Genomic DNA, 90017 nt, shown 5'->3' on the forward strand with positions numbered 1-90017 from the left:
TGTTCGTGGTACCCGGCGCGTTTCTCGGCAAATGGGCTGTGAGCCGAATCAACCAGCGACTGTTCGAGCAGTTGGTGATCGCGGCCACGGTGGTGGGCGGGGCGCAGTTGCTGCTGCGCTGATCAGTGGCCGTCCGGGCGCCGACTCGCGCCGAGCGTGGCCCGCATCCGATCGATGGCGCGCAGCACCTCGTCCCGGTTCTTGGCGCTCTTTGTCCACACCGGCAGCCGGGCGACCAGGGTCATCTTCTGACCGGTGTCGTACCAGGGCGCCCGCTCGCGCAGGGACGCCGCGACGAACCGCCTGATGTAGGCCAGGTGTTCGAGGTTGTACGCCCACAGGCAACCGTGACGGGTCTCCGTCTGCAGCCACACAGGGATGTGGAAGTACGGGTCGCGTGCCGGGGCGCCGATGCTGCCCGGGAACCTGACCGACCTGCCGGACCAACTGCGGGACAGACCGCAGCCGCCGCACACGAGGCGCCGCGGCGAGAACAGCACCGAGCGGATCGCCTGGTCCGGCTCCTCGTGAGGATCCCGTTGGACATGTGCGGGACGCTCACAGCGTGGACAGCGAACCAGGACGGAGCCGATGAAGTCGTACCTCGTGCTGCGGGGGTCGCGGAAGCGCAACGGGGCCGGGGACATGACAGGAGTATGGCCGTGGCCCGAGTGACGGGGCACCTGGTTTCTCGCTCGCGGGAACGGCCTCGCGCGGAGGGCACCCGCAGTCGGCCGGGGCTGCTCGCACGTGACACCGACTACGCCCCGGACGTACCCCCGCCCGCTCCCGACAGTGCCGCAGGACGGGCCGGCAGGCTGCTGCTGAGGTCCTCCACCAGGAGGCGTTTGGCGATCGTGTCCACCGCGGCGCGCAGATCGTCGCCCGATGAGTGGCCGAGGTCCTGTTCCACTCGGCCGGCCAGCCAGGTGCCCCAGGCCTTGCCGATCACCTCGGCCTCGCGGGTGCCCGCCTCGGTGTGGGAGAAGAAGGAGCCGGTACGGGTCAGATAACCCTCCTCGACCATGCGGTCGAAGACCGGGACAAGCACCTCGGGCGGCATGTGGCGGCGGGCGGCGATCAGACCGAGGCCGGCGTGGCCGACCATACGGGTGAACAGCTCGACCTGCATCACGGCCCAGGCGCCCGCGATGTCGAGGCGGGTGTCGGAGTCGCTGACGATCCGGCGCGCGGTGTCCAGATCCGTACTGCCGATGATCTTGCCGACCGAGGATTCCAGCAGGCGGCGCGAGTCAGGACTGCTCGGCGTCGCGAAGCCGTCGCCCATGTCCGTCGAAGCCATCCGCGCGCTGTCGCGCAACTGGACCTGCTTGAGGAACAGGGCGACGACGAAGCCGAGGAGCGCGACCGGCACGGTCCACAGGAAGACGGTTTGGATGGTGTCCGCGTACGCGCCGATGATCGGCTCGGCCGCCTTGGTGGGGAGGTGGTGCAGGCCGTCCGGGCTGGTGGCCGCCCTGGTGATCGTGGCCTGGTCCGCCGTGCCCGTACGGGCGGCTTCGGCGATGCCCTCGGAGAGGTTCGGCGTCAGTGAGTTGGTGTAGAGCGTGCCGAAGACCGCGGTGCCGAACGAGCTGCCCAGCGTACGGAAGAAGGTGACGCCGGAGGTCGCGGTGCCGAGGTCGGCGTACTCGACGGTGTTCTGCACGGCGATCGTCAGCACCTGCATGCCCAGGCCGATACCGGTGCCGAGGACGAACATGTAGAGCGAGGCCAGCCAGGTGCTGGTCGACGCGTCCATGAGGGAGAGGAGATACAGGCCCAGGCCCATCACCGCCGAGCCGATGACCGGGAAGAAGCGGTACTGGCCGGTCTTGCTGACCACGTTGCCGCTGAAGACGGACGCGATCAGCAGACCCAGCACCATGGGAAGGGTGCGTACGCCGGAGACCGTCGCCGAGTCGCCGTCGACGTACTGGAGGAAGGTCGGGAGGTACGTCATCGCCCCCAGCATCGCGAACCCCACGATGAAGCTGAGGATCGAGCAGACCGTGAAGACGGGGTTGCCGAACAGCCGCATGGGCAGCATCGGTTCGGCCGCGCGGGACTCCGCCCAGCAGAACAGGCCGAGCGAGACCGCGCCGCCGACGAACAGCGCGATGATGACGCCGGAACCCCACGCGTACTGGTTGCCGCCCCAACTCGTCGCCAGGATCAGTGCGCTGGCGCCGATGGCGACGAACGCGATGCCCAGATAGTCGATGACCGGGCGTACCGCCGACTTCACCACCGGAATGGTGCGGGCCGCCGCGATCACGACCGCGATGGCGATGGGAACGTTGACGTAGAACGCCCAGCGCCAGGTCAGATGGTCGGTGAACAGGCCGCCGAGCAGCGGCCCGATGACCGTCGCCACACCGAACACGGCACCGATCGCGCCCTGGTACTTGCCGCGCTCCCGCAGCGGGATGACGTCCGCGATCAGGGCCATCGCCGTGACCATCAGCCCGCCCGCGCCGACGCCCTGCATGGCCCGCCAGGCGATCAGCAGCGTCATGTTCGTGGCGAGCCCGCACAGGAACGAACCGGTGATGAAGACGATCGCCGAGACCTGGAAGACCACCTTGCGGCCGAACAGGTCGCCGAACTTGCCGACCAGCACCGTGGCCACGGTCTCCGCCAGCAGATACGACGTCACCACCCACGACATGTGCTCGGCACCGCCCAGGTCCGACACGATCGTCGGCAGGGCCGTGCCGACGATCGTCTGGTCCAGGGCGGCCAGCAGCATGCCGAGCATGATCGTGACGAAGACGACGTTGCGGCGGCGGGAGTCCAGCACGGGTGGCTGCGCGGCGACGGGCGGTGCGGTGTCCTGGGCGACTGTCACGAGGTCACGATCACACCGGTGGTACACCCGTGCAAGGGGTGGCGTCCGGCAGGGTGCCCGGCCCCCGGTGCCTACGGCTGCTCGGGCCGAGGCCTCCCGGGGTTCCGGCGCAGCAGGTACGTGTCCATGATCCAGCCCTTGCGCTCACGGGCCTCGGCACGCAGCCGCTCGATCCGGGGTGCGGCCTCGGCGATCGGCCCGGAGACGAGGATCTCGTCCGGGGTGCCTATGTAGGCACCCCAGTAGATGTCGATGTCCTCGTCGGCGTACTCCCGGAAGGCCTGATGGGCGTCCAGCATCACCACCACGTCGTCGACCCCCGCCGGAAAACCCTCGGCGAGCCGTCGCCCGGTGGTGATCTGGACGGGACGCGCGACCCGGTTGAGCCCTGTGCGGTGCCGGGCGACGAGTGCGGAGACACTGCTGATGCCGGGCACGACGTCGTACTCGAAGTCCACCGCGCCCCGCCCGAGGATCTCCTCCAGAATCCCGAGCGTGCTGTCGTACAACGAGGGATCGCCCCACACCAGGAACGCCCCGTTCTCGTCCTCGCCGAGTTCCCCGGCGATCAGCCGCTCGTAGATCTCGGCCCGGGCCCGCCGCCAGTCCACGACCGCGGGGGAGTACGCGGCGCCGCCGGCCGTCCGGTCCCGCTCCGGATCGCGCACCTCGACCAGGCGGTACGTCCCTTCCGGCACATGCGTGTCGAGCAGGTGCCGACGCAACCGCACGAGGTCGGACTTGGCCTCGCCCTTGTCGAGGACGAAGAACACGTCGGTGCCCCGCAGCGCCCTGACCGCCTGCAGGGTGAGCTGATCGGGGTCGCCCGAGCCGATACCGATGACATGAATCTTCCGCACGCCCCGAGTCTGCCGCACACCACTGACAACGTGGCCTTCGTCCCGGGTCAGCCTCCGACGGTACGGCCCGACAACCGTGGCGCCCGAGCCACCGCGTCGACAGCCGCGGCCTCCCGCTCCACCTCCGCCGCCAGCTCCCGCGCCCACGTGACGACTCCCGCCAGGTCCATCCCGTACGGCAGCGGTCGCCCGACCACGACGGCCCACTCCTCGACCGCGCCGGCCCCGCGCCGCAGCAGCCGGACACCGCCCGTCACGTTCCCGCGCGCGGCGTGCGTGAGCCCCACGGCCAGCTGCGCGAGCCCCCGCCACAGGCCGCGCTCCTCCTCCGGCCCCGACTTCCAGGCGTCCTCGAAAACCTCGTGTGCGTGGAACGGTTTCCCCGCGTCCAGCAGCGCCTGCGCCTCGGCGACGCTGTCCTCGGGACGGCGTACGACCCCTTCGGGCTGCCGGTCCACCCCGCGCTCGCCGTACGGCAGCGGGCGCCCGAGCCCGTCCCGTGGCCGCGCGTTGCGCGCCCGCCCCTCCCCGTCCCGGTCCCGTCGCCCGCCTGCTGCTGCCCGACCTTCCGACGTACTGCTCATACACCGATTGTCGCGCGCCACCTGCCGTCTTCGGGGCAGCCCCTGACGTGGGGTAAAGTTCTGCTCGCGTGATCACGCGGGGCAACCGCGGGACGACGCACCGGGACGTGGCGCAGCTTGGTAGCGCACTTGACTGGGGGTCAAGGGGTCGCAGGTTCAAATCCTGTCGTCCCGACTTGTGAGAGTCGTAGTTCAGGGGCTGTTTCGGATCACTCCGAAACAGCCCCTGAGTCGTTCTCGGGGACCGGAACGCCGAGGGCGCGCACATCGAGCGGGCGGTCAGGCCCAACTCGGTGTGCGCGCCCTCAGGTCCGGATGTCCGGCGCGACCTGTGCCTCCTGCCTATCGGCGGAAGACGATGCCCTTGGCCGCGGTCCCCGTGCGGTTGTCGTACACGACGTCGCCCGTGGACTTCTTCCAGATCCGGATGCGGAACGTGTCCGGCTTGTCCGTGGCCGTGATGCGGAAGGCGTAGCCGTCCTTGCCGTTGACCGTGCCGGAGCCCTGGTACACCGCGGTGGAGCCGGTGACCACCAGCCAGTCCGAGGACGTGGAGCGCAGCCGCACCTTCGCCTTGGACTTGCCGGGCGCCGCGAGGTCGAAGGAGGCCGTGGCCGTCGGGACCGTGGCGCCCTTCCGGTAGAAGGCGCCGAAGGAGAAGGCCGCCTTGCCGGTCAGCTTCGGGTCGGCCGGGTAGGCGCCCGGCCGGGAAGCGATCACGCCGGTGCCCGCCACGCCGGCCTTGGGGTCGAACACGATCAGCTCGGGGAGCTGAACGGTGGCCGCGGCCTTGTCGTCGTCCGTCACCGTGACCGTGGGGCGGAGGATGCCCGCCGTCAGGTAGGCGTGGCTCGCCTCACAGGTGCCGTTCGTGACCTTGCCGGATGTCGGGGTGGTGCCGTCCTTCCAGTCGATCTTGCAGGTGTGGGTGTCGGCGCGGCCCGGGTCGGTGAACTTCGCCGAGATGCGCACCGGGGTGTTCTTGCCCGCCGGGACCGGGGTCTTCGGGCCCTGGACCGAGGTGATCGACGGCGGCGCGTTCGTGACCGTCACCGTCAGGGTGTCCTTGCTGCGGCCACCCGTCAGCGTGACCTCGTACGTGCCGTTGTCCTGGCAGGTGATGGACGTCGGGATCGTGGTCCTGCTGGAGAACGTGCAGGGGGTTGTCGGGCTCACGCTCCAACTCGGCTTGCCCGCACCGGAGATGGTGCCCGTGAGCGGGATCGCGCTGCCTTCCTGGCCAGTTGCGTCCGCACCCGCGTGGACGATCGTCACCGGGTCGATGCTCGACAGGGTCGGGACGACCTTCTTGATTGATCCGTCGGCGTCGAACTCCATCTTGTCGATGGTCGTCTCGCGGTGCATCCCGTCACCGCCGGGGATCGCGAAGCGGTGGTAGACGATGTACCAGTCGTCGGTGTTCGGCACGTGGACTATCGAGTGGTGGCCGGTGCCCTTGATGCCCAGGGAGAGGTCCTTCTGGAGGATCACACCGCGCTTGGTCCAGGGGCCGATGGGCGAGGAACCGGTCGCGTAGGCCACCTGGTAGTTCTCGTCCCGGGTGTCGTTCTCCGACCACGTCAGGTAGTAGGTCCCGTTGCGCTTGATGACGAACGAGCCCTCGTTGTAGTTGCTCGGCGTGATGTCGGTGACCTTCGACGCGTCGAAGGAGACCATGTCCGCGTTGAGCGGCACCACGTAGGCCCTGCCGTTGCCCCAGTACAGGTACGACTGGCCGTCGTCGTCGGTGAAGACCGCCGGGTCGATCATCTGGCCCGTGTAGTCACCGGCCTTCAGCAGCGGCTTGCCCAGGGCGTCCTTGAAGGGGCCCGTCGGGGAGTCGGACACCGCCACACCGATGTTCGCGTCGGCGCAGAAGTAGAAGTAGTACTTGCCGTTCTTCTCCTCCATGGCCGGCGCCCAAGCGCGGCTGTCGGCCCAGCTGATGTCGGGACCCAGGTCGAGGATGACGCCGTGGTCCTTCCAGTGGACCAGGTCGGTGGAGGAGTACGCCTTGAACTGCGTACCGCTCCAGCCGTCGAAGCCGTCGGTGGTCGGGTAGATGTAGAAGGTGTCGCCGAACCTGACGATGTTCGGGTCCGCGTTGAGGCCCGGCAGCACCGGGCTCTTCATCTCCACGGCCGTCACGGTCCAGGTGCGCTTCTTCCCGTCGGAGCCGGTGACCTCGTACTTCACCGGCTCGGTGAAGTCGTGCAGGGTACCGGAGGCGGGGCTGATGCTCGCACCGTGGGCCAGGGTGAACTCCGGTGCCAGGGCGGTGATGTCACTGCCCGGGGTGAGCGGCAGGACGACCTTGCTGTCCTTGTCGGTGATGATCGCGTCGACCTTGAGCGCCGGGTGGGTGGCCGCGGCGATCCCGGTGGTGTTGCCGCTGATCTCCAGGACCTCGGCGGGCGTCAGGGCCCGGTTGTAGATCCGGAAGTCGTCGACCTCGCCACCGAAGTACGGGTCCGGGGAGTACATGGACTTACCGATGTATCCGGAGTAGTCCTTCGCCGGGTCGTACAGATCGGAGGGCTTGATGGTGACACCGTTCACGCGGGCGGTTTCGGCGCCGTCCACGTAGAGGATCGCCGTCTCGGTCGCGCCGTTCAACGTGACGGTGACGTGCTTCCACTCGCCGGCGGTGAGCTGGGAGCCGCCGATCATCTGCTTCTCACCGGACCAGGTGGCCTTGGTGATCGCGGAGAACAGCTTGCCGCCTCCGTTGGAGGGCGAGGCGAACAGGTACTTGTTGCTGTCGGGGCCGAGGCCGAACAGCCACTGGAAGTTGTCGCCGCCCTTCCACTTGACGTACGTGGAGACGGTGACGCTGGTGGTGTCCTTCAGGACCCCGTTGGGGATCTTCACGTAAGGCGAGCTGGAGCTGCTGTTGCCGCCGGACATCTTGAACGAGCCGCCCTCGACTCCCGTACCGAAGTCGGGAGTTCGGACGTACGTGCCGTGGTAGCCGTGGCCGCTGGAGTCACGGGCGATGCTGCCGCCCGTCTCGTCGAAGTCGTAGTGCAGGACCAGGTCCGCCGGGACGTCCGGGCCCTCGGTGGAGACCGTGACCTCGGCGCTGACCTCGATCGCGGAGTCGCCCGCCAGGTCGCCCTTCACCGTGAAGGTGCCGGCCTGCGCGTACTGCGACTCGGCCACGGCCTCCCAGGTGACGGCGACGGGCCGCTTCACACCGTCCGCGGACTCGGCGATTACGGTGGCGGGCAGGACCGGGGCGTCACCGATGCGCGTCTCGACCTTGACGTCCTCGGCGCTCGTGATGATCTGGTCCGGCTGGTAGGTCTTCAGGAGCCGGTCGTACTCGGCCTGGGTGACCGGGAGCACGGTGCCGTGCCGGGGCTTGGACGGCAGGTCGTAGCTGGTGGACGGGGTCCAGACGCCGGAGGCCAGGTCCGTCGTCTCGAAGGGGATGTAGCCGCGACCGCCGAACTCGTCGAGGAACGCGTACCACTTCTCCTCGGTGTTCGACTTGAACACCAGGGGACCCTCGGCCGCGCTCATCGTGCCCTTGCCGATGCCCTCGGCGACGGCGGTGTAGGACGGGTTGAGGATCGAGTCGCTCTTCTCCTCGAAGATGAACTTGCTGTTCGGGGAGGAGGAGCTGTTGTTCCGCTCGTCCTTGGAGAGGCGGTAGTAGGTGTCCTTGTCCTTGATCATTGTGGAGTCGATGACCGAGTAGCCGCGGTCGATCCACACCTTGGGCGTGCTGAAGGTGCGGAAGTCACGGGTGGTCGCGTACATCATGCGGTTGTACGTGTCGCCGGAGTGGTCGGCGTTGTCGTACAGCTTCGAGGCCCAGAAGACGACGTACGAGCCGAGCTCGGCGTCGTAGAAGGCTTCCGGCGCCCAGGTGTTGCCGGCCGAGTCGGGGGAGACCTTCACCAGGCGCTGGTCGGTCCAGTGGACCAGGTCGGTGGACTCCCACACCATGATGGACTTGCTGCCGGTGCGCTGGGAGGCGTCCCAGTCGCCGTTGCCGTAGATCCGCAGGTCGGTGGCGATCTGGTAGAACTTGTCGCCCTCGGGGGAGCGGATGATGAACGGGTCGCGCAGGCCCTTCTCGCCGAGTGTCGAGGTCAGGACGGGCTTGCCGTCGTTCAACTCCCGCCACTTGAGCGGGTCGTTGCCCTTGCTGAGGGCCGCGTAGAGCTGTTCGCCGTCCGAGGTGCCCTCGCCGGTGAAGTAGCTGAACATGTAGCCCTTGAGGGCTTCCTTCACGGGGAGTTCGGGGACCTTGGCCGTCAGGGTGCGGGTCGTGGTGGCGGTGCCCTTGGTGATCGTCGCGGTCAGGTCGACCGTCGTGCCGCCGGCGCCGTGCGCGGGGCGGTGGACCACACCGTCGGTCCCGATGACGTCGGTGTTCGCCGAGGACCAGGCAACCGCCGTGCCGTAGACGCCCGTTGACGGCAGCGTGATGTTGCCCCGCACGTCGTCGATGTTCGGGACGGTCAGCGCGTCGGCGGCCCGCTCGGTGGCGGTGGCGTCGTCGAAGGTGGCTGGGACCGTCACGTCGAAGGTCTTGGTGTCGCTCACCGGGCCCTTCTTCAGGGTCGCCGTGAGCGTGGCGTGGCCGTCCGGCTCACCGGCGGCCGGGCGGGTGACGGCGCCGGAGGCCGAGACCACGGAGGCGTTGTCGGTCGCCCAGGTGATGGCGGAGCCGCCCGAGGGGCCCGCGCTCGGCAGGGTCAGGTCGGCGATCACCGCGCTCGTGTCGCCCAGTGTCAGGTCCGACTTGTCGGCGGCGACGCCCTGCGTGGCGACGGGGAGGGAGAGTTCCTCGACCTCTGAGCCGGCCAGCGCCCGGTCGTAGACCCGGAAGTCGCGGATGTTGCCCTTGAACAGGTTGTCGCCGGGATACACCGACTTGCCTATGTAGTTGGCGGTGGTCGTGCCCGAGCCGATGGAGCCGGGAGTGAGGGTGATCGCCGTGTTGCGGCCCACCTCCACGCCGTCCTCGTAGAGCACGCCCGTGTTGCCGGTCTGGGTGTAGGTGATCTGCTTCCAGACCGCGCGCTGCAGGTTCGTGCCCGCGGTGCGCGTCGTCTGTTCCGTCGACCAGTTGCCGCTGGCGATGGAGGTCCGGTACGAGTTGCCCGTGGTGAACAGGTAGCCGTTGCCGGCCGAGCCGCTGGTGTTGCCGAAGCCGTAGATGAAGTACGGGCTGGACTGGGCGGCGTCGACCTTCACGTCCATCGAGACGGAGATCGAGGTCAGGCCGCTCATGATGTTGTCCGGCACCTTGACGTAGGTGTCGGATCCGTTGAAGGCGAGCCCGTCACCGGAGTTGGACCAGCCGGCGGTCCCGGTCACCGTGCCGGTACGGCCGTTGCCCGAGGAGTCGGCGACGGTGGTGCCGGAGGCCGCGTCGAGCTTGTACCAGAGGGCCAGTCCGTCGGTGATGTCGGCCGCCGCGGCGTGGGCGGGGACCGACATGGCCAACGGCCCCGCGAGGCCGAGAAGAAGCGATGCTGCGGTCAGGCCGGCGAGCCTTTCCGACCATGGTCTGCTGCGGCCGCGTGATCTCGCGAGTTGCATCGTTTCGGCTTCCTCTGCTCGGACACGGGGGGAGGTAGGGGGGTGTAACGGGAGACATCAGATTTCGTCTGTGTGTCCGCGCGTTGCGAGAGTGTCAATCGGTGCGACCAGAGCCGTCAAGAGCTTTCGAACAACGTTCGACAGGTCGAACAAGTTGTTATTTACGTGATGTGGCGTCAATCGGAACGGAACCTGTCACAAGCGTTGACTCGTGTACCTCACGTCCCTATGTTCTGGTCGAAGTTACGTACGCGGTACGGGATTTCGAACAATATGGCTACGAGAAGGGACCTGTCGTGTTCCGTACACGTCATTGGTTGACCATCCTGGCGGCGCTGCTGGCGCTGCTCGTACCTGTCGTCGGCATCCAGCCCGCCGCCGCGGCCGAGGGTCGGCCGTACACGAACCCGGTCAAGTCCCAGAAGGGCGCCGACCCCTGGCTGGAGTACTACAACGGCAACTACTACCTGGTCACCACGTCCTTCACCGGCGTCCTGACCATGCGGAAGTCGCCGACCCTGGCCGGGCTGGCCACGGCTCCCAGCGTGCAGGTGTGGAGTGACACCACCTCGACCCGTAACAACAACTTCTGGGCGCCCGAGCTGCACTTCTTCGACGGCCACTGGTATCTGTACTACTCCGGCGCGCCGAGCGGGGCCGCCTGCTGCGACCAGCAGCGGACGTACGTCGTGGAGAGCGCCGGCACCGACCCGATGGGCCCGTACACCTTCAAGAACCAGCTCACCGGGTCCAACCTCGACCCGGGCGGCTGGCTCATCGACGCCACCGTGCTGACGTACGACAGCAAGCTCTACCTGGTCGGCAGCGGTGCCATCGGCGGCAGCAAGCAGAGCCTGGTCATCGCGCCCATGACCAACCCGTACACGGTCAGCGGCTCCACCTTCAGCCTCATCTCGCAGCCGACGCTGGCCTGGGAGACCTCCGGGGCGCCCGTCAACGAGGGCCCTGAGCCGCTCTACCACGACGGCCGGACCTTCCTCACCTTCTCCGCGAGCTACTGCCAGACCGCCGACTACAAGCTCGGCCAGCTCGAACTCACCGGCACGAACCCGCTGCTCGCGTCCTCCTGGACGAAGAAGCAGACGCCCGTCTTCCAGCGTAACGACGCCGCCGGGGTCTACGGGCCGGGCCACAACGGGTTCTTCACCTCACCGGACGGCACCGAGAACTGGATCGTCTACCACGCCAACGACTCGGCCTCGGGCGGCTGCGGCAACGGCCGTACCACCCGCGCCCAGAAGTTCACCTGGAACACGGACGGCACACCGAACTTCGGCACCCCGGTCGCGCTCGGCACCACACTGCCCGGCCCGTCCGGCGAGACCGCGACGACCCCGACCGCGTACACGCTGGTGAACCGCAACAGCGGCAAGTGCCTCGACGTGGACGGCGGGAACACTGCCGACGGCACCAACATCCTCCAGTGGACCTGCAACGGCGGCACCAACCAGAAGTGGCGCATCGAGGACCAGGCCAACGACACCAGCCGACTGGTCAACGTCGCCACCGGCAAGGTGATGGACACCGCGGGCTGCGCCACGGCCGACGGCACCGATCTGCGCCAGTGGTCCTGGCTGAACAACAACTGCCAGAAGTTCAGGCTCGTCTACACGGCCACCGGCGACTACGTCCGGATCGTCAACGAGTCCACCGGCAAGGTCGCCGACGTCGCCGACTGCTCCACCGCGAACGGCGCCGACGTACGCCAGTGGACGTGGCTCGGCAACAACTGCCAGCAGTGGCAGATCAAACCCACCACGTGAGCCGGTAGCAGCGAGAGATGGTGGCCCGACCGGAAGTGGAACTCCGGTCGGGCCACACTCATGTGATGGGTCGTCAGCTGGCCGGCTCGGTCACCTTCGTGGCCGTCTTGCCGTCGACGGCCGCCGACAGCTGCGGGACCAGCCGCTCCAGCATGTACGGCAGGCTCAGCACCGATACGAACGAAACCGAGTTGCCGTAGTCGCTGGACTCCTTGACGAAGACCTCACGGTCCTCCTTGGCGACCTTCAGGTCCGCGTACAGGGGGTCCTTGCGCAGGGTCGCCTTGTCCTTGGTGGTGTCGGAGACGATCCACACGATCGCGTCCGTGTTCAGGAGATCGGTGCGCTCCTTGCTGATGTTGGCCCCGAACTCGTCACCGATCACCTTGTCCAGGTCGGTCGGCAGCTTGAAACCGAGGTCCGTGAGGACGCGCGAGCGCGAGTCCTGACTGCCGAAGACGAAGATGCCCTCGTACGGGGTCGCCATCACGCCGCTGGCGCCGGCGAACTCGGGGTGCTCGGTCGCCGCCTTCTTGAAGTCGGCCTCGACCCCGGTGACCAGCTCCTTCGCCTTGGCTTCCTGGCCGAGCGCCTTGCCGATGATCTCGGTCTGGTTCTGCCACGGCACGCCGTAGTCGTTGTACTCCTTCGGCTGGGCCACCACCGGGGCGAACTTCGACAGCGTGTCGTACTGCGCCTTCGTCAGACCGCCGTAGACCGCGAGGATCAGGTCCGGCCGGAGGGCGGCGATCTTCTCGGTCTGCGGGCCCGTGCCGGTGTCCTTGAGGACGGTCGGTGCCGCCGCGCTGCTCAGCTTGTCCGCCGCCCACGGGCCGATCGCGCCCTTGTAGCCGCCCAGCCACTCGGTCGTACCGACCGGAACCTTGCCCAGCGCGAGGACGGCGTCCTGGTCGGTCAGACCCACCGTGACGATCCGCTTGGGCTCGGACTTGATCGTGGTGCTGCCGTACTTGTGCGAAAGGGTCACCGGGAACGCGGAGTTGGCGGACGCGTCGGCGGCGGAGCCGGCCGTGTCGGAGTCGTCGTCGGAGCCGCAGGCGGCGGCGGTGCCGAAGAGGAGCAGTACGGAGGTCAGCGCCGCGGCGAGCCGAGTGCCTCTGGGAGAGCCGAACATCAGTGGTCCTTCACGGTGGTGGTTGTGTCGGTGCTGGGACGCGTGGGGGGCTTCTCGGCCTGCGTACGGGTGCCGGACCAGGCCTGCCACAGGGAGGCATAGGTGCCGGCCGCCGCGCACAGTTCGTCATGGGTGCCGCTCTCCACGATCCGGCCGCCGTCCATGACGACGATCCGGTCCGCGTCGGCGGCCTGGGTGAGTCGGTGGGCGACCACGAGCGCGGTGCGGTTCTCGATCGCCCGGTCGGCGGCCTTCTCCAGCAGCCGCGCGCCGGTGCTGCCGGCCTCGGCCGTCGCCTCGTCCAGCACGGCGATCGGAGGATCAGCCAGTACCAGTCGGGCCAGGGCGAGTTGCTGCACCTGGGCGGCGGTGAGCCGGTGGCCGCCCTCGCCGACGACGGTGGCCAGGCCCTCGGGCAGCGCCAACACCCACTCCAGCGCGCCCACTTCGGTCAGGGCCGCACGCAGGGCCTCGTCCGACGCGTCGGCGCGAGCGAGACGCAGGTCGTCGGCGAGCGGCCCCGCGAAGACGTGCGTCTCCTGGGTGACCAGGGCAACTTGCAGGCTTTCGGCGGACGTTGAGGCGCCGGTCAGCCGAACCGTGCCGGAGGTCGGCTCGTGCACACCCGCGATGAGCTTGGCGAGCGTGGTCTTGCCCGCGCCGCTCGGCCCGACCAGCGCGACCCGCTCCCCGGCGGCCAGTGTGAGATGGACGTCCCGAAGGACGGGACGCCCGGGCAGGTACTCGTGGTGGACGCCGGTCACGGTGACCGTGCCGGGCTCGCGCCGCTGTGCCGTGGGCGCGGGGGGAGTGGCCTCGGGCTCCGGGACGTCGGCGACGCCGACCAGCCGGGCCAGGGCCGCCGTCGCCGACTGGGCGTCGTCGAGCAGCGCGAGGGCCTGGTTGACCGGGCCGAAGAGGCTGTGGAAGTAGAGCGCGGCGGCCGTGGCCGTACCGATGGACACGGAGTCGGCCCGCACCAGCAGGAACCCGGTGACCAGGACCGCGGCGAGGCCGGTGTACTCGGCGATGTGCAGCCGGTTGTAGAAGTCGAGCACCAGCCGCACGCCCCGCATCGTCAGCGCGACAGCGGCCGACGAGCGCCGGGTGACGGACTCGGTGTGCGGCTCCTCCAGCCGGAACGCCCGTACGGTACCGGCGCCCGCGATGGTGTCCAGCAACTGCTGCTGCTGGGCCCCCGTGGCGATGCGCTGCTCGGCGTACAGCGGCACGGCGTTGCGTACGTACCAGCGTGCGGTCCCGGCCTGGATGGGCACGGCGAGCAGCGCGGCCAGCAGGAAGCGCCAGTCCAGTACGGTCATCGCGGCGAAGGTCAGCACGATGGCGAGCAGGGAGCGGGCCAGCTCGGGCAGCGCGCCCCGCACCGCCTCGCCGACCACCGAGACGTCCCTGGTGACACGGGCGTTGAGGTCGCCGGACCCGGCCTTCTCCACCTGCTCCAGAGGCAGCCGCAGCGCCCGCTCGACGAACCGCTCGCGCAACTGGGCCAGCACGGTCTCCCCGAGCCGGGAGACCAGGGACAGCCCGAGCGCGGTGGAGGCGCCCTGCGCGACGGCCACCAGGACCAGAAGGACGGCGGGAAGGGTGAGGTCGTCGGGCGGGCGGTGCTCGGCGACCAGGTCCACCATGCGGCCGAGCAGCGGCTGTACGAGCAGCCCGACAGCGGTCGCCGCGACCATCACGGCGAAGGCGCCGAGGGCCAGTCGGCGGCGCGGGCGGACCAGTTCGCGGACCGCGGCACGGGTGCGCCGAGGTGTCGCGGTGGGCAGCAACTCTCTGGTGCTGGAAGGGAGTTCGTTGCCCGTCATGCCAGCACCGCCGCTCGGTAGGTCTCGTGCCGGTCGATCAGGTCGGCGTGCGAGGCGGTGTCGGTGACCCGCCCGTCCTCCAGCAGTACGACCCGGTCGGTGACCGACAGCAGTGCGGGACTGGTGGTCACCAGCACCGTCGTACGGCCCTTGCGGATCTCCCGGACTCCGCCCGCGATGCCCGCCTCGGTCACCGTGTCGACGGCGGTGGTCGGATCGTGGACCACCAGGACGGGCCGCTCGGCCGCCAACGCCCTTGCCAGCGCGACGCGTTGACGCTGCCCGCCGGAGAGCGAGCGGCCCCGCTCACTGACTGCCGTTTCCTCGCCGTCCGGGAGGGTCTGCGCGACCTGGGCGACCCCGGCCGCGGTCATCGCCTGTCCGGGGTCGATGTGTTCGGGTGCGGCTGCCGTGACGTTGCCGCGGACGGTGCCCTCGAAGAGGTCGGCGTCGTGCTCGGCGACCAGCAGCGCGGTGCGCAGCTCGGCCGGGTCCAGGTCCCGCAGGGGGACGCCGTCGAGCTCGACGGTGCCCGCATCCGGGTCGCACTGCCGGGCCAGGCAGCGCAGCAGGTCGGTGGCGTGCGCCGGGTCGGTCGCGACCACGCCGAGCAGTTCGCCCGGCGCGATGTCGAGGTCGAGGCCCTTGAGCCCGCCGAGGCTGACGCCGGTGAGCCGCACCGCGCCGCGCACCGGCCGGGCCAGGTTCGCCGTGCCCGGGGTGACGTTGTGCGGGGCGGCCAGTACCTCCGCGATCCGCTTGGCCGAGGCCCGGCCCTGGGCGAGCTCGGCGTTGACCCACGCGAGGGTCTCCAGCGGGCCGACGAAGAAGACGGCGAGCCCGACGGCCGACACCAACTGGCCCAGACTGATGTCCCCTTGGGCGGCGAGCCGACCGCCGACCAGGGCGACGGCGGCGATCAGGCAGCCGGTGAGAGCGAGCACCATGCCGCTCTGGAAGGCCTGCGCGCGGGCCGCCTTCAGGGTGGCCTGGAGGGAGTCGCGGCTGGTGGTGCGGTAGCGGGCCAGCGCGGTGGACTCGCCGCCGATGCCCTTGAGGACGCGCAGGCCGGCCACCAGGTCGGCGGCGACGGCCGAGGCGTGCGCGGCCTGTTCCTGCTCGGCCTCGCTGCGCGATTCCAGCGGCTTGCTCAACAGGTGGCCGAGCCACAGCAGAACAGGAGTGCCGAGGAGCACGACGAGCCCGAGCGTGACGGACATGCGCAGCAGCACGACCGCGCCGACGAGAATGCCCGCGAGGGACGAGATCCCGCCCATGGCCGCCGTGCTGACGGCGCCCACGCGTTTGGCGTCCTCGGTGGCGATGTTGGCGAGGGCGCCGGGCAGCCGGCCCTCCTCCGCGCCGCCGCCGGGGGCCAGGACCCGGCGTACGAGGGTGATGCGGAGGGTGTGTTCGGCCTGGGCGGCGGCCCGGTCGGCTGACCAGGCGCCGAAGCGCCAGCTGAGCGCGAGACCGACGTAGACGACGGCGAGGGCGGCGAGCCAGCTCAGCAGGGCGCCGGTGTCGGAGCCCGCGACGGCGCGGTCGATGACCAGGCCGATCACGACCGGCACCATCACTTCGCCGAGTTGGTGGCCGGAGCCGAGGATCGCGCCGAGGGCGACGTCACGCCGCTGCCCTCTGACCGCCTGCCGCAGGACGTCCCGCCCTGACAGCTGTGAAGGACTACTCACCCTTACCCCTCCGGGATCGGACGACAGTTTGGGCCAGTAGGGCCTGTCCGAGGGTGTGTACGTGCACTCGGACAGGCCTAAAACTTAGGTGAGGCTACTCTAAGTTCCAGATGGTTGCCCAGCTCCGACGACGGCCTCGCTCGCGCGACGGCCGAGCAGGGAGTCGAGGATCTCTCCCGAGCGCACGGCGGTCGTCGACAGCAGCGTCGAGGTGAGACCGTGCGTGTGCTCGGTCGCGCCCTGGAGATAGATGCCGGCCGTGACCTCGGCCGTGACCTCGACGCGGTGGTCGCGGCCGACCCGCACGGCGTCGTTGTCGTCCCGGAGGCAGAGCTTGGCGGCTCTGCCCAGCATGGTGTCGAGGTCGCGGGGACGGTAGCCGGTGGCGTGCACGAGCACGTCGCAGGAGAGCACCTCCCGTTCCCCGGTGGGGAGATACTCGACGGTCACGTCCAGCCGGTCGTCCAGCTGCTCGACGTCCCGGATGCGGGAGACGTTGCGCATCCGCAGCCGCTCGTTGCCCTGGACCTTCTCGCGGTACATGGTGGCGTAGAGCGTCTCGATCAGGTCCATGTCGACCACCGAGTAGTTGGTGCTGCGGTGGTAGTCGTGCAGGGACTGTTTCACCTCCGGCCGGGACTGGAAGTAGACGTCCACCGCCTCCGGGTCGAAGATCCGGTTGGCGAACGGGCTGTCGTCGGCGGGCGTGTAGCCGTACTTGGCGAAGACCGCGCAGACCTCGGTGCCGGGGAAGGAGCGGTGCAGGTAGTCGACCGCCTCGGCGCCGCTCTGGCCGGCGCCGAGCACGAGAATGCGGCCCACCGAGGCGCCCGAGCCGGTCAACTCGCGGGTGCGCGGGACCAGTTCACTGTTGTGCCAGATACGGTCCGACAGGGCGGTGCCCGGTGGTACGTGCGGTTCGAGACCGACGGCGACCGAGATGTTGCGGGCCCGGCGGACCACCGTACGCCCCGGATCGCCCGGCACGCGGCTGACGACGTCGAACCAGCGGACCTCGCCGTCGTCGGTCAGCACGGGCTCCACGGAGACGACCTCGGCGTCGTACGTCACCTGGTCCGCGATCCGGCCCGCCGCCCACTCGAAGTACTCGTGGAACTCGATCCGCAGCGGGAAGAGGGTCTTCGCGTTGAGGAAGTCCACCAGCCGGCCGCGGTCCCGCAGGAAGCACAGGAAGCTGAAATCGCTGGTCGGGTTGCGCATGGTGACCAGGTCCTTGAGAAAGGACACCTGCATGGTCGCGTCGTCGATGAGCATGCCGCGGTGCCAGCCGAACCGTGGCTGGCGCTCCAGGAACTCGGCGTGGATCCGCTCCTCGGGCGCGGCTTGTGCGTTGTGTTCCGCGATGGCTATCGCCAGCGCCAGATTTGACGGGCCGAATCCGATTCCGAGCACGTCATGGATGGCGTCCGGCTCGTCGTGCAGTGCGTTCACCGCAACTTCCCTTCCCCTAGGCGCCACTGATATTAAATAAGGTTAGCCTTACCTTGCAATGGTGTGTCCTACGGAAGGATCGAATATGCGGGTCGTCATGTTCGGCTATCAGACCTGGGGGCACCGCACGCTCCAGGCCCTGCTGGAGTCCGAGCACGAGGTGGTCATGGCGGTCACCCACCCCAAGAGCGACCACGTGTACGAGAAGATCTGGGACGACTCGGTGGCCGACCTCGCCGAGAAGCACGGCATCCCGGTGCTGCTGCGCAACCGGCCCGACGATGCCGAACTCCTCGCCAAACTTGGGGAGTTGGCGCCGGATCTGATCGTCGCCAACAACTGGCGAACAGTCCTGCCCCCCGAGATCTTCGACCTCCCGGCGCACGGCACGCTCAACATCCACGACTCTCTGCTCCCGGCGTACGCGGGCTTCTCCCCGCTGATCTGGGCCCTCATCAACGGTGAACGGGAGGTCGGTGTCACCGCCCACCGTATGAACGCAGAGCTCGACGCCGGTGACGTGCTGTTGCAACGGGCGGTCCCGGTGGGCGCTCGCGACACGGTGACGGACCTCTTCAACCGCACTGTGGACTTGATCACACCGGTCGTCCACGAGTCCCTCGGGCTCATTGCCTCCGGGCGCGCGGAGTGGATTCCCCAGGACCGCAGCCGTGCGAGCTTCTTCCACAAGCGTTCCCTGGAGGACAGTCGCATCGACTGGTCCTGGCCGGCCGAGTCCCTGGAACGACTGATCCGCGCCCAGTCGGACCCGTATCCGAACGCGTTCACCCATCACAAGGGGCAGCGGATACGCATCGTCGAGGCCGAGGTGTCCGAGGGCTGCTACGGCGGCACCCCGGGCCGGATCTTCATCCGCGAGGGCGACGGAATCGTCGTGGTCGCGGGCACGGAGGCCCGGAACGGACGTCTGCGGGGGCTGCTGGTGAAGCGGGTACGGACGGAGGACGGCTCGGAGCTCGCGGCGACGGAGTACTTCCGGACGATGGGTGGGTATCTGACGTCGCGTCCCTGACGGCGAGGGGTCGGGTTCGCGGGCGGGCCGATTCCCGTTCGACGCGGATGCGTGATCACGTCAGGATGGGGCCATGCCCGACCTGCGAACCGAACGACTCGTCCTCCGCGCCTGGCGGGACTCCGACCTCGTCCCCTGGGTGGCCATGAACGCCGACCCCGAGGTCCGCGAGCACCTCGGAGACGTCCTCACCCGTGAACAGAGCGAGGCCTCCGCCACCCACTTCCAGGCCGGCCTCGACGAACGGGGCTGGGGCTGGTGGGCGGTGGAGGTCACGGGCACCGGTGAGTTCATCGGGTTCGCCGGGCTGGATCCCGTCGAGGACGACATGGCGTTCGACGGGGTCGAGGCGGGGTGGCGGCTGGCCCGGTCCGCGTGGGGCCACGGATACGCGACGGAGGCTGCCCGGGCGGTGCTTGCGTACGCCTTCGACGAGAAGGGCGTCGCCCTCGAAGAGGTCCTGGCGATCACGACGGCCACCAACCTCCGTTCACAGGCGGTGATGCGCCGCCTCGGAATGACCCACGACCCGGCCAAGGACTTCGACGACCTGACCGTCCCGGAGGGACCACTGCGCCGGAACGTGGTGTGGGGGCTTCGGGCCGGCGCCTGGGTGTAGCCGGTACCCGGGGTGTTTCAGGCGTGCCTCGGTTCGCCCGGTCCGCAAGGTCATGAGGCCGCCCTCGCACGCACGTCCTGGTGGTGGCGGCCCATCGGGATCACCATGGGGGTGTCGCTGACCGGGTCGAGGGTGATGCGGCACGTCAGGTCGAAGACGTCCTCCACCGTTTCCTCCGTGATGACCTCCGCCGGCGGCCCCTCCGCCACGATCCGGCCGGACTTCATGGCGACGACGTGATCGGCGTACCGGCAGGCCTGGTTGAGGTCGTGGAGGACCATCACGACGGTGCGGTTCTCGCGGCGGTTGAGGTCCGTGATCAGGTCCAGTACGTCGATCTGGTGGGCCAGGTCGAGGTACGTCGTCGGCTCGTCCAGGAGGAGTACGGGGGTGCCCTGGGCGACCGCCATCGCGATCCACGCCCGCTGCCGCTGGCCGCCGGACAGCTCGTCCACCGGGCGGTCGGCGAGGTCGGTCATGTTGGTCGCGGCGAGCGCCTCGTGCACGGCAAGCTCGTCCGCCTTCGACCACTGCCGCCACCACGTCTGGTGCGGTGAACGGCCCCGGTTGACGAGGTCGATGACCGTCAACCCCTCTGGTGCGACCGGGCTTTGGGGCAGGATGCCCAGGCGTTGCGCCAACTCCCTTGTGGGGATGGACTGGAGGGTCCGGCCGTCCAGGTGGACGGCGCCCTCGCGGGGCGCGAGCAGTCTGGCCAGGGCGCGCAACAGCGTCGACTTTCCACAGGCGTTGGCGCCGACGATGGCCGTGATCCGGCCGGGCGGTATCGCCAGGTCGAGGCCGTCCACGACCACCCGGTTGTCGTACGACAGCCGCAGCCCTGTCGCCCTCAGGTCCGGGTCGGCGGCCGGTTCCGTGGTGCTGGGCAGGGGATCGACCGGCATGGCGTCCTCAGTGGCCGTGGTCGTGGCCGTGGTCGTGGCTTCGGCCGTCGACAGGGCGTCGGTCGGCATCGTGGGGTCCGTCGACATGGGATCAGCCTCCTGAACCCGCGCGGTTGGCGCGGACGAGCAGCCAGAGCAGGATGGGCGCGCCGAGCACGCCGGTGACGACGCCGACCGGCAGTTCCGTGCCGGAGACGAGGGTACGGGCGATCAGGTCGCTGCCCAGGACCATCAGCGCCCCGGTCAGTCCCGAGGCGAGCGTGGGCGGCCAGGAGGTGCGAGCGAGGCGCAGGGCGATCTGCGGGGCGGCCAGCGCCACGAAGGCCACCGGTCCGGCGGCGGCGGTCGCGAAGGCGATCAGCCCGACGCCGGCGAGCAGGACGGCGAGGCGTACCGGCTGTACGCGGGTGCCGAGGCCGGTCGCCACGTCGTCGCCCAGCTGGAGCGTGCGCAGCAGCCGGCCGAGCAGCAGTGCCGTCGGCAGCAGGACGGCCAGGGCGATCGTGAGCGGCCCGACATCCGACCACGTACGGCCGTTGAGATTGCCGACCAGCCAGCCCAGCGCGGCCTGTGCCTGGAACCGGCCGCCCTTGGCGACCAGGTAGTCGGTGGCGCTCGTACAGATCCAGGCGACGCCGATGCCGACCAGGATGATCCGGTAGCCGGTGGTGCCGCGCCGCCAGGCCAGCGCGTACACGACGAGGGCCGTGGTCAGCGCGCCGAGCAGGCCGAGCGCCTGGGTGCCGAGTCCGCCGTCCCAGCCCAGGACGATGCCCGCGACCACGAACGTGCCCGCGCCCTGGGTGAGGCCGATCATGTCGGGGCTGGCCAGCGGGTTGCGGGTCATGGTCTGGAACAGTCCGCCGGACATCCCGAACGCGATTCCGGCCAGCAGCCCCACCAGCGAGCGCGGCAGCCGCAGTTCCTGGACGACGAGGACGGTGCCGGGGTCGCCGGAGCCGACCAGGGCACGTACGACGTCGGTGAACGCGATCGGGTAGTCGCCGATCGTCAGGCTCCAGCAGAAGAGGAGGAACGTGCCCACGGCGAGCAGCGCGGTCACCGTGACCAGGCGGGGCCGGAGGATGCCGGAGACCGGAGGGACGGCCAGCCGGTAGGTCCGCCGGCCGCGGAGGGAAGGAGCGGCGGGCGCCGACGTGGCGGCGCCGACGGCGGACTTGGGGTTCGTCATCCTCACACCTCCGCCAGTTTCCGGCGCCGCACCAGGGCGATGAAGAACGGCCCGCCGATGAAGGCGACGATCACACCGGCCTGGACCTCGATGGGCCGGGCCGCCATGCGCCCGATGATGTCCGCGGCGAGCAGCAGACTCGGCGCGAGTACGGCGGACAGCGGCAGCAGCCAGCGCTGGTCGGGGCCGATCCCCGCCATCTGGGCGAGCACGCGGGCGACATGGGGCACCACGAGCCCGATGAAGACGACCGGGCCGATGACCGCGACGGCGGCCCCGGTCAGCAGGGTGACCGCGGTGACGCCCTGGAGCCGTACCAGGCCGAGCCGTCGGCCGAGGGAGGCGGCCACGTCGTCGCCCAGGGCCATGCTGTTGAGGGCGGGCGCACTGGCGAGGGCCAGCAGCGCGCCCACGGCGAGGAAGGGCAGGATCCGCAGGACGGTCTCGCCGTCCTGGTCGGCCATCGAACCGGCCGACCAGAAGCGGTAGCGGTTGAGCGCGTCGGGGTCGGTCAGCACGATCGCGCTGGTGAAGGAGGACAGCAGGGAGGTCACGGCAATGCCCGCGAGCGCCAGTTTGACCGGTGTGAGCCCGGAGCGCCCGAGCCCGCCCAGCAGATACACGACGACGCTGGCCACCATCGCACCCGCGAACGCGAACCACACGTACCCGTAGAACGATCCGACTCCGAACACTCCGACAGCCAGCACGATCGCGAACGAGGCACCGGCACTCACCCCGAGGATTCCCGGGTCCGCGAGCGGATTGCGCGTCAGCGCCTGCATGAGCGCGCCCGACAGACCGAGCGCCGCCCCGGCCGACAGACCGAGCGCCGTGCGAGGAACCCGCGCCGACCAGATGACGTTGTCCACGAACCGGCTGGGCGCGTCACCGAACAGTGCCCGCACCACCTGATCGGGCGGAATGCTGGCCGCGCCGAGGGCGAGTGACAGAAGACACAGTCCGAGCAGGACGGCGCCGAGAACTGCCACGAGAAGAACGGGGCGAACCCTTCTCCCCGGCGTCACCGTGCGGTCTCCACCGGATAACTCCCTTAGGTTAGGCAGGCCTTAATAGTAGTGGTGAGAAGAGGGTCCGCGGAGAGTGGGGTCTTTTGGTTAGGTAATGCTTACCTTAGTATGGCCTGCGGTCCTCCGGCTCAGCCGGTCCGTACACCCTGGAGGCACGGTCGCCTGTGTCCGGTTTCGAAGTACGTGTGCTCGGTGTCGACGACGACGCGGAAGGCGCGGTCCAAGCCTTCTGGCGGCGGCGGCTCGAACCGCTCCCACAGGAGACCGCTCTACCGGTCGACTTTCCGTACCCGCTGCGTCCCACCGGTGAACGGCAAACCCTTCGCCGCCCGTTGACGGTGACGGCCGACGAATCGATCCTGCTGGCCGGGTACGCCGCACTGCTGCACCGGTACAGCGGCAGCCACGACATCACCCTCGGGTTCGACGGCCTGCCGCTCCGGATCGCTGTCGACGGCGGCGCGTCCTTCACGGACCTCGTACGGCAGGCGGCCGAGGCACGCGAGGAGGCCCGCGCCCACCGGGTCGAACACGCCACGCTGGTCGACTGGCTGCAGCCGGAACCCACCCGGGGTGGCGGACTGCTGTTCAACACGGCGTTCGGCCCGACCCGTGACGGCGACCGGCTCGACCTCGACCTCGCACTGGCGGTTCAGGCGGGTGAACTGCGGGTGACCTACCGCCAGGACCTCTTCGAGACCGCGACCGCCGAGCGCATCGCCGACCACTACACGACTCTGCTCACCGACGCCCTCGCCCACCCGCACACCCCGGTCGGCGAGTTGGAGCTGCTGGGCGCCGAGGAGCGCCACCGCGTCCTGCGGGAGTGGAACGACACCGACCACGACATCCCGCCGCGCACCTGGCCCGAGATGTTCGCCGACCAGGTACGGCAGCGCCCGGACGACATCGCGCTGGTCTTCGAGGACACCTCGCTCACCTACGCCGAACTGGACGACCGCGCGGGCCGGTTGGCGGCCGTCCTGATCGCCCGGGGTGCCGGACCCGAGCGCGTGGTCGCCCTCGCGGTACCTCGCTCGGCGGAACTGATCGTCGCCGAGGTCGCCGTACTGAAGTCCGGCGCCGCCTACCTTCCGGTGGACACCGACTACCCGGCCGACCGCATCTCCTACATGCTCGCCGACGCCGGCCCCGTCTGCCTGGTCACCACCGCCGAGGTCGCCGCGGACCTCCCGGCGAACGACGGCGTCACTGTCGTCGTCCTCGACTCACCCGACGTCATACGGGAGTTGACGGAGCGTCAACCCGCAGGCGCCGATCCGAGCGCGCTGACCATCAGCAACGCCGCCTACGTCATCTACACCTCAGGTTCCACCGGCCGCCCCAAGGGTGTCGTCCTCACCCACGCCGGAGTGGCCAAGCTGGTCGCCACGCAGACCGAGCGGTTCGGGATCGGCCCGCACAGCCGGGTGCTCCAGTTCGCCTCGCCCAGCTTCGACGTGGCGTTCTGGGACCTGTGCCTCGGCCTGCTGTCCGGCGGCCGGCTCGTCGTCGTACCGTCCGAGCGCCGGGTGCCCGGCCCGGCGCTCGCCGACTACGCCCACGCGCACGGCATCACGTTCATGATCCTGCCGCCCGCGCTGCTCGCCGCGATGCCCGAGGACGTCGAACTCCCGCCCGCCACCCTGCTCGCTGGCACCGAGCGCGTCTCGCCCGAGCTGGTCGGACGGTACGCGCGCGACAGGATGATGTTCAACGCGTACGGCCCGACCGAGGCCACCACCAACTCCACTCTCGGCCTGTGCGACCCGGACATCCCGGCAGGTTCCGTCGTCCCCATCGGCCTCCCGGACCCGGGCACCCGCGCGTACGTCCTCGACGCCCGCCTCAAGCCCGTCCCGGCCGGTGTTCCGGGCGAGCTGTACCTCGGTGGCGCCGGGCTCGCCCGTGGCTACCTCGGGCGTCCCGACCTGACCGCCGAGCGGTTCGTCGCCGACCCGTTCGGTGCCCCCGGCGAACGCCTCTACCGCACCGGTGACCTGGTGCGTTGGCAGGCCGACGGTCGTCTGGTGTTCCTGGGCCGCGCCGACTCCCAGGTGAAGATCCGCGGCTTCCGCATCGAGCCGGGCGAGATCGAGTCCGTACTGCGCGGCCACCCGGCCGTCGACCAGGTGGCGGTCGTCGTACGCGAGGACCGGCCCGGGGACCGGCGACTCGCCGCGTACGTCGTCCCGGCCCTGGACGGCGAGACGGTCCCGGACGCCACCGAGCAGGTCCGGGAGTGGAAGGACCTCCACGAACTCCTGTACTCGGCAGCCGGATCGGAGGGCAGCCAGGAACAACTGGCCGGTTTCCGCGAGAACTTCGCGGGCTGGAACAGCATGTACGACGGACTGCCCATCCCCGTCGAGGAGATGCGCGAGTGGCGCGCGGCGACCGTCGCCCGCATCAAGGAACTCGCGCCCGGCCGGGTCCTGGAGATCGGCGTCGGCAGCGGCCTGATCCTCTCCCGCGTCGCGTTCGACTGCGCGGAGTACTGGGGCACGGACCTCTCCGAGGAGGCGGTGCGCGCCCTGCGCACCCAGGTCGACGCGATTCCGGAACTCGCCGACCGGGTCCGGCTGTCCGCCCAGCCCGCCCACGACACCACGGGGTTGCCGCAGGGCCACTTCGACACCGTCGTCATCAACTCCGTCGCCCAGTACTTCCCGAGCGCCGGCTATCTGACCGACGTCGTCCGGGCGGTCGGTACTCTCCTCGCCCCCGGTGGCCGACTGTTCATCGGCGACGTACGCAACGCCCGGCTGTTGCGCTGCCTGCGCACGGCTGTCGAGAGCCGCCGCACCCGCGACACGGAGGACAAGCAGGCACTGCGGGCCGCAGTCGAGCGGTCGGTCGCCTGGGAGGGCGAACTCCTTCTGGACCCCGACTACTTCGCGGCTCTCGACGGCTTCGACGCCGAGATCCTCGTCAAGCGCGGCGCCCACCACAACGAACTCACGCGGTACCGGTACGACGTGGTGCTGAGCAAGCGAACCGCTGCCCGGGAGCCCGTCGACGTCGAGGAGATCGTCTGGAGCGGGCCGGAGGCACTCGAAGCCCGCCTGGCCGAGGGGCCCTCGCTGCTCCGGGTCACCGGCGTGCCCAACGCCCGCCTCGCCGAGGACCTGGCCGCGCTGTCCGCCCTGGACGACAGCAGCCGTACGGCGGACGCCCCGGACCCCGAGGTCTTCCACACGCTCGGCGCCCGCTACGGCTTCCGGACCGCCGTCACCTGGAACGGCACCGCCGACGACGGCAGCCTCGACATCGTGTTCGCCCTCGGCGACAACACTCTCACCCCCCTCACCGGCCTCTACCGCCCGTCCGGCAACGCCCCGCACGCCAACCGTCCGGCGCCCTTCAGGGACGTCAACGCCCTTATGCGGGCGCTGCGTTCGTACGCGGCCGACCAGCTGCCCGAGTACATGGTCCCCGCTGCCGTCGTCCCCCTGGACTGCCTCCCGGTCACCCCCAGCGGCAAACTCGACTCCGCCGCGCTGCCGACTCCCGACTACGGCGCCCTCAGCACCGGCCGCCCGCCGCGTGACGCCCGCGAGGAACTGCTGTGCGCTGCCTACGCCGACGTCCTCGGCCTGCGCTCGGCGACCATCGACGACGACTTCTTCGCCCTCGGCGGCGACAGCATCACCGCCATCCAACTCCTCGTCCACGCCCGCCGCGCCGGCCTGCGCCTCACCTCAAGGGACGTCTTCAAGCACCGCACGGTCGCCGCGCTCGCGTCGGCTGCCGGCGAACTCGTCCGCGACGACCGCAAGGACGCGGCGCCGGACGCTCCGCTCATCAGCCTCACCGATGCCGAACTCGCCGAGATCCAGGGCGTGTTCCCAGTCACCATCGAGGAGTCGCTGCCGCTGAGCCCCCTCCAGGAGGGCTTCTACTTCCACTCCCTCGTCGACGGCACGGACCTCGACGCGTACGTCGTCCAGCAGGCCCTCGACCTGACCGGACCGGTCGACGGCACAGCCCTGCGCCGGGCCGCCCAGCGCGTCCTGGACCGGCACGCCCCGCTGCGCGCCTGCTTCCGCCGCCGCCCGGACGGGCAGCCCGTGCAGATCATCGCCGCAGGCCTCGAACTGCCCTGGCGCGAAGTCGACCTGACCGTCCACGACGGACCCGCCCGCACACCGCTGGCCGACGCGGTCGCCGCCGCCGAACGAGCCCGCCGCTTCGACCTGGCCAACCCGCCCCTCATGCGCTGCGCGCTGATCCGCCTCGACGAGCACCGCAGCCGACTGCTCCTGACGTTCCATCACATCGTCGCCGACGGATGGTCGTTGCCCGTCCTGCACCGCGAGCTGATGGCCGCCTACGGGGACACCCCGGCCGCACTGCCGCAGCCCGCGCCCTACAGCGCCTACCTGCGCCGACTGGCCACCGCCGACCGCGAGGCCGCGCGCACGGCATGGCGTACGGCTCTCGCCGGTGTCGAGGAGCCCACCCGCCTCGTCGATACGCCCGCCGACGGTACGGCCGTCGAGCCCGCGCAGATCCGCCTCGAACTGTCCGAGCAGGTGACCGCCCGACTCGTCGCGCGGGCGCGCGAGCACGGAGTGACGCTGGGGACAGTCGTCCAGGGCGCCTGGGGGCTGCTCATCGGGCGGCTCACGGCACGTCAGGACGTGGTGTTCGGTACGACGGTCTCGGGGCGTGACGCCGAGGTCGAGGGCATCGAGTCCATGATCGGCCTGTTCATCAACACCCTCCCGACGCGCTTCCGTTGGGCACCCTCCGACACCCTCGCCGACCTCCTCGGCCGACTCCAGGACGAACAGGCCCAGCTGCTGGACCACCAGCACCTCGGCCTCGCCGAACTCCAGCGTGTCGCGGGCCTCGCGGGCGCCGGTGAACTCTTCGACACCCTGGTCGTGTTCGAGAACTACCCGGCCGCGACCGGCCTCGCCGACCCGACCGGCACGCTCCGGCTTACGGGCCACGAGTTCCACGACGCCGTCCACTATCCGCTCGCCCTGATCGTCAAGCCCGGCCGACGTCTCGACCTGCGGCTCAAGCACCACGCCCAGCGGCTCGACGCCGAAGCCGTACGCCGGATCGCCGACCGTCTTTCCCGCATCCTGCACGCCCTGGCCGCCGACCCGGGCCAGTCCGTCGCCGACGTGGACCTGCTGTCGGCCGGGGAACTCCTCGCCGCCCACCCGACCGGCGACCACCGCGACATCCCCGGCACGACCCTCGCGGCTGCCTTCGAGGACCAGGTGGCCCGCAGCCCGCAGGCAACGGCCGTCGTGTACGAGGGCGAGACGCTCACCTATCGTGAACTCGACTCCAGAGCAAGTGAGTTGGCGGGTCGGCTGACCGCCCGTGGCGCGGGTCCCGGCACGGTCGTCGCCGTCGCCGTACCGCGCTCGGCCGAGCTGATGGTCGCGCTGCTCGGCGTACTGAAGTCGGGCGCCGCCTATCTCCCGGTCGACGTGGACTATCCCGCCGACCGGGTGGCCCACATGCTCACCGACTCCGGTGCCGAAACCGTGGTGACCACCTCGGCGACGGCCCCGCAACTCCCCACTGAGCATGCCCTCCTGCTGCTCGACACCCCGGACGGGGAGGACTCCGAACCGGTCGCTGCTCATCCTGCCCACCCTGACGACCCGGCCTACCTGATCTACACCTCCGGCTCCACCGGCCGTCCCAAGGGCGTCGTCGTCACCCACCGGGCGATCCTCAACCGGCTGGCGTGGATGCAGGGCGAGTACGGACTGACCGCCGACGACCGGGTGCTGCAGAAGACCCCGGCCAGCTTCGACGTCAGCGTCTGGGAGTTCTTCTGGGCGCTGTGCGAGGGCGCGGCCGTGGTCCTCGCCCGCCCGGACGGGCACCGCGACCCCGCCTACCTCGCCGGACTGATCCGCGAACAGGGCGTCACCGCACTGCACTTCGTGCCGTCGATGCTGGAGGCCTTCCTCCAGTCCGACGAGATCACCACCGACCCGACCTGGGCCGCGTCCCTGCGCAACGTCTTCAGCAGCGGCGAGGCGCTGCCCGGCGCCGCCGCCGCCCGCTGGCGCGAGCTGACCGGCGTACCGCTGCACAACCTGTACGGCCCCACCGAGGCGGCCGTCGACGTGACGTACCACCCGTACGACGGTTCACCCGGCACCACCGTGCCCATCGGGCGTCCGGTGTGGAACACGGGCCTGCGCGTCCTGGACTCCTGCCTGCGCCCCGTGCCCGAAGGGGTGCCCGGGGAGCTGTACTTGACGGGTGTCCAGCTGGCGCGCGGCTATCACGCTCGGCCGGGGCTGACCGCCGAGCGCTTCGTCGCCGACCCGTACGGGGAGCCCGGCGCGCGCATGTACCGCACCGGTGACCTCGTGCGCCGCCGTGCCGACGGTGTCATCGAGTACCTCGGCCGCACCGACCGCCAGGTGAAGATCCGGGGCAACCGGATCGAACTCGGCGAGATCGAGGCCGCGTTGAGCCGTCAACCCGCGGTCGCCCAGGCCGCCGTCACCGTGAACGGCGGCCAGTTGGTCGCGTACGTCGTGCCGGCACGCGATGCAGATGTCCCGCCCCCCGCCGAACTTCAGGCCGCGCTCGCCCAGGAGCTGCCCGCCGCCGTCATCCCGGCCGCCTACGTCGTCCTGGACGCCCTCCCGCTCACCCCGAGCGGCAAGCTCGACCGGGCCGCGCTGCCCGCCCCGCAGGCCGTAAGGGCCGAGACACGCGCCCCGCGCAACGAGCGGGAACACGCCCTCACCGGGATCTTCGCCGCCGTACTGAAGCTCGAAGACGTCGGCATCGACGACGACTTCTTCATGCTCGGCGGCGACAGCATCACCTCCATCGGCGTCTCCAGCCGCGCCCGCCGGGCGGGCCTCGACCTCAACCCGCGTGACGTCTTCGAACACCGCACCCCGGCCGCCCTCGCCGCGGCGGCTGCACCCGTCGCCGAAGTGGCCGCCCTGCGCTCCTCGTTCGCCCTCACGGCCGAGGAGACCGAGCGCGTCCACCGGCTCAGCCCCGCCCCGGTCGAGGACATCTGGCCGCTGGCCCCGCTCCAGGAGGGCCTGTTCTTCCACTCCACGTACGACGACAGCGCCCTGGACGTCTACACCGTCCACGAGTCCTTCGACCTCGCCGAACCCCTCGACGCCGACCGACTCCGCACCGCCGTACGGGTGTTGCTGGCCCGCAACCCCAGCCTGCGCGCCGGATTCACCAGCGAGGGCCTGCGTCAGCCGGTGCAGTTCATCGTGCGCGACCCCGATATCCCGCTCGAAGAGGTTGACCTGTCCGGGCTGCCGGAGGCCGAACAGGACGTACGGCTGAGGGAGTTGACCGACGCCGAACGCTCCCGTCGCTTCGACCTCACCCGGCCGCTGCTCTTCCGTATGCTTCTCGTCCGCCTCGGCGCGGACCGGGGCGACAGGCTGGTCGTCGGGCGCCACCTGCTTCTCTGGGACGGCTGGTCCGCCTGGATCTTCCTCGACCAGCTCTTCGCCCTGTACGAGAACGGCGGCGACGCGAGCACCCTGCCCGCCTCCGGCAACTACCGTGACTACCTGACCTGGTTGGAGGTCCAGGACACGGCCGTCGCCACCGGCGCCTGGCGCCGCGCCCTCGCCGGACTCGACGAGCCCACGCTGCTGGCCGCCGCCGACCAGGGTCTCGAGCCGGAGATCCCGGAGAGCCTCGACGTCCTCGTCCCGGACGAGGTGGGCGAGCGACTGCGCGCCATCGGGCGTCGGCACGGGCTGACCCTGAACACCGTGCTCAACGCGGCCTGGGGGCTCACCCTGGCGAGCGCGACCGGCCGTACCGACGTCGTCTTCGGCACGACCGTCGCCGGCCGGCCGAGCGAGGTGCCGGACATCGAGAACGTCATCGGCATGTTCCTCAACACCGTCCCCGCCCGCATCGCCTACGACCCGGCCGAGCCGGTGCTCGGGCTGCTGCGACGCGTCCAGGACGAGCGGCTCGCCGTGATGCCGTACGAGTACCTGGGCCTGGGCGTGCTGCAGGCCGAGACCGGGCACCGGCGGCTGTTCGACACACTGTTCGTCCTGCGCAACAACGACACCGAGGAACGGCTCGCCGAGCTGAGCGACCGGCACGGCGCCACCGCCGTCGCCAACGTCGACGCGACCCACTATCCGGTCAACCTCGTCGTCACCCCGGGCCGTTCCATCCGGGTCACCCTGACCCACCGCGCCGACGTCGTCGCCCGCCCGCAGGCACAGGACCTGCTCGACCGCTTCACCCTCCTCCTGGACCGGCTCACCCACGACCTCGACTCCCCGGTGGGCGGCCTCGACCCGCTACTCCCGGCCGAGCAAGCCGAGTTGGAGCACGAGCAGGCCGCCGGACGCGTCCCCGACCCCACGGACACCATCGCCGACCTGCTGGCCGCACAGGCCGCCGCCACCCCCGACGCCACAGCCGTCGTCTTCGGCGACCGCACCCTGACCTACGCCGAACTCGACAGCCGTATCAACCAGATGGCCCGGCTGCTGATCGCGCGGGGCGCCGCCCCCGAGCGGGTCGTCGCCCTCGGGCTGCCCCGCTCCCTCGACATGGTCGTCGCCCTGTTCGCCGTACTGCGCACGGGCGCCGCCTATCTGCCGCTGGAGCTGGACTACCCGGACGACCGGCTCGCCGCGATGCTCGACGACGCCCGGCCGACGATGCTGCTGTCCACGGCCGCCGTGTCGGCGCGACTGGTGGGCGAGACGCCCCGCGTGCTGCTCGACGACCCGGAGACCGCCGCCGAACTCGCCGCGCTGCCGGGCGACTCGGTCTCCCTCACCTTCAGCCTGGAACACCCGGCGTACGTCATCTACACCTCCGGTTCCACCGGCCGCCCCAAGGGCGTCGTCACGCCGTACCGGGGTCTGACCAACATGCAGCTCAACCACCAGAAGGAGATCTTCGAACCGGCGATCGCGTCGGCGGGCGGACGCAGGCTGCGCATCGCGCACACCGTGTCCTTCGCCTTCGACATGTCGTGGGAGGAGCTGCTGTGGCTGGTCGAGGGGCATGAAGTCCACATCTGTGACGAGGAGTTGAGGCGCGACGCCGAGGCCCTGGTCGCCTACTGCGAGCGCCATCGCGTCGACGTCGTCAACGTGACCCCGACCTACGCCCATCTCCTCATCGAGGAAGGCCTGTTGGAGGGCCACCGCCCGCCGCTGGTGCTGCTCGGCGGCGAGGCCGTGTCGGAGACGGTGTGGAACCGGCTGCGCGACACCGAGGGCACATACGGCTACAACCTCTACGGGCCGACCGAGTACACCATCAACACCCTGGGCGGCGGCACCCTCGACAGCGCCACGCCGACCGTCGGCCGTCCGATCCGTGGCACCCGCGCCCACATCCTGGACGCCTGGCTGCGACCGGTCCCCGAGGGCGTCCCGGGCGAGCTGTACATCGCCGGTATCGGCCTGGCCCGTGGCTATCTGGACCGGCCCGCCCTCACCGCCGAACGGTTCGTCGCCGACCCGTTCGGCGAGCCCGGCGAGCGCATGTACCGCACCGGCGATCTGGTCCGCCGCAACCCCGACGGCAACCTCGACTTCCTCGGCCGCACCGACGACCAGGTCAAGATCCGCGGCTACCGCGTCGAACTCGGCGAGATCGAGACCGCCCTCGCCCAGCACGACCGGGTCGCCCACGCCGCCGTGATCGTCCGCGACGAACGCCTCGTCGGATACGTCGTCCCCGCCCAACTCGCCGTCGACGACCGGGCCTTCGCCGAACGTGACCAGGTCGGCGAGTGGCAGGAGATCTACTCCGACGAGTACGAGGAGATCAGCACCGCCGTCTTCACCGAGGAGTACGCCGGCTGGGACTCCTCCTACGACGGACAGCCCATCCCCTTCGACCACATGCGGGAGTGGCGCGAGGCCACCGTCGAGCGCATCCGCTCACTGAAGCCCCGCAGGATTCTTGAGATCGGCGTGGGCTCGGGCCTGCTCCTGTCCAGGCTCGCCCCGGACGCGGAGGCCTACTGGGCCACCGACTTCGCCGCCCCCGTCATCCGCAAGATCGGCCAGGAGCTGCTCCAGGACCCGGAGTTGGCTTCCAGGATCACGCTCCGTGCTCAGCCCGCCGATGACCTGACCGGGCTGCCCGGCGACGGTTACTTCGACACCATCGTCATCAACTCCGTGATCCAGTACTTCCCCAGCATCGACTACCTGACCTCGGTGATCCGGGGCGCGATGGAGCTACTGGCCCCCGGCGGCGCGCTGTTCGTCGGCGACGTGCGCAACCTGCGGCTCGCCCGTGCCTTCCAGGCCGAGATCCAGGAGGCGAAGGGCGTCACCGGCGATGCTCTGGGCCGGGCCGTCGAGCGAGGCCTGCGCCTGGAGAAGGAACTCCTCGTCGATCCCGACTACTTCACCACCCTCGGCTACGGCGTCGACCTGCGCACCAAGCAGGCCCGCCACCACAACGAACTCACCCGCTACCGCTACGACGCCGTGCTGTACGCCGACGAGCCGGGCCTGCGGTTGACGGATGTCCCGACCGTTCCCTTCGACGCCCAGCGATTCGGCACGGACAGCGACAACTTGTCGGACCTGCTGACCGCGGTCCCGATCCGCCTCACCGGCATCCCCGACGCACGTATCGGCGTCGCCGGGGGAGTCGACCCGGAGACCCTGCGCGACCTCGCCGCCGGACTCGGGCACCGTGTCCTGACCACCTGGTCCGGCCAACCCGGCGCCTACGACGCCGTGTTCGTCACCGGCGAGGTACCTCCGCTGACCGCCGGGCTCTATCTTCCCGGCGGCGGAGAGGCCCCGTACGCCAACTCCCCGACGGCCGCCCGCGACGCCAACAGCCTGATCCGGCAGCTCCGCGACGACCTCAAGCAGCGGCTGCCCGACTACATGGTCCCGGCCGCGTTCGTCACCCTCGACCGGCTGCCCATGAACGACAACGGCAAGCTGGATGTACGTGCCCTGCCCGACGCCGAACCGGCTGTCGCCCTCGGCACCGGCCGGGGGCCGCGCACCCCGCAGGAAGAGGTGCTCTGCCGGCTCTTCGCCGAAGTGCTCGGCCTGCCCGAAGTCGGAGCAGAGGACGGCTTCTTCGACCTCGGCGGACACTCCCTGCTCGCCACCCGCCTGATCAGCCGCGCCCGCACCGAACTGGGCGCCGAACTGGCCATCCGCGACCTCTTCGAGGCACCCACGCCCGAGCAGTTGGCAGCCCGCGCCGACACCTCACGACCGGCCCGCCCGGCTGTCACCCCCACCGCCCGGCCCGAGCGCATCCCGCTCTCGGCCGCCCAGCGTCGGCTGTGGCTGGTCGAACGGATCACCGGCAGCGGCGTCGCCTACAACTTCCCGCTGGTCTTCCGCCTCCGCGGCGACCTGGACCTCGACGCGCTCCGGGCAGCCGTACGGGACGTGGCGGCACGCCATGAAGCGCTGCGGACCGTGTTCCCCGAGCAGGACGGGGAGCCGTACCAGCTGATCGTCCCAGCGGCCGAGGCCGACCCCGAGTTCACCGTGACGGACTGCGGGGAGAGAGAGTTGGCGGACCGGATCGAGTCCGCTCAGCGCCGTCCCTTCGACCTCACCGCCGAACTCCCGTTGCGCTGCGCGGTGATGCGGGTCGGCCCGGCCGACCATGTCGTGGCCGTCGTCCTCCACCACATCACCACCGACGAGTGGTCCGACCGCCCGTTCCTGGCCGACCTCACCACCGCCTACCGGACCAGGCGCGCGGGCCGTGCCCCCGAGTGGGCACCGCTGCCGGTCCAGTACGCCGACTACACCCTCTGGCAGGACGAGTTGCTCGGCCAGATCGGTGCGGACCAACTCGCCCACTGGACCGGGACTTTGCGCGACCTCCCGGAGGAACTGCAGCTGCCCCTGGACCGGCCGCGTCCGGTCGAGCCCACCGGGCGCGGCGGCAAGGTACGCCTGGAACTGCCCGCAGATACCGGCCTCGCCCTGCGTGACCTGTCCGGCACCACCGGCACCAGCATGTTCATGCTGTTCCAGGCCGCCACGGCCGCGCTCCTGCACCGCCTCGGCGCCGGGGACGACATCCCCCTCGGAGCCCCCATCGCGGGCCGCACGGACGACGCCCTCGACGACCTCGTCGGCTTCTTCGTCAACACGCTGGTGCTGCGGACCGACGTGTCCGGCGACGACCTCACGTTCCGTCAACTGGTGTCGCGGGTAAGGGAATCGTCCCTGGCCGCGTTCGAGCACCAGGACCTCCCCTTCGACCAGGTCGTCGAGGCGCTCAACCCGGCCCGCGTGACAGGCCGCAACCCGCTCTTCCAGGTCATGCTGGGCTACCACTACCGCCCCGACGGCGACCCCGACGTGCTCGGCATGCCGACCGAGTGGTTCGACATGGACACCGGCATGGCCAAGTTCGACCTCCACTTCACCTTCGTGGACGAGCCGGACCGCCTGACCCTCCTCCTGGAGTACGCGACCGACCTCTGCGACGAACCGACGGCCACCCGGACGGCGGGTCGCCTGGTGCGGCTGCTGGAGCAGGTGGCGGGCCAACCTGATGTGCTGGTACGGGACTTGGAGGTGTTGGAGGAGTCGGAGCGGCGTGCTGTTCTTGGTGACTGGAATGACACCGCGCGTGAGGTGGCGTCCAGCAGCCTGCCCGAGTTGTTCCGGGCCCAGGTGGCCCGTACGCCGGACGCGTTGGCGCTGGTGTTCGGCGAACAGCGTCTGACGTACGCCGAGTTGGACGGGCGCGTGGAGCGGACAGCCCGTGTGCTGGCCGGCATGGGTGTGGGCCCGGAGCGTACGGTCGCCGTCGCGCTGCCCCGCTCAGTGGACCTGGTGGTCGCGCTGCTGGCGGTGCATCGGGCGGGTGGGGCGTATCTGCCGCTGGACGTCGACTATCCGGCGGAGCGGCTGGCGTTCATGTTGGCGGATTCCCGGCCGGTGTCTGTCATCCGGGATGAGCTTCCGGACGGTCCGGCTTGCGGTGAACTCCCTGTGTTCTACGATCCGTTGAGTCCCGCGTACGTGATCTATACCTCTGGTTCGACCGGCACTCCCAAGGGGGTTGTCGTGGCGCATGAGGGCATTGTGAACCGTCTGTTGTGGATGCAGGGGGAGTATGGGCTGGGCGCGGACGACCGTGTCCTGCAGAAGACGCCGTCCAGTTTTGATGTGTCGGTGTGGGAGTTCTTCTGGCCGTTGGTCACCGGCGCGGCCCTCGTGGTCGCCAGGCCCGAGGGGCACAAGGACCCCGCCTACCTGGCCGAGCTGATTCGTCAACAAGCCGTCACCACCGTGCACTTCGTGCCCTCGATGCTGCGCGCCTTCCTCGACGAGCCCGCCGCCGCGAGCTGCACGGGCCTGCGTCGTGTCCTGTGCAGTGGGGAGGCGTTGCCCGATGAGTTGGCTCAGCGGTTCCGTGCTGTGTTGTCGGCCGAGTTGCACAATCTGTATGGGCCGACGGAGGCGTCGGTCGATGTCACCGCGATCCAGGTCACTGGGGCGATTGGCCGGGTGTCGATCGGTCGGCCGGTGTGGAATACGCGTGTGTATGTTCTGGATGCCGGCCTGCGTCCGGTTGCGCCGGGTGTGGCGGGGGAGCTGTATCTGGCGGGTGTGCAGTTGGCGCGTGGCTATCTGGGCCGTCCGGGGCTGACGGCGGAGCGGTTCACGGCGGACCCCTTTGGTGAACTCGGTTCACGCATGTACCGCACGGGTGACCTGGCACGCTGGACGATCGAGGGAACGCTCGAATATCTGGGCCGGACCGACGACCAGGTGAAGATCCGTGGCTTCCGTATCGAGCTGGGCGAGATCGAGTCCGTCCTCGCCCGCCACGACACCGTCGGCCATGTGAGCGTGGTCGCCCGCGACCAGCAACTCGTCGCCTACGTCGTGACTGCCGCTGCCTCCACTGCCGTCGACACCTCCGTACTCCGCCGACACACGGCCGCCGCGCTCCCTGAGCACATGGTCCCCGCGGCCTTCGTCGTCCTCGACGCGCTGCCGCTCACGCCCAACGGCAAGCTCGACCGACGTGCCCTGCCGGCCCCCGACTTCACGTCGGCGACAGGGGCGGGCGAAGGCCTGCCCCGCACCCCGCGCGAGGAGATCCTCTGCGGCCTGTTCGCGGATGTTCTGGGCCTCGAACGCGCCGGTATCCACGACGACTTCTTCGCCTTCGGCGGTCACTCGCTCCTCGCCATGCGGCTGGTCAGCCGTGTCCGTACTGCGCTGGGCGCCAACCTGACCGTCCGTACCGTCTTCGAGGCGCCCACACCCGCCCGCCTGGCCGTGCATCTCGGTGAAGGCGCGGACACGGCCCTGCCCACGCTCGCACCGATAACCGGTGACCGGGACAGGGATCAGGACCTCGATGAACCTCTGCCCCTGTCCTTCGCTCAGCAACGGCTGTGGCTGCTGCACCGCATCGACGGCCCGGGGGCCACGTACAACATCCCGGCGGCCTGGCGCCTGACCGGCGCCCTGCGACTCGATGCCCTGACCACCGCCGTCCGGGATCTCGCGGTGCGCCACGAGAGTCTGCGCACGGTGTTCCCCGAGCACGACGGCCTCGCCCGCCAAGTCATTCTGGGGCTGGGCGAGTTCGAGATCCCGGTGCACCACGAGCGGGTGACGGAGAACGAACTCGCCGACCGGTTGGCCGACGCCGCCGCGCACGGATTCGAGCTGGACCGTGAGCCGCCGCTGCGGGCCCATGTGTTCGAGACGGCTCCTCAGGAGTACGTCCTGCTCCTCGTCCTGCACCACATCGCCGGCGACGAGTGGTCGGACCGCCCCTTGTGGCGCGACCTGGCCACTGCCTACCGGGCCCGATGCGAAGGCCGTGCGCCGGAGTGGGCGCCGCTGCCCGTGCAGTACGCCGACTACACCTTGTGGCACCACCGGCTCCTCGGCGAGGACTCCGACCCCGACAGCCTGCACGCCCGCCAACTCGCCTACTGGGAAAAGGCTTTGGCCGGACTTCCCGAAGAGCTGGTCCTCCCGGTCGACCGACCGCGTCCGCCGGAGGGCAGTCAGCGCGGCGCTGCCGTCGGGCTGACCCTCGACGGTGAACTGGAACGAGCCCTGCGCGGTCTCGCGCACCACCACGGCGTCAGCATGTTCATGGTCGCCCAGGCAGCCGTGGCCGTACTGCTGCACCGGCTCGGCGCCGGAGACGACATCCCGCTCGGCGCGCCCATCTCGGGCCGTGGCGACGAGAATCTGGAGGACCTGGTCGGGTTCTTCGTCAACTCCCTAGTCCTGCGTACCGACTTGGCGGGCGCCCCGACCTTCGCCGAAGTTCTCGACCGGGTACGTGACACCGACCTCGCCGCCTACGAGCACCAGGACCTGCCGTTCGAACGCCTGGTGGAGGCCCTCAACCCGACCCGTTCACTGGCCAGGCACCCCCTGTTCCAGGTCATGGTCGTCTACCTCGGCACCCCTGGCGACGGCCCCGACTTCCACGGGCTGGCGGCGGCCCGTGAGCCTCTCCGGCAGGAGAGCGCCAAGTTCGATCTGAGCTTCGACTTCATCGAGCAGGGCGACGGGTCCGGTATCCAGGGCTGGATCGAGTACAGCGCCGACCTGTTCGACCACACCACGGTCGAGCGACTGGCGGGGCGGCTGGTGCGGTTGCTGGAGCAGGTGGCGGCTGACCCCGACCTGCTGGTGCGGGACGTGGAGGTGCTGGAGGAGTCGGAGCGGCGTGCTGTTCTCGTTGACTGGAATGACACCGCGCGTGAGGTGGCGTCCAGCAGCCTGCCCGAGTTGTTCCGGGCCCAGGTGGCCCGTACGCCGGACGCCATCGCCGTCGTCTTCGAAGAGCAGCGCTTGACCTACGCGGAGTTGGACACCCGCGTCGAGCACACCGCGCGCGTCCTGTCCGGCATGGGCGCCGGACCCGAACAGACCGTTGCCGTCGCACTGCCCCGCTCTGCCGAATTGATCATCGCCTTGCTGGCGGTCCACCGCACCGGAGCGGCCTACCTCCCCCTGGACGTCGACTATCCGGCGGAGCGGCTGGCGTTCATGCTGGCGGATGCCCGGCCGGTGGCTGTCATCCGGGATGAGCTTCCGGACGGTCCGGCTTGCGGTGAACTCCCTGTGTTCTACGATCCGTTGAGTCCCGCGTACGTGATCTATACCTCTGGTACGACCGGCACTCCCAAGGGGGTTGTCGTGGCGCATGAGGGCATTGTGAACCGTCTGTTGTGGATGCAGGGGGAGTATGGGCTGGGCGCGGACGACCGTGTCCTGCAGAAGACGCCGTCCAGTTTTGATGTGTCGGTGTGGGAGTTCTTCTGGCCGTTGGTCACCGGCGCGGCCCTCGTGGTCGCCAGGCCCGAGGGGCACAAGGACCCCGCCTACCTGGCCGAGCTGATTCGTCAACAAGCCGTCACCACCGTGCACTTCGTGCCCTCGATGCTGCGCGCCTTCCTCGACGAGCCCGCCGCCGCGAGCTGCACGGGCCTGCGTCGTGTCCTGTGCAGTGGGGAGGCGTTGCCCGATGAGTTGGCTCAGCGGTTCCGTGCTGTGTTGTCGGCCGAGTTGCACAATCTGTATGGGCCGACGGAGGCGTCGGTCGATGTCACCGCGATCCAGGTCACTGGGGCGATTGGCCGGGTGTCGATCGGTCGGCCGGTGTGGAATACGCGTGTGTATGTTCTGGATGCCGGCCTGCGTCCGGTTGCGCCGGGTGTGGCGGGGGAGCTGTATCTGGCGGGTGTGCAGTTGGCGCGTGGCTATCTGGGCCGTCCGGGGCTGACGGCGGAGCGGTTCACGGCGGACCCCTTTGGTGAACTCGGTTCACGCATGTACCGCACGGGTGACCTGGCACGCTGGACGATCGAGGGAACGCTCGAATATCTGGGCCGGACCGACGACCAGGTGAAGATCCGTGGCTTCCGTATCGAGCTGGGCGAGATCGAGTCCGTCCTCGCCCGCCACGACACCGTCGGCCATGTGAGCGTGGTCGCCCGCGACCAGCAACTCGTCGCCTACGTCGTCCCCGCCGGCCCGGGAGGTACGACCGATTCCGCCGTCCTCCGTACCCACACGGCCGCCGCGCTCCCTGAACACATGGTCCCCGCGGCCTTCGTCGTCCTCGACGCGCTGCCGCTCACGCCCAACGGCAAGCTCGACCGACGTGCCCTGCCGGCCCCCGACTTCGCCGCCGAGACCACCGACACCCTGCCGCGCACCCCTCGCGAGGAGCTGCTGTGCGGCCTGTTCGCGGATGTGCTGAACCTCGAACGCGTCGGCGTGGACGACGACTTCTTCACCCTGGGCGGCGACAGCATCGTCGCCATGCAGCTGGTCGCGCGGGTGCGTGCAGCCGGGCTGGCGGTCAGCCCGCGTGACGTCTTCCGCCACAAGACGGCCGCCGGACTGGCCGCCGCAGCCCGTGACCTGAACGGTGACAACGGGACCAACGGGACACCGACGGCCGACACCTCGGTCGCCGCCCTGCTCAAGCTCACCGACGAGGAGCGCACCGAGGCAGCCGGATTCGGCGCCACCGAGCTGCTGCCACTGACGCCGCTCCAGGCAGGGCTGCTGTTCCACGCCTCGTTCGACTCCGGGGACGACGGGCCGGACGTATACACCGTGCAGGTGGCGTACGACATCGACGGTCCGGTGGACGCCGTACGGCTGCGCGACGCCGGTCAGGCGCTGCTCGACCGGCACGGGAACCTGCGGGCGGGCTTCCGGTACCTGGCGTCGGGGCGCCCGGTGGCCGTCGTACCCCGTGTCGCCGTACTGCCCTGGCGTCAGCTGGACCTCGCAGAACTCGACGCGGACGCCCTTGAGGAGCGCTGGACCAGGGCACTCGCTCAGGAGCGCCGACGCTTCGACCCGGCCCAACCGCCTCTGCTGCGCCTGATGTTGGTCAAGCTCGGGGACGGCCGGCACCGGCTCGTACTGTCGCACCAGCACCTTCTGCTCGACGGCTGGTCGGTGCCCCGGCTCGCGGCTGAGCTGTCCGCGCTGTACACGGGAGCGGAAGCCGGCTCTTCTGCGGTGCTCCCGACTCCCGTCCCGTACAAGGAGTACCTGGCCTGGCTCGGCCGCCAGGACACCGATGCCTCCACCACCGCCTGGGCGGATGCCCTCGACGGGCTCGAGGAACCCACGCATCTCGTCCCCGCCGACCCCAACCGGGCGCCCGTCGTGCCCGAGACGCTCACCACGTTCCTGTCGCCCGAGCTGACCGAGGCGCTGACCGCACTGGCCCGTTCACGCGGGCTGACCGTCAACTCCCTTGTTCAGGGCGCCTGGAGCGTCGTACTGGGTCGGCTCACCGGGCGTACCGATGTGGTGTTCGGCGCGACCGTGTCCGGGCGGCCGCCGGAGCTGGCCGGGGTCGAGTCGATGATCGGGCTGTTCATCAACACCGTGCCGGTGCGCGTCCGGATCGACGAGCGCGAGTCGTTGGCCGCGTTCCTCGACCGGCTCCAGGACGAGCAGTCGCGGCTCATCGATCACCAGCACCTCGGACTCGCCGACATCCAACGACGGGCGGGACTGGGAGAGTTGTTCGACACGCTCGTCGTCTTCGAGTCGTACCCGGACGGCGGGGAGATCGGCGGAGGGGACAACGGCGGACTGCGGATGGACGTCCGCGACCACCAGGACTCGACGCACTATCCGTTCGCGTGGGCGGTCGAGCCTGCCGAACGGCTGCGCCTGACCGCCGAGTTCAGGACCGACCTGTTCGACCGGACGGTGGCCGAACGGATCACCGCCGCCATGGTCCGCCTCTTCGAGGCCATGACCACCGACGCCACGCAGCCGCTGGGCCGCGTCGACATCCTCACCCCCGAGGAACGGCACACTCTCCTGGAGGCCTGGAACGACACCCGGCTGACGGACGTCGACGGGCCGACCACCGTCCCCGCGCTCTTCGAGGCGCAGGTCGCCGCCGCCCCGGACGCGGTGGCCGTCGTCGCCGGACCGGTCACCTGGACCTTCGCCGAGCTGAACGAGAGGGCCAACCGGCTCGCCCGGCTGCTCACCGAGCACGGCGCCGGACCCGAGCGGATCGTCGCCCTGTCGCTGCCTCGCACCGCGGACTTCCTGCTCGCGATCATCGCCGTCCTCAAGTCGGGCGCCGCCTATCTGCCCATGGACGCGGACCTGCCCGCCGAGCGCGCCCTCGCCATGCTCGACGACGCCCGGCCCCGGCTCGTCCTCACCACCGAGGCGCTCGCAGCCGGCCTGCCCGACAGCGACGTACCGCGCCTGCTGCTCGACACCGAAGACACCGCCGTACGCCTGGCCGCGCAGGCCGCCGGCAATCCGGCCCCCGGTCCCGATCCGGAGCATCCGGCCTACGTCATCTACACCTCGGGTTCCACCGGACGGCCCAAGGGGGTCGTGGTGTGCCACCGGAGCGTGGCGAACCTCTTCCACAGCCACCGGCGTGCCCTGCACGATCTCGCCAAGGCGAACACCGGACGGAGGCATCTGAGGGTCGGGCACTTCTGGTCGTTCTCGTTCGACGCGTCCTGGCAGCCGCAACTGTGGCTGCTGGACGGCCACGCGCTGCACATCCTCGACGACGAGACACGCCGGGACCCAGAACTGACCGCCGCCGCCATCCGGGCGGAGGGTATCGACTTCATCGAGGTCACGCCGTCGTTCCTGGCGCAGATGGCCGACAGCGGGCTCATCAGGGACGGGGAGTGCCCGCTCGCCGTGGTGGGGGTGGGAGGCGAGGCGGTGCCCGACGCGCTGTGGAGCGAACTGGCCGCGCTGCCGGACACCGAGGCCTTCAACCTGTACGGGCCTACCGAGGCGACCGTCGACGCGCTCGCCGCGCGGGTGCGGGAGAGCGAGCGGCCGGTGGTCGGGCGGCCCGTCGGGAACACACGTGCGTATGTGCTCGATGCCGGGCTGCGGCCCGTGCCGCCCGGTGTCACCGGTGAGCTGTATCTCGCGGGGGAGGGGCTGGCCCGTGGCTACCTGGGCCGCCCGGAACTCACTGCCGAACGGTTCACAGCCGACCCCTTTGGTGAACCCGGTTCACGCATGTACCGCACCGGTGACCTGGCACGCTGGACAACAGAGGGCACACTCGAATACCTCGGGCGTGCCGACGACCAGGTGAAGATCCGCGGCTTCCGCATCGAACTCGCCGAGATCGAGGCCGTCCTCGACCGGCAGCCGACGGTCGGTCAGGTCGTGGTCGTCGCCCGCGAGGACCGGCCGAGGGTCAGGCAACTGGCCGCGTACGTCGTCCCGGCCGATGGCGGGCCGGCCCCGGACCCGTCCGAGCTGCGCGTGCGGGTCGCCGCCGCGCTGCCCGACTACATGGTCCCGGCCGCCGTGGTCGTCCTCGACGAGCTGCCGCTGCTCTCCAACGGCAAGCTCGACCGCCGGGCGCTCCCCGCTCCGCGGTTCACCGGCGCCGCCGGTGGCCGGGCGCCCGCGAACGACCTCGAACGCGCCCTCTGCGCTCGCTTCGCCGAAGTCCTCGGCCTGCCCGAGACCGGCGCCGACGACGACTTCTTCACCCTCGGCGGAGACAGCATCGTCGCCATGCAACTGGTCAGCCGGGCCCGCGCGGCCGGACTGCGGATCACCCCGCGCCAGGTCTTCCAGCACCGTACGGTCGCCGCCCTGGCCGCCGTCGCCACGGAACTGGACGCCGACTCCGCCCGGCCCGCCCACGACGACGGCTCCGGCATCGTGCCGCTGACGCCGATCATGCACGCGCTGCGCGAACTCGGCGGACCGATCGCGGGCTACCACCAGGCCGCGTTCGTCCAGACCCCGGCCGGACTCGACGAGAACGCGCTGCACGCCGTACTCCAGGCCGTCACCGACCGGCACGACCTGCTGCGGGCCCGGCTGGAGCGGGCCGGGCGGTGGGCGCTGCACGTGCCGCTGCCGGGCACCCTCCCCCCGGAGTCCTGGCTGGTGCGGGCGGATGTCGCCGGTACCGACGAGGCGGGCCTGCGGGAGGCCGTCGCCGAGCAGGCACGGGCCGCGCAGGCGAGGCTCGACCCGGACGCCGGACGGATGATCCAGGGCGTGTGGTTCGACGCCGGACCGGACACGGCCGGACGACTGCTGCTGCTGATCCACCACCTGGTCGTGGACGGCGTGTCGTGGCGCGTGCTGCTGCCCGACCTGGCCGCCGCCTGGGGCGATGTGCGGGAGGGGCGCACGCCGGCCCTGGCGCCGGTCGACCTGTCGTTCCGGAGGTGGTCACAGATGCTCGCCCAGCGTGCCGTCGAACCCGTCAGCGAGGACGAACTCCCGCTGTGGCATCAGGTGTTGGCGGAGGTCGAGCCTCTTCCGCTGCTTCGCCCCCTCGACCCGGAACGCGATGTCACCGAGGCCTCGCGCCACCTGTCCCTCACCCTCCCGGCCGACCGCACGCAGCCGCTGCTCAGCCGCGTACCGGCAGCCTTCGGAGCAAGCGTCAACGACGTTCTGCTGACCGCCCTCGCGCTCGCCGTGGCCGACTGGCGCGGGTCCGTGTCCGGCGGGTGCGTCCTCGTCGACCTCGAAGGGCACGGCCGCGAGGACGAGTTGGCCGGCGACGCCGATCTGTCGCGCACGGTCGGCTGGTTCACCACGGTCGTGCCGGTACGGCTGGACACCGGAGCCGTGGACCTCGCCGACGCGCTCGCCGGCGGTCCCGCCGTCGACTCGGCCCTCGCCCGCGTCCGGGAACACCTGACCGCCCCGCCCGCATCCGGCATCGGACACGGACTGCTCCGGTACCTCAACCCGGAGACGGGCCCCGTGCTCGCCCAACTCGCCCGCCCGCAGATCGAGTTCAACTACATGGGCCGCTTCGGTGTCCCCGAGGCCACCGACTGGTCGTACGCACCCGAGGCCGACGCGTCCGACCTGGAAGCCGATCCCGGCATGCCCCTGTCCCACGCCCTGACCGTCAACGCCCTGACCGAAGACCGCCCCGGCGGCCCCGAACTCTCCGCCCACTGGACCTACGCGCCCGGCGTCCTGCCCGAGGAAGCGGTTCGGGACCTTGCCGAACGCTGGTTCCGGGCACTGGGCGCGCTGGTGGACCGGGCCGAGACCATCACCGACTCCCGCTGACCCCCTGCACCCGTAACAGCCACTGAGAGAGGAACATCCCATGACCACCAACCCCTTCGAGAACCCCGACGGCGTCTACTCCGTGCTCGTCAACGACGAGGGCCAGCACAGCCTGTGGCCCGACTTCGTCGACGTACCGGCCGGCTGGACCGTCGTCCACGGACCGGCGCCCCGCCAGGAGTGCCTGGACCACATCGAGACCAACTGGACGGATATGCGGCCCAAGAGCCTGGCGGAACGCATGGAACGGACTGGCTGAAGCCCCGATCCGATCGGACGGCTCTGATCGGCTCGGATCGGATCGGATCGGATTGGATGGTTCGGATCAGATCGGCTTCTGTACCCGGAACGAGGAACTGACCCCCCATGCTCACCACCCGACTGACCAACGCCCGCGTCCTCACCATGGACCCCGACCACCCCGTCGCCCACGACCTGGGCATCTGGCGGGGCCGGATCGTGGGCCTGGACGAGGCGGTGACCGGGCTGCCCGCGCAGCGGGTGATCGACCTCCAGGGCGCGACCGTGCTGCCCGGGTTCATCGACAGTCATGTGCACCTCGCCTGGACGGGGTTCAAGGCGGCCACACCCACGGTGGCGCCCTGCGTCCGGGTCGAGGACGTACTGGCGGTCGTGGCGGAGGCCGCGGCGCAGGTACCGCCCGGCGGCTGGGTGGACGTCGCGGGGTACGACCAGCGGGGGCTCGGCCGACATCTGACCCTCGCCGAGTTGGACAAGGCCGCCGACGGGCGCAAGGTGCTGCTCATGCACGACTCCGGACACGGCTGCGCGGTCAGCAGCCCGGTGCTGGAACTGCTGCCCGGTGTGATCCCGCACGAGGGCGCCTTCCTCGCCGAGGGAGCCATGGGAGCGGCACGGGCGCTACGACTGCCGCACTCCCAGGAGGAGTTGGCGGAGGCGATCGGACGCGCCGCCCGGGCCTGTCTCGCCGAGGGCGTCACCGCGTGCGCCGAGGCAGGTATTGGCGGCGCACTGCTCGGTAACAGTCCGGTCGAGCTGGGCGCCTACCAACTCGCCCGGGAACGCGGCCTGTTGCCCCTGCGGGTCCAGCTGATGGTGGCCGCCGACCGACTGCACTCCGTCACCGCCCACGAGGCCGACGGCATCCCGCGCGCCCTCGACCTCGGACTGCGTACCGGCTTCGGCGACGACTGGCTGTCCGTCGGCGCGCTGAAGGTGTACACCGACGGCGGCATGATGGCCCGTACCGCCGCGCTCACCAGCCCCTACCAAGGGCTGGACACCGCGGGGCAGTTGCAGGAGGATCCCGAACTCCTCAAGCGGACCATCGTGGACGGGCATCTCGCGGGCTGGCAGCTCGCCGTCCACGCCATCGGCGACCGCGCTGCCGACGTCGCGCTGGACGCGCTGGAGGAGGCGCAGCGGCTGCGGCCCCGGCCGGGCGCCCGGCACCGGATCGAGCACGCCGGGCTGATCCGGCCCGACCAGCTGCCCCGGCTGGCACGGCTCGGTGCGACAGCCGTCGTACAGCCCAACTTCCTGCGGTACTTCGGCGACGACTACGCGTCGATCATGGGGGAGGAGCGGGCGCCCTGGCTGTACCGGGGGCGGGGATTCCTGGAGCACGGCATCCGGCTGGTGGGGAGTTCCGACCGGCCGGTGGCGGACGGGTCGCCGCTGCGTGCCGTGCAGTTCATGGTCGAACGGGCTTCGCTGTCAGGCCGGTTGATCGGGCCGGACGAGGGCGTCACCGTCGATGAGGCGCTGCGCGCGTACACCGTCGACGGAGCCCACGCCTGCCACTGGGAGGACAGCGCCGGCAGCGTCACGCCCGGAAAGCGTGCCGATCTGGTCGTGCTGGGAGACGACCCCCGAAGCGTCGACAGCTCGCGCATCGGGGACATCGAGGTCGTGGCGACACTCGTCGACGGCAGGGAGAACGAGGAGGGAACGCTGTGAGCGCTCCGACGACGGACGTCATCGGCGAGTACACCCAGCTGTGGCAGGACTCGCCCCACGCACCCCGGTGGGTGCTCTGGGACACCGCCGGGGACGTTCTGGTGTTCGACCGGGACGTCAACTGCCCCCTCTACATCGACGACGAGGCGATCCGGGGCGAGGTGCTGCGCCGTATGCGCGCGGCGGGCGTACCGGAGAGCGCGGAATACCCGGGACGCCCGTGTTCCCGATAGCCGTTCGAATGACGGGAACGGTAACGGGAACAGGGGCGGGGACGTCTCAGGGGCGCATCAGCAGCTGGAAGTCGAAGGCGTAGCGCGACGCCCGGTAGATGTGTGTGCCGAACTCCACGGCCCGTCCGGTGTCGTCGTACGCCGTTCGCTGCATGGTGAGCAGGGCGGCACCCTCCGCCTCCTCCAGGCGTTTGGCCTCCGCCGCCGTGGCCGAGCGGGCGCCGACGGTCTGGCGGGCGCTGTGCAGGGTGATGCCCGCGGTGCGCATCATCCGGTACAGGCCCGTCGACTCCAGCCGGGCGCCGTCGAGTTCGAGGAGTCCGGAGGGCAGATAGTTGCAGAGGAACGCCACCGGCTCGCCGTGCGTGCGGCGCAGCCGCTCCAGCACGACGACCTCGCTGCCCTCCTTCACCCCGAGGTTGGCGGCGACCTCGGCGGACGCCGGCTGACGCTCGTTGCGCAGGACCTGGGTGGTGGGCCCCTGTCCGGCCGACTCCAGGTCGTCGTACAGACTGCTCAGTTCGAGCGGGCGCTTGACCTGGCTGTGCACCACCTGCGTACCGACGCCTCGTCGGCGTACCAGCAGGCCCTTGTCCACCAGGGACTGGATCGCCTGGCGGACCGTGGGTCTGGACAGGCCCAGGCGGACCGACAGGTCGATCTCGTTGCCGAGGAGATTGCCCGGCGCCAGGACCCCGTGCTCGATCGCCGCCTCCAGCTGCTGGGCAAGCTGGTAGTACAGCGGAACCGGGCTGGAGCGGTCGAGCGTGAAGTCCAGGGTGTCGAGCGGGGAGCCGGACACCGCACGGGCACGATCACCGGGTGTTGCCACCAGGCACCTCCCTTCATTTCCTTCATTCGATGACGATGCGTCAGGAGCGGCTGGGGAGAACGAGGTTGATACCGCCGTCCACCCGGAGTCAGAGGTGCCGTCGGCGGTCGACGACCTGGCGGTCGTACTCCGTGCGGGCCTGTACGGCGGACTCGCGGGTGGCGGTCTCGGCGACCGGTACGTCCCACCAGGCCTCCGCCGGGGGAGCGGCCGGCGTCGGGTCCGTCTCGACGTACACGCAGGTCGGCCGGTCCGAGGCGCGGGCCGTGGCCAGGGCCGTGCGCAGCTCACCCACGGTCTTGGCGCGCAGGACGTCCATGCCGAGGCTGGCCGCGTTGGCCGCGAGGTCGACCGGCAGCGGGTCCCCGGTGAAGGTGCCGTCGGCGGCCCGGTAGCGGTACGGGGTGCCGAAGCGCTCGCCGCCGACCGCCTCGGAGAGGCCGCCGATGGAGGCGTACCCGTGGTTCTGGATGAGGACCAGGTTGACCGGCAGGCCCTCCTGGACGGCGGTGACGATCTCGGTCGGCATCATCAGATAGGTGCCGTCGCCGACCAGCGACCAGACCGGGGTGTCCGGGGCGGCCTGCTGGACGCCGATCCCGGCCGGGATCTCGTAGCCCATGCAGGAGTAGCCGTACTCCAGGTGGTACTGGCGGGGGCTGCGGGCCCGCCACAGCTTGTGCAGGTCACCCGGGAGCGAACCGGCCGCGTTGATGATCACGTCGTCGTCGCCGACGACCGAGTCCAGGGCGCCCAGCACCTGGGTCTGGGTGGGCACGGCGGAGTCGTCGGCAGCGCTGAAAGCGGCGTCGACAATCTGGTCCCAGCGTTCCCTGCCGACGCCGTACTCGGCCTCGTAAGCCGAGTTCACACGGTGGCCGGACAGCGCCTCCGTCAACGCTGTGAGGCCCGCGCGCGCGTCGCAGACGAGGGTCCGCGCCGCCAGCTTGTGGGCGTCGAACGCGGCGATGTTGAGGTTGAGGAACCGCACGGCAGGGTTCTGGAACAGGGTGTTGGAGGCCGTCGTGAAGTCCGTGTAGCGCGTACCGACGCCGATGATCAGGTCGGCGGTGCGGGCCAGGTCGTCACTGACGGCCGTACCGGTGTGGCCGATGCCGCCCAGGTCGGCGGGGTGGTCGTAGCGCAGGGAGCCCTTGCCGGCCTGCGTGGATGCCACGGGGATGCCGGTGGCGTCCACCAGGGCCTTCAGCGCCTCCTCGGCCTGGCTGTGGTGGATCCCGCCGCCCGCGACGATCAGCGGACGCTCGGCGGCCCGGATCGCCAGAGCCGCCGCGGCCAGCTCGTACGGGTCGGGGGCGGGACGCCGGACGTGCCAGACGCGCTCGGCGAAGAACTCCTCCGGCCAGTCGTACGCCTCCGCCTGCACGTCCTGCGGCAGGGAGAGGGTGACGGCACCGGTCTCCACCGGGTCCGTGAGGACGCGTACGGCGTTCAGCGCGGACGGGATCAGCGCCTCGGGACGTGTCACCCGGTCGAAGTAACGCGAGACCGGGCGCAGTGTGTCGTTGACGGACAGATCGGCCTCGACCGGGTGCTCCAGCTGCTGGAGCAGCGGGTCCGCGGTGCGCGTCGCGAAGTAGTCGCCGGGGAGCAGGAGCACCGGAAGGCGGTTGATCGTCGCGAGCGCGGCCCCGGTGACGAGGTTGGTGGCGCCCGGGCCGATGGACGTGGTGACGGCCTGCGTCGAGAGCCGGTTCAGCTGTCGGGCGTAACCGACGGCCGCGTGGACCATCGCCTGCTCGTTGCGGCCCTGGTGGAACGGCATCGCGTCCTCACCGGCCTCCAGGAGCGCCTGACCGAGGCCCGCCACATTGCCGTGGCCGAAAATGCCCCATGTGCCGGCGATCAGCCGCTGACGCACGCCGTCGCGCTCGGTGTACTGGACGGACAGGAACCGCACCAGCGCCTGGGCGACGGTCAGACGGCGAACAGGGGTGGTGCTCATCAGGACTTCTCCGGGGCCGTGTAGAGGGGCAGACGGGGGTCGGCGGGCTGCTCGGGCCAGGTGCCGCGGACCCAGGCGTGATCGGGGTGGTCGCAGATCAGCCAGGCGCGGTCGGCCTCGGGGCCCGCCATGACGTTGAGGTAGTACATGTGGTGGCCCGGCACGGCCATGGAGGGCCCGTGCCAGCCGTCGGGGATGAGGACGACGTCCCCGCCGCGCACCTCGGCCAGCACATCCGTGTTCCGGCCCTGCCCGGACGGGGACACCCGCTGGTAGCCGAGGCCGGGCGTGCCCTCGTGGTCGGCGAACTCGAAGTAGTAGATCTCCTCGAGGACGGACTCCTCGCCGGGCCGGTGCTCGTCGTGCTTGTGCGGCGGGAAGGACGACCAGTTCCCGCCCGGCGTGATCACCTCGACGGCGATCAGTTTGTCGCACTCGAAGACGCCGGCCGCGCCGAAGTTGTTGACCTGCCGGGAGGAGTTCCCGGTGCCGCGCAGCTCCACCGGGACGGAGGAGGCGGGCCCGTAACGGGCGGGCAGCCGCCGGGTGCAGCGCGCGCCGGTGAGCGCGAAACGCCCGCCCTCGGCGGAGGTGATGGTCGTACGCGCGTCACGGGGCATGTACACGAAGTCGCTGACCCCGCTGAACACGCTGTCGCGGCCGTGCACCTCGAAGGTGGAGTGGCCGAAATCGTCGGTCGTCTCGACCGTGCAGGCGCCGTTCAGGGACAGCGCGATCCACTCGCTGTCGCCGGTGGAGAAGGCGTGCGAGCCGCCCGGGGGCAGCTCCAGCACCCGGAGGCTGGAGTAGCCCCAGCCGGCCTTCTCGGGGTTGACGTCGACGATGTACGGGCCGCCGACAGCCTTGCCGGCCGGGAGGTGGTAGGCGGTGGTCATGATCTGTCGCTCCTGTTCACAGCGGGCCCTGTGTCGACCCTGTTCACGGCCATACCCTTGTCAATTCGGTTCACAGCGGTGTGTCTGTTGATTCGGTTCACAGCAGTCCCACTGCCGTGTCCACGGCTGTCCCCACACTGCCCGAAGACGGGTAGAGCAGCGACCGGCCCACGACCAGCCCCTGCACGGTCGGCAGCCGCAGCGCCTTGCGCCAGCGCTCGTACGCGCCCTCCTGTTCCTCGGGGGAGCCGCCGACCTCGCCGCCCAGCAGCACGGCGGGCAGCGTCGACGTCTCCAGCACCTCGGCCATGTCGTCCGGGTCGTCGGTGACGGGGAGTTTCAGCCAGGTGTAGGCGGAGGTGCCGCCGAGGCCCGACGCTATGGCTATCGAGCGGGTGACCGCCTCGGCGGACAGATCGCTGCGCACCCGGCCGTCGACCCGACGCGAGATGAACGGCTCCACGAACAAAGGGAGTTGGCGCGCCGCCATCTCGTCCACGGCCCGGGCGGTGGACTCCAGGGTGGTGAGCGAGCCCGGGTCGTCGTAGTTGATGCGCAGCAGCAGCTTGCCCGCGTCGAATCGCAGCCGGGCGATGTCCTGGGCGCGGTGCCCGGTGAAGCGGTCGTCCATCTCGAAGACCGCGCCGGCCAGCCCGCCGCGGTTCATCGACCCCATGACGACCTTGCCGTCCAGCACCCCGAGCAGCAGCAGGTCGTCCAGGATGTCGGCGGTGGCCAGCACCCCGTCCACACCGGGCCTCGACAGTGCCACACACAGGCGTTCCAGCAGGTCGGCGCGGTCGGCCATGGCGAGCGGACGGTGGCCGACGCCCAGGGCGCCGCGCGCAGGATGGTCGGCGGCCACGATCATGAGCCGTCCGCTGTCGCCGATCAGCGGTCGCCGGACCCGGCGGGCGGCGGCCTCCGCGACGGCCTCCGGGTGCCGGGCCCTGACCGTGGCGAGGTCGGCGATGCTGATGGTCAAGACAGGCTCCGTTCAGGGCTGCGGGGCGCCCGTTCTGGCGCCCCCGGGATCGTGGCGGTCGAGCGTTCGCTCATCGGGGCGATCCGCTCGCGAGGAGGTCGTCGACCTCGGCTCCGGTCGGCATCGCGGACGAGCAGGCGAGACGGGAGGCGACGATGGCGCCGGCCGCGTTGGCGTACCGCATGGTCCGTTCCAGCTCCCAGCCGGACAACAGCCCGTGGCACAGGGCGCCGCCGAACGCGTCTCCAGCGCCCAGGCCGTTGACGACCTCGACGGGCACCGGCGGGACCTCGGCGCTGGTGCCGTCGCGGTGTACCGCCAGCACCCCCTTCGGGCCCTGCTTGACGACGGCCAGCTCGGCCCCGGCCGCCAGCAACGCCTCGGCGCAGGCGTGCGGTTCGCGTACGCCGGTGGCGATCTCGCACTCGTCGAGGTTGCCCACCGCCACGGTCGCGTGGCGCAGGGCCTCGGCGTAGTACGGGCGGGCTTCCTCCGGGTTCTTCCAGGCTGCGTCGCTCCACAGCGCGGGCCGCCAGTCCAGGTCGAAGACCGTGATGCCCGTCCGGTCGCGGGCCTTGAGGGCGGCGAGCGTGGCCGAGCGGCTCGGTTCCTCGCTCAGGCCGGTGCCGGTGATCCAGAAGACGCGGGCGGCCCGGATGCCGAAGAAGTCCAGCTCGTCGGTGTGTATCTGCAGGTCAGGGGCGGTGGGCTGGCGGTAGAAATAGAGCGGGAAATCGTCCGGCGGGAAGAGCTCGCAGAACGTGACCGGGGTCGGCAGCCCTTCGACCGGCGTGACCCAGCGGTCGTCGACCCCGAACTCCCCGAGAGCCTGGTGCAGATAGTCGCCGAAGGCATCCGCGCCGGTACGGGTGACGACGGCCGAGGAGTGGCCCAGACGGGCCGCCGCGACCGCGACGTTGGCAGCGGACCCACCGAGAAATTTTCCGAACGTCTGCACTAGGGTCAGCGGTGCGCCGGACTGCAGCGGATAAAGATCAACTCCGATGCGGCCCATGGTGACCAGGTCGAAGGGCGGGGCTGACTCGGTCATGCGATGCTCCTTCGAGCTGCGGAGGATGCGGGTCCCGAGGGGCCTGTCGTCCCCTCAGGTGTAGGACTCGGAGGGTGACGCTGTCAAGAGTTTGTTCTTACATTCTGACCTGCTCGTGAAATGATGTCTTAACAAAGTATTGACAGCGGACATGTCCAAGGATTTGGATTCGGTCCCAGCACGACCGCCGTGTTCGCGGCACACGGCCCGGACCTCCGGGACCCGGGCCAGGGATCGTTGAGATCCCTCCCTCTCCCCGGTCGCACAGTGAGGTGCAGGAAAGATGGACCGCTCTTCTCGCTCCCGCAGAATCGCCCCCGTCGTCGCCGCTGCCGCGGCAGCGGCCTTGGTCCTCGCGGGCTGCTCCAGCAGCTCCGGCGGCAAAAAGTCCGAGGACAGCAGCGCCGACGCCTCGGCGGGCAAGGCCACCACCCCTCGCATGACCGTCGCTCTGGTCACGCATCAGGCGCCCGGCGACGCCTTCTGGGACATCGTCCGCAAGGGTGCCCAGGCTGCCGCCGACAAGGACAACATCAAGCTCGTCTACTCGGCCGACCCGGACGCGGGCCAGCAGGCAACCCTTGTGCAGAACGCGATCGACCAGAAGGTCGACGGCATCGCCATCACGCTGGCCAAGCCGGACGCCATGAAGGACGTCGTGGCCAAGGCGACGGCGGCGGGCATTCCTGTCGTCGGCCTCAACTCGGGCCTCAGCGACTGGAAGACGCTGGGCCTCCAGCAGTTCTTCGGCCAGGACGAATCCGTCGCGGGCGAGGCGTTCGGCAAGAAGCTGAACGAAGTCGGCTCCAAGAAGGCCGTCTGTGTGATCCAGGAGCAGGGCAACGTCGGCCTGACCCAGCGCTGTGACGGTGTGAAGAAGACGTTCACCGGCACGCTGGAGGTCCTCAACGTCAACGGCACCGACATGCCGTCCGTGAAGTCGACGATCACCGCAAAGCTCAACCAGGACAAGGCGATCGACTACGTGGTCACGCTCGGCGCCAGTTACGCGCTGACCGCCGTGCAGTCGGTGGGCGACGCCAACAGCAAGGCCAAGGTCGCGACCTTCGACCTCAACAAGGAGATGACCGACGCCATCACGAAGGGCGACGTCCAGTTCGCGGTCGACCAGCAGCCTTACCTCCAGGGCTACTTGGCCGTCGACTCGATGTGGCTCTTCAAGAACAACGGCAACTACAGCGGTGGCGGTGAGCAGCCCGTGCTGACCGGCCCGGCGTTCGTCGACAAGTCCAACGTCGAGAAGATCGCCGCGTTCGCCGCCAAGGGCACTCGGTGATGTCGAGTCAGGCAACGGCACCGGCGGCGAGCTCCTCGCCGCCGGCTCCGCCGGCCGCCCAGAAGGACGGCCGCACCAACCAGCGGTCCCTGGGGCGCAGGCTGCTCGCCCGCCCCGAGGTCGGTGCCCTCATCGCCGCGATCGGTGTGTACCTGTTCTTCTTCGCGGCGGCTCCATCCTTCCGGGAGACGAGCGCCCTCGCCACGGTGCTCTACCAGGCGTCCGTCATGGGCATCATGGCGCTGCCGGTGGCCCTGTTGATGATCGGCGGGGAGTTCGACCTGTCCGCCGGTGTCGCGGTCACGACCTCCGCGCTGACCGCCGCGATCCTCAGCTTCCAGCTGTCGATGAACGTGTGGACCGGCGTCTTCGTAGCCTTGATCGTCTCCCTCGCCGTGGGGGCCTTCAACGGCTGGCTGCTGATCAAGACCGGGCTGCCGAGCTTCCTGGTCACCCTGGGCTCGTTCCTGATCCTGCAGGGCGCCAACCTCGCCGTGACGAAGGTCTTCACGGGAAACGTGGCATCCGACTCGATCGCCGACATGGAGGGTTTCGACCAGGCCAAGAAGGTCTTCGCCTCCGAGTTCACCATCGGTGACGTCAGCTTCAAGATCACGATCGTGTACTGGCTGGTGTTCGCCCTGATCGCGACCTGGCTGCTGCTGCGCACCAAGTTCGGCAACTGGATCTTCGCGGTCGGCGGCAGCGCGGAAAGCGCCCGCGCGGTCGGTGTCCCGGTGAGGTTCACGAAGATCGCCCTGTTCATGGGCGTGGGCGCGTGTGCCTGGTTCGTGGGCATGCACCTGCTGTTCTCGTTCAACACGGTGCAGTCCGGTCAGGGCGTGGGCAACGAGTTCCTCTACATCATCGCCGCGGTCATCGGCGGCTGCCTGCTGACCGGCGGCTTCGGCTCGGCCATCGGTTCGGTCATCGGCGCCTTCATCTTCGGCATGGTCTCCCAGGGCATCGTCTACGCCAACTGGAACCCGGACTGGTTCAAGGCGTTCCTCGGCGTGATGCTCCTGGTCGCCGCCCTCGTCAATCTGTGGGTCCGCCGCCAGGCGACCCGGAGGTGAACTGATGACAACCAACGAAACCTCCCCCAACGGCACGCTCACCCAGGACAGTTCGCCAAAGGACGCCGCGCCGATCGTCGAGTTGCGCAACACCGGCAAGTCGTACGGCAACATCCGTGCCCTGCACGGCGTCGACCTCGCCGTCCGCTCCGGCCAGGTCACCTGCGTGCTGGGCGACAACGGCGCCGGCAAGTCCACGCTGATCAAAATCATCTCCGGGCTGCACCAGCACACCGAGGGCGAAGTCCTCGTCGACGGCAACCCCGTCCACTTCGGCACACCCCGTGAGGCGCTTGACGCCGGTATCGCCACCGTCTACCAGGACCTGGCGACCGTCCCGCTGATGCCGGTGTGGCGCAACTTCTTCCTCGGCTCCGAGATGACCAAGGGCCCCTGGCCGATCCGGCGCCTCGACATCGAGCAGATGAAGCAGACCGCGGACGCCGAACTGCGCAACATGGGCATCGTCCTGGACGACCTCGACCAGCCCATCGGCACCCTCTCCGGCGGCCAGCGCCAGTCCGTGGCCATCGCCCGCGCCGTCTACTTCGGCGCACGGGTCCTGATCCTCGACGAGCCCACCGCCGCCCTGGGCGTCAAGCAGTCCGGTGTGGTGCTGAAGTACATCGCCGCCGCCCGTGACAAGGGCCTGGGCGTCATCTTCATCACCCACAACCCGCACCACGCCTACATGGTCGGCGACCACTTCAGCGTCCTGCGCCTGGGCACCATGGAACTCTCCGCCGCCCGCAGCGAGGTCACCCTCGAAGAGCTCACCAACCACATGGCCGGCGGCGCCGAACTCGCAGCCCTCAAACACGAATTGGCGCAGGTGCGTGGCGTCGACGTCGAAGGACTCCCGGAGGCCGAGGACCTCCAGACACCCGTCGTGACCCCCTCGAAAGAGACGACGGCATGACGATTCCGCTCGACCGCATCCGGGTCGGCTCGGCGCCGGACTCCTGGGGTGTCTGGTTCCCCGACGACCCGGTACAGGTGCCGTGGGAACGCTTCCTGGACGAGGTCTCCGAGGCCGGTTACCGCTGGATCGAACTGGGCCCGTACGGCTATCTGCCGACCGACCCGGCCCGTCTGACGGACGAGATCGCCAAGCGTGACCTGAAGGTGTCGGCCGGTACCGTCTTCACCGGCCTGCACCGGGGTCCGTCCGAGTGGGAGTCGACCTGGGAGCACGTCAGCCAGGTCGCCGCGCTCACCCAGGCGATGGAAGCGAAGCATCTGGTCGTCATCCCCTCGTTCTGGCGGGACGACAAGACCGCCGAGATCCTGGAGCCCCCGGAGCTGACCGCCGAGCAGTGGGGTCACCTCGCCCGGGGCATGGAACGGCTCGGGCGCGAGGTGAAGGACACGTACGGGCTGGACATCGTCGTCCATCCGCACGCGGACACCCACATCGACACCGAGGCGCACGTGGAGCGGTTCCTCGACGCCACGGACTCCGGCGTGGTCAACCTGTGCCTGGACACCGGGCATTACGCCTACTGCGGGGGCGACAGCGTCAAGCTGATCGAGACGTACGGTGAGCGGATCGGTTATCTCCACCTCAAGCAGGTCGACCCGGCGATCCTGGCCGACGTGATCGCGGGCGAGGTGCCCTTCGGACCGGCCGTGCAGCGGGGGGTCATGTGTGAACCACCTTCTGGGGTCCCGGAGTTGGGGCCTGTGCTGACCGCTGCACAGAAGCTCGGGGTGGATCTGTTCGCGATTGTCGAGCAGGACATGTATCCGTGTGAGCCGGACGCTCCGTTGCCTATCGCGGTGCGGACTCGGCAGTTCCTCCGGTCCTGCGGCGCGTAGGTCCGGGAGCTGGGTCGCTGGTCGGCGGGTGCGGGTCTGTTGCAGCTTGTCGCGCCCGCGCGGCGAAGCCGCGGATGTCACAGCCCCGCGCCCCTGGGCAAGTCCCTCGCGCCGCCTATCGAAGGGGCACCGCTTCCCCATGCAGAGCCACGACGTGCTCGGCGTGCTCGTGATCGGTACCGGCAAGATGGGCGCCGATCACGTTCGTCGTATCGAGGAAGTCACCAGCGGCGCCCGGGTGGTGGCCGTCGCGGACGTCGATGCCGCGCGGGCCGAGCAGGTCGCGGCCGGGATCGACGGCTGCAGGACGTACACGGACCCGGTCGCCGCCATGGCCTCGCCCGATGTCGATGCCGTGCTCATCGCCTCGCCCGGGGCCGCTCACGAGGCGGCCCTGCTCGCCGCCTTCTCCCACGACCTGCCGGTGTTGTGCGAGAAGCCGCTCACGCCCGACGCGGCTTCCGCGTTGCGGGTGCTGGAGGCCGAGCGGAGTCTGGGGCACCGCCGGGTCCAGGTCGGGTTCATGCGTCGGTACGACGCCGAGTATCTGAAGCTCAAGTCGCTCCTCGACACAGGGCGGTTGGGCCGGCCGTTGATGCTGCACAACCGGCATCGCAACGTGGCCTCCCCGCCCTGGTGGACCAGCGCGATGCACATCAACGACTCCGTGGTGCACGAGATGGACGTGACCCGTTGGCTCCTCGGACAGGAGATCACCGCGGTCACCGTGCTGTGTCCGAGGCCGTCGGGGAACGCGCCGGAGGGTCTGCAGGATCCGCAGTTCGTCGTGATGGAGACCGACGGCGGCGCGATCGTCGACGTCGAGATCAACGTCAACTGCGGCTTCGGGTACCAGGTGCAGGCCGAGGTGGTCTGCGAGCGCGGGACCGCGCGGATCGGTGACGGGCAGGGCATGGTCGTCAACTCGGCCGGGCACTGGGGCGGAAGCATCGCCCAGGACTTCATCGAGCGGTTCGAGGACGCGTACGACCGGGAGGTCCAGGCGTGGGTCGACGCCACCCGGCGCGGCGAGGTCACCGGGCCCGGTGCCTGGGACGGTTACGCGGTGGCCGCCGTCTGCGAGGCAGGCGTACGCGCGCGGACCGAGGGCCGGCGTGTCGAGGTGCAACTCGTCGAACGGCCCGCGCTGTACAGGTGAGTTGGCAGCGCGGGCCGTCCGTCCGACCAGGCCTGCTCAGACCGTGCGTACGTCCTCGATGCGCACCGGGCGGTGCTCCTGGAGCGACAGCGTGCACGCGTCCGCGATCCAGCCCGCCTCCAGCGCCTCGGCGACCGTGCACGGGGACGTACGGTTGCCCGCGACGACCTCCGTGAACGCCGTCAGTTCGGCGCGGTAGGCGGGGATGAAGCGGTCCATGAAGAAGTCGTGCGGAACCCCCGCCGGGAAGGTCACACCCGGCTCCACGGAACGCAGCGGGAGTTTGTCCTCCAAGCCCACGGCGATGCTGTCCTGGAAGCCGTGGATCTCCATGCGGACGTCGTAACCACGGGCGTTGTGGCGGGAGTTGGAGACCACGGCGATCGTGCCGTCGTCCAGGGTGAGGATCGCGCCGGTGGTGTCGGCGTCACCCGCCTCCTTGATGTAGTCGGCACCCTTGTTGGCGCCCACCGCGTACACCTCGGTGACCTCACGGCCCGTCACCCAGCGGATGATGTCGAAGTCGTGCACCGAGCAGTCCCGGAAGATGCCACCGGAGGCGGCGATGTACGCGGCCGGCGGCGGCGCCGGGTCCAGCGTGGTCGACCGGACGGTGTGCAGCGGGCCCAGCTCACCGCTCTGCACGGCGGCCCGCGCGGCGACGAAGCCCGCGTCGAAGCGCCGGTTGTAGCCGATCTGGATCTCGACGCCGCTGTCCTTGACCGCGTTGAGTACCGCGACACCCTCGGCCATCGTGCGCGCCACCGGCTTCTCGCAGAACACCGGCACACCCGCCTCGACGGCCGCGAGGATCAGGGCCGGGTGGGCGTCGGTCGCGGCGGCGATCACGATGCCGTCGACGCCGGCGGCCAGGAGGGCCTCGGGGGAGTCCGCCACCTGGGCGCCGAAGCGCTCGGCGGCGTTTTTGGCGGCCTCCGCGAACGGGTCGCTGACGACGAGGGAGTCGACGGCGTCGAGACCGGAGAGGGTCTCCGCGTGGAAGGCGCCGATGCGGCCGAGGCCGAGGATTCCGATACGCATGGGCTGTGGTGCTCCTTGGGAGTGGTGCGGGTTTCTTGCGCGGGGAGAAGAGAACGAGGAGAGAAGAGGAGAAGCAGGGGGAAGGGGAGGGGTCAGTCCAGGCCGCCCAGGACGTTCTGGTCCCAGTCGATCACCGAACCGGTGACCACGCCCGACCGGTCGGAGAGCAGGAGGACCACGAAGTCGGCGATCTCGTCCGGCTGGCCGAGTTTGCCCATGGGCAGGCGTTCGGCGGCCTGGTCGAGCCAGTCGTCGCCCGCTCCGTGGAAGGCCCGCTGGGTGGCGTCCTCGCCCTCCGTCGCCGTCCAGCCGATGTTCAGGCCGTTGATGCGGACCCGGTCCCAGCGGTGTGCGTGCGCCGCGTTGCGGGTCAGGCCGATGAGTCCGGCCTTCGCGGCGACGTACGGGGCCAGGAAGGGCTGACCGCCGTGCGCCGAGGACGTGATGATGTTGACGACCGTGCCGGGCGCCTTGCGCGCCACCATGTCGGCCACCGCAGCCTGCATGGCGAAGAACGGGCCCTTGAGGTTGATCGCGATGTGCGCGTCGAACAGCTCGGGCGTGGTGTCCAGCAGTGTGCCGCGCGAGGTCAGGCCCGCTGAGTTGACCAGGCAGTCGATCCGCCCGTGGGCGGCGATCACCTCGCCCACGGACGCCTTCGCCTGCTCGGCGTCGGAGAGGTCGGCGCGTACGTACATGGCCTTGCCGCCCGCCGCCGTCAGCTCAGCGACCAGCGCCTCGCCGGGTTCCGGGCGCCGCCCGGTCACCGCGACGACGGCGCCCTCGCGGACGGCCGCGCGGGCGATGGCCGCCCCGACGCCCTGGCTGCCGCCGTTGACGAGGACGACCTTGTCCTGGAGAAGTCCCATACTGTTCGGTTCCTCAGCTCTCACGTCGTTCGGCGCCGGCCCGCAGTGCCTCGCGGAGCGCCTCGGGGGTCCACTCCTCGCGCAGTGCACGCCGTACGAGGTCCGCCTGCGAGGGCGGGGCCAGGCCGTCGACCGGCGGATCCCGGTCGAGGTTGGTGGGGAAGGGGTAGCCCTCGGCCGAGGCCGCGACGACCGCGTCCAGCCAGGTGTCGCCCGCTCCCTCGGCCTTGCGGGCGAGCAGCACGGGGTAGACCGCGTTCACGATCGCAGCCCGGTCCACGGTCTCCATGGCCCGCCCGAAGGCGGAGGACACCTGGAGGAGGTTCGCCATCCGGCGGACGTCCGTGGAGCGGTTGGTGCCGGCCGCGTGGAAGAGCGCCGGGTTGAAGAACACCGCGTCACCCTTGGCCAGCGGCAGCTGCACGTGGTGGGCGTCGAAGTACGTCCTGAACTCCGGGAGCCGCCAGGCCAGATAGCCGGGCTCGTACGAGTGCGAGTACGGCAGGTACAGCGTCGGGCCGGACTCGACGGGCATGTCGCAGTGGGCGACCGCGCCCTGCAGCGTCAGCGCGGGGGACAGCCGGTGGACGTGCGCCGGGTACGCGGCTGCGGCCTCGTTGGACAGGAAGCCGAGGTGGTAGTCGCGGTGCGGGCTCTGTGCGGCGCCACCGGGGTTGACCACGTTGATCTGCGAGGTGACCTGGTAGCCGGGGCCGAGCCAGGCGGTCGAGACGAGGGCGATCATGTCGTTGGCGTAGTAGTCGGCGAACGCCTCCGGCGCGCGCAGGGCGGCCTTCTCCAGGGCGTTCCACACCCGGTCGTTGGCGCCCGGCCTGGCGAAGTGGTCGCCCGCGACGGTCCCGGCGGCTCGCTGGTCGGCGATGAGTGCCTCGAAGGCGGCGGTCGCCCGGTCCACGACCGACAGCTCGGCGAAGGCCCGCTGGAGGACCACGACGCCGGGTCCGTCGGTGAGTGCCCGGACCAGCTCCGCAAGGACCTCCCGGCGTCCGCCCGGCGTGGTGACGGCGGCGCGCAGCCGCTCGCTGTCGTAGACGAGGACGTGTCCGCGGACGGTGGTCGCGTACGGGTAGTCGGCGGCGTCGGTCGTCCGCTCGACCTCGGCGCGGAAGGCGTCGAGATCGCAGTCCCGCTCGGACAGCCACGCGGGGCGTTGTGCGGCGGTGAGGGACATCGTCGTCCTTCTCTCGGTCATCACCATCAACATCAGCATCATCAATATCGTCAAGATCACCGACGTCATCCACGAAGACTGGATGCTGTCATTGTTGTCATGACAAACTCGTCAAACAACCAGCAGGAAGCCATCAAAAACCCCTCAAGCGGAAGCCGAGGAACCGCCCCATGGGCCACCCCTATCCGATCCGGGAGATCGCACGGCAGGCGGGCCTCAGCGAGGCCACCGTGGACCGAGTCCTCAACGGCAGGGGCGGCGTGCGCGAGAGCACCCAGCGGGAAGTGCGGCAGGCCATCGCCGACCTGGACCGGCAGCGCACCCAGGTGCGGCTGGTCGGCCGTACGTTCATGATCGACATCGTGATGCAGGCGCCCGAGCGGTTCACCACCGCCGTCCGGGCCGCCCTGGAGGCCGAACTGCCCGCCCTCCACCCGGCCGTCGTGCGCTCCCGCTTCCACTTCCGCGAGACCGGCCCGGTCGCGGAACTGGCGGCGGCCCTCGACCGTGTCGCCCGGCGCGGCTCACAGGGCGTCATCCTCAAGGCACCGGACGTGCCCGAGATCACGGCAGCCGTCGGCCGACTGGTGGCCGTCGGCATCCCGGTCGTCACCCTGGTGACCGACCTGCCCTCCAGCGCCCGCCTCGCCTACGTCGGCATCGACAACCGCGCCGCGGGCGCCACCGCCGCCTACCTCATGGACCAGTGGCTCGGCGAACGCCCCGGCAACGTGCTCACCAGCCTCAGCAGCGGCTTCTTCCGCAACGAGGAGGAGCGCGAGATGGGTTTCCGAGGCGCCATGCGGGCCCGGCACCCCGAGCGCGCCCTCGTCGAGATCACCGAGGGCCAGGGTCTGGACGCCACCCAGTACGACCTGGTCCGGGACGCCCTGAAAAGTGACCCCGACATCCGGGCGGTCTACTCGATCGGCGGCGGCAACATCGCGACGCTACGGGCCTTCGAGGACCTGGGGCGCGAGTGCGCGGTGTTCGTCGCCCACGACCTCGACCACGACAACACCCGCCTCCTGCGCGAGCACCGACTGTCCTGCGTACTCCACCACGACCTCCGCCAGGACATGCACGAGGCCTGCCGCACCATCATGCGAGCCCATGGTGCCCTGCCTCCCGCCGGCCCGACCCTGCCGTCCGCGATCCAGGTCGTGACGCCGTACAACATGCCGCTGCGCTGACCGCTGTCAAGGGGCGCGGGGAACTGCGCGACCAGCCACAGCGGACCCGCAGTCAATACACCACATGAGCCAAGGGGGAGCCACTACGCCCCGAGCGACACCCAGGCCCCCGACTCCACGGACCGGCTCATCGCATCCAGCGCGGCAGCGCTCCGCACCGCGTCCGTCAACGTGGCCCCGTACGGAATCCCCTCGGCCACCGACCGCACAAAGCGGTACGCCTCGATCACCTTCAGGTCGTCGTACCCCATCGCGTTCGCCGCCCCTGGCTGAAACGCCCCGAACTCCCCGTCGCCCGGACCGACGAACACCGTACTGACCGGCTGGTCCTGGTACGACGTACCGCTGCTCACTCCCAGCTCGTTCATCCGGCGGAAGTCCCAGAAGACCGCGCCCTTCGTGCCGTGCACCTCGAAGCCGTAGTTGTTCTGCTCGCCGACCGACACCCGGCACGCCTCCAGGACCCCCCGGGCGCCGGAGGCGAAACGCAGCAGGCAGGAGACGTAGTCCTCGTTCTCCACCGGGCCCGGTTCACCGCCCGACGCACGCGTGTGACCGGCCGTGGCGCCATCCGGACGGGACCGCTCGGGCACGAAGACGGCGGTGTCGGCGGTGAGCGCGGAGATGTCGCCGAGCAGAAAGCGGGCCAGGTCCACGCCGTGCGAGGCGAGGTCGCCCAGCACTCCGCTGCCGCCGCGCTCCCGCTCGTACCGCCAGGTCAGGGCGCCGTCCGGGTGGGCCGCGTAGTCGCTGAACAGACGGACGCGGACATGCGTGACCGTGCCGATCTCCCCGGACGCGATCAGCTGCCGGGCCCGCTCCACGGCGGGCGCGCCCCGGTAGTTGAAGCCGACGGTGCCCCGGACGCCGGACTTGGCGACCGCGTCGGCGACCGCGCCCGCGTCGGCCGCGGACAGCCCCACCGGCTTCTCGATCCAGATGTGCTTGCCCGCCTCCGCCATCGCGACGCCGATCTCCCGGTGCAGGAAGTTCGGCGCCGTGATGCTCACCGCCTGCACATGCGGGTCGGCGGCCACGGCACGCCAGTCGCGGGCCGTCGAGGCGAACCCGAACTGCGCGGCGGCCTCCTCGGCCCGGCCCGGAACCTCCTCGGCGACCATGACCAGTTCGGGCCGTAGCCCCAGCTGGGGGAAGTGGTGCGGCAGGCGGACGTACGCCTGCGTGTGCACCCGTCCCATCCAGCCGAACCCCACGACGGCGACACCGAGCGTACTTGCCATGACAGCCCCTTTTTGGACCGGTCCAGAACGATTTCCCTTCACCATCTGTGCCTGCAGCCTGTGCTGTCAACCCTTTGACAGGACATGCAGTCCTGTGGAACGGTCCAATACATGAGAGCGCCGACCATCCGAGACGTCGCCGAGCGAGCCGGTGTGTCGAAATCCCTGGTCTCGCTGGTGCTGCGCGGCTCCGAACAGGTGAGGCCCGAGAAGCGGGAGGCCGTCCTGCTCGCCGTACGGGAACTCGGCTACCGGCCGAACGCCGCCGCGCGCAGTCTCAGCGAACAGCGCACCCGGACCGTCGGTGTCCTCCTCAACGACCTGCGCAACCCCTGGTTCGTCGACCTGCTCGACGGGCTGGGCTCTCTCCTCCACGACAACGGCCTGCACATGCTGCTCGCCGACGCCCGTCTCAACCGGCGCAGCGGTCAGGACCTCACCGGCCCCTTCCGTGACCTCGGCGTCGACGGCCTCGTCGTGGTCGGAACCCTGCCCGACCCGGCGGTTCTCGGCACCCTCGCCGAACGCGTCCCGGTCGTCGTCGCCGGTGCCCGCGAGCCCGTGCTGCCCGGCGTCGACGTGGTCGCCAACGACGACGAGCACGGCGCGCGGATCGCCACCGAGTACCTCATCGGCCTCGGCCACCGCCGTATCGCCCACATCGCCGGGTACGGCGCCGTCGGTGAGCTGCGCCGACGCGGCTTCGAGGCGACGATGCGCGCACACGGACTGGCGGACAGCGCCGTCGTCGAGGCCGGTGACCTGACCGAGGAGGGCGGCTACCGGAGCACCGTCCGACTGCTCGGAGACCCCGCCGACCGGCCCACCGCCGTCTTCGCCGTCAACGACATGACTGCCGTGGGCGCGATCTCCGCCGCCGAGGAACTGGGGCTGAGCGTCCCGCGCGATCTGTCCGTCATCGGCTACGACAACACGAACATCTCCCGCCTGCGCCACGTCTGGCTCACCACCGTGGACAGTGCCAGCCACGAGGTGGGCCGCCGCGCCGCCCGCTGCCTCCTCGACCGGCTCGACCCGCCCCGCAGCCCCGGCGGCGTCCACCTCTCCGCACCGGCACTGGAGATCCGGGGGACGACGGCGCCACCCGACCCAGGGCTGTGAAGCAGCCTCAGGCCCGGTACTCGCGCAGCTTCCGGTACAGGGTCGCGCGGGCGATGCCCAGGGCCGCGGCTGTACGGGCCTTGTTGCCGCCGTTGCGGCGCAGCGCCTCCAGGATCGCGGTGCGCTCGGCGTGCTCCATCGGGCTGAGCGGGCGAGCGGCGGGCCCTTCCCTTACCGGGTCCGGGAGTTCGGCCCGCCCGACCGGGCCCGACGCCCGCCGGTTCTCCGCCAACGTCCTTACCAGGTGGGTGAGTTCGGTGAGGTTCCCCGGCCACGGATACCGCTCCAGCGCGCGCAGCGCGTCCAGTGTCCAGGTGAGCGGCGGTGTCCCGTCGGCCGCCCTCGGTGTCAGGGCCGGGAGCAACTCACGGATGTCCTCCGGGCGTTCACGCAACGCGGGCACGGTGACCGAGCGGGCGGCCAGCGTGTCCAGGAGCCGCTGGAGGCACGGGCCCGGGGGAGTGCCGGGGGTGTACGTGGCCAGCAGATGGACGTCCGGACGCTCGTCGAGGATGCCGTTCAGTGCGGCGACATCCGACTGGGCCAGCCGCTCGGCGTGCCGGAGGAGCAGTGGGCGGGGCCCCGACAACTCGGCCTCGCCCAAGCCGAGTTCGGGCGCCTCGGCGGCGTCGAGAACCAGCGGCTGGGCGCCGCCCAGCAGTTCGCGGGCCAGCGCGGTCTTGCCGGATCCGCGCTCCCCGGTCAGCAGAAGCGGTTCGCTGCCGTGCGCCAACTCCCCTGCCCGGCCCACCGCGTAGAGCCACGGCACGGAACTCCCGGCCAGCCGCCCCGCCACCGGCCGTGGTACCGCCCGTACCACCGCCCCCTCCGGGACCGGCTCCAGCACGGCGACGATCCCGAGCACCCGGCCGTCGCCCTGCTCCTGTACCGGATGGAACTCGGCGGTGCAGCCGGCCCCTTCGGGCAGCGCGATGTCGTACGACCCGACAGGCGCCGACGATTGCAACAGCGCCCGCGCACCCCGCTCCAGCGACTCCAGTACCTGCGGCGACACCAGCCGCCCCGCGGCCTCGCTGACCAGTCGGTTGCGCCCGTCCAGCGCCACCACCGCACGCTCCTGGCTGCCGCCCTGTCCGCCTCCCGGCACGTGCGCCGCACGTGCGTAGGCGTCGAGGAGGGTCCGCTCGGCCGAGCGGGAGCGGGCCAGTAACTCCGCCTCCACCGCCGCCGTCGCCGCCTCCGCCAGGGCGGCGCCGGGATGCGGGCCCGCGTCGGCGCACAGTCCGGAGGCGACCGTGATCGTGCCGAGGGGCCTGCCGGACTCCGGGGCGAACACCGGCACGCTGACCGCCGACACGTCCTGCCACACGTCGAGGAAGTGCTCGGGGCCGTGCACCTCGGCGCGCCGCCGGATGCGCAGGGCGAGCGCCGCGCTGTTGTGCCCGACCTCCCGCTCGGCCAGATCGCGGCGGGTCGCGCCCCCGGGCGCGGCGCCCGCCGCCCACAGCACCCGTGGCCGTTCGTCGGTGAGCAGCAGCATCGATCGGCTGCCGAGCGCCGGGGCGAGCCGTTCGAGGACGGGCCGGGCCGCTGCCAGCAACGCCGAATCGAGGGCCCGCCCGTCGACGGAGTCGGCCTGACGCACGTCATGCCGTACACCGAGGAAACGGGCGCGGCGCCAGGCGGCGACGGTCTCGGCGGGGACGTCGGCGGGCAGCGGACGCCCGGCCAGGAACCGCTGACGCGCCTGACTGAGCAGGAGGAGGGCGGGAGACACTTCGGCTGTGGTCATGTCACCACTCACCGTATCGGGCCGGGTCCGGCGACCGCCGAAGAGGTGTGGAGAGAGACGGGAACAGACACCGGAACAGACACCAGAACTGACACGGGAACAGAACGCGGGAACTGACACCGGAACAGATACCTGGCAGTACCGGGTGTCTCGAATTGAGACACCCATGAACGGCCGTGCCGCTCCACGATCATGGATGGCCGCCCGGCTGTTCCCGGGCGCGGCCTGTCCACCGTTTGGAGTGCTCCCGTGCCTACCGTTGTCGACACCGACGTACTGATCGTGGGCAGCGGCCCGGCGGGGGCGTCGGCCGCGCTCGCGCTGAGCACCTACGGCGTACCCAACATCGTCGTCACTCGGTACGCGAGCCTCGCCGACACGCCCCGCGCGCACATCACCAACCAGCGCACGATGGAGGTCCTGCGCGACCTCGGTGTCGAGGACGACGTGGTCGCCAGGGCCACGCCCCAGCACCTGATGGGCAACACGACCTTCTGCACCAGCCTGGCCGGCGAGGAGTTGGGCCGGGTCCGCTCCTGGGGCAACGACCCGCTCGTCCAGGCCGCACACGAACTGGCCAGTCCCACCCGGATGTGCGACATGCCGCAGCACCTGATGGAACCGGTCCTCGTCGACGCGGCCGTCGCGCGTGGCACCCGACTCCGTTTCCAGACCGAGTATCTGACGCACACTCAGGACGCGTCCGGCGTCACGGCCACCGTGCGCGACCGGCTGCGTGGCGACACGTACGAGATCCGCGCCCGCTATCTGGTCGGTGCCGACGGCGGCCGTTCCAAGGTCGCCGAGGACGCCGGACTGCCCATGGGCGGTCAGATGGGTGTCGCGGGCAGCATCAACATCGTCTTCGACGCGGACCTCTCCCAGTACACGGCCCACCGTCCCTCCACCCTCTACTGGGTCCTCGCCCCCGGCGCGACCGTCGGCGGCATCGGCGCGGGCCTCGTCCGCAACGTGCGCCCCTGGAACGAGTGGATGATCGTCTGGGGCTACGACGTGACCGCCGGCGCACCCGACCTCACCACCGAGTACGCCGAGGGAGTCGTCCGCAGGCTCGTCGGCGACGACGACATCCCCGTGACCATCAGGTCGTCCTCGGCCTGGACGGTCAACGAGATGTACGCCGAGACGTACGCGAAGGGGCGCGTCTTCTGCGCCGGCGACGCCGTCCACCGGCACCCGCCGTCCAACGGGCTCGGCTCGAACACCTCCATCCAGGACGCCTACAACCTGGCCTGGAAGCTGAAACTGGTCCTCGACGGCGTCGCGGCCCCCTCACTCCTCGACAGCTACACCGCCGAACGCGCTCCCGTCGGCAGGCAGGTCGTCACCCGCGCCAACAAGTCCATCGGCGAGACCGCCCCGATCTTCGAGGCGCTCGACGGGCTCTCCCCGCAGACCCCCGAGGAGCTGTGGGCCAACATCGCCGCCCGCAAGGACGCCACCGAGGCCGCCGCCAAGCAGCGCGCCCGGCTGCGCGAGGCGATCGCCGCCAAGGTGTACGAGTTCAACGCCCACGGAGTCGACCTCAACCAGCGCTACGAGTCCGCCGCGATCGTCCCCGACGGCACCCCCGACCCCGGCTTCGCCCGCGACCCCGAGCTGCACCACCAGCCCTCCACCCGCCCCGGCGCGAAGCTCCCGCACGCCTGGCTCACCTCCGGCACCCGCACCCTGTCCACCCTCGACACCGTGGGCCGGGGGCGCTTCACCCTCCTCACCGGAATCGGCGGCGACGCCTGGGTGCGCGCGGCGAAGGCACAGCCCCTCGACATCGCCACGGTCGTCGTCGGCCCCGGCCAGGAGTACGAGGACCCGTACGGCGACTGGGCCGGCCTCAGCGAGGTGTCCGACGCGGGCGTGCTCCTCGTACGCCCGGACGGGTTCGTCGCCTTCCGACACGCCGAAGCGGCCGAGAACGCCGAACAGTTGCTGACGGACGCGCTGCGACAGATCCTCGGACATGCCTGACGGACGGGACGAGGAGCGCGGAATGACCACTGAACCCAGGACCCGAGACGGCGGTGAGGGCGCCGGATTCACGACCGCCGTCACCGAGGCCGTCGTCGGGAGCATGGCCGGGACCGACGATCCGCGCCTGCGTGAGCTGCTCACCGCCCTCACCCGGCACCTCCACGCCTTCGTGCGGGAGACCGAGCCGACGATCGAGGAGTGGGAACGGGCCATCGGCTTCCTGACGGCGACCGGGCAGACCTGCACCGACACCCGGCAGGAGTTCATCCTCCTGTCGGACGTCCTCGGAGTCTCGATGCTCGTGGAGACCCTGGGCGGCCATCGCGACCCGGGTGCCACGGAGTCGACCGTGCTCGGACCCTTCCACATGACCGAGTCGCCGGTACGGGAACTCGGCGCCGACATCGACCTGGTGGGCACCGGCGAGCCGTGCGTGGTCAGCGGGCGGGTGCTCGACCGGGACGGAACTCCGTTGCCCGGAGCGGTACTTGACGTCTGGCAGGCCGACGCCGAGGGCTACTACGACGTCCAGCAGCCGGACGTCCAGCCGCCGGGCAACGGCCGCGGGCTCTTCACCGCGGACACGGAGGGCCGCTTCTGGTTCCGCACCTGCGTGCCGAGCCCGTACCCGATCCCGACGGACGGTCCGGTCGGCGAACTGCTCCACGCCACCGGCCGGCACCCCTACCGCCCAGCCCACATCCATTTCATCGCCACGGCCGAGGGTCATGAGCCGGTCACCACCCACATCTTCGTCGCGGGCAGCGACTACCTCGACTCGGACGCCGTGTTCGCGGTGAAGCAGAGCCTGGTCCAGGACTTCACCGAGACCGAAGACCCGTCCCTGGCAGCCGAGTTCGGCGTCCCGAATCCCTTCCGCCACGCACGCTTCGACCTCGTGCTGGAGAAGCAGGAGAAGCAGGAGAAGTCGGAGAAACAGGAGAAGTCGGGGAAGCCGGAGAGGAAGTCGTGAGCGGCGCACCGGACTTCGTGTACGAGGCCCAGCCGATGCGGGTCGTGCTGCGGGCCGGGGCCGCCATGACCGCGACGGCAGGGGAGGTCGAACGCCTCGGTCTGCGGCGGGTGTTGGTTGTCTGCGGCGCGCGTGGGAAGGACACCGCGCAGGCGGTCGCCGACTCGCTGGGCCCGGCGCTGGCGGGTCTGCACGACGAGGCGCGGATGCACGTACCCGTCGAAGTCGCCGACCGGGCCGTCGAGGTGGCGCTCGCGGTGGGCGCCGACGGGTGTGTGGCGGTCGGCGGCGGCTCCGCGATCGGGCTCGGGAAGGCGATCGCGCTGCGCACCGGCCTGCCGCTGATCGCCGTGCCCTCCACCTACTCCGGCTCGGAGATGACTCCCGTCTGGGGCCTGACCGAGCAGGGCGTGAAGCGCACCGGCCGCGACCGGTCCGTCCTGCCGCGCAGTGTGGTGTACGACCCCGAGCTGACCCTCTCGCTGCCGGTCCCGCTCTCGGTGACCAGCGGCATCAACGCGATCGCGCACGCCGTCGAGGCCCTGTACGCCCCCGACGGCTCCCCGCTCGTCTCGCTGATGGCGCAGGAGGGCGTACGGGCGATGGCCGGGGCGCTCCCGGACGTGGCAGCCGACCCCGCGTCCTCCGACGCGCGCGGCCGGGCCCTGTACGGGGCATGGCTGTGCGGCTCCTGCCTGGGCGCCACCACCATGGGCCTGCACCACAAGCTCTGCCATGTCCTCGGCGGTACCTTCGGCCTGCCGCACGCCGAGACCCACACGGTCGTCCTGCCGTACGCCCTGGCCTACAACGCGCCCGCCGCACCGGACGCGGCCGAAGCCGTCGCCCGTGCGCTGGGCGGCGCGGCCGATGCCCCGACTGCCCTGTGGGAGTTGGCCGGACGCCTCGGCGCCCCGCGTTCCCTCGCCGAACTGGGCCTCACCGAGGCCGATGTGACTCCGGCGGCGGCCCAGGTCACCGGACAGCGGCCGTACGCCAACCCGCGCGAGGTCACGCCCGAGGGCGTGCTCGGTGTGCTGCGGGCGGCGTACCGGGGCGCGGCGCCCGGCACGTACTGAGCCACCGGCACCTCACCCGACCAGCACGGCACGGCACACCGTAGAAGAACAGAGAAGAACAGGAAGGCGAACCCCATGGCACTCGCACTGCTCAGACGCCTGCGCTCCAGAGGCGCTTCCGAACGTGCGGACCTCTCGCTTCCGCTACCGGCCGGCGCCGGCGCAGTCGGCTGCGAGGTGCTCGACCCGCTGGGCCAGCCGATGGGCGGCGCCGATGTGACGGTGAGCGCGGCCGACGCCCACCAGGTGATGGCACGCGGCACCACGGACCCGTACGGCTACTTCCTCGCCGTGCTGCCCGCGGGCCGCTACAGCCTGATGATCATGGCCGAGGGGCTGACGCCTCATCGCGAGACGGTCGATCTCCTCGACGGGGTGATGCTCCCGACCCAGCGCGTCCAGTTGGACCCGGCCCGGCCGCTCGACCTGCCGGTGCCCGGCAGCTGGCTCTTCGACCCGCCGCACACCGCGATCCGGTTCATCGCCAAGCACGTCGGAATGGGCCATGTGCACGGCCGTTTCGAGCGGTTCGAGGGCGGCATCCAGGTGGCGCGGACGATGACCGAGTCCCGTTTGCAGGTCCGTATCGACGCGTCGAGCATCACGACCGGGAACCGGACCCGGGACAACCATCTGCGGTCGGCGGACTTCCTGGACGTCGAGCGCTATCCGTACATCGACTTCGTGAGCTCGCGCTTCGCCTACCGAGCCGGTGCGAAGTGGGTGGTGCAGGGCTCCCTCTCCATGCACGGGGTGAGCCGCTCCGTGTCGCTGGACACGACCTACCTGGGGTCCGTCAACGGCGGCTACGGCGAGGAGTTGCGCTGCGCCGCCCGCGCCCGGGCTGAACTCCACCGGGAGGACTACACGCTCAACTGGCGTTCGATGCTGGCCCGGGGGATCGCGGTGGTCGGTCCGACGGTCCAACTGGAGCTGGACGTACAGGCGATGTACCGGACGCACGACACTCCGACGCCACCGGAGTAGCCGACCGGAGTGGCCAAGATGTCTGCCGGGCGCCCCTGAACCTTTCCTTCCGAGTGACCCATCCGTGATATGGGCATGCCAATCTGACCGAGTCGCGTCCCCCGGGACGTCATCGATCAGGAGGCCCCCGTGAAGAGATCTGTGCGCACCCGCAGAGCCGCGCTCGTCCTCGGCAGCGCGGTGGCGCTGGTCGTCGCCTTTCCCGGCACCGCCCTCGCCGCCCCGCCCGGAGCCCTGCCGGCCAACGCGGACAGCACCGAGCAGACGTACCAGCCGGCCTACGACTACGACACGGACGGCTGCTACTCCACCCCCGCCATCGGCTCCACAGGCACTCTCAACGGCGGCCTCAACCCGACCGGCGCCCTCAACGGGTCGTGCCGGGACGCTTCCGACCTCGACAACACCAACGGCTACTCCCGCTACAAGTGCAACAACGGCTGGTGCGCGATCATCTACGGCCTCTACTTCGAGAAGGACCAGGCCCTCGCGGGCACCAGCATCGGCGGGCACCGGCACGACTGGGAGCACGTGGTGGTGTGGGTCAAGGACGGTGTGGCGCAGTACGTCTCGACGTCCAACCACGGCAGCTTCAGCATCCACACCCGCGACCAGGTCCGCTGGGACGGCACGCACCCCAAGGTCGTCTACCACAAGGACGGCATCAGGACGCACTGCTTCCGCCTCGCGAACACCAACGACGAGCCGCCGGAGAACCACAAGGGAACCTGGCAGTTCCCGGCGCTGGTCGGCTGGAACGGCTATCCGTCAGGCATCCGCGACAAGCTGACCGCCGCCGACTGGGGGAGCGCCAACTTCGGCCTCAAGGACGGCAACTTCAACTCCCACCTCGCGTCGGCCATGCCGGCGGGCATCGCGTTCGACCCGAACGCCTGACCCTGACGCCGTACCTGTCACTCGCAGCCGACGCCGTCACCGTCCCGGTCGAGGTGGGGTCCATAGCGGGGGTCACCGACATGCACCGGGGCGGCTCCGGCCGCGCGGGCGGCCGTGCAGTTCTCGTAGTACACGTCCGCGTCACCGGAGCCGGAGCCGTCGTCCGAACCCGTGACGGAGCCGGTGTGGGTGTCAACGGCTGTTTCGGCCGTCACCGTCCTGGTCGCCAACACGGTGACGGTGGGGGCGGGTTCGGGTGTGGCCGTCACGGTGGCCGTGACCGTAGCGGTCGCCGTGGTCGTGGCCGTGACGGTCGCGGTGGGTGTCGGGTCGGCGGACACCGGGGCCTTGTCGTCCCCCTGACCGCCGCCGCCGATGCCGACCCCGACGAAGAGCGCGAGTCCGAGGGCGGGGAGTACGAATCTCTTGCGGGCCCATCTCGGCCCCTGCCGGTCCGGTGCCGGACCCGGTATCGGACCCGGTGGCATGTTGCCGGGAGTGTTGTACGGGTTGCTCATGATCGTCCCCCTGTTGTGTTTCGGGTGGGACGACGGTAGAGCGGCGGATGAGGCGGTAAGGGGCACTTGATGTCCCGATGACCGTTCCGTAACCGCTCGGAGGTACGGGCGTGTGTGCGGTAGGGTTTGTCTGTGCGATCACGCGGGGCAACCGCGGGTCGACGCACCGGGACGTGGCGCAGCTTGGTAGCGCACTTGACTGGGGGTCAAGGGGTCGCAGGTTCAAATCCTGTCGTCCCGACGGTGTGATGGCGAAGGGTCTTCGCGGGCGAGAGTCCGTGAGGGCCCTTTTCGCGTAGGCCGTGGTTGAGCGATTGACAAGCCGAATCCGGCAAGGTTGTCATGGGCACATGATCCAGTGCCCCGTCACCTGCCGTGCCAGAGCCGAGGGCGGGCGGCCTCCATGGGCGTACCGTCCGTGACCGGTCGCCGCGAGCTGCTCGACACCGCCCGGGCCGAGTTGGCAACCCGTCAGGGAGTCCTCCTCCACGGACCTGCGGGGATCGGCAAGTCCACCATCGTGGCCGCCCTCATGGCATCCCTGGCCGTGCACGCCCAGCCGTCCGGAACGGTGCTGCGATGCTCGCCCGCTCCCGAGGAGGCCGGGCTTCCCTTCGTCGGCCTCGTCGACCTGTTCGCGCGGGTGCCGGAGAGCTGCCTGGCGGCACTGGCGTCCGAACCCCGGGCGGCACTGAGGGCGGCCCTGCTTCACCACCGCGAACCGGCCGACGACCGGGGCCGGCTCGCGGTGCGCGTCGCCGTTCTCGAAGTGCTGCGCGTCCTCGCCGCCGCCGGACCCGTTCTGCTGGTCGTCGACGGTCTCCAGTGGCTCGACGAGCCGACCGCCGAGGTGCTCGCCTTCGCCGTACGCCGGGTCGGGGGCCTCGACATACGGATGGTGTCCGCCGAGCGCGTCGCCGACGGTGAGCAGCCCGAACGGCTGCGCTGCTGCCCGCCGGACACCGTCGAACTCCCCGTGCCGCCTCTCGGCGACGCCGAGGTGGCCCACCTCGTGCGCACCGTCGTCGGCGCCGATCTGCCGCCGGGCGTACTGCGGGCGATCCAGGACACCGCTGCCGGAAACCCCTCGTACGCGGTCGAGTTGGCGCGGGCGGCCCCGCGCGACGCGGCGCCCTTTGACCTCGGCCGCCCGCTGCCGGTGCCCCGAAGGCTGCGCGACCGGCTCCTCGAACCGATGCGCCCGCTGCCGCCGACAGCCCGGCACACCCTCCTTGTCACGAGCGCCGCCGCCCACCCCACCCTCACTCTCCTGCGCGCCGCCGGGCTCCCCGATCCCGCCGCCGACCTCGCGGAGGCCGAACGGCACGGCGTCGCGACGGCTGACGCCGACGGAACCGTACGCTTCCGGCATCCGCTGATCCGGGCCGCCGTCTACGCCGACGCGCCGGAGTACGGCCGCCGCGAGGTGCACTCCCTGCTGGCCCGCGCGGTCACCGAGCCCGTGGAGCAGGCCCGCCACCTCGCCCTCGCCCAGCCGCACGAGGACGAGACCACCGCCCGCACGCTGATGTCCGCCGCCGAGACCGCACGCCGCGACGGCACACCCGACGCCGCCTTCGAACTCGCCGGCCTCGCCGCCCTGCGTACGCCCGCCGACCGCCCCTCGGACCGGGCCGACCGCCTGCTCGCCGCAGCCGAGTACGCCTGCGACGGCGGGCGGCTGGAGGAGGCGGGGCAGGCGGCCGGGACCGTCCTCGCCGGGCCCGGGTCCGGTTCCGTGCGGCAGCGGGCGCGCGCCCGGGTGATCCTGCTGCGCAACGCCGGGCAGGCGCTGGAAGGCACCCGTGACCTGATCGGGGAGGGCCTGCGGGACGCCGCCGGCGATCCGGAGGCGGAGGCCTGGCTGCATTACTGGGCGGCCGTACGAGGCCTGCTGTGCGGGGAGTTGGAGGAGGCCGCCCGGCATGCCCGGCACGCTGCCCGGCAGGCGGACCGGGCCGGTGACACGGACACCAGGATCGGGGCCCTCGCCACCCTTGCCCGCGTGTTGTCCCTGACCGGAGAGTCGGTCGCCGCCGACGCGGCTCTCGAGGAGGCCCTCGCACTGACGGGTGGCGCCGACGCCGGCCCGGAGAGCTGGGGGCTGATCCGGATGCGGGCGGTTCTCGCCCTGGACTCCGACAGGGTCACCGAGGCGGGGGAGCGGGTCACCCGGCTCCTGGCGGAGATCGGCGAGTTCGCGGGGGTCGAGGAGACCGTGGCGACCCTGGTCGCGCTGACCCGTATCCAGGTGCGCGCCGGGGACTGCCGGGAGGCCCTGCGCACCGCCGCCCACTGCTCACGCACCCTCGCCGGGACGGGCGTACAGACCGCTCCGGCGCTGTACGCGGCGGCGCTCGCGGCCACCGCGGGCGGCAGTGCCGACGAGGCCCGGCGCCTCGCCGAACAGGCGGTACGGGCCTCGGAGGCGGACGGCGACCGGCTGTTCCTGCTGCGCGCGCTGGCGGTGCTCGGCCAGGCCGAGCTGCTCGCCGGTGACCCACGGGGTGCCGCAGCGGCGGTCGAGGTGCTGCAACGCGTCAAGCAACTGGGCGAGGCGATGTGCGCGGCCGACCCGCCGTTGCTGCACTGGTACGCGGACCTGGCCGAAGCCCTGGTCGTCCTCGGTGAGACGGACGAGGCCGGTGCTGTGCTCCACGATGCCCGTACGCGCATGTCCGGCGACGCGCCCGCGAGCGTACTGGCAGCCCTGGAGCGGGCGGAGGGACTGCGCGAGGCGGCGCTCGGCCGGGCGAAGGAAGGGGCACTGCGGCTGCGTACCGCCGTGGACCGGCTGCGCCGGCTCCCGTTGCCCGTCGAGCTGGTGCGTGCCCTGATCGCCCTCGGCACGGTCGAGCGACGGTCACGGCGCAGAAGCGCGGCCCGGACCGTCCTGCGCGAGGCGCTGGAGACGGCGAAACGGATCGGCGCCGCGCCCCTCGCGGCCCGGGCCTGGGACGAGTTGGCGCGGGTGGACGCCGGGGAGCGTGGTGGTGAGACAGGAGCGGGCGAACCCGAACTCACCCCCACGGAGGCCAGGATCGCCGAACTCGTCGGCGGCGGGGCCACCAACAGGGAAGTCGCCGCGAAGCTGTTCATCAGCGTCAAGACGGTGGAGGGCGCTCTCTCACGGGTCTACCGCAAGCTCGGGGTCCGCTCGCGCACCGCGCTCGCCCACGCGATGGCCGTCGCGGTCCTCGCCTCCGGGGCCGCCGTGGCGTACGGCGACGACGACCAAGTGACCCCTGTGTCACAGGGAGTGACGGTGAGTCAGCCCGGCCGGATCCGGCTGCCCCGCGCGCCCGACACACGCCGTTGACATGACATGTGCAGTTAACACGTAGAGCAAGGGTTCCCCCGCTTACGGGGGAGGGGCCGCCGTTCCTACGGTGAAGTCGTTCCGCTTCCGGGACATCGCCCCCACTCTCCGGAGGACCCCAGTGAAGTCACGCCTGAAACTGCTCGGCCTGGTCGCCGCACCGGCCCTGCTCGCCGCCGCGGTCCCCGCTGCCTACGCGGCCAACGCCGTCCAGCCGCACACGGCTCGCGCGGCTGTCACCGGAGACGTCCTCAAAGGCCTGAACAAGCACGCGACCCGCACCGGCAAGGTCGCCGCCGGGAAGCGCATATCGGTGGCGATCAGCCTGACCCCCAGAAACAACAAGGGACTTGACACCTTCGTCGCCAAGGTCAGCGACCCGCGGTCGAGTTCCTACGGCCGCTACCTGACGAAGGGGCAGTTCGCCGCCCGCTTCGGCCGGACCGACGCCGAGGTCAAGCAGCTCAAGGACTATCTGCGTGCCCAGGGCCTCACCGTCGGCAAGGTTCACTCGGGCAACCTGCTGGTCGACGCGAGCGGCACCGCCGCCCAGTTGGAGAAGGCCTTCGGCACCAAGCTGTCGACCTGGAAGGACGCGTCGTCCGGGCGTTCGTTCTACGCCAACGACGCCGCGCCGACCCTGCCGACCTCAGTCGCCGCCCTCGTCAGCGACGTGGCCGGCCTCAACAACCGCACCCAGCTGCACCACCAGTCGGTCTCCAAGGTGGCCCCCCGAAACGGCCCGGGCGGCGGCTACACCCCGGCCCAGCTCAAGGGCGGCTACAACGTGTCCGGTACGTACACCGGCAGCGGCCAGAAGATCGCGCTGCTGGAGTTCGACGGCTTCCAGCAGTCCAACATCACGAAGTACGACACCAACTACAGCCTGGGTTCGCCCACTCCGACCGTGTCCAAGGTCGACGGCGGCTCCGGCGCGCTCGGTGACGGCCAGGTCGAGGTCGAGCTGGACATCGAGGTCCTGCACGCCATCGCCCCCAAGGCGAACGTCACCGTCTTCGAGGGCCCCAACTCCGACGCCGGCGAGGTCGACACCTACCAGGCCATCGTCGACAGCGGCATCCCGACCACGTCGATCAGCTGGGGCGCCTCCGAGAGCGCCCGCACCACCTCCAACATCAACGCCGTGGACGCCGTCTTCAAGGCGGGCGCCGCCCAGGGCCTCGGCTTCTACGCGGCCTCCGGCGACGACGGCTCCGACGACGCGGGCGACGGCACCACCACCGTCGACTACCCGGCCAGCGACCCGTACGTCACCGGCGTCGGCGGCACCAAGCTGACCGTCACCTCGGCCAACGTCTTCAGCAAGGAGGTGGCCTGGTCCGGCGGCGGTGGCGGCAAGTCCTCCGTCTTCAAGATCCCCAGCTGGCAGACGGCGGTCCAGAAGAGCGCCGGCGGCGGTTTCCGCCAGGTCCCGGACGTCTCCGCGCACGCCAACCCCAGCCCCGGCGTCTCGATCTACTCCCAGGGCTCCTGGGCCTCGGTCGGCGGCACCAGCGCCGCGGCGCCCGAGTGGGCGGCGTTCGCCGCGCTCTACAACCAGCAGGCCGCGGCGGCAGGCAAGGCCAACCTCGGCTTCGCCGACCCCGCCCTCTACACGGCGAGCGGCACCGGCTTCCACGACATCACCAGCGGCAGCAACGGCGACTACTCCGCCGCCACCGGCTGGGACTTCACCACCGGCTGGGGCTCGTACAACGCCGCGACCCTGGCGACCAAGCTGCTCGGCTGACCCTGCCGAGCGACGACCACTGATCGACGATCGACGATCGACGACCGTAGCGCGGGCCGGGACCACTCCCTGCCCGCGCTCGTCTGTTCCACCGGTCCGGGCCGGCCGGTCGCCCGGCGCGGGTTCGCGGGCGAAAGCCCCGCCGGCACACGGAACCACGAAGCCGCCCGGCCCCTCCTACACAGGAGACGCACTGGCAGTGGGCGAAGCGACAGGGGTGGCGATGGAGCGGCAGTGGTCCCGTCGGAGGTTCATGGTCTACTCGCTGGCCGCGACCACCCTGACCGTGGCCGCGCCGATCGGCTGCGACTCCTCCTCGGCGGAGGGCGCCGAGCGCCGGGCGGCGGACCCGGGCGCGCGGTCCGGCGTCGTGGTGACCGGTGACGACGACGAGATGCTGGTTCTGGAGGTCACCCCGGCGAATCGGGTGGTCGTCCGGCTGCCGCGCGTCGAGGTCGGTCAGGGCGTCACCACCGCGGTCGCCATGATGATCGCCGAGGAGCTGGACGCCCGCCTGGCGGACGTCGACATCCCGCTCGCCGACGCCCGCACCAAGGGAAGCCAGTACACCGGCGGTTCGAACTCGGTCAGTTCCCTGTACGGACCGGCCCGGGCGCTGGCCGCCACCGCGCGCGCCCGCCTGGTGACCGCCGCCGCCCAGCACTGGAGCCTCCCCGCGCGCACACTGCGGACCCGGAACACCATGGTGGTCGCACCGGACGGGCGTACGGCCACCTTCGGCTCGCTGACCGCGACCGCCGCGAAGGTCACCCGGCCGAAGGTATCCAGCAAGCCCAAACCGTCCTCCCGGCACAAGGTGATCGGGAAACCGACGACCCGGATCGACGCGCGGGACATCATCACCGGCAAGGCGCAGTACGCGGGTGACCTTCGGGTGCCCGGCGCGAAACCGACCGTGGTGGCCCGGCCGCCGACGCTCGGCGGGAAGATCCGTACGGTCGACGACCGGGCGGCCCGCGCCCTGCCGGGCGTCCGCGCGGTCGTGCGGGTCGCGGGCGGGGTCGCCGTGGTCGCGGACACCTTCCACCACGCCTTCCAGGCCCGGGACGCCCTGCGGATCACCTGGGCCCCGGGCCCGCTGGCCGCGCTGTCCGACACGGCCATCAGATCCCGGCTGCGTGCCGCCGTCCCGCCGCTGGGTGCGGCGCCGAGCGGATCGACGCAGGTGACTGGGGAGTTCGAGTTCGCGTTCGTCGGGCATGCTCCGATGGAGGTGCTGACCGTGGTGGCGGACGTCCGCACGGACCGCGCCGAACTGTGGTTCTCCACCCAGACACCGATGGACGCCCGGGACGGCATCGCCTCGGCGGTCGGCCTCCCGGCGTCGAAGGTCAAGGTCCATGTCATGCGTGGCGGCGGCTCGTTCGGGCGGCGGCTGAACTACGACTTCGCGATCGAGGCCGCCCTCGTTTCCAAGGCGGCCCGTCGGCCGGTCAAGCTGATGTGGAGCCGCGGCGACGACCTGCGGCACGGCAGGATGCGCCCGGCCACCCACCACCGGATCAGGGCCAGCCACAAGGACGGCCGGGTGCTCGCCTTCGTGCACGCGACGTCGTCGGTGAGCGAGTCGTGGGAGGGGGAGGGTCTCGCCGCGCAGGGCGGGGTGACGTCCTTGGCCGCGCGGGCGGGGCGTGTGCGGGCGGCGGGCCCGCTGCCCAGCGACAGCGGGCTGTACAACTTCGGGCGGCTGTCCGGGGATTCGGGAGATGTGGCGCTGGCGGCGATACCGCTCGGCGCCTGGCGGTCGGTGGACTCGGGGACGAGCCGGACCGCCGAGGAGATCATGGTCGACGAGATCGCCCGGAGCCTCGGCAAGGACCCGGTCGCCTTCCGGCGCACCACACTCCGGAGCAAGGCCGTCCGCGCCGTACTCGACAAGGCGGCGTCCGCCGGGAGTTGGGGGCGGACCATGCCGGCCGGACACGGACAGGGCGTGGCGGTCCACGAGGAGTACGGCTCCTGCGTGGCCTGTCTGATCGAGATCGACGCCACCGACCCGAAGAATCCCCGGGTGACCAGGGCGGTGATGGCGGCCGACGTCGGAACGGCCGTGAATCCACGCGGACTTGAGGCCCAGCTCATGGGCACCGCTATCGACGGCATCTCCACCGTCCTGCGGGCCGGTCTCCACATCGACCGGGGCGCGGTCCGCGAGGGCAGCTTCGCCGACTTCCACTACGCCCGCCAGCGGCACGCCCCTCTGCGCTTCGAGGCGCACATCATGCCGTCCGAGGGAGAGCCGGGCGGGGCCGGGGAACTCGGGGTGCCGGCCGCGGCGGGCGCGGTCGCCAACGCGTACGCCCGGGCGACGGGCACCGGACCCCGCCGTTTCCCGCTCAACTTCTGACTTCCGCCCCTGCCTCGACCGTCGCCCCGATCCCCGCCCCCGGCCCCCGCCCCGACCCCGCCTCCGAGAGGGTTCCGATGCCCCGCTACACCTTCGACCTCAACGGCGAACCGGTCACCGTCGAGGCCCCGGCCGACATGCCGCTGCTCTGGGTGCTGCGCGACCTGCTCCAGGTGACCGGCCCCAAGTACGGCTGCGGGGTCGGGGTCTGCCGCGCCTGCACCAGCCATCTCGACGGCGCGGAGATCCAGCCCTGTGTCGTGCCCGTCGCCGACTGCGCGGACCGCGGGGTCACCACCATCGAGGGGCTGGCCGACGGCGACACCCTGCACCCCGTCCAACAGGCGTGGCTCGACCGCGATGTCGCACAGTGCGGCTTCTGCCAGCCCGGGCAGATCATGGCCGCGGTGGCGCTGCTCCGGCGGACCTCCGAGCCGACCGACGCGGACATCGACGCCATCGAGAACGTCTGCCGCTGCGGCACGTACTCCCGGATCCGCGAGGCCATCAAACAGGCCGCTGCGGCGACCGAGAGCTGACCCGCGGGGCAGAAGCAGGTCGGCCGGTATTGGCGAGTTCAGTTCCCCGATGGCCGATATGGGCGAGCGTGTCCTGCACGGCGTAGCGGACGTACAGGGAGTCGGCGAGCGCGGACTCGTCGGGGGCAGCCTCGTCCACCCGCGGGCCAGGCCCTCCACGGCGGCCATCGCGCCCTCCGCCTCCACCAGCAGCCGCACCTGTTCCGCCTCGGGCACCCGGTCCTTGCACAGCACCCGCTCCACCGGAGCGCTCGCGGCGCCGAGACAGCTGCCGGTCATCAGCAGCTCGAACCGGACGAGCCCGGCGGTCTGCACCTCGTCGAGCCGGGACCCGGCCGGGGACGCGGTGCGCACCAGCAGTTCCGGCGGCACGAGGACGTCGTCCAGCGTGACCTGGTCGCTCTCGGCGCCCGCGAGGAAGCCGCTCGCCCAGAAGGCGCTGACGCTCGGAGACCGGTGGGGCCGGCACCGTCCGCCGTACGAGACGCCCTTGACGTGGGCGGCGAGCCGATCGACACTCCCCATGGGAATCCTAGTGAAAAGGTAGGGAAACGAGATGCGCGTGGAGTCGAACGCCAGTCGGGTGGTTCACGCACCCCGGCCGACCCCGCTGCTGACCTCCCGCCGGCACATCGACCTTCAGCGAGTCTGCAGCTCCATCAGCCCCCTGCGCTGAGCCCGGCCGCCCACCCCCGTGCCACAACGGCGGCCCCCGACTACGCCTTCCGCCGCGCGTACGTCTGCGCACCACACCTGGGGAGACTCATGACCGTCACACCACTGGCCGCCACCTCCGCCCGTCCCGTCCCGGCCTTCCGCGGCCGGCTCGGCCGGGACGCGCGCAGCGGCCACTACGCCGTGCCGCGCCGCTACCGCCTCCACCTGTCCCCGGCCGACCCGGACTGTCTCCGGATCGCCGTCACCCACAGCCTGCTCGGCCTCGGCGCGGCCTGTCCCGTGACCGAACTGCCCGCCGTGCCCGACGCCCCCGGCGGCGAACACTCCGTACTGCGCCCGCTGTACGAGGCGAGCGCACACCGCTACTCCGGCGCGGCCACGGTCCCGGTACTCAGCGACGACTGGTCGGGGCGGATCGTCAGCACGCACACCCCGGACATCCTGCGCGACCTGTCCCGGCACTTCGGCGCGGGGCGCCCGACGCTGTACCCCTGCGGTCTTGAGGCGGAGATCGAGGCGGTCGAGCGCCTGTGCGCCCAGGGCATCGACGCGGCGGCCCAGCGAGCCGGAGACGCCGCCACCGAGGACGGCGACCGCGCCGACGCGCTCGCCTCGCTGCTGCGCACCCTCGGCTCGCTGAACGCGCGGCTGGCTGCGGACCCGTACCTGCTGGGCGACCGACTGACCACCGCCGACGTGGAGTTGTGGGTCAGCCTGGTCCGCCTCGACACCGTGCACCGCTGGCACCTGGACGCCGCCGCCGTGCACCGCGTCGCCGACCATCCGGCCCTGTGGGCCTACGCCCGCCGCCTTGCCGCCCACCCGTCCTTCGGCCCCCACCTCGACCTCGACGCCATCGCCCGACGGCACCACGCCGATTGCCGGGGGCTGGAGGCCGCCGGGGCGGCCGTACAGATTCTGGACTGGGCGGCACATGCGGAGCGCTCCGCCGGATAGGTGGTGACCTGACTGTGGGTTGGTGTGGGGGCCGGTCGCTTCCCGACTCTCTGCTTCGCTCGATCGGGGGGACCCTCATCGCGGCGGAGCCGCATGTCGACACAGCCCCGCGCCCCTTCGGGGTGCTGAACCCGGCCGGTCTTCATCCGGCCGACACGAAGGACCGGAACATGCGGCGTCGTCCGGTTGTTGACCACGTCGTGCCCAAGCCCATTCCGTGCCGCCCGAGGCTCTACTCGCGGCGGCACATCGACCTCCTGCGTGTGGCCGGCGCGCTCTGTCGCTCCTGACCTGCTGTCTCGTCCCCTCGTACGGTCGATCAGGAAGGCGTCATTCTCGTGTCCTCGTCACCCTCTCTCTTGCATCTTGCTGTCGCTCTGGACGGTGCCGGCTGGCATCCGGCTGCCTGGCGTGAACCTGTGGCCCGGCCGGGTGAGTTGTTCACCGCCCGATATTGGGCCGGTCTGGTCGCGGAGGCCGAGCGCGGGCTGCTCGACTTCGTGACCGTCGAGGACGGTCTCGGCCTCCAGTCCTCGCACCTCACCGAGCCCGACGGCCGTACCGACCAGGTCCGTGGCCGCCTGGACGCCGTTCTCATCGCGGCGCGGGTCGCTCCCCTGACCCGGCACATAGGTGTGGTGCCGAGCGTGGTGGCCACCCACACGGAGCCGTTCCACCTCTCGAAGGCGATCGCCACCCTCGACTATGTGAGCGCCGGCCGTGCGGGTCTGCGGGTCCAGATCTCCGCCCGCCAGAACGAGGCCGCTCACTTCGGCCGCCGCCCGATACCGCACATCGACCTCCTGAACGACCCCCGGGCCTGGGAGTCCGTGGCCGCCCTCTTCGACGAGGCCGTCGACTATGTGGAGGTCGTGCGTCGGCTCTGGGACAGCTGGGAGGACGACGCGGAGATCCGTGACACCGCCACCGGCAGGTTCATCGACCGGGACAAGCTGCACTACGTCGACTTCGAGAGCCCGCATTTCAGCGTCAAGGGCCCCTCGATCACCCCGCGCCCGCCGCAGGGCCAGCCGATCGTGACCGCGCTGGCCCACGCGACGATTCCCTACCGGCTGGTGGCCCGCTCGGCCGACGTCGGCTACGTCACCCCGCACGACACCGCCCAGGCCCGCGCGATCGTCGAGGAGATCCGCACCGAGCAGGCGGCCGCCGGCCGTGCCGGTGAACTCCTGCACGTCTTCGGCGACCTGGTCGTCTTCCTCGACGACACCCAGGCGCAGGCGTCGGCCCGCCGGGAGCGTCTGGACGGCCTCGCCGGGTACGCATACACCAGTGACGCCCGGATCTTCGCCGGTACGCCCGTCCAACTCGCCGATCTGCTGGCGGAGTTGGCGGCGGCCGGGCTGTCCGGGTTCCGGCTGCGGCCGGCCGTCGCCGGGCACGACCTCCCGGCGATCACCCAGAAGCTGGTTCCCGAACTCCAGCGCCGGGGCCTCTTCCGGCAGGCCTACGAAGCCGACACCCTGCGCGGGCTGCTCGGGCTTTCCCGCCCCGCCAACCGCTACGCCACCACCAGCACCCCTCCTGCCAACACCGCCACCGCTCCTGCCAACACCGCTACTGCTCCTGCCTCCGCTGCTGTCAGCGTCTGATCCGGAAGGACCGTACGACCATGAGCAAGCCGCTGAAGCAGATCCACCTGGCCGCGCACTTCCCCGGCGTCAACAACACCACCGTGTGGAGCGACCCGCAGGCCGGCAGCCACATCGAGTTCAGCTCCTTCGCCCACTTCGCGCGCACGGCCGAACGCGCCAAGTTCGACTTCCTCTTCCTCGCCGAGGGCCTGCGGCTGCGCGAACAGGGCGGAAAAATCTATGACCTGGACGTCGTCGGGCGGCCCGACACCTTCACCGTCCTGACCGCGCTCGCGGCCGTCACCGAGCGCCTCGGCCTGACCGGGACGATCAACTCCACCTTCAACGAGCCCTACGAGGTGGCCCGCCAGTTCGCCAGCCTCGACCACCTCTCCGACGGCCGCGCCGCCTGGAACGTCGTCACCTCCTGGGACGCCTTCACCGGCGAGAACTTCCGCCGCGGCGGCTTCCTCCCAAAGGAGGACCGCTACTCCCGGGCCAAGGAGTTCCTGCAGACCACGAGCGAACTCTTCGACTCCTGGCACGGCGACGAGATCCTCGCCGACCAGCACACCGGCACCTTCCTGCGGGACGCGAAGGCCGGCGCGTTCGTCCACCAGGGACAGCACTTCGACATCGAGGGCCAGTTCAACGTGCCCCGCTCCCCACAGGGCCGCCCCGTCATCTTCCAGGCCGGAGACTCCGACGAGGGCCGCGAGTTCGCCGCCTCCACCGCCGACGCCATCTTCAGCCGCTACGCCACCCTCACCGAGGGCCAGGCCTTCTACACCGACGTCAAGAACCGCCTCGCCACATACGGCCGCCACCCGGACGAGCTCAAGATCCTGCCCGCCGCGAGCTTCGTCCTGGGCGACACCGACGCCGAGGCCGAGGAACTCGCCCACGAGGTACGCCGCCAGCAGGTCAGCGGCGCCACCGCCATCAAGCACCTGGAGTTCGTCTGGAACCGGGACCTGTCCGCCTACGACCCCGACGGCCCCCTCCCCGACATCGACCCCGACCCCGGGGAGCACACCATCGCCCGCGGCCGGGCCCAGGTACGCATGTACCGCGACCCGCTGGCCACCGCCCGCGAATGGCGCGAACGCGCACAGGCCAACAACTGGTCCATCCGCGACCTCGTCATCGAGACCGGCAACCGGCAGAACTTCGTCGGCTCCCCGGCCACTGTTGCCGCCACCATCAACGACTTCGTCCAGGCCGACGCGAGCGACGGCTTCATCCTGGTCCCGCACATCACCCCGGGCGGCCTCGACACCTTCGCCGACACCGTCGTCCCGCTCCTCCAGGAACGCGGCGTCTTCCGCACCGAGTACGAGGGCACGACGCTGCGCGACCACCTCGGCCTCGCCCACCCCGACGAGGCGCGCAACGAGCGCGCGGCGTCCTGAATCCGACGTGCATGGCGTGGTCGAGGACGTCACCCTCCCCCATGAAGGTGACGTCCTCGACCGCTCCCCCGGGTGCCCGACGGTGGTCTGATTCGTTCGCGGCGGCCGTCATGTGCTGGTCTCTGCCCCCAGCTTCACCAGCACATGACGGCCGTTTCCCCCGATCCCCATGTGGAGTAGAGGCGTACGCGGACGAAGTAGTGGCGGCCCTTGACGAGCCGGATCCTGACGTGGGCGTTGTGCGGAGTTCCGCCGTCGTCCTCGGCGGAGAGGTAACGGGGCTCGCCGTCGATCTCCTCGAAGACCGCGACGACCGTGTCGCTCTCCCCGAAGGTCCCCACGGTGTAGTCGCGGGTCTCCGGCGGCGCGATGCCGAAGTCGGCCTGCTCACCCGCGCCGAGGCGCAGGGGTGCTGACCTGAACGGCGCGAGTTCGGGCGGCCTGCGCGTGCCCGTCGGCGGATACCAGCGGAGCACGAACTCCTTGTCGGCCGGGGAGAGAGTCCCCAGGGGCCTCACCCCGGACCGGTACTGCTCCGGTTCGAGGACCAGCCCCGCCGAGAACGGATACTCCATGATCGACAGCGGGTCCCAGACGGAGCCGTTGACCTCGTCCGGGTCGAGCTTGCGCAGAATGTTGAAGTACGACTTGCCGCGGCCCCAGAAGTTGGGCGGTCCGGCCAGGTCGTCGTACACGGCCTCGTCGTCCCAGTGGATGCCGGCGAACGGGTTCTGGTGTTCGTGGAGCAGGCCCAGGGCGTGCCCGATCTCGTGCAGGGCCGTCGCGCGCTCCCCGGGCGCGGTCAGATCCCAGCCGAAGTTCATCGTGCGCCGCCCCAGGCCCACCGAGAGTGCGTCCCGCCCGACCGTGGAGTACGAACCGTCACCGGTCTGGAACCCGATGCGCAGTTCGGCCTCCGAACGATCGCGCACCTCGACGAACGACAGCCCGATCCCCAGGTCGAGCCACTCCCGGAAGCAGTCGCGGACCACATCGCGCTGCGCCTCGGCGCCGACCCACGACTCCCACCGCGTTTCCCCCGTACCCGGCAGTGGGATGACCGAGCCGTCGCTGTCCCGGTCGAAGAAGTAGTAGTGGAGCACGGTGCCGTTCACCCACATCAGGCGCCCCGAGAGGAGCGCACTGAGCCGCTCGGCCGGCAACCCCGGTGTGAAGGTGGGGGCCGGTTGCTGCGGCAGTGAGCACAACCGTGCGTTCATGGGGAACAGACTGCTGCTCACAGGTGCTCGGGCGCCTGAGTCGGGGGCTACTCAAGTCGGCCTGTATCAAAGGTGAGTAGCCCGGCTCATGCTCACGTGACGACTTTCGTACAGGACGCCAAGACCCTGGAACCGCCCTGGCCGTTCACCGGCCGGGACGACGAACTGGAGCTGATCCGCAGGTCGTTGGCAGCTGAACGGCACGGCGTCGTGGTGACGGGGCCGGCCGGGCGCGGCAAGACCCGTCTCGTCACGGAGGCCGTCCGGGGCGCCGACTGCGCGAAGGTGAGCGGCACGCCCGAGACCCGGGGCATCCCCTTCGCCGCGTTCGCCCACCTCCTCCCGGAGCAGGTCTCCCTGCACCGCGCGGTCCAACGCCTGGCCGGTGTACGGACGTTGCTGGTCGATGACGCCCATCTGCTGGACGACTCCTCGGCCGCCCTGGTCCACCAGCTCGCGGTGCACGGGCGTACCCGGCTGCTCGTGGTGGCGACGGACGGCGTCCCGGCGCCCGGCGCGGTGTCCCGGCTGTGGACCGGCGAGGTGCTGCCGCGTCTCGCTCTGGAGCCGCTGCCCCGGGAGGAGACCGCCCGGCTGATCGCGGCCGGCGCCGGCGGGCCGGTCGAGTCGCTCACCGCCCGCCGCCTGCACCACCTCTGCCAGGGCGATCTGCGGCTGCTGCGTGATGTGGTCGGCGCGGTGCGTGAATGCGGTGAACTCGCTCTGGAATCAGGTGAGTTGATGTGGCGAGGACCGGTTCCCGTGACGGCTGCGGTACGCGAACGGACCGGCGAGGCCCTGCACCGCGCCTGCGCCGAGGAACGGGACGCCCTGGAACGCCTGGCGTTCAGCGAACCGCTCCCGCTGGACCTCGCGGACCTGGACCTGGGCGCACTCGAACGCCTCGAAGCCGGAGGCCTGATCCGCGTCGACGCCCACTCCGAGGTCCGCCTCGCCCACCCCCTGCACGGCCCCGTCCTGCGCGCGGGCGCCGGACAGCTCCGGGCGAGGCGGCTGTCCCGCACCCCGGCCGAGTGCGCGTCGGCCCTGGACGCCGAACGCGCCGAACTGGCCGACCGCATCGAGCGCACCGACGTGCAGGAACCGGCGGGCCCCGTCGGAGACTGGCTCACGGCCGAGAGCACGGCCCCGCACCCTGCCGTACCGGCCGACTACGCGACCGTACGGGCCCGCTTCGCCCGACTTCGAGGCGAGCTGCGCGAGGCCATGTCCTGGGCCCGGGAAGGCCTGCGTGCCACCCCGGACGACCCGTGCTGTCGTACGGAACTGGCGCTGGCGGCAACCCAGTTGAGTGAGGTCACGACCGCGTCCCCGGAGCGGGCGACCCCGTGGCTGCGGGCGGCGCACGGCGACATCGCCGGAGCACTGGAGTCGGTCACGGACCCCGAGGGCGGGGAGGGGGAGGCGTACGTCCTGTACGACGCGGTACGCCTCGGGGCCCCGCACCTGGTCGCGGACCGGCTCGCCCAACTGCCCGGCGAGGGTGCCGAACCCCTGGCCCGGCACGCCGACGCGCTCGTCCGCCAGGACGGTCCCGCGCTGGACCGCGCCGCCGAACTCCTGGAGCGGCGGGGCCTGTTGCTCTTCGCGGCCGAGGCGCACGCCCAGGCCGTCCCGGTGCACCGCGACCCGCGTGCCGCCCGCAGGTCCCGCTCCCGTGCGATGACCCTGGCCCGGCGCTGCCAGGGCGCCCGCACCCCGGCGCTGTCCGGTCTCGTCCTCGGCGAACTCACCGCGCGCCAGCGCCAGATCGTCACCCTGGCGGCGACCGGCCTGAGCAACCGCCAGATCGCGGACCGGCTCACCCTGTCCATCCGTACGGTCGGCAACCATCTGTACGGCGCCTACACCCGACTCGGCGCGAGCGACCGGGGCGCGCTGCCGTGGCTGCTGGACGAGACCCCGGCCGCGCAGCCGGCGTGACCGTCGGGGACGGGCTCAGGCGGAGCCGAACGCCGCGAACGCCCATCCCGTCGCCTGGTGCGTCGCGTCCCCGGGCAGGGACGCACGGGCGTCGCGCAGGGCCTCGGCCAAGGAGAGGCCCACGCTGAGGCCCTTGTGGAGGGCCAGCATCAGCGGGACCACCGCCGCGTCGTTGACCGGTGCGCTGCTCGCCACCACGCCCGCCGTACCCAGCGGGAGCAACGCCGTTACCAGGCCGAGGAGTTCGTCCGCGCCGACGTTCGCCAGGCGGCCGGTGTCGCAGCTGGACAGGATGATCCGGTACGGGCTCCGGCCGAGGCGTTCGAAGTCGTGCACGATCAGCGGGCCGTCGGCCATCCGCAGCGACGAGAAGAGCGGACTGTCGGCCCGGAAGGTGCCGTGGGCCGCGATATGGGCCAGTGCGGCCCCGTCGAGCGCGTCCAGCACCGCCGGTACCCGCGCGCCCTCGTGTTCCAGGACCGTCGGTCTGCCGTACCGGTCGACCAGGTCGGGCACCTCCGCCCCACCGCTCGCCAGCCCCGGCCCCCGGACGAGGACGTGCCGGCCACCCGGCGGGGGACCGGTCTCCTGGGCGCGCAGCCAACTGCTCGCCGACGGCGACACACTGAGCACCCGCTCCCGGAGGGAGGGCAGCAGGGCCCAGGGGACCCGGTGCAGCCTTCCCGGCGGGACCACGACCACCGGGCCGCGGCCCAGGTGGGGCACGGCCGCGCCCAGCAGCAGCTCCTCCAGCCGACGGCCCGCCGCCTCCAGCACCGGCAGCCGGCCCTCGGCCCCCGGATGCGCGAGCCGCCGCAGCCCGGCCTGCACGTGCTCGGCCTCCGTCACCGCGTCCGCGAGCAGCCCCGCCTCGAAACGGCGCACCCGTCCCTCGCCGCACAACAGCACCTGCACCCGGCCGTCGACGACGGCGATCTCGATCAAGCGCACACCGCCGCCCAGACGTTCGAGCAGTCGGCCGGGGTCGAAGCGGCGCCCGCTGCCGGGCGACTCGCCGCGGATGTGGAGGGTGCGGGAGCGCACCTCCCGTTCCAGGCGCCGCTGTTCGCGCTCCAGTGCCGGCACGGGGCGGCCGTCGATCCGGGCCTCCTCCGCGCGGGCCGCGATCTCCCGGAACGCCGTGAGGCTCTGCACGAGCGCCGGGTCGTCGGGCGGCCGGACGGGCGGCGCCGACAGGACCGTGGCCCGCAACCGCTCGCTCCACACCAGCAGCCGCCTAGGCCCACCGGACTCCAGGGTCGCCCGCTGTGCCAGCGCGGCGAGTTCGGCGCCCTGCGCCGTGGCCCGGGCGCGCAGCTCCGACGCGCCGAGTGTCATCCGGTGGTCGTCCAGGACGGCGAGCCCACGCCGGCAGGCCTCCAGTACACCCCGCCCCGACCCTGCCGCCTCCGCGCGCAGCGCCTGCGCCGCCCAGCCCGTCATCCGCGCCAGCGGCGGACCGACACGCCGGCTGCGGGCGGCGACCTTCAGATGCTTCTCCGCGTCCTCGGTCCAGCCCAGCGCGAGCGCGATCCGGCCCGCGA

The 90017-nt window shown here is 70.8% G+C and carries 55 protein-coding genes, 2 tRNA genes and 1 pseudogene (1 of these 58 running past the window's edge); 32 read left to right on the forward strand and 26 right to left on the reverse strand.

What is annotated here, in order from left to right; translation table 11 throughout:
* Positions 1–122: the end of a sulfite exporter TauE/SafE family protein gene (locus tag G3I71_RS09120; RefSeq protein WP_164313434.1), read on the forward strand. It extends 673 nt beyond the left edge of the window; 122 of the gene's 795 nt are visible here — the last part of the coding sequence; its start codon lies off the left edge, out of view; it ends in the stop codon at positions 120–122.
* Here the strand turns inward: G3I71_RS09120 and G3I71_RS09125 are convergent, their stop codons facing one another.
* The 4 genes from G3I71_RS09125 to G3I71_RS09140 form a co-directional block, all read right to left on the reverse strand.
* Positions 123–647 (reverse strand): hypothetical protein, encoded by a 525-nt coding sequence (locus tag G3I71_RS09125; RefSeq protein ID WP_164313435.1) that lies wholly within the window; start codon positions 645–647, stop codon positions 123–125.
* Between the two features lie 113 nt (positions 648–760).
* A complete protein-coding gene (locus G3I71_RS09130; RefSeq protein ID WP_164313436.1) occupies positions 761–2851 on the reverse strand; it encodes an MDR family MFS transporter in 2091 nt (696 codons plus the stop codon).
* Positions 2852–2922: 71 nt separating this feature from the next.
* A complete protein-coding gene (gene cobF, locus G3I71_RS09135; protein ID WP_164313437.1) occupies positions 2923–3711 on the reverse strand; it encodes a precorrin-6A synthase (deacetylating) in 789 nt (262 codons plus the stop codon).
* Between the two features lie 47 nt (positions 3712–3758).
* Complete coding sequence (locus G3I71_RS09140) at positions 3759–4295, reverse strand: DUF309 domain-containing protein (RefSeq protein WP_164313438.1); 537 nt, start codon at positions 4293–4295, stop codon at positions 3759–3761.
* 101 nt (positions 4296–4396) lie between these two features.
* Here G3I71_RS09140 and G3I71_RS09145 point away from each other — a divergent pair.
* Positions 4397–4470 (forward strand) — tRNA-Pro (locus G3I71_RS09145).
* A 167-nt stretch (positions 4471–4637) separates the two neighbouring features.
* On the opposite strand, the gene G3I71_RS09150 is transcribed toward G3I71_RS09145, so the two are convergent.
* Positions 4638–9854, reverse strand: coding sequence for a family 43 glycosylhydrolase (locus G3I71_RS09150; protein WP_164313439.1), 5217 nt, complete (start codon positions 9852–9854; stop codon positions 4638–4640).
* Between the two features lie 296 nt (positions 9855–10150).
* On the opposite strand from G3I71_RS09150, the gene G3I71_RS09155 reads away from it, so the two are divergent.
* Positions 10151–11638: a family 43 glycosylhydrolase gene (locus tag G3I71_RS09155; protein WP_164313440.1), complete on the forward strand. Its 1488-nt coding sequence runs from the start codon at positions 10151–10153 to the stop codon at positions 11636–11638.
* A 73-nt stretch (positions 11639–11711) separates the two neighbouring features.
* Here the strand turns inward: G3I71_RS09155 and G3I71_RS09160 are convergent, their stop codons facing one another.
* The 4 genes from G3I71_RS09160 to G3I71_RS09175 all read right to left on the reverse strand — a co-directional run bounded on the left by G3I71_RS09160 (position 11712) and on the right by G3I71_RS09175 (position 17748).
* On the reverse strand, positions 11712–12773 hold the full coding sequence (locus G3I71_RS09160) for an iron-siderophore ABC transporter substrate-binding protein (RefSeq protein WP_164313441.1): 1062 nt from the start codon (positions 12771–12773) through the stop codon (positions 11712–11714).
* Entirely contained in the window at positions 12773–14602 is a 1830-nt protein-coding gene (locus tag G3I71_RS09165; protein WP_164313442.1) for an ABC transporter ATP-binding protein, read from the reverse strand. Before G3I71_RS09165 ends, G3I71_RS09160 begins: the two co-directional genes overlap by 1 nt.
* A complete protein-coding gene (locus tag G3I71_RS09170; protein ID WP_164313443.1) occupies positions 14599–16296 on the reverse strand; it encodes an ABC transporter ATP-binding protein in 1698 nt (565 codons plus the stop codon). The genes G3I71_RS09165 and G3I71_RS09170 overlap by 4 nt, the downstream gene beginning before the upstream one ends.
* Positions 16297–16395: 99 nt before the next feature.
* Positions 16396–17748 (reverse strand): lysine N(6)-hydroxylase/L-ornithine N(5)-oxygenase family protein, encoded by a 1353-nt coding sequence (locus G3I71_RS09175; RefSeq protein WP_164313444.1) that lies wholly within the window; start codon positions 17746–17748, stop codon positions 16396–16398.
* A gap of 85 nt (positions 17749–17833) precedes the next feature.
* On the opposite strand from G3I71_RS09175, the gene G3I71_RS09180 reads away from it, so the two are divergent.
* Both G3I71_RS09180 and G3I71_RS09185 read left to right on the forward strand, forming a co-directional pair.
* Positions 17834–18781, forward strand: coding sequence for a methionyl-tRNA formyltransferase (locus G3I71_RS09180; protein WP_164313445.1), 948 nt, complete (start codon positions 17834–17836; stop codon positions 18779–18781).
* A 73-nt stretch (positions 18782–18854) separates the two neighbouring features.
* A complete protein-coding gene (locus tag G3I71_RS09185) occupies positions 18855–19400 on the forward strand; it encodes a GNAT family N-acetyltransferase (protein WP_164313446.1) in 546 nt (181 codons plus the stop codon).
* Positions 19401–19450: 50 nt separating this feature from the next.
* Here G3I71_RS09185 and G3I71_RS09190 read toward each other — a convergent pair whose 3' ends face one another.
* From G3I71_RS09190 to G3I71_RS09200, 3 genes are all read right to left on the reverse strand, one after another.
* On the reverse strand, positions 19451–20305 hold the full coding sequence (locus G3I71_RS09190; protein ID WP_164313499.1) for an ABC transporter ATP-binding protein: 855 nt from the start codon (positions 20303–20305) through the stop codon (positions 19451–19453).
* 91 nt (positions 20306–20396) lie between these two features.
* Positions 20397–21497 carry an iron chelate uptake ABC transporter family permease subunit gene (locus G3I71_RS09195; RefSeq protein WP_164313447.1) on the reverse strand — a complete coding sequence of 367 codons (1101 nt, stop codon included), beginning with the start codon at positions 21495–21497 and terminating at the stop codon, positions 20397–20399.
* A gap of 2 nt (positions 21498–21499) precedes the next feature.
* Entirely contained in the window at positions 21500–22525 is a 1026-nt protein-coding gene (locus tag G3I71_RS09200; protein WP_343242891.1) for an iron chelate uptake ABC transporter family permease subunit, read from the reverse strand.
* Between the two features lie 167 nt (positions 22526–22692).
* Between G3I71_RS09200 and G3I71_RS09205 the strand changes: the two genes are divergently transcribed.
* The 4 genes from G3I71_RS09205 (at position 22693) to G3I71_RS09220 (ending at position 46754) form a co-directional block, all read left to right on the forward strand.
* On the forward strand, positions 22693–44580 hold the full coding sequence (locus G3I71_RS09205; protein ID WP_164313449.1) for a non-ribosomal peptide synthase/polyketide synthase: 21888 nt from the start codon (positions 22693–22695) through the stop codon (positions 44578–44580).
* 40 nt (positions 44581–44620) lie between these two features.
* Complete coding sequence (locus tag G3I71_RS09210) at positions 44621–44839, forward strand: MbtH family protein (protein WP_164313450.1); 219 nt, start codon at positions 44621–44623, stop codon at positions 44837–44839.
* A 107-nt stretch (positions 44840–44946) separates the two neighbouring features.
* Positions 44947–46521 (forward strand): amidohydrolase, encoded by a 1575-nt coding sequence (locus G3I71_RS09215; protein WP_164313451.1) that lies wholly within the window; start codon positions 44947–44949, stop codon positions 46519–46521.
* A complete protein-coding gene (locus tag G3I71_RS09220; protein WP_164313452.1) occupies positions 46518–46754 on the forward strand; it encodes a hypothetical protein in 237 nt (78 codons plus the stop codon). The genes G3I71_RS09215 and G3I71_RS09220 overlap by 4 nt, the downstream gene beginning before the upstream one ends.
* Positions 46755–46800: 46 nt before the next feature.
* Here the strand turns inward: G3I71_RS09220 and G3I71_RS09225 are convergent, their stop codons facing one another.
* The 5 genes from G3I71_RS09225 to iolC form a co-directional block, all read right to left on the reverse strand.
* Complete coding sequence (locus G3I71_RS09225) at positions 46801–47586, reverse strand: GntR family transcriptional regulator (RefSeq protein WP_164313453.1); 786 nt, start codon at positions 47584–47586, stop codon at positions 46801–46803.
* An 88-nt stretch (positions 47587–47674) separates the two neighbouring features.
* Complete coding sequence (iolD, locus tag G3I71_RS09230) at positions 47675–49552, reverse strand: 3D-(3,5/4)-trihydroxycyclohexane-1,2-dione acylhydrolase (decyclizing) (RefSeq protein ID WP_164313454.1); 1878 nt, start codon at positions 49550–49552, stop codon at positions 47675–47677.
* Positions 49552–50448, reverse strand: coding sequence for a 5-deoxy-glucuronate isomerase (gene iolB / locus G3I71_RS09235; RefSeq protein ID WP_164313455.1), 897 nt, complete (start codon positions 50446–50448; stop codon positions 49552–49554). Before iolB ends, iolD begins: the two co-directional genes overlap by 1 nt.
* 97 nt (positions 50449–50545) lie before the next feature.
* Positions 50546–51433, reverse strand: coding sequence for a deoxyribose-phosphate aldolase (locus G3I71_RS09240; protein WP_164313456.1), 888 nt, complete (start codon positions 51431–51433; stop codon positions 50546–50548).
* Positions 51434–51503: 70 nt separating this feature from the next.
* Positions 51504–52484, reverse strand: a complete 981-nt coding sequence (gene iolC, locus G3I71_RS09245) for a 5-dehydro-2-deoxygluconokinase (protein ID WP_164313457.1) — start codon at positions 52482–52484, stop codon at positions 51504–51506.
* Between the two features lie 283 nt (positions 52485–52767).
* Here iolC and G3I71_RS09250 point away from each other — a divergent pair, with 283 nt between their 5' ends.
* From G3I71_RS09250 to G3I71_RS09270, 5 genes are all read left to right on the forward strand, one after another.
* Entirely contained in the window at positions 52768–53781 is a 1014-nt protein-coding gene (locus G3I71_RS09250) for a substrate-binding domain-containing protein (RefSeq protein WP_164313458.1), read from the forward strand.
* Positions 53781–54857: an ABC transporter permease gene (locus G3I71_RS09255; RefSeq protein WP_164313459.1), complete on the forward strand. Its 1077-nt coding sequence runs from the start codon at positions 53781–53783 to the stop codon at positions 54855–54857. The genes G3I71_RS09250 and G3I71_RS09255 overlap by 1 nt, the downstream gene beginning before the upstream one ends.
* A gap of 4 nt (positions 54858–54861) precedes the next feature.
* On the forward strand, positions 54862–55776 hold the full coding sequence (locus tag G3I71_RS09260) for an ATP-binding cassette domain-containing protein (protein ID WP_164313460.1): 915 nt from the start codon (positions 54862–54864) through the stop codon (positions 55774–55776).
* On the forward strand, positions 55773–56675 hold the full coding sequence (locus G3I71_RS09265; protein ID WP_164313461.1) for a sugar phosphate isomerase/epimerase: 903 nt from the start codon (positions 55773–55775) through the stop codon (positions 56673–56675). The genes G3I71_RS09260 and G3I71_RS09265 overlap by 4 nt, the downstream gene beginning before the upstream one ends.
* 139 nt (positions 56676–56814) lie before the next feature.
* Positions 56815–57834, forward strand: a complete 1020-nt coding sequence (locus G3I71_RS09270; protein ID WP_164313462.1) for a Gfo/Idh/MocA family protein — start codon at positions 56815–56817, stop codon at positions 57832–57834.
* A 36-nt stretch (positions 57835–57870) separates the two neighbouring features.
* On the opposite strand, the gene G3I71_RS09275 is transcribed toward G3I71_RS09270, so the two are convergent.
* The 3 genes from G3I71_RS09275 to G3I71_RS09285 all read right to left on the reverse strand — a co-directional run bounded on the left by G3I71_RS09275 (position 57871) and on the right by G3I71_RS09285 (position 60936).
* Positions 57871–58875 carry a Gfo/Idh/MocA family oxidoreductase gene (locus G3I71_RS09275; protein WP_164313463.1) on the reverse strand — a complete coding sequence of 335 codons (1005 nt, stop codon included), beginning with the start codon at positions 58873–58875 and terminating at the stop codon, positions 57871–57873.
* A gap of 92 nt (positions 58876–58967) precedes the next feature.
* Positions 58968–59744, reverse strand: a complete 777-nt coding sequence (locus tag G3I71_RS09280; protein WP_164313464.1) for an SDR family oxidoreductase — start codon at positions 59742–59744, stop codon at positions 58968–58970.
* Between the two features lie 13 nt (positions 59745–59757).
* Positions 59758–60936 (reverse strand): phytanoyl-CoA dioxygenase family protein, encoded by a 1179-nt coding sequence (locus G3I71_RS09285; protein WP_164313500.1) that lies wholly within the window; start codon positions 60934–60936, stop codon positions 59758–59760.
* Between the two features lie 170 nt (positions 60937–61106).
* Between G3I71_RS09285 and G3I71_RS09290 the strand changes: the two genes are divergently transcribed.
* Positions 61107–62129 carry a LacI family DNA-binding transcriptional regulator gene (locus tag G3I71_RS09290; RefSeq protein WP_164313465.1) on the forward strand — a complete coding sequence of 341 codons (1023 nt, stop codon included), beginning with the start codon at positions 61107–61109 and terminating at the stop codon, positions 62127–62129.
* 83 nt (positions 62130–62212) lie between these two features.
* On the opposite strand, the gene G3I71_RS09295 is transcribed toward G3I71_RS09290, so the two are convergent.
* The gene (locus G3I71_RS09295; RefSeq protein ID WP_164313466.1) at positions 62213–63370 is read right to left on the reverse strand and encodes a Gfo/Idh/MocA family protein; all 1158 of its coding nucleotides are present in this window, start codon (positions 63368–63370) and stop codon (positions 62213–62215) included.
* Positions 63371–63481: 111 nt separating this feature from the next.
* Here G3I71_RS09295 and G3I71_RS09300 point away from each other — a divergent pair, with 111 nt between their 5' ends.
* On the forward strand, positions 63482–64492 hold the full coding sequence (locus G3I71_RS09300; RefSeq protein ID WP_164313467.1) for a LacI family DNA-binding transcriptional regulator: 1011 nt from the start codon (positions 63482–63484) through the stop codon (positions 64490–64492).
* Between the two features lie 7 nt (positions 64493–64499).
* Here G3I71_RS09300 and G3I71_RS09305 read toward each other — a convergent pair whose 3' ends face one another.
* Entirely contained in the window at positions 64500–66245 is a 1746-nt protein-coding gene (locus G3I71_RS09305; protein WP_164313468.1) for a helix-turn-helix domain-containing protein, read from the reverse strand.
* 249 nt (positions 66246–66494) lie between these two features.
* Here G3I71_RS09305 and G3I71_RS09310 point away from each other — a divergent pair, with 249 nt between their 5' ends.
* From G3I71_RS09310 to G3I71_RS09330, 5 genes are all read left to right on the forward strand, one after another.
* Positions 66495–68234 carry an FAD-dependent monooxygenase gene (locus G3I71_RS09310; RefSeq protein ID WP_343242892.1) on the forward strand — a complete coding sequence of 580 codons (1740 nt, stop codon included), beginning with the start codon at positions 66495–66497 and terminating at the stop codon, positions 68232–68234.
* Between the two features lie 22 nt (positions 68235–68256).
* Positions 68257–69210: an intradiol ring-cleavage dioxygenase gene (locus G3I71_RS09315; RefSeq protein WP_164313470.1), complete on the forward strand. Its 954-nt coding sequence runs from the start codon at positions 68257–68259 to the stop codon at positions 69208–69210.
* Positions 69207–70289: a maleylacetate reductase gene (locus G3I71_RS09320; protein ID WP_164313471.1), complete on the forward strand. Its 1083-nt coding sequence runs from the start codon at positions 69207–69209 to the stop codon at positions 70287–70289. The genes G3I71_RS09315 and G3I71_RS09320 overlap by 4 nt, the downstream gene beginning before the upstream one ends.
* A gap of 75 nt (positions 70290–70364) precedes the next feature.
* Complete coding sequence (locus G3I71_RS09325; RefSeq protein WP_164313472.1) at positions 70365–71276, forward strand: YceI family protein; 912 nt, start codon at positions 70365–70367, stop codon at positions 71274–71276.
* Positions 71277–71405: 129 nt separating this feature from the next.
* The gene (locus G3I71_RS09330) at positions 71406–72173 is read left to right on the forward strand and encodes an NPP1 family protein (RefSeq protein WP_164313473.1); all 768 of its coding nucleotides are present in this window, start codon (positions 71406–71408) and stop codon (positions 72171–72173) included.
* 17 nt (positions 72174–72190) lie between these two features.
* Here the strand turns inward: G3I71_RS09330 and G3I71_RS09335 are convergent, their stop codons facing one another.
* Positions 72191–72691 carry an excalibur calcium-binding domain-containing protein gene (locus G3I71_RS09335; RefSeq protein ID WP_164313474.1) on the reverse strand — a complete coding sequence of 167 codons (501 nt, stop codon included), beginning with the start codon at positions 72689–72691 and terminating at the stop codon, positions 72191–72193.
* Between the two features lie 167 nt (positions 72692–72858).
* On the opposite strand from G3I71_RS09335, the gene G3I71_RS09340 reads away from it, so the two are divergent.
* From G3I71_RS09340 to G3I71_RS09360, 5 genes are all read left to right on the forward strand, one after another.
* Positions 72859–72932: transfer RNA gene (locus G3I71_RS09340), tRNA-Pro, on the forward strand.
* A gap of 162 nt (positions 72933–73094) precedes the next feature.
* Complete coding sequence (locus G3I71_RS09345; RefSeq protein WP_164313475.1) at positions 73095–76010, forward strand: LuxR family transcriptional regulator; 2916 nt, start codon at positions 73095–73097, stop codon at positions 76008–76010.
* 121 nt (positions 76011–76131) lie between these two features.
* Positions 76132–77760, forward strand: a complete 1629-nt coding sequence (locus tag G3I71_RS09350) for a S53 family peptidase (protein ID WP_164313476.1) — start codon at positions 76132–76134, stop codon at positions 77758–77760.
* Positions 77761–78013: 253 nt separating this feature from the next.
* Positions 78014–80128, forward strand: coding sequence for a xanthine dehydrogenase family protein molybdopterin-binding subunit (locus tag G3I71_RS09355; protein ID WP_164313501.1), 2115 nt, complete (start codon positions 78014–78016; stop codon positions 80126–80128).
* 77 nt (positions 80129–80205) lie between these two features.
* Positions 80206–80667 carry a (2Fe-2S)-binding protein gene (locus G3I71_RS09360; RefSeq protein WP_164313477.1) on the forward strand — a complete coding sequence of 154 codons (462 nt, stop codon included), beginning with the start codon at positions 80206–80208 and terminating at the stop codon, positions 80665–80667.
* A gap of 55 nt (positions 80668–80722) precedes the next feature.
* Here the strand turns inward: G3I71_RS09360 and G3I71_RS50990 are convergent.
* A pseudogene (locus G3I71_RS50990) lies at positions 80723–81114 on the reverse strand (acyl-CoA dehydrogenase); the annotation flags it as partial.
* A gap of 109 nt (positions 81115–81223) precedes the next feature.
* Between G3I71_RS50990 and G3I71_RS52650 the strand changes: the two are divergent.
* From G3I71_RS52650 to G3I71_RS09380, 5 genes are all read left to right on the forward strand, one after another.
* Positions 81224–81343: a putative leader peptide gene (locus G3I71_RS52650; protein WP_343242893.1), complete on the forward strand. Its 120-nt coding sequence runs from the start codon at positions 81224–81226 to the stop codon at positions 81341–81343.
* An 89-nt stretch (positions 81344–81432) separates the two neighbouring features.
* The gene (locus G3I71_RS09370) at positions 81433–82302 is read left to right on the forward strand and encodes a glutathione S-transferase C-terminal domain-containing protein (protein ID WP_164313479.1); all 870 of its coding nucleotides are present in this window, start codon (positions 81433–81435) and stop codon (positions 82300–82302) included.
* A gap of 170 nt (positions 82303–82472) precedes the next feature.
* Positions 82473–82592 carry a putative leader peptide gene (locus G3I71_RS52905; RefSeq protein WP_369335567.1) on the forward strand — a complete coding sequence of 40 codons (120 nt, stop codon included), beginning with the start codon at positions 82473–82475 and terminating at the stop codon, positions 82590–82592.
* Positions 82593–82640: 48 nt separating this feature from the next.
* Positions 82641–83915 (forward strand): LLM class flavin-dependent oxidoreductase, encoded by a 1275-nt coding sequence (locus G3I71_RS09375; protein ID WP_164313480.1) that lies wholly within the window; start codon positions 82641–82643, stop codon positions 83913–83915.
* Positions 83916–83935: 20 nt separating this feature from the next.
* Positions 83936–85309 (forward strand): NtaA/DmoA family FMN-dependent monooxygenase, encoded by a 1374-nt coding sequence (locus G3I71_RS09380; protein WP_164313481.1) that lies wholly within the window; start codon positions 83936–83938, stop codon positions 85307–85309.
* 134 nt (positions 85310–85443) lie between these two features.
* On the opposite strand, the gene G3I71_RS09385 is transcribed toward G3I71_RS09380, so the two are convergent.
* Complete coding sequence (locus G3I71_RS09385; RefSeq protein ID WP_164313482.1) at positions 85444–86529, reverse strand: M12 family metallopeptidase; 1086 nt, start codon at positions 86527–86529, stop codon at positions 85444–85446.
* 96 nt (positions 86530–86625) lie between these two features.
* On the opposite strand from G3I71_RS09385, the gene G3I71_RS09390 reads away from it, so the two are divergent.
* A complete protein-coding gene (locus tag G3I71_RS09390) occupies positions 86626–88473 on the forward strand; it encodes a LuxR family transcriptional regulator (protein ID WP_164313483.1) in 1848 nt (615 codons plus the stop codon).
* A gap of 15 nt (positions 88474–88488) precedes the next feature.
* Here the strand turns inward: G3I71_RS09390 and G3I71_RS09395 are convergent.
* A partial coding sequence (locus G3I71_RS09395) for a CHAT domain-containing protein (protein WP_164313484.1) occupies positions 88489–90017 on the reverse strand: 1529 nt, incomplete at its 5' end.

This window comes from Streptomyces sp. SID12501 (genome assembly GCF_010550245.1).
Classification (GTDB): domain Bacteria; phylum Actinomycetota; class Actinomycetes; order Streptomycetales; family Streptomycetaceae; genus Streptomyces.

Coding starts and splice junctions, on each gene's coding strand:
- G3I71_RS09185 (WP_164313446.1), top strand. CDS start 18,855: ATGCCCGACCTGCGAACCGAACGACTCGTCCTCCGCGCCTGGCGGGAC.
- G3I71_RS09275 (WP_164313463.1), bottom strand. CDS start 58,875: ATGCGTATCGGAATCCTCGGCCTCGGCCGCATCGGCGCCTTCCACGCG.
- G3I71_RS09360 (WP_164313477.1), top strand. CDS start 80,206: ATGCCCCGCTACACCTTCGACCTCAACGGCGAACCGGTCACCGTCGAG.
- G3I71_RS09295 (WP_164313466.1), bottom strand. CDS start 63,370: ATGGCAAGTACGCTCGGTGTCGCCGTCGTGGGGTTCGGCTGGATGGGA.
- iolB (WP_164313455.1), bottom strand. CDS start 50,448: ATGACCACCGCCTACCACCTCCCGGCCGGCAAGGCTGTCGGCGGCCCG.
- G3I71_RS09325 (WP_164313472.1), top strand. CDS start 70,365: ATGGCACTCGCACTGCTCAGACGCCTGCGCTCCAGAGGCGCTTCCGAA.
- G3I71_RS09380 (WP_164313481.1), top strand. CDS start 83,936: ATGAGCAAGCCGCTGAAGCAGATCCACCTGGCCGCGCACTTCCCCGGC.
- G3I71_RS09255 (WP_164313459.1), top strand. CDS start 53,781: ATGTCGAGTCAGGCAACGGCACCGGCGGCGAGCTCCTCGCCGCCGGCT.
- G3I71_RS09370 (WP_164313479.1), top strand. CDS start 81,433: ATGACCGTCACACCACTGGCCGCCACCTCCGCCCGTCCCGTCCCGGCC.
- G3I71_RS09315 (WP_164313470.1), top strand. CDS start 68,257: ATGACCACTGAACCCAGGACCCGAGACGGCGGTGAGGGCGCCGGATTC.
- G3I71_RS09280 (WP_164313464.1), bottom strand. CDS start 59,744: ATGGGACTTCTCCAGGACAAGGTCGTCCTCGTCAACGGCGGCAGCCAG.
- G3I71_RS09160 (WP_164313441.1), bottom strand. CDS start 12,773: ATGTTCGGCTCTCCCAGAGGCACTCGGCTCGCCGCGGCGCTGACCTCC.
- G3I71_RS09290 (WP_164313465.1), top strand. CDS start 61,107: ATGGGCCACCCCTATCCGATCCGGGAGATCGCACGGCAGGCGGGCCTC.
- G3I71_RS09335 (WP_164313474.1), bottom strand. CDS start 72,691: ATGAGCAACCCGTACAACACTCCCGGCAACATGCCACCGGGTCCGATA.
- G3I71_RS09300 (WP_164313467.1), top strand. CDS start 63,482: ATGAGAGCGCCGACCATCCGAGACGTCGCCGAGCGAGCCGGTGTGTCG.
- G3I71_RS09265 (WP_164313461.1), top strand. CDS start 55,773: ATGACGATTCCGCTCGACCGCATCCGGGTCGGCTCGGCGCCGGACTCC.
- G3I71_RS09270 (WP_164313462.1), top strand. CDS start 56,815: ATGCAGAGCCACGACGTGCTCGGCGTGCTCGTGATCGGTACCGGCAAG.
- iolD (WP_164313454.1), bottom strand. CDS start 49,552: ATGAGCACCACCCCTGTTCGCCGTCTGACCGTCGCCCAGGCGCTGGTG.
- G3I71_RS09355 (WP_164313501.1), top strand. CDS start 78,014: ATGGTCTACTCGCTGGCCGCGACCACCCTGACCGTGGCCGCGCCGATC.
- G3I71_RS52905 (WP_369335567.1), top strand. CDS start 82,473: ATGCGGCGTCGTCCGGTTGTTGACCACGTCGTGCCCAAGCCCATTCCG.
- G3I71_RS09125 (WP_164313435.1), bottom strand. CDS start 647: ATGTCCCCGGCCCCGTTGCGCTTCCGCGACCCCCGCAGCACGAGGTAC.
- G3I71_RS09210 (WP_164313450.1), top strand. CDS start 44,621: ATGACCACCAACCCCTTCGAGAACCCCGACGGCGTCTACTCCGTGCTC.
- G3I71_RS09190 (WP_164313499.1), bottom strand. CDS start 20,305: ATGCCGGTCGATCCCCTGCCCAGCACCACGGAACCGGCCGCCGACCCG.
- iolC (WP_164313457.1), bottom strand. CDS start 52,484: ATGACCGAGTCAGCCCCGCCCTTCGACCTGGTCACCATGGGCCGCATC.
- G3I71_RS09345 (WP_164313475.1), top strand. CDS start 73,095: ATGGGCGTACCGTCCGTGACCGGTCGCCGCGAGCTGCTCGACACCGCC.
- G3I71_RS09305 (WP_164313468.1), bottom strand. CDS start 66,245: ATGACCACAGCCGAAGTGTCTCCCGCCCTCCTCCTGCTCAGTCAGGCG.
- G3I71_RS09195 (WP_164313447.1), bottom strand. CDS start 21,497: ATGACGAACCCCAAGTCCGCCGTCGGCGCCGCCACGTCGGCGCCCGCC.
- G3I71_RS09285 (WP_164313500.1), bottom strand. CDS start 60,936: ATGTCCCTCACCGCCGCACAACGCCCCGCGTGGCTGTCCGAGCGGGAC.
- G3I71_RS09180 (WP_164313445.1), top strand. CDS start 17,834: ATGCGGGTCGTCATGTTCGGCTATCAGACCTGGGGGCACCGCACGCTC.
- G3I71_RS09215 (WP_164313451.1), top strand. CDS start 44,947: ATGCTCACCACCCGACTGACCAACGCCCGCGTCCTCACCATGGACCCC.
- G3I71_RS09140 (WP_164313438.1), bottom strand. CDS start 4,295: ATGAGCAGTACGTCGGAAGGTCGGGCAGCAGCAGGCGGGCGACGGGAC.
- G3I71_RS09385 (WP_164313482.1), bottom strand. CDS start 86,529: ATGAACGCACGGTTGTGCTCACTGCCGCAGCAACCGGCCCCCACCTTC.
- G3I71_RS09150 (WP_164313439.1), bottom strand. CDS start 9,854: ATGCAACTCGCGAGATCACGCGGCCGCAGCAGACCATGGTCGGAAAGG.
- G3I71_RS52650 (WP_343242893.1), top strand. CDS start 81,224: ATGCGCGTGGAGTCGAACGCCAGTCGGGTGGTTCACGCACCCCGGCCG.
- G3I71_RS09165 (WP_164313442.1), bottom strand. CDS start 14,602: ATGACGGGCAACGAACTCCCTTCCAGCACCAGAGAGTTGCTGCCCACC.
- G3I71_RS09250 (WP_164313458.1), top strand. CDS start 52,768: ATGGACCGCTCTTCTCGCTCCCGCAGAATCGCCCCCGTCGTCGCCGCT.
- G3I71_RS09260 (WP_164313460.1), top strand. CDS start 54,862: ATGACAACCAACGAAACCTCCCCCAACGGCACGCTCACCCAGGACAGT.